Below are 115343 nucleotides of genomic sequence, written 5' to 3'. Positions count from 1 at the left end.
TAATTAAGGGGTTAGAATCAAAATCGTAGATAAAAATATACTTATTATCTTCTTTACTACCGTCTTCTAATTTAGACCAACTGTTAGGGTCTAATAAAAACACAGGGTCTAGTACTTGGTGGGCATTAGTAAACCCTAGTTCCTCTAAAATTAATTTACCAGAAGACTCACGTACAGCTACGTGGTCTAATCTGCTTATTTTTTCTTTTACAAATGGTTTTATATCTTCTTCTAATTTATCTATAGCAAAACTGGCTGCATACGATAATTTTAATTTAGTATCAGGAACAAAATCTAAGTAAAAAGCAGGATCTTTTCCATTTTCAAAAAATGAATTCCAAATTTGGTCACTACCACAAATATATGCATCAGCCTCAGGTAAATCCTTTTTTAAATCTTCATTGGTTTTATAAACCTTTGCGGTTGTTTTAATGTATTTATCAGAAAAAACATCAAAGGTCTTCTTGCGTTTACGTTTAATTAAACGTTTTGGAAGTTTTAAGGTATTGTAAATAAGTCGTAAAACTATATTTTTATCAAATGTAGGATTGTTAGTATACCACAATCTAAAATGATTGCTTAAGAAATGGGGTTTGTAATGTATGGTTTCTGCAGTATGCCCTTGTTGCTCTAAATAAGTTAGTAGTGCATATTCTTGAAGACTAGCTCCGTGATTATACACTTCATGGCAGGTAATCGTTTTTATTTTCATTTAGTATATTTTTTAGGATGATTTTAGATTGTCTACTTTTTTTATCACATTCTTTATCATCCATTCTTGCATTTTAATTTCCTTATTATGCCATACAAGGTTTTCATCCCAATAGCCTTTAGCGTTACTAACCTTAGACCCAAAAGCAAAAGTTATTTCAATTATAACAGGCTTTTCATTTGTATCAAACACAAAATCATAAGCAATACTATCCATCCTTAATTTTTTAGCTGTATTCAGTGCAATTTTTATACATTCAACAGGCATATTGTTTTCATCTAAATATTCTATAACCCCGCTCCCAGAGGCTCTAAAGTCATTTGCTCTATTATAACGTTTTATTCCAAATATTTTATTTTGATTAATGACTACAATTCTTAAATCACTATTGTTATTCGGAATAAATTCTTGAAAGTAAATGTATCCTTTTTCTTTATGGTTAATAAAATTTTTATTTATGGGTAGTATATAGCGGATATAGTTTTTTAATAAACTAATAACACTAATTTTTTTTGACTTATATTTTCTAATATTTTCATTTAAAAAATATTTTTTAGGAATTGAATTAAAACCAGAAGAAAAAGCTTTATTTATTTTTTTAATTGCATCCTTTTCAGAATTAACAAGGCAAACATTAGCAGAACCTGCTCCGCCTTTTAGCTTGAATACTTTTGGATATGTTGTTTGGTTAGCCCAATTTAAAGCTTCTGTTTTATCATAAAAAATAAATGTTGGTATAAAAGGAACTTTTAAAGCTTCTAATAGGTATTTTTGCCCAATTTTATCGTCGTAATGCCAACCTTCATTAAAGGTAGGAAAAACTATTTTATTGCTTTGTTCTAATGCAAATAATAGTCTTTTAGCAATGATGTTATCTTTTCTTAGTAGCAAATCATGATGCCACATAAACACATCACAATCATTTAGTTGTTTAATAATGTCGCTTTTATAGCAGTCTACTAATTTATAATCTATACTATGATTTTTACAATATTCAATCCAGTGTTTTGTAAACCCTATCGGTGTAGGTTGAATTCCTATTTTCATTTTACCTATTTAAGAATTAAGTAACTTATATATTGAATCAAGTGTTTTTTCTTTTTCCCAATCTTCTTTTTTCCTTAAATTTTCAATAAGGTTATTTTTTAATTTTTTATTTTCTATTAACCTCTCAATAGATTTTGAAATATCTTGGGAGTTCATTTCAGCAATTAAACCTGTTATATTGTCTTGTAAAATAGAAAAAGCAGTTGGGAAATTAGTTGTTACAATAGGTTTACACAGCAGTGCTGCTTCAATTATTGTTCTGCCCAATCCTTCTATTCGGGATGTTTGCAAATAAATATCACACTTTTTTATAAAGGGATATGGGTTATTTTGAAAACCTAACAGTGTACAATGATTGGTTAGTTTCAGTCTTTTAATTTCATTTTCAAGAAAATTTCGCTCTACACCTTCACCAACAATATATAAGTGAACATTATGCCCATTGCTAATTAAATTATTGATTGCTCCTATGGCAAGTTCAAAAGCCTTGTGGTTTACTAACCTACCTACAGATACAATATTAATTTTTGCTGAGTTAAAATTTATTAAACTTTGTTCTTTTGCTCTGCTCTTAATTTCTTTTGGATCAATAATATTTCTGATTTCAATTACTTTTTTGGAATCAATAAACTCTTGCATATTTTTCTTTACAAATTCTGATATACCAATAATGGTATCAATTTTTTTGTATTTATCAATATCTAATTTATAATTGTAACCTGCTTTTTTATAGTCTGTATTAACCCAAGCAAACTTTTTAGAAGCATTTATTTTATTAGAAACATAATAGGTGGCAAAACCTTGACCCCAAGCAATAGCTATGTCAAAATGTTCTAAGTTTTTTGGAATTTTTAAAGCTATACTTTTTCAAAACAACTGTGCATTATGATTCTTTTTGTTAAAATTTAATAATCTTAATATTTTGAATTTTATTCTGCTTAAATAATTTATTTTGTAAGATATTTCTTGTATTTCAATGTGATTAGGAATAAGTTTTTCAAACTCGCCACCTCTTTTATGAACCAATAGTTTTACATTAAAACCTTTATAATCCATATTATTTAAAAGACTTAATAGACTTTTTTCAGCACCTCCGCAGTGAAGAGATTCAACAAAAAATAAAATATTTTTCATCCTATTTTTTTTTATTAAATTTGATCATATTTGAAATTAAAGACTTTTCATAATCATTCATAAGCACTAAATATATTGCTATAATGCAAATTATGGTATAGACGCTGCCAAATAGCAAAAATAAGGGCCAAGTGTTAATATTTGTTGTATTTAGAAGAAAAGATGCGATAATTACCATAAAAGTAAATAGTACAAAAGGTTTTAAAAGAGTTTTGTTAAAAAAAGAAAATATTTTGAAGTCAAATATTTTCTTATAGTATAAATTCATAATTATAATATTCAATGCCATCGCCGTAATTAGGGGTATAGCAGTTCCTATAATGCCATAACTTTGTGACATAAAATACGCAACTATAACTCCTGACCCCACTGTGAAAATACTTAATAAGGACTTAAATCTATTTTTTCTTTTTGCTTCTAAAATTGAGTTGCCAAAAGCTTGTATCAAAGGTAGAGTCATAACACTCATTAATAACAATGCAATAACCCAAGAATTTTCATAAGTCTCACCTACCCATAATAAAATAAAGCTTTTACCAAATAGAATAAAGCCGCTTAGGACTAATAATAAAATAAAAGAGTTTAACCTACCAATTTTCACCATTGTTTCAGTAAGCTCTTTGCCGCTACTTTTATTTATAACCATTTGTGTTGCTCTAGGGATTAATACGCTATTAATTCCTCCAGCAAAAGCTCCATAATATCCTCCAAGCATTACTCCAATACCATAGATAGCAACAGTTGTGCTGTCTGTAGTAACTCCTAAAATAAGTTGACCTGCATTCCATTGAAATTTATAAACTATACCAAATAGAAAAACCCATAATGAGTAACTGAATATGTCTTTTATTAATGAGGTATCAAATATTTTTAATGAAATTTTGACTTTTAGTTTTTTACTAACAAATCTAGCAGCTATTAGCATCACAGTTACACTTAAAATAGTATCAATAATTACAATACTAATAGCTTTTCCTCCATAGATTAAAACTACAAATACTATTAAAGCTCTAATTAAATACCTTGAAATATTCAATAAAGATGGAAAAACAAAACTTTCATAGCCTCCACATATTGCGAAAAATGATCCTCCAGGAAGAGCTATTGCTATGTTTCCAACAAGTATAATAAACATTATTTTAGCTATTCTCAATTCTTCATATGTTAGTGATTCTGAGAAAATTAAATCAAAATTATAATATAAAATACCCCCAACTAATGTTAGAAATAAAGAAATAAAAATATAAATCCACATCGTAGTGCCTAAAAACTCCTGCTCGCCCTTTTTATTCTTTTCAGCTTTATATTTGGCAACGTATCGGACTATGGCATTATTTATTCCTAAATTCATTAAGCCAAGATAGGCTACAAATGAGCCTACTAAAAGATAAACTCCGTATTCAGAATCTCCTAGACTTCTAACAATAAATGGAGTTAAAACCAGACCAACGACGTTAGTTAGAATAATCTTTACATAGGTTAATAAAGCTCCTTTTTTTAGTTGACTCAAAATGGTTAGTTTTTATAGTTTACTAGAGGTTTGGCACTAGTTATAATCTTCCGTTAACTTTTTTAGGATCTAAAATGCCTTTAACATCATACAAAATACCATTTGGTTGCAGTAAACTTTGCAGGTCTAAGGCTAAAAATTCTTTATGAGCTACGGTTAGTACCACAGCATCATACTTTTTATTTGGTAGTGTTGTTGTAGTTTCTAAATTGTACTCATGCGCAACCTCTGCTGGGTTTGCCCAAGGGTCATAAATAGTAACATTAGCACTGTAACTCTCTAATTGCTGTATAACATCTACAGCACGTGTATTACGTACATCTGGGCAGTTTTCTTTAAATGTAACCCCTAGTACTAAAATGTTGGCATTTTTAATTTTTATGTCTGCTTTAAGCATTAATTTGATAACTTCTGCAGCAACATAGCCGCCCATACTATCATTTAACCTACGACCAGCTAATATAATTTCTGGATGGTACCCAAACTCTTGGGCTCTTTGTGCCAAATAATAAGGATCTACACCTATACAATGCCCACCCACTAAACCTGGCTTAAAGGGTAAAAAGTTCCATTTAGTGCCAGCTGCTTCTAGCACAGCGTGGGTATCTATGTCCATTAAATTAAAAATTTTAGCCAGCTCGTTAACAAAAGCAATATTAATGTCTCGTTGAGAGTTTTCTATAACTTTTGCAGCTTCAGCAACTTTAATGGTAGGAGCAAGGTGTGTACCTGCAGTTATTACAGACTTGTATAAATTGTCTACTTTAACACCTATTTCTGGTGTAGAACCAGCAGTTACCTTTAATATTTTTTCTACAGTGTGTTCTTTATCTCCTGGGTTTATACGCTCTGGAGAGTACCCAGCAAAAAAGTCTACATTAAATTTTAAACCACTGTGTTTTTCTAATACAGGAATACATTCTTCTTCTGTAACACCAGGGTATACAGTAGATTCATAAATTACAATATCTCCCTTTTTTAAAACTTTAGCAACTGTTTCACTAGACTTATACAAAGGTGTTAAGTCTGGTCTGTTGTTTTTATCTACAGGCGTAGGTACGGTTACTACGTAAACGTTACAATCTTTTATATCATCTAAATTACTACTACAATACAAACCAGTATCTTTTATATCTGGTGTTTGTGATAATACACTTTGTAAAACAGCATCATCTACTTCTAACGTACTATCTGTACCAGATTGTAATTCTGCAATTCTACCTTGGTTAATATCAAACCCTATTACAGGGTATTTAGTAGCAAATAAGCGGGCCAATGGTAAGCCAACATATCCTAAGCCAATAATTGCAATTTTTGAGGTATTCATAATATAGTGTTCTTTTATTAAATTATTTTAAATTTTCCCAATACCAATCTACGGCTTCTTTTAAGCCTTTTTTAATATTGTACTGAGGGTTGTAGTTTAACAAGTTTTTTGCTTTGTCTATAGATGCTAATGAGTGCGGTACATCACCTTGTCTCTCTGGTCCAAATGTAACATCTACATCTTTAATTTTAGAGTCAAACTCACTTAGGTACTCTTTAAGTAAAGTTGTAAGTTCATTTAAATCTGTACGCTCACCATATGCAACATTGTATACCGTGTTAACAGCATCTTTATTTGTAGTAACAACAGCTAAAACATTCATTTGTATTACATTGTCTATATACGTAAAATCTCTAGAAAAAGATCCATCACCATTAATAACAGGAGATTCATAATCCATAAACTGCATTACAAATTTAGGAATTACGGCTGCATAAGCTCCTTTAGGGTCTTGCTTTCTTCCAAAAACATTAAAATAACGCAGGCCTATAGTTTCTATACCGTAAGTTTTAGAAAAAATTTCTGCATACAATTCATTTACATATTTTGTAATAGCATAAGGAGATAATGGTTTTCCAATTTTATCTTCAACTTTAGGAAGACCTTTAGAATCTCCATAAGTAGAAGAACTTGCTGCATAAACAAAACGTTTTACCCCATTATCTCTTGCTGCAACTAGCATGTTTAAAAAACCAGATACATTAACGTTGTTACTAGTAATAGGGTCATTAATAGATCTTGGTACAGACCCAAGTGCAGCTTGGTGCATTATATAGTCTACCCCTTTGCAAGCTTTATGGCAATCATCTAAATTACGAATGTCACCTTCTATTAAAGTAAATTTAGGATTGTTAAAATGTTGTGCTATGTTTTTTTTATGGCCAGTTGCAAAATTATCTAAACAGGTTACTGTATTTCCGTTTTTTAATAATGCCTCACATAAATTAGAGCCAATAAAACCAGCTCCGCCAGTAACTAAAATATGAAAGTTTGGATTTAAGTTGAATGTTGTAATATCCATTTATTTTTTTTGAAAATTCAAAGGTATAATTGAAAGTACGAAATAACTGCTTTTTTGTTTTAGAACAATGTTATTTCCGATGAATTGTAATTTATAGTGGTTAAAGTTTTCTTCTACGTTTTTTTAGAGCATTTTATCATTCTGTTTTATGTTTAATTTTAGGTAAAATTTTTTAATAATTAGTATATGTAACAGATGTATATATGCGCTGTATTCACTTAAATACTATTGTTTTATTAAAGATTTGATTTTTGGCATTGTATGTGGTGATTGCTAAATGAAAAAAGTTGAAGTGTAGAATTATGGTTTAATATCGTATTTAAACGATTTTTATACATGTTTACCGATTTATTAAACCAGTACTCTTAAAATGAAAATAATTAAGATAAATTTGAAAATTGATGAATTGTTTGTAAGAACTTTATTAGCATTAATACACATATATGTCACAAGAAAGTAAAATATGGTTATCCTCTCCGCACATGGGCGGTGAAGAACAAAATTTTGTAAAAGAAGCTTTTGATACCAATTGGATAGCTCCTTTAGGACCAAATGTTACTTTTTTTGAGAATGATATTGCAGCATATGTAAAAAATGATGTTAGTGTTGCAGCCTTAAGTTCTGGTACAGCAGCTATACATTTAGCCTTAGAGATTTTGGGAATAAAGTCTGGAGATGAAGTTTTATGCCAAACATTTACGTTTTCTGCCTCTGCTAATCCTATAAAATATTTAGGAGCTACTCCTGTTTTTGTAGATAGTGAAAAAGATACGTGGAATATGTCTCCTAAGTTGTTAGAAGAAGCAATAGAAGATAGAATTGCTAAAGGAGTTAAGCCTAAAGCCATTGTTGCAGTACACTTATATGGTATGCCGTATAAAGTAACAGAAATTAACGCTATAGCAGAAAAATACAATATACCAGTAGTTGAAGATAGTGCAGAAGCACTAGGAAGTACGTACAATGGTGTAAAATGTGGAGGTTTTGGAACCGTAGGAATTTTGTCTTTTAATGGGAATAAAATAATAACAACCTCTGGTGGAGGGGCTTTAGTAACAAAAGATAAAGCTATAAAAGACAGAGCCGTTTTTTTAGCAACGCAGGCAAGAGAAGATGCACCACACTACCAACATAATGTTGTTGGATATAACTATAGAATGAGTAATGTATTAGCTGGTATTGGTCGTGGACAAATGTTAGTTTTAGACGATAGAGTAGCAGCTAGGAGAGCTAATTATCAATACTATTATGATAATTTACATTTAATAAAAGAGCTTGAGTTTTTAAATGAGCCTAGTGGAGTTTTTTCTAACAGGTGGTTAAGCTGTATTTTAACACCTTCCTTTAAAATTAGAGAAAAAATTAGGTTAGCATTATTAAATGAAAATATAGAGTCACGTCCATTATGGAAGCCAATGCATGCACAGCCTGTATTTAAGGATTATGCAAGTTATATGGACGGAACTTCTGAGGATCTTTTTGAAAGAGGACTTTGCTTACCTAGTGGGTCTAATTTAGAGAAAAAAGATTTGGAAAGAATTGTACGTACAATAAAGTCTCAATTTATATGATTAAGAATTACTTAAATAATAATGTAACAAGGTACGCATCTAAATGGTTAGTTTTAGGTATAGATGTAGTAATAATGATTATTGCTTTTATCTTATCTTACTTTATTAGATATAACTTAACATTAGAGTTTGATGTTGCTCAGTTGCCATTTCAAATTCCTATTGTTGCTGTTGTTGCAGCCTTAGCTTTTTTAATTACAGGATCTTACAAAGGAGTAGTTAGGCATACAGGTGTTAAAGATGTGTATAATATTTTTAACGCAATATGTTTGTCTAGTATTTTAATGATTTTATTGGTTTTAGCAAACAAAAAACTAGACCTGTTTAGTTGGACAACTATACCATTACAAATTATTATTGTACATAGTTTAATTGCTTTTTTAGCGTTATCTGCATCTAGGTACTTATTTAAAACGCTTTACAATACCATAGTAAATAAAAGTTTATACAATACTAAAAGGGTTTTAATTTATGGCGCTGGTGAATCTGGTATTATAACGCATAGTGCTATTACAAACCACTCTAAATCTAATGTAAAAGTAGTTGGTTATGTAGATAATAATAGTAAAAAGGTTGGTAAAAGTATAAACGGAGTTAATGTTTATGCTAAAAGTGATTTGAATGAGGAGTTTATAGTAAACAATGGTATTTCTGAAGTTATTTTTTCAATTCAGAATATTAATCCAACCGCACTTAGAGAGCTTGTAGAAAGTATGGTTGACTTTCCTGTAAAAGTTAAAATTGTTCCTCCTGTTGAGGATTGGATTAACGGAGAGCTAAATTTTTCACAAATAAAGCAAGTTCAAATTGAAGATTTACTAGATAGAGCCCCAATTACTATTGAAAACTCTAAAATATCTGGTGAATTAAAAGACAAAGTGGTAGTTGTAACTGGTGGGGCTGGCTCTATAGGTAGTGAACTAGTAAGGCAAATATGTAAATATAATTACAAATCATTAATAGTTATAGACCAGGCAGAGTCTGCTCTTTATGATTTACAGCAAGAATTAAAACAAAATGGATACCATAATTTTTTTCCTATAGTTGGTGATATTAGGGATAAAAACAGGTTAAATTATCTTTTTACAGAACATAAACCTAATATTGTGTTTCATGCTGCTGCTTATAAGCATGTTCCTTTAATGGAGTACAACTCTTATGAAGCTATAAAAATTAATGTTGCAGGAACTAAGGTTCTTGCAGATTTATCTATACAACATAATGTAGATAAGTTTGTGTTTGTTTCTACAGATAAAGCTGTTAACCCTACTAATGTAATGGGGGGTACCAAGCGTATAGCAGAAATGTATATTAGTTGTATGCAACAAGAAAACAAAACTAAGTTTATTACTACAAGGTTTGGTAATGTTTTAGGATCTAATGGTTCTGTAATTCCATTGTTTAAAAGACAAATAGATAAAGGAGGGCCATTAACGGTAACCCATAAAGATGTGACTCGTTTTTTTATGACAATTCCAGAAGCGTCTCAGTTAGTTTTAGAAGCTGGAGCAATGGGAGAAGGAGGAGAAATTTTTATATTTGATATGGGTAAGCCAGTTAAAATATTTGATTTAGCTAAAAATATGATTAAACTTTGTGGTTTAAAATATCCTGAAGAAATGGATATTAAAATTACTGGTTTAAGACCAGGAGAAAAGTTATATGAAGAACTTTTAGCTAACGGAGAAAATACAATGCCTACGTATCATAAAAAAATAATGATAAGCAAGGTGAGGGAGTTAGATTATGTGAAAACGCGTTCATTAATTGATGAGCTGTGTGTTAATAATATGTTCTTTAAATCTAACACTGTAAGTCTAATGAAAGATATTGTACCTGAGTTTATTTCTAGTAATTCAGATTTATGCAAAATAGATATTGAGAAAGAGAAAAACGAAGAAAAAAAGATACTACAAACATTAACTAAATAACAAGTAAAACAATCCTATGAGAACCATTAAAACTTTTTTAAATAAAGTACTACCTATATTTGCAGTTGTGATGACTATTTCATGTGCATCTAAAAAGGATGTTGTGTATTTTCAAAATTTATCAGCTTTTGAAACAATGGTAGATACAGATACGTATACCACAAGATTAAAAGTTGGAGACAAAGTAGGAATTGCAATTACAAGTGAAAACCCAATAGCAAGTGCCCCTTTTAATTTAACCACAAGCGCTAGTGCATCAGGTGAAGAGTCTAGTGGTATTTCTAATTACTTGGTAGATATAGAAGGAAATATAACACTTCCTGTTTTAGGAAGTATTCAAGTTAAAGGTGCTTCTGTTCCAGAAATTAAATCTCTAATAAAGAAAAAATTAATAGAAGGAGGGTTGCTAAAAGATCCACAGGTTCTGGTTTCTTTAGATGGTTTTTATATTACTATTTTAGGTCAAGTTAGGTCTCCTGGAACCTTTTATATTCCAGGACAGCGTATTACTATTTTACAAGCTTTAGGTATGGCTGGCGACTTAGATATTTCAGGTAAAAGAGATAACGTTTTGGTAATGCGTGATTTTAACGGTACTAAAGTTTCTACAAGGATAGATTTAACCAAAAAAGAAGTTTTAAATTCACCTGTTTACTATTTAACTCAAAATGATGTGGTTTATGTAGAACCTAATGAGTCTAAAGTAAATGAATCTAAATCTAGCAACAGAGCATTGACATTATCTGTGGCATCATTACTATTGACTTTAACAACTACCGTAGTTGTACTATTAAGAAACTAAAATAGAACAATTACAAAGAATTGATTATACGTTTATGGATTTAAACTCTACAACTAATATCAAAAATGGTATTGATATTAAAGAAATAATTAAAAATTACACAAAAAACTGGAAGTGGTTTTTAGTAGCTATGATCTTGGCTTTAGTATTGGCTTTTGTGTATTTGAGGTATACAACACCCCAATACTCTGCTATAGCTAAAATTCAAATATTATCTGAAGAGAGCTCTAAAAGTGAATTGAGTGTATTAAAGGATATGGGAGGTTTTTCGTCAGGTAGTGACGTTGAAGTCTTAGATGAAATACTGTCAATAAAATCAAGATCAAATTTTATTGAAGTAGTTAAAAGCTTAAATTTAAATGTTAAGGTATATACTGAAGGTAGAATTTTAGAAACAGAAGTCTATAAAAAAACGCCTTTTACGTTTAATTTTTTAGAGCAAGACTCTATAGTAGACAAGGCTAATTTTTCTTTTTATATAAATTATTTAACGGAAGATAAGTTTGGTTTTTCAAGAACTGAAGAAGCTAATGTAGAAAAATATACTTTTGGTTCTAAAGTAGAAACTCCTGCAGGAGATGTTGTTATTACACCATCTTTTGAAGATGTAAAAAATTATAAAGGAAGAAAATTTAAGGTTGTAGTTAGTCCTGTAGAACTTATTGCAGAGAGTTATAGAGCAAAGGTAAATATTGCGCCAACGGAGAAAGGGTCTAAAATGTTAGATTTATTTTTAACAGATAATGACCAGCAAAAAGCAAAGGATATTTTAAATGAATTAATTAGAATATACAACAAAAACGCTTTAGACTCTAGAAAAGCTATTGCAGATAAAACTTCTAATTTTATTGATGAGAGGATAAAAGTTATTGCATCTAGTTTATCAAATTATGATCAAGAGGCGCAAGATTTTAAAAGTCAAAAAGGAGTCTCGGATATTCAAGGTGAAACAAGCTTAAATTATAGTATGAGTACATCTAGTAGTCAGGAATTAGAAAGTGCTAGAATACAACTGGGTATAGTTGAAGCAATGAAAGACCAAGTAGAAAACCAAGACGGATTTGATGTTTTGCCAACTGGTGTTACGCAAGACCCATCTATAACTAGTGCTGTAAGTAAGTATAATGAACTGGTTATTACTAGAAAGAACTTATTAAAAAATGCTAGTGCAAATAATCCTGCAGTTCTTGCATTAAATAGTCAATTGGCAGGTATTAAACAAGGGGTGGCTTCTAGTTTGTCTAGTACTAAAAATGCATTAGGCTTACAGGTTAATAACCTAAGTAAACAGGTGAGTCAATTTAGGTCTAAGCTTTATACATCACCAATAAATCAAAGAAAATTAACAGATATAGCAAGAAAACAAAACAGTATTGAAGGAATTTATTTGTTTTTACTGCAAAGAAGAGAAGAGTCTCAAATAGCATTTGCTTCCGCTACTCCTAAGTTAAAAGTTATAGATAACGCCTATAATTACGGATATGGGCCTGTGTATCCTGTAAAAAGAAATATATACTTACTAGCTATAGTTGCAAGTTTATTCATTCCATTTGGTTTTATATATGTTAGTGATTTGTTAGATAATAAAATTCATAACAAATTAGATTTAGAAAAAATTGTTGGGTCTATACCTGTAGTTGCAGAAATCCCTAGCTTAGGTAAAAAACCAGGTTTGGTTCAAAAGAATGACAGATCGGTTTTAGCAGAATCTTTTAGAATTTTACGTACTAATATTGATTATTTAATAAATACTAGTAAAAAGTCGTCGGGTAAAAAGAATAATATAGTTTATTTAACTTCTAGTGTATCTGGAGAAGGTAAAACTTTTTTAGCATCTAACTTAGCATTAATTTTTGCTAATACGGGTAAAAAAGTATTGTTGGTAGGTGCAGATATTAGAAACCCCAAATTATATACATTTTTTGATGCTTCAGAAGAAAAAGGGAATAAACGTGCTAAAAATACAGGTTTAACAGAGTACCTTACTTCTGATATTAAAATAAAAGATATTGTAAAGCCAACAGTTTATGGTGAAACTGAATTAGATATTATTTACTCTGGTAAAATTCCGTCTAACCCAGCAGAATTATTGATGAGCACTAAAATGGAATCATTATTAAAAGAAGTATCTGAAACTTATGATTACGTAATTGTAGATACTGCTCCTATGGTTGTAGTTACAGATACATTATTAATAAGTAAGTATGCAGACCAGTTATTATATGTTACCAGAGCTGGTTCTACAGAAAATAAGGTTATTCAGCACCCAATTCATTTAAAAGAAGAAGGTAAAATAAGTAATCTAAGCTTTATAGTTAATGATGTGCCAGAAGCAGATTTAGGCTATGGAGGTAAGTATGGTTATGGTTATGGAGTAAATAAAAAACGTTGGTGGCATTTATTTAAAAAATAAGGTTACCAAGAATATTAAATTAAAAAGTCCCAGTTTTTCACTGGGACTTTTTTTATTCAAAATTATAGTTGGTATTTTCTATAATAGGTTTTAGTAACTCTATTGTTTTAAGCGGGAGCTTGATTTCCTTTAAGACTTTTAATTGTCTTATGTTATGTACATCAGACCCTATAAAGTTATACATTTTATTGTCTAGTAGTTTTAAAGCTGCTTTGTGCACATCTGGACCGTAATAATTACATAAAGACAATAGGTTTAATTGAAAAAAAGTACCAAGCTCTTTATAATAGTTATAATCTTTAAACTTATGATGTGCAAACGCATAGCGTTCTGGGTGAGCTAAAATAGGGGATAAAGGAAGTTTATTTAACTTCTGAACAGCTTGCTTTAAATTAATTGACTCTTGTAGAAAAGACATTTCAATTAAAATATAGTCATTATTTAAAGACATATACTCTTTAGAGTCTATAAGCTCTTCAAAATAGGGGTCTACCATATGCTCCGCAGCAATATCTATTGTAAAGTCGTTTATGTTTTTAGTTTTTAGTTCTTTTTGTAATGTAGCTAAAGAGGTTGTTATACTTTTTGAAGTATTTGGGTAATAACCACTCATAATATGCGGTGTACATATAAATTTAGTTACACCAAAATCTTTAAAACCACTTAAAATTTCTAATGATTCTTCTGGTGTTTTTGCACCATCATCTATGCCAGGTAAAATATGGTTGTGTATATCTGTATACCCTTCTAGATAATCAACTAAAAAATATTTTTTACTAAAAAAATGAAACATAGTAATTTTACTTTTTTTGTATTGCTAAAATTATATTTTTTTAACGTACTTGGTAATAATTACAATTTGTTGTCCGTCTACTTTGCCCTCTATATATTCTGCATTTTCATGATCTAAAGATACTCTACGTACAGCAGTTCCTCTTTTTGCCACCATACTAGAGCCTTTTACGGGTAAATCTTTAATTAATACAACACTATCGCCGGCGTTAATTATAACACCATTACTATCTCTGTGTACAATTTTATCTTCAGGATCTTCTCCTTCTCCAGTAGCTTTAGCCCATTCTAAATTATCTTCGTCTAAATACATCATATCTAGCAGGTCTTGTGGCCATCCTTCACTACGTAGCCTACTTAGCATACGCCAAGCAATAATTTGTACGGGTATATGCTCACTCCACATACTATCATTTAAACATCTCCAGTGATTTGGTTCTGTTTGTTCTGGGTCTTCTATTTGAGTAACACAGGTATTGCAGGCTAGTATATTGTCTTGTAAATCACTATTTTTTGCAGGTAAAACTTGGTAAGGACTTAAGTTTTCTTCATTGGAGCAAAGTTCACATTTGTTTTGGCTTCTTTTTTTTAATTCTCTTTCGATGCTCATAAGGTATTTTATTATTAATTAACGCCAAAAATACGTATAATGTTTGTTCTAAGCTTACTAAGTTTATAAGTTTAATTTAGACTTATTTTTATTTTATATCTACTGCCTATTTTTGCCTTTAGATCTTGTTTTTATTCTTAAATTTGTAACCTAAACCAAACCCATTTTTACTCTTGAAAGACACCTTAAAACATCGTGGTAAACGTAATCTTTTGGCTAACATTTTAATAGAAAAAGGTATTGAAGATACCAAAGTTATTGAAGCTATTAAAAAGGTTCCAAGACACTTGTTTTTGGATAGTAGTTTTGAAGATCATGCATACCAAGATAAAGCTTTTCCTATTGGTGCAGAGCAAACCATTTCTCAGCCTTATACTGTTGCTTTTCAGTCTCAATTGTTAGAAGTTAAGCAAAATGATGTAATACTAGAAATAGGTACAGGGAGCGGATACCAAACTGCGGTATTATTGCAATTAGGAGCTAGAGTTTATACTATTGAAAGACAATCTCAGTTGTTTAAAAAGAATAAATTATTTTTTCCTAAAATGGGGATTAGACCCAAAAAAGCAATTTTAGGAGATGGCTACAAAGGATATCCAGAGGAAGCTCCTTTTGATGGTATAATAGTTACAGCTGGCGCGCCTATAGTGCCAAAACCGTTACTTGCACAACTTAAAATAGGAGGTAGGTTAGTTATACCAGTTGGTGTAGAAGATCAAATAATGACGTTGTTTGTACGTAAATCTGAGCTAGAGTTTGAGAAACAAGAATTTGGATCTTTTAAATTTGTACCGCTTTTAGAAAATAAAAACTAGTTATTAAAACTCTTTTTTATTCTATCTAAATTTCTCTTGTTGTCTCTATCTTTAATAGAGTCTCTTTTATCATGTAGTTTTTTACCTTTAGCTAAAGCAATGTTTATTTTTGCTAAACCTTTATCATTTAAAAACATATTTAACGGTACAATTGTTAAACCAGTATTTTTAACTTCTTTCTCTAGTTTTTTAAGCTCTCCTCTGTTAAGTAGTAATTTACGAGATGCTTTTGGTTGGTGGTTGTAATGAGATCCGTGAGAGTACTCATCTACTTGCATATTAATTATAAAAAGTTCGTTTCTGTCATTAAATTCACAAAAACTTTCTGTTATAGAGGCTTTACCTTCTCTTATAGATTTTATTTCTGTACCAGACAAAACTAAGCCAGCTGTATAAGTATCAATTAGTTCATACTCAAACCTAGCTCTTTTATTTTTAATATTGATTTTTTTCTGCATCATAGAGTGCAAAAATAGAATATTTTAAACCAACTTTGTAAAGATTTTAAAAGCATTACAACTAATGCACAAAAGATTTTATTTTATGATTAAAAAAAGTATGTTTTTCTTATTACTGATTGCTTTTGCAGCGTGTAAGAATGAAAAAAAAGTAGCAATTAGCGCACAAAGTATTGTAGATAACGCCATAGCCGTTTCTGGAGATAGCTTGTATAAAACTAAAAAGATGTCTTTTGATTTTAGAAATAAAAAGTATGTTTTATTGCAAGAAAATGGCAAGCGTATAATGAAACGTATTTTTAAACAAGATTCTACAATTGTTACAGATGTAAAGGCTGCTAAGTTTACACGTTTAGTAAACGATAGTGTTGTTGCAGTTGCAGATTCTACTGCTCGTAAATATGATAATGCTATTAATTCAGTTTTTTACTTTGCTCTTTTACCTTATGGTTTAAATGATGCCGCTGTTAAAAAAGAATATTTAGGAGAAGTTACAATTAAAAGTAAGCAGTACTATAAAGTTAAAGTTACTTTTAGTGAGGCAAATGGTGGTGATGATTTTGAGGATACTTATTTGTATTGGTTTAATAAGGAAACAGCAAAACCAGATTATTTAGCGTATAAGTTTTTTGTTAATGATGGTGGTATGCGTTTTAGAGTAGCTTATAATGAGCGTTATGTAAACGGAATTAGGTTTGTAGATTATGAAAACTACAAACCTAAATCTGAATCTATGAATATTTTAGAGATAGATAAAATGTTCCAGAATAATGAGTTGAAATTGTTATCTAAAATAGAGTTAGATAATATTATTGTCTACTAATATCTAAATTAAGTTTAATAGCAGTGGCTTGTGTGCCAATTATTGTTACTACAAATAAGCCACTGTTATCATAGTCATCAATTTGTTCAAATTTTTCTTCGCCAATTATAGCATTTACAAATTTAGGAATAGTATTACTGTGGCCTACAACTAAAACTTTTTTACCATAATTATCTGTTACAAATTGCTGTGGTTCTATAGTAGTTGGGTCATAACTGGTAACAGAAATTCCTTTTTGTACAGATGTAGGGGCAGCTGTCATTTGTGTTCTTTGGTAATCTGTAGAGTAAATAGCTTCTAATGCAACAGGCTCAAAAACCTTTGCCCAAAATATAGATCTACCTAAGCCTTCTTGAGATAATTCTGGATCTTGATTTTCAGAATTTGATCTATCCTTTTCTGCGTGCCTAATAAAATAAAAAGTAGAGACAGTATTGTTTATTTCTTCATCTATGGCATTATTTTTATCGTTTTTACACGCTAGTGTTACAGTAAAAAGTAAGACTAAAAGAATAGGTTTTAAAAATTTCATCTGTGTACTAATTTATTTTGATGTTGTTGTATATAGTATAACTTACTTTTTGTAAAAAAAGTATACAATAATAGTATTTGTAACGCCTTTTATTTTACTAAAAATAGTAGTTTATAAGTATTATAGTTTAACCTCTTTTTCTATAAGATGATTAATGTAGTTTACAGTGTTTAAAAGATACTTTCGGTCTTGTGTTATTGTTGCCATTGCAACAGAACCTTGTAGCATTGTATACAGTTGCTTAGCAAATTGTAATGGAGTTACAGGTAGCTTTAATTCGTTATTATTAACACCCGTTTCTAAAACAGCAGCAATTTTACCTTCTATAGTGCGTACAATTTCTTTAGCGGCACTAGAAAGTGTTTTGTTGTTGTATTCTGCGTCTACACCAACATTTATTATTGGGCAACCTCCCATATCTAATGTAAAAACAGCATATTGTCTATAAAAACTAGTAAGGTTGTATATTTTGTCTAAAGATGTTCCTTCTATATTTAGGCGTTCATCAATTTTATTTAAAAGTTTAGTAGTGTTATAGTTAAAAGCGGCTAAAGCAATTTCTTCTTTATTTTTAAAATTACCATATAAAGCGCCTTTTGTTAGGCCTGTTGCATTTGTAATATCACTCATACTTGTACCAACATAGCCTTGTTTGCTAAATATTGGCGCAGAAGTTTTAATGATAAATTCTTTGGTTTTTTCTGCCTTGGTGGACATATGCTATTTGTTGTTTCTACGAATATATAAAATCTATAAAATAGAACCATAAAAAAAGCTTCCATAAAGGAAGCTTTTTTGCTTTTATTATTAAATTATATTAATTATTGTTTCTAAATACCAATTTATCATCAAAACTATCTATTAAAACAATGCTATCTGTGGTAATATTGCCAGATAATATTTCTTTAGATAAATTATTAAGTACTTCTTTTTGTATTATACGTTTTACAGGTCTTGCACCATATTGCGGATCATAGCCTTTTAATGCTAAAAAGCCAACAGCCTCATCTGTAGCATCTATTGTAATATTTTGCTCGGCAACAAGTTTTTTAAGCGTGTTTAATTGTAAACGTACAATTTTTTTAATGTTATCCTTAGATAACGGTGTAAACATAACAATGTCATCAATTCTGTTTAAAAACTCTGGTCTAATACTTGCTTTTAGCAAGCCTAACACATCTGTTTTAGCTGCTTCAGTAGCTATTGTAGCATCTTTATGTGTGTTAAAACTTTCTTGTATTATACTGCTTCCCATATTACTTGTCATAATAATAATGGTGTTTTTAAAATCTGCAACACGACCCTTGTTGTCTGTTAATCTACCTTCATCTAAAACCTGTAGTAAAATATTAAAAGTATCTGGATGTGCCTTTTCAATTTCATCTAATAAAATAACAGAGTAAGGTCTACGTCTTACAGCTTCTGTTAATTGTCCGCCTTCATCATAACCAACATAGCCAGGAGGTGCACCAACCAATCTGCTTACAGAGTGGCGTTCTTGGTACTCACTCATATCAATTCTGGTTAAAGCATTTTCATCATCAAACAAGTAGGAAGCAAGTGTTTTAGCAAGTTCTGTTTTACCTACACCTGTTGTTCCTAAAAATAAGAATGAGCCTATTGGACGCTTAGCATCTTGTAAACCAGATCTACTTCTTCTAATAGCATTAGCTACAGCCTCTATAGCTTCTTCTTGCCCTACTACACGCTTGTGTAATACAGACTCTAAGTCTAATAGTTTTTCTCTTTCACTTTGTAGCATTTTTGTTACCGGTATACCGGTCCATTTAGCAACAACATCTGCAATGTCTTCATAGGTAACTTCTTCTTGTATTAAAGTACCATTACTTTGTTGCTCTGCAAGTGTGTTTTGTAGTTTTTCTAATGCTTCTTGGGCTTCTTTAATTTTACCGTATCTAATTTCAGCAACTTTACCATAATCACCGTTACGTTCTGCGCGTTCTGCCTCTAACTTATAATTTTCTATATCTTGTTTTACTTGTTGTATATTATCTACAACTGTTTTTTCACTATCCCATTTTGCAAAAATTTCATTACGTTCTTCTTTAATATTAGCAAGATCTACGTTTAAAATTTTTAACTTATCCTTATCATTTTCTCTTTTAATAGCTTCAATTTCAATTTCTAATTGCATTATTTTACGGTCAAGAACGTCTAATTCTTCTGGCTTAGAATTAATTTCCATACGTAATTTTGCAGCAGCTTCATCCATTAAGTCAATAGCCTTATCCGGTAAAAATCTGTTTGTTATATAGCGTTGCGATAATTCTACGGCACCAATAACAGCTTCATCCTTAATGCGTACTTTGTGGTGTGCTTCGTATTTTTCTTTTATTCCTCTTAATATAGAAATAGAACTTTCTGTACTTGGTTCATCTACTATTACTTTTTGAAATCTACGCTCTAAGGCCTTGTCTTTCTCAAAATACTTTTGGTATTCGTCTAAAGTTGTAGCACCTATAGCACGTAATTCTCCACGCGCTAATGCAGGTTTAAGTATGTTTGCTGCATCCATAGCACCATCTCCGCCGCCAGCACCAACTAGTGTATGTATTTCGTCAATAAATAATACAATTTCGCCATCTGCAGAGGTTACTTCTTTAATAACCGACTTTAAACGTTCTTCAAATTCACCTTTATATTTTGCACCAGCAATTAAGGCACCCATATCTAATGAGTATATAATTTTACCTTTTAAGTTTTCAGGAATATCTCCTTGAATAATACGGTGTGCAATACCTTCTGCAATTGCTGTTTTACCTACACCAGGCTCACCAACTAACATTGGATTGTTTTTTGTTCTACGAGATAAAATTTGCAAAACTCTTCGTATTTCTTCATCTCTTCCAATTACAGGGTCTAGTTTGCCTTCATCTGCTAATCTGTTTAAATTTTTAGCATATTTTTCAAGTGAATTGTAATTTTCTTCTGCACTTTGTGATGTAACATTGTTACCGTTTCTTAACTCTGCTATAGCTGCGTTTAAATCTTTTTCTGTTACCCCTTGATCTTTTAAGATCTGAGAAATTTTACTTTTAGATTTAAAAATAGCCAATAACAAATGTTCTGTAGACACGTATTCATCATTCATTTTTTTAGCTACTATTATAGCTTCGTTAACTGTTTTACCTGCTTCACGAGACATCATTATATCTGCGCCTGTTACTTTTGGTAAACTTTGCAATTCTTTGTCTACAATTTGTGTTAATAACGCAACATTTACATTTAGCTTTTTTAATATAAAAGGCATTACATTTTCATCTACTTTAATTAATGCTTTAAATAAATGTTCGTTTTCTATTTGTTGATTGCTAAGTTCCTGAGCTAGCAGTTGGGCTTGCTGCAAGGACTCTTGAGATTTTATTGTGAAATTATTAATGTTCATATATGTTGTATATTTTATAGTATTAGTATTTTTACGGAGTTAAAGACAATTACCTTACCAAAACAGTAATACAGACAAAATGACTGTTTTTACGGGGTTTCGCGAGACATTTAGTCAGTTGTAAGGTTGTGTTTTTAGATCGACTTAACTATAAAATTAATATTTATAATGGGAATATTTACAGGTTTATTTGGTGGTAAGGAAGAAAATAAAAAAGAGGAAAAAGATTTACCTTGGATACCCTTAACTACTGTTGCGCAATTGCAAGATATTGAAGAAAAATCTAAAACAAAAACGCAGTTTATTTTTAAGCATTCTACCACTTGTGGTATTAGCCGTATGGTTATAAAAATGTTTAGAGATACATACAATTTTACAGAAGACCAAGCAGATTTATACTACTTAGATTTGTTGCAATACAGAGAAGTTTCTAATGAAACAGGGTATAAGTTTCAGGTAATTCATCAGTCACCACAATTGTTGGTTGTAAAAAATGGAGTTGCGGTTGCTGATGCTTCTCACGGTTCTATAACAGACTTAGATTTAGAAAAATATTCATAAATAAAAACGCCCTTGCATTTGCAAGGGCGTTTTTATAATTACTTATTATTAGAACTTATGTCTTATAATAATGTTTTTTAAATTGGCCTTTAAACTTTCACCAGCATCATAAACCATTTGCTCGTTGGTAGGGAACTCCACAGATTTTAAGCTTAACATAGAAATTAAATCACTTGTTAAAGCTCTTTTATCACCTCTATAATTTGCGTAGTTGTGTTCAAAAACAAACTGACTAGCTAAAGGGTATGTATTTACTTGTTGCCTTGTGTTTAAATCTATAAAGCTTACAACACCAGTTACTTGCGCAGACTTAGATTGTGTAAATTGGTAAAAATTACACCTTACAGTTTTAAATTTATCTGTTTTTACTTTGTTGCCATCTTCATCTACAACAACTTCACTATCTTCATCTAGTACATATTTGTAACCATCTTTAATTTGAGACTCTTTTACAAGTTCTTTTTCTCTAATCTGTTCTGGTGAAATATTTATTTCTCTAAAGTCTACTTCCATTTCATAATCATACTTAACAGTACTCATTGGTTGTGCGTGGTACTCTGTCCATAAATCATTTAAGCCATAGGTGTTAAAGTTTAGTAAATCATCTTCTAAACGTACCGGAATAATTTTATCTGTACTATTTATAAGCTTTACTCTAACATAATCTATTCCTTTGTTGTGTGCTTCTTCAATTTTTATTCTGCTGTCTTCATAATTAGGACTCAACTCGTTTAGATAATTAAAATCATCATATGCTCTTCTGTAATCATCTTTGCTCACTGCGTTAGCAAGTAAATTACTAGCGTTACTATATAAATAGTCTGCTAACTGTTTTTTAGAAGACAATATTTTATCATTATAATTAACAATGTTAAAATCTGCATTTCTGTTTTCATCTACTATCCTTAATGGTAGTAATGGCTTAATTTGTTCTTGTATATTTTTAAGTCGTGTGTAGGCATTAAAAATATTTTCGTAGTTAGCAGCGTTGCCGTCTTTCTTTAAAAAGGCAATATTACTTAATTCTCTTTCTGTATTTTTTTTAAATGCATCTTCTAATAATGAGATATATGGTTGGTTGCTTTTTTTAGTTTTATTAGAAGCTAAATTTTTAATAGAAGTTTGTATTACAGATAAATAGTTACCTGTATTTATTGCTTCTTGAGTCTTTTTAACTCCACTACAGGAAGCTAAAAAAATTGATACTGCGGTTAATAGTAAAATTTTTTTCATAACATCTAAATTTAATATTGTAGGTATGTTTTCAATAGTCGTGCCAACATACAAAAGAGAAAACGCTTACAGTGGTTAAATAGTATATTTTACAAGGGGTAATAGCGTAATATTTTTTTTGTTAGAATATAATTATGGTCTAATATTTTGATTAATAGTATAATTATTGAGCAAAAAAAATTCCCTTTAAAAGGGAATTTTTTAAATGTATATGTAAATTATTTAATGGATATTGCAGGTAGTAATTTAGTAGAAACTTCTCCAAAACCAATACGCACACCGTCTTTTTTACAATAACCTCTTAAGGTAACAGTGTCATTATCTTGTATAAATTTTCTGGTTTCTCCGTTAGATAATTCTACTGGTTTAGTTCCTTGCCAAGACAACTCTAGCATAGATCCGTAAGAGTCTGGAGTTGGACCAGATATGGTTCCGCTTCCCATCATATCACCACTATTAACCTTGCAACCATTTATGGTGTGGTGTGCAAGTTGTTGAGCCATTGTCCAGTACATGTATTTAAAATTAGATTTAGAAACAGTAGTAGGTTCTCCATTTTCTGGTGTAATATCTACTTCTAAATTAATATCAAAAGATTTATCTCCTGTTTGTTGTAAATAGGGTAGTGGTTTAGGTTCTTGTGCAGGGCTCGCTGTTCTAAAAGGTTCTAAAGCATCTAATGTAACTATCCAAGGAGAAATTGAAGAAGCAAAGTTTTTAGCTAAAAACGGGCCTAGAGGTACATATTCCCATTTTTGAATATCTCTGGCACTCCAATCATTAAATACTACCATACCAAAAATATAATCTTCGGCTTCATCAACAGGTATAGGTTCACCTAATAGGTTAGCGTCTGTAGTAATAAAAGCAGTCTCTAGTTCAAAATCTACTAATTTTGATGGGCCAAATACAGGAGTTTCTTCACCCTTAGGTAATGTTTGTCCGTTTGGTCTATGTACAGGAGTGCCGCTTGGTATAATTGTAGAGCTTCTGCCGTGGTAACCAACAGGTATATGCAACCAATTTGGTAATAAAGCATTGTTAGGGTCTCTAAACATTGTACCAACATTAGTAGCATGTTCCTTACTAGAGTAAAAATCTGTGTAATCACCAATTTGTACAGGTAATTGCATTTCTACCTCATTCATAGTAAAAAGTACAATTTTTTTGTGCTCTTCATTATTTTGTAATGCAGGATTGTTAATATCAAAAATTTCGCTAATTCTGTTACGAACCAAGCGCCATGTTTTTTTACCGTCTGATATAAAATCATTTAAAGAATCTTGTAAAAAAATATCATCTGTTAACGGTATACCATCAAAATACCCTAATTGGTGCAGAGCACCTAAATCTATTGCATAGTCTCCTATACGAGTACCTATGGTAATAATATCGTCCCTGGTTAAAAATACACCAAAAGGAATATTCTGAATTGGAAAGTCTGAAGTAGAATCAACAGAAATCCAAGATTTTTTTGAAGGATCGTTAGTTTTTATAGGCATATTGTACGTGTTAATTTTTTTTTGATAAATTTCTTTTCAAATATATTATTTTCTTCTGATTAAAGAATCTCAATTTGTATTTTTACACTTTATTAACGCAATAAAATATCTATGCAACGCGATAACCAAATTTTTGATTTAATTAATGACGAAAAACAACGTCAATTAGAAGGAATAGAATTAATAGCTTCAGAGAATTTTACAAGTCCACAAGTTATGGAGGCAGCAGGTTCTGTGCTTACCAATAAATATGCAGAAGGTTATCCTGGAAAGCGTTATTATGGTGGTTGTGAGGTTGTTGATGAAATTGAGCAATTAGCAATAGATAGAGCAAAAGAGCTTTTTGGAGCAGAATATGTAAACGTACAGCCACACTCGGGGTCACAGGCAAATGCATCTGTATATCATGCGTGCTTAAAGCCTGGAGATACTATTTTAGGTTTTGATTTATCTCATGGAGGGCATTTAACTCACGGATCTCCTGTAAACTTTTCTGGGCGTTTGTATAATCCGGTTTTTTATGGAGTAGAAGAAGAAACTGGAGTTTTAAACTATGATAAAATACAAGAAATAGCAACTAAAGAAAAGCCTAAAATGATTATTGCAGGTGCTTCTGCTTACTCTAGAGATATAGATTTTGAGCGTTTTAGAGTTATTGCAGATAGTGTTGGTGCTTTGTTGTTAGCAGATATTTCGCATCCGGCAGGTTTAATTGCAAAGGGTATATTAAATGACCCAATGCCACATTGCCACATTGTTACTACTACTACGCACAAAACATTACGTGGTCCTAGAGGAGGAATGATTATGATGGGGAAAGATTTTGAAAATCCTTTTGGGATAAAACTTAAAAATGGAAATTTACGTAAGATGTCTGCTTTATTAGATTTAGCAGTTTTTCCTGGTAACCAAGGCGGACCATTAGAGCATATTATTGCAGCCAAAGCTGTAGCTTTTGGAGAAGCTTTAACAGATGAGTATTTGCATTATATGATTCAGGTTAAGAAAAACGCAGCAGCTATGGCAGCAGCTTTTGTTAAAAAAGATTATAAAATAATTTCTGGAGGTACAGATAACCATATGATGCTTATTGACCTAAGAAATAAAAATATAACAGGTAAGGACGCAGAAAATGCTTTAGTTAAAGCAGATATTACTGCAAATAAAAATATGGTTCCTTTTGATGATAAATCTCCTTTTGTAACTTCAGGAATCCGTTTTGGAACTGCGGCTATTACAACACGTGGTTTAAAAGAAGATGATATGCAAACTATTGTAGATTTTGTAGATGCTGTAATTAATAGCCCAGAAGATGAAGAGGTTATTTTAAATGTTAGAGAAAAAGTAAATGCTCTAATGGAAGGTAGAGCATTGTTTAATTAATAGTAAACTTATATTAACCGTTAAAAAAATGGAAAACCTATACAGGTTTTCCATTTTTTATATATGATCTATCATAAACAGATCACCTCTATTAGTGCTGTTGTTGCGCACATCATAAATAACGGCATCTTCTTCAGACTCATAATAAAGTCCCCAGAATCCAAAGTAAGATTTTTCAGTTATATTGGTTAAGCTTATATTATCTTCAGATAAAATTGGCAAATGTATTTCTGTAGGTAATTCTAAATTTTCAGTCATTAAACATTCTACATTAGTAACTAACGTATCTAAAATGGCATCTAAGCTATTAACTATACTATTGTTGCATACTTTACTTATAATTACAGATGTATCTGCTAAATAAATAGCACATTCAGCTATATCTACAAATTGTTCTGTATTACACCTTAACTTTTCTAAACTTTTGTAAAATTGCTCTAATCTAGATGAGTTTACATCTAATTTATCTTTTAACCAATTAGAGTTGTTGTAAAAACACACACCTTCTGATAGCCAAAAGTTAGATTGAAACTCAATACCTATTTCAAAAGCATCTGGTTTATTGTTTAAGATCCTTATAAGAACTCTAGAAAAATATGCTTTTTCTAGTTCGTTTCTAAAAATTTCTAGTTGTTCTAATATACACTCTGGGACATTATTAGAATAACGTATATCATTGTATTGCGATGGGTTAGACATCATAGTATCAATTGTAGGTGGTTATACTTACTACAAAGCTATGATGATTTTTTGAGTTTGGATTATACGTAAACCTTGGATTTTTTGAGGTTATTATCTTAAATGGGCAAAAAAATGTTAAAGTTTTTAACAGCGTAAGTTGCTACTTACATTCTTTTAAATAAAGCCCCTCCTTTTTGCCTCGTTAATTAAGGCAAGGTCATTTTCGTTTTCAATATCAAAAATAAATTTAAGTTTACGCTTTCTGGTTTCTATACCTGTTACAGATAAATTAACGTAATCTACTAAGTCTTTTGTTTTAATTCCTAATGATAAACGATATAGTATTTCTTTATCATCTTCATTAATCATTATATTGTTAGTCATTGTTTTTCTAAAAACATCAATGGCAGATTTAGAATAGTATGTACTATCATTTAAAACATTATCTAACGCTTTTTCAATCACTTCTTCATTAACTTCTGTTTTAACAATGTAGCCATCTGGGTTTACAGAAGAAAATATATTACTAATTCGCAAACTGTCGCTAAATGAAGATTGAAATATTATTTTTGTTTTAGGAGATATCTCTCTTAAAAGCATCCCTAAATGTTCTCCAGTTTTGTTTCCATCAATATTTTCTTTGTCTGGTTTTTCAATTTGTATGTCTAAAAATGCAACATCAAAAATATTACTTTCAATTATTTTTTTAGCCTCTTGGTAGCTATTTGCGGTGGTTAAGTTAATATTATATTTAGCTGGGTTTATATCTGCAAATGTATACTGGTATCCTTTTAGTATAAGTTGATGATCATCAACAGCTAATATTTTTAGGGTTCGCATATTATGTTAAACTTTGATCTGGTTTATGAATTAAATACTTTTTTATCTTCTACAGGTATGGTAATGTAGATTTTTGTTCCTTCACCAATTTTACTCTCTATATTAACGTTTGCATTAATTTTATTAGCTCTAGAGTAAATATTTTTAAGTCCAATACCTCTTTTTTTCTTTTGGAGGTTAAAACCTACACCATCATCAGATAAAATTACTGATAAATTTGAATTCTTCATACTTAAATCTAATAAAATGTTTTCTGCTTTAGAATATTTTACACAGTTTTGTACACCTTCTTGTATCATTCTATATAGGTTAATTTTAATTTCTGCATTTAAGTAATCCCAATCTATTTTTTTATCAAACGTAAAGCTTGTTTTTATATTTGATGCTTTACTGGTATTGTGTAAAAGTTCTATAATAGAATTTGTAAAGTTTTGCATTTTTTTGGATGATGCAGCACTTAATGTATGTGATATTGTTCTAATTTCTTCTGCTGTTTCTTGTAATTGCTTTATAAGATCTAAACGCTCTGCAATTGCTTCTTCATCTGCTCTTTTATTTGTGGCTTTTAAAATTAAACCTATACCAGTTAAGCTGCCAAGTACACCATCATGTAACTCCTGAGATATGCGTAGTTGCTCTTCTTGTTTGGCTTGTGCAAGTTTTCCTTTTTGATCTAACATTAAGTTAAATGTTTCTAAGTTGGTTTCTTGCTGTTCTTGTTCAAATTTTAATTTCTGATTTTTTATATACTGACTACCAATTATAAAAATAGCAAAAGCCAATAGGAGGGCACCAATTACAAAAGATATTAGAATTTGTTTTTGTTCTTCTAATTCTTCTTTTTCTTCAATTACCTCGTCAGTTTCATATTTAATACGAGTAAATTTATCTTGTATCATACGCTCCTCTGCAATTAAACTATCATTTAAAACAATATATTTATGAGCATAGTTACTTGCATTTATGGGGTCTATAGATGTTAAAATGTCATATGCTTGTAATAATCGTTTATTGTTTTTGTTTGCTAAGGAATACTCTTCAGATTTTTTAGCGTTTTCTAACGCTTTAGAAGTATCCTTTTTTAAAATGTAAAACTCCGCTAAATTATAATGACTAATAGCTAATCCTGTGTTGTCTCCTAAGCTATCTCTAATTTGTAAGGCGCGTATTAATTGTTTTTCTACATTAACTGTATCTTTAATTTTTAACTTAGTATAGGCTAGGTTGTCTAAAACTTTAGCGTAGAATAATGCTTTTTTTTCATACAAACTGTCTACGGCTAACACTTTTTCATAGTTTTCTATTGCATTATCATAATCTTCTTTATCTCTATATACATTAGCAATATTGTTTACTAAGGTTGTATTTATTTTACTTTTAGGTTTAATCTTTTTGTAATATTCTAGTGCTTTATTATAGTACTCTAAAGCTCTATCATGTTCTTTTAGTGCATTAGTAACTGATCCTAAATTGTTGTATGAACTATATAGTTCTAAATCTGAGTCTTCAACATCATCAAATAATTCAATAGCTTTTATGGTAGATATTTCACTACCTCTATAATCTTTTACATGTGATTGTAAAATAGAGAGTGATTGAAGAACTGTACCTTCTTTTTTCTTCTTTTTTTGAAGAGCAAAAATGTTTTGTGCTTTTAAGTAGTAAACGTAACTACTGTCTACTTTTAATTTTTCGTGGAAAAAATATCCCAGATCCCAATAAGCATAAGCTAATAATGTAGAGTCTTTTTGTTTTAGAGATAACTCCATTACTTTTTTATTGGTTTCTCTAAAATTTAAGGAGTCGTCTTGTGTTAAATAAGTGTATGCAAGTGAGTGTAGTTGTCTTCTGTAAACAGAATCCTTTTTATGTTGCAAAAGGTTTGTAGTATCTTTTGTTTTTTGTTGATGCTTTGTAACTTCTACAAGCTGTTGCTTCTCCTTTTTTTGATTACAAGAAAATAGTAATACCGTAATAATAAGTAGCGTATATAATTTTTGCACGTAGATTGGGTTTTTAAATACCCCAAGGTATAAAAAAAGCCTTAAATGTTAAATTTAAGGCTTTAAAATATTTTTATTTTTTTTAAAGTTTTTAGTCTACTGCACCACCACTACCTTTTGGCAATTCAACTTCATCGTCATCAGTACTAACTTCACCACCACTACCTTTTGGCAATTCAACTTCATCATCATCAGTACCAACTTCACCGCCGCTACCTTTTGGAAATTCAACTTCATCATCATCAGTACTAACTTCACCACCGCTACCTTTTGGCAATTCAACTTCATCATCATCAGTAGATACTTCACCGCCGCTACCTTTTGGCAATTCAACTTCATCGTCATCAGTACCAACTTCACCGCCACTACCTTTTGGAAATTCAACTTCATCATCATCAGTAGCATTAATATTTTCATATAAAGCGTCATCAGATGCACTGTCTACATCACAAGAGAATAATAATAGGCTAAAGATAAATAATACAAGTAGGTTAATTAAATTTTTCATAATCATTTTTTTTGGTTAAATATATTTTTATTGCTTTGCTAAAGTATAATTATTTACTGTCTGTATAAGTAAGAAATTATATCTATTAGTGTAAGTCATATATCTGTTAGTGTTTGGGGTGGTTTTGTTAGTTTTTGTTCAATTCTGAGTAGAAATTGTATTTTTGCTTATCTTATTTTTAATAATATCTATTTTTTGTTTGTATGATTTTGAGAATGGTAGTTTAACATCGCTCTTTTTAATAACGCAGACATTTTTACCATAATTAATGCCAGATACATATGTGCTATTTATAATGTAACTTTGATGAATTCTTATAAAGTTTTCAGGTAGTTTGTTTTCAAAAGTCTTAAGAGTTTTAAAGGCGCTTACTTTTTTACCACTATTAAGGTATATATCTGTAGCATTATTGTCTGCTTTAAGGTATAATATATCTGATGTTTCTATGTATTGGTAATCTTTATATGATTGAAGGCATAATGTTGGTGAAGTTTCTTTTTTGGGAGTTTGCTTTCTAATTTTAAAAACAGCTTTTCTAATATCAAACTCATTATATGGTAGCAACCAATAATCAAAAAAACCATTTTTGATTGCCTCATACGCATATTCTTTATTTTTGCTTACACCTATAATTAAAGGAATTTGATTTATGTATTGATGTAAATCTGAAACCATTTGAAAATACTCTAAAGCATTTTTTTGAAGATCTATAAAAATGATGTCGGGACCATACTTAAGTATACTGTTTAATGCAGTATTAGAATTTTCTGAAATATTTACGCACATAAAATCCTTGTACTCTTCTAAATAATACTGAAGCTGTAAATTAGAAGAAGCAGAGTTTCCTATAATTGTATATGAATAATTCATTGCAAATGTTCTCTTGTATAAAATTACATATACATAAGCAATATTGATTATAGGTAAACCTCTAATTTTTTGTGGTTTTAAGTGTTAAAATGTTCGTTTTCTTGCTAATTAGATGTATTATCTTACAAATAGAAAAGAAAATGAATTAGCTTATTGTTTTATCTGTATTTCTAACCTCTATTATTTGTAGTTTATATATAAGATTAGTTTTGATGTGTTTTTAAGGATAGCTGTAGAAGTAAATTAGAAACTAAATTTTTTAGAGGGTACTTTTTTTATATTATCCTTATACGTGTAATTACTTAGTAAGTTATGAGAGCTTTTGTATATAAAGCTGATGTGTATACTTATGAATAAAAAAAAAGGTATCATATTATTTTGTTACTTATTTAAGTTAATAAATAAGGCCATATATAATAAGGTATAAAAGTTGCTAAAATAATAGCATATTAGTCAATAAAAATATTCTTTATTTTTTCAGATACACGAATAGGGCGTAAGCTTTTAGAGTTTAAGAGGCACCATTCTGTTTTAGATTTTAGTATAAGTTTATTGGTTTTTGCATTTTTCATTTCTACAATACGTATAGATATGGCTCCCTCTGATTTTTTTATATAGGTTTTTAATTCAATAACATCATTTAATACCGCAGCAGATTTGTATTCTAAATAGTGAGTGCTAACTACCCACATATGGTTGTCTTGGACCTCTTTACTTGCAGAGGCTTGCCAATGTTCTTTAGATATATCTTGTACCCATTGCAAATACCTGACATTATTAACGTGATTTAAATCATCTAAATCATCCTTAGTTACGGTAATAGTTTTGTGATATACTTTCAAACGTTATTTTTTTATAAGGGCAACTTCAAACATTTTATCCCAGTTTTTACCAGTAACAAAAAACGTTTTTGTTGTAGGGTTGTAAGCAATACCATTTAAAACATCTACATTATCAGTTTTGGTAACTTTATCCTTTAAACCGTTAAAGTTAATTATGCCTTCTACTATACCACTGTTTGGATTTATTATAACTGCTACATCTTGCCCAGATTGCCAAGTATTAGCATAAATTTTTCCATCTACATATTCTAGCTCATTAATTTTAATTAGTTTTTTACTATTTGTGTACACTTCAATAGCACTTTCCTCTATTAAAGTTTCTGCATTTAGTGTCCAAATTTTTTCAGAACCATCACTCTTATATAGTTTTTCACCATCATTACAAAATCCCCAGCCTTCTTTACTTTTTCCGTATGTAAATTGATCTATTTCTTTAAAAGTATCTGCGTTGTAAACAAAACCAATATTACTTTGCCATGTTAAATGGTATATTTTGTTGTCTAAAATAGTAATGCCTTCTCCAAACTGAGTATCCTTTAATTTGTGCTCTTTAAAAATAGTACCAGTTTTATAATCTAACTTTACTAAAACAGATTTTCCTCTTTTACCAGTACTTTCATACAAGGTGTCTTTATAAAACTCCAGACCCTGTGTAAAGTAGTTTGGGTTATGCGGATATTCATTTAAAATTTCATAAGTGTATATACTAGGAGCGGTACTTGCAAACACGGTTATTTTTTTTGAAACTTCTACAACGGTATCATCATCATAGGTAATTTCTGCTGTAACAGTTTTTTTTCCAACTTTTTCTGTTTTTAAGACTAATTTATTGTCTTTAACATCAACTTTTTCACCATCTAAAGTATACGAAACGGCATTAATAGTTTTGTTTTTTTTGTTTTTTACAGTAATATCTACAGTTTCATTTTGATGAAATTTTGCTTTTTTACCGGTTATTTGTATTTCAAATAACTTAGAAGCAGGTGTATTTGCTCCTCCACAAGAAATTAATAATATTGTTATTGCGCTGTAAGTTAAAAACTTAAGTGTTTTCATAATAATGGTATTAGTATTAGCAAGGTATTTAATTAAAATTAGAATGAAAAATGATTGCGAAAAATTTAAAAGATTGTATATTTGCACCCGGCAAGTCCTACACGACCAGCTCCTGCTTAATCCCCCAGGGTGGGAACGCAGCAAGGGTACGCGGTTGAGCGGTGCGATGTAGGTAGCTTGCCTTTTTTTATGCGCTAAATTTAGCAAAGCATAATTTCCACTATCCTTTATTTATTTGTTAATTTGCACTCGTAATTATTTTAATAATATGAGTAATAAAGTAGTCTTAATAACAGGCGGTTCTTCAGGTATAGGTAAATCTATAGGTATTTTTTTAACTGCTAAAGGCTATACTGTGTATGGTACTACACGTGACAAAGCTAAATATCCAAACTTTAATCATTTTAACTTAGTTAACCTAGACGTAAGAAATACAGAAACTATTAATGAAGCTGTATCTTATGTTATAGAGCAAGAAGGTCGTTTAGATGTTTTGGTTAATAATGCTGGTGTTGGTATTACTGGCCCAATAGAAGAAACTCCTAATCAAGAAATTATTAATGCTTTTGACGTTAATTTAAATGGCCCTATTCATGTCATGAAGGCTGTGTTACCGCAGATGAGAAAACAAAAAAACGGACTAATTATAAATATTACCTCTATTGCGGGTTATATGGGCTTGCCTTACAGAGGAATTTACTCTGCAAGTAAAGGAGCTCTGGAGCTTGTTGTAGAGGCAATGCGTATGGAGGTAAAAGATTTTGGTGTGCATATAACAACAGTGGCTCCAGGAGATTTTGCAACAAATATTGCTTCAGGTAGGTATCATGCCCCTCTTTTAGATTCTTCTCCTTATAAAAAACCATATGGTAATACATTAAATGTAATGAACGAGCACGTAGACTCTGGTAATGATCCAATACAGGTTGCAGAAATGGTTTTTAAAATTATGAATACTAAAAAACCTAAAGTGCATTACAGAGTAGGGGCTTTTATGCAGAAATTTTCATTGTTTTTAAAGAAAATTTTACCAGATAAAACATATGAAAAATTATTATTGAATCATTACAAATTGTAGTTTTGTAACAATTGTAAAATAGCAGATTAACTGTAAAACCATATTTACTTAAAACATAATTTTTAAAATAACAAAAGATGAAATTTTTTATTGACACAGCAAATTTGGCACAAATAAAAGAAGCACAAGAATTAGGTGTTTTGGACGGTGTAACAACTAACCCTTCTTTAATGGCCAAAGAGGGCATTACTGGTAAAGACAATATTTTAAAACATTATGTTGATATCTGTAACATTGTAGATGGTGATGTTTCTGCAGAAGTTATAGCTACAGAGTATGAAGCAATGATTAAAGAAGGTACGGAGCTGGCTGAATTGCACGAGCAAATTGTTGTAAAATTACCAATGATTAAAGACGGTGTAAAAGCGTGTAAGTATTTCTCTGATAAAGGAATAAGAACTAATGTAACACTAGTTTTTTCTGCAGGTCAAGCTTTATTAGCTGCTAAGGCAGGTGCAACTTATGTATCTCCTTTTATTGGTAGGTTAGATGATATTTCTACAGACGGTTTAAACTTAATTGCTGAGATTAGACATATATATGATAACTATGCATTTTCTACAGAGATTTTAGCAGCATCTGTTAGACACACAATGCACGTTATAGATTGTGCTAAAATTGGAGCAGATGTAATGACTGGTCCTTTATCTTCTATTGAAGGTTTATTAAAGCACCCTTTAACTGATAGTGGCTTAGCTAAATTTTTAGAAGATTACAAAAAAGGAAACTAGTTTCTAAAACTTTTAAGTATAAAAAAATCCCCTAAAATTATTTTAGGGGATTTTTATTTTTCATACAAGAGCTATATTAACGGTTAAAACTCACCATACATATTAGCAAAAGCATTTTTAATTTTGCCTTCTTTAGTAACAATTGCCCTGTTTAGTTTACCGTTAATTATTAAGGCATTATTTATAGTTTTAAGATTTTTTGCTCTGTACTGTGTATCTTGGTCTAAATTGTTAGACTTAATAATGTTTTCCCAACTTTGTTTGTCTGTTCTTAAACTTATACCAATAAATGTATTTTTATTATTAGGATTATTTTTTAATGTATTTACACGATTAATAATGTTTTTAAAATGCTTACTATTTTCTCCCATCCAAAAGTAAAAAACAACATTTTTTTGGTCTTCACTAATAGCTTTTAATGTTTTTTCTTTTCCGTTAAAACCTTCTAAGCTAATAGCTGGTAAGCTATTGTTTGGCTGTAAACGCTCTATATTTACAAATAATGAGTCTATTTCTGCTATATGTTTATTTTTACCTGCAATTTTATGTAAGCCGGTCATAAACAATTTATTATTCTCGTATGTGTCATCAGAACGTAATAGGTAATTTAAAGCAACGTTTCTTATTAAGTTGTCTTTTAGGTTCTTTTCACCAACCATACTATCTATTAGTTTTAGTTGGTGCTCACTAAAATGTAGCTGATTTACATAATAACTTCCGTTTATTTCACAACCTTCTTTACAATTTATATAAGACATACCACCAAAGTGTTGCTTCATAAAATTATAATATGGAGTAATATAAGTGTAGTTAGAGTTATTATATGTTAAGTCTTTACGGTAAGCATAAAAATCTTCAGGTGGCTGTTTTAATGATTTTTCTTTTAAAGCTCTTCTATGTTTAAAAGGGTACTTTTCTTTGTATAAATATGTAGTGTAATCTATACCTGTTTTTGCTATTGTAACGGCATCATCAGACAAATTTGCATCAACCTTTAAATTATTTAATGCATTTATTTTTATGTCGTGTAAAGAATCTACTTTTTTACTAAACTCATTAGGTTCTAAAATGTACATTTTGTCTAAAATGTTCAATTCTTCATTTTCATGAGTTAAAAACATTTCAAGTAAAAAGTTGTTTATTTCTTGTCCAATACCATCAAAAACTAGAGATTCATCAAAATCTACAGTATTAACTCTAATTAATAAACTATCTCCTTTTTCTAGATAAATGTATTGTACTTCTTTGTGACCAAAATGGTATAGACCCTCTTCAGCCGAAGAATCTAATTCAAAAGCAAACCTGTTATTGTTGTCTAATTTACTAGAGCAAACCTTACGATCATCTTTGTAAAGAACAACACTATCGTTTTTAGGGTTTACAATTTCACCAGCAAAGTATATGTAGGGGGAGTTTTTTTGTTTCTCGCCGCAACTTATTAGTAAAGAAATGGAAAGAAAGAGTAAAAATTTATTCATATAGTAATAGCTAACGTTACACACAAATTTAATGAACCTTAAGGTGTACTATTGTTAATGTGTCGTTAAAAAAAATATTAGAAAGATGAAATACACGGTTTATTGGTTAAAATGTATTGGCATTAGGGGTTTAAATTCACTATTTTTGCACAAATTTTAAAATAAAAATATGCTATCAGTATCTAATTTATCTGTTCAATTTGGAAAAAGAGTCCTTTTTGATGATGTAAACGTAACTTTTACTCAAGGAAATTGTTATGGTATAATTGGTGCCAATGGTGCTGGTAAATCTACCTTTTTAAAAGTGTTATCAGGACAAATAGATCCTACTTCTGGACACGTGCATTTAGAAGCGGGTAAAAGAATGTCTATTTTAGAACAAAACCACAATGCTTATGATGAGTATACGGTACAAGAAACAGTGGTTATGGGTAACAAACCATTGTATAAAATTAAAAAGGAAATTGATGCACTTTATGCAGATTATAATGATGAAAATGCAGACAGAATAGGAGAGTTACAGGTGCTTTTTGAAGAAATGGATGGTTGGAATGCAGATAGTGCTGCAGCTACAATGTTATCTAACTTAGGTATATCAGAGGAGTTTCATTTCTCTTCAATGGCAGATTTAGATTCTAAACTTAAAGTACGTGTTTTATTGGCTCAGGCATTATTTGGTAGTCCAGATGTTTTAATTATGGATGAGCCTACCAACGACTTGGATTATGAAACTATTAACTGGCTAGAGCGCTTTTTAGCAGGTTATGATAATACAGTTATTGTAGTATCACATGATAGACACTTTTTAGATGCAGTTTGTACTTCTATAGGTGATATAGATTTTGGTAAAATAAACTTGTACTCTGGTAACTATACTTTTTGGTATGAGAGTAGTCAACTTGCAGCAAGACAAAGAGCTCAGCAAAATAAAAAGGCAGAAGAAAAAGCAAAAGAACTACAAGAGTTTATTATGCGTTTTAGTGCCAATGTTGCTAAAAGTAAACAGGCTACTTCTAGAAAAAAAATGCTTTCTAAATTAAAGATTGATGACATTAAGCCATCTAGTAGAAGATATCCTGCAATAATTTTTGAAAGAGAAAGAGAGGCGGGAGATCAAATTTTAAATGTAGAAAACCTTTCGGCAACATCTGAAGATGGTGATTTACTATTTAAAAATGTAAATATTAATTTGGCAAAAGGAGATAAGGTTGCTATAATATCTAAAGATTCTAGGGCTAGTACTGCTTTTTATGAAATTATAAATAATAATAAACAAGCTGCTTCTGGTGAGTTTAAATGGGGTGTTACAACATCGCAGTCATATTTACCGGCAGACAACTCAGAATTTTTTAATAAACCAATAAACCTAGTAGATTGGTTGCGCCAATGGGCAAAAACAGAGGAAGAAAGAGAAGAAGTACATATTAGAGGGTTTTTAGGGAAAATGCTTTTTAGTGGAGAAGAAGGACTTAAAAAATGTACTGTATTATCTGGAGGAGAAAAAGTACGTTGTATGTTAAGTAGAATGATGATGCTAAGAGCTAATGTAGTAATGTTAGATGAGCCTACAAACCACTTAGATTTAGAAAGTATTACAGCTTTTAATAACTCTTTAAAAAACTTTAAAGGAACAGTTTTGTTTACAACACACGATCATGAGTTTGCTAACACTGTTGCTAACAGAATTATAGAGTTAACGCCTAATGGAGCTATAGATAGGTACTTAACGTTTGATGAGTATATGTCTGATAAGTCTATAAAAGAACAAAGAGCAAAGTTATACCAATCTTAATAAATTGTTACTTTACCGATAAAATGCACATTTTATAGTTGTGTAGTAATGTAAAAGTTGTATATTGTCGGTGAACTTAAGCCGTTCACCGACAATTAAAATGATATTTACTTTTACATTCGTATGAAATTCCCCCTAATTCATCTAGTAATAGCTATGCTATCTGCAGGCTATTTATCAGCTCAAAACACTTCTGCAACTATTAATAACCAAGGGATGAACCCTAATTTTTCTATTGTAGAAAATACACAGCAGTCACAAACACACAAAACTTTATTAGCGGCTATGCAAGGATCAGATTTAGAAGATTTGTTGCGTAACGATGGCCCTTTTACTGTATTTGCACCTAGTGATAAGGCATTTAGTAAAATGTCTTCTGAGAAATTAACTGAGTTGTTAAAAAGTGAAAATAAAAAGGACTTAACCTCTTTGCTTACATACCATATTATTGCCGGAAAAATATCTGCTTCTAAAATTTTAAAAGCAATGTGCCAAGGAAATGGAGTAGCAACTTACACTACCATACAGGGTAAAAAAATTGTTGCAACTATGAAGGGTACAGATATAATACTTACAGATGCGTTAGGGCACTCTGCTAAAATTACAGCTGCAGATGCAGAACAATGTAATGGTGTTATGCATCTTATAGACAGCGTAATTTTACCAAAGCAGATTTAATTACGTTAATACGTTAACGTAATTCTGCTCCTAATTTTTTCTCGTAGTTATTTCTAAGTTTAGACATAATTTTGTCTATTTGTTTGTCTTTTAGCGTGTCTTTATCATCAGATAATGTAAAGCTTACAGCGTAAGATTTTTTACCTTTTGGTAACTTGTCACCAGTGTAAACATCAAACAAGTTTACTTCTTTTAAAAATTTCTTTTCAGTTTCAAAAGCAATGTCATAAAGATCTTTAAAGTTTACTTTTGTATCTAATAGTAACGCAAAATCTCTTTTAACACTTGGGTACTTGCTAATTTCTTTAAAAACAATTGTGTTTTGCTTGGCTAATTTTATAATATTATCCCAGTTAAAATCTGCAAATAAAACCTCTTGCTTAATGTCAAAATCTGCTGTTATAGATGGTTTAATAACACCAAACTCTACCACAGCTAATTTATTTGCTTTTAGGGATAAACCTTCTTGAAAAACATCGTTCTCTACAGGAGAAGAACTTGTTTTACGAATACCAAGTTTGCTAAACACAGTTTCTATACAAGACTTTAAATAAAAGAAATCTGATTTGTTTTGAGTTGCGTACCAGTTTTCATCTTCTTGTTTACCTGTTAAAAACAGAGACAAGTGTTTGTTCTCTATTCTTTTGTCTAAGTAGTTGTGGTAAGTTTTACCAAATTCAAAAAACTTAAGGTTTAACTTTTTTCTATTAATGTTGTGTGATATTGCCTCTAAACCACTAAATAGCATAGACTGTCTTAGTACAGATAAGTCTGAGCTAAGTGGATTAAGCATTGCCACAGAATTACTATCTTTTAAGTTTTCTGAGTGTTTATTGTAATCTATAGTGGTTAAACTATTAGCCATAATCTCATAAAAACCTTGGCTAGCTAATTGGTTCCCTATTACATTTTGCAATTTGTAATCTTCAAACCTAGATGTTGTAGCTATAGATGCATTAAGTTTTGTTGTAAAGTTTATGTTGTTGTAACCGTAAACTCTAAGTATTTCTTCAATAACATCTACTTGCCTTTGTACATCTACACGGTAAAAAGGAATAGCAAGTCCCATTCCAGATTCAGAAACATTCTTAACTTTAATATCTAAAGATGTTAAAATAGATTTTATGGTTTCTCCTGGTATGTTTTGTCCTATTAATTTGTTTATTTTTTCATAGGTTAAAAACACTTCGTGGTCTTCAACTCTTTTTGGATAAAGCTCTACAATGTCAGATGTTATGTCACCCCCTGCAATTTCTTTAATTAATGATGCAGCTCTGCGTAGCGCATACTCAACATTTTGTATATCTATGCCTCTTTCAAACCTAAAAGAAGCATCAGTATTTAAACCGTGTCTTTTTGCAGTTTTTCGTACAGACACCGGATTAAAGTAAGCACTTTCTAAAAATATTGCTGTAGTATTTTCTGTAACACCAGAATCTTTTCCTCCTAAAATACCAGCTATACATAGTGGTTTTTCTTCGTCACAAATCATTAAGTCTTCTTCGTGTAGTTCTCTTTCTACATCATCTAAAGTTGTAAACTTAGTACCAGCAGCAACTGTTTTAACTTCTATTTTGTGACCTTTAATTTTATTAGCATCAAAAGCATGTAGTGGTTGCCCTAATTCATGTAAAACATAATTTGTAGCATCTACAACATTGTTTTTAGGTGTTAATCCTATAGAGCGTAATCTATTTTTTAACCAATCTGGAGAATCTTTAATCTCTAAATTACTAATTGTAACACCGCAATACCTTGGTGCTAGTTCGTTATTATCTACATCTACAGTAACTTTTAATGATCTATTTTCTACATTAAAGTTTGTTACAGGAGGTGTAATTAATTCTTTTTTAATTTCTTGTTGAATTAAACCGGCTCTTAAATCTCTTGCAACACCAAAATGGCTCATTGCATCTGCACGGTTAGGAGTTAAGCCTATTTCAAAAACAGTATCTAACTCAACCTCAAATATATCTGCACAAGGTGTGCCAGGTGTTAAGTCATCTGCTAAAACCATAATGCCTTCATGGCTTTGTCCTAAACCAAGTTCATCCTCGGCGCAAATCATTCCGTGACTTTCTTCACCACGTATTTTTCCTTTTTTTATTTTCCAGGCTTCACCCTCAGCAGTATATAAAGTAGTGCCAATAGTTGCTACTGGTACTTTTTGCCCTTTGTCTACGTTAGGAGCACCACAAACTATTTGTACAGGAGCATCTGCTCCAATATCTACAGTTGTTAATTTAAGTTTATCTGCGTTAGGGTGTTTTACACAAGTTAATACGTGCCCTACCACAATACCTTTTAGTCCGCCTTTAACACTTTCAAATTCAGAAATGCCTTCTACTTCTAAACCTAAATCTGTTAATAATTCTGCTGTTTTATCAGCTTCCCAATCAATATGTAAAAACTGTTTTAACCAGTTGTAAGATATTTTCATTTTAAAAATTTAAAACCCCAAAGATAGGACAATGAATATAGACATTCAACACATATTTACATCAATTGCCTTTTTTTATTGTAAGCTTTTCAATTATATTACGATTTTTACAAAAACCGCTTTATTATGAAGAAATTAGGGATTTTATTTATTATTTCAATTTTTGTTATTTCTTGTTCAGAACCCAAAAAAATAACACTGCAAAAGGGCAATTGGTTAGCAAAATTGCAAGTACAAGATAATAAAGACCTACCTTTTTCTTTTTTTATAGATTATAATGACCAGAACGAAATTGAAATACAGGTTTTTAATGCTGAAGAAGTAATTACTGTAGATGAAATTGTAGTAAAAAATGACTCTTTAACTATTAAAATGCCTGTTTTTGAAGGGTATTTAAAGGGGGAATTTACACCTCATAAAATTACAGGCAATTTTGTAAAAGAGAGTTTAGATAGGGTAGTGCCCTTTACAGCTATATATACTAATAATATTTTAGAACGATTTGCAACCACCAATTCTCCAAAAGTAAATGTAACAGGTATTTGGGAAACTGTTTTTAGTCCTAATACAAATGAGAGTTACATAGCTAAAGGTATTTTTAAGCAGGTTGATGCTAAGGTAACAGGTACTTTTAGAACTACAACAGGAGATTATAGGTATTTAGAAGGTGTAGTAGATGGCGATTCTTTAAAGCTTTCAACTTTTGATGGTGCACACGCATTTTTATTTACAGCTAAAGCTACAGATTCTGTTTTAGAAGGGACTTTTTATTCTGGTAATCATTTTAAAGAGCCTTTTATTGCAAAAAGAAATAAAAGTTATGAATTGCCTGCGGATACTTCACTTACATATTTAAATGAGGGATATAAAAAATTAGATTTTTCATTTCCTGATGAAAATAATAATTTAATTTCTTTAACAGATGCAGCGTATAAAAACAAAGTGGTAATTGTACAAATTATGGGTACTTGGTGTCCTAATTGTTTAGATGAAACAAAATTTTTAACCGAGTTTTTAACTGAGCACAAGAATAAAGATTTAGAGATAATTTCTTTAGCATTTGAGTATGCTAAAACTAAGGAAAGTGCTTTTAACAAAATAAGAAGGTTAAAAGAAAAAGTAAATGTGCCTTACCCAATTTTACTTGCTCAATATGGGAACTCTAGCAAGCAGCAAGCGCAGCAAAAATTACCTATGTTAAACCATATTTTATCGTACCCAACAACCATATTAATAGATAGAAATGGAGATGTGCGTAAAATACATACAGGTTTTAATGGTCCTGCTACAGGAGAAAAGTATAAAGAATTTAAAACCGATTTTACAAATACAATAAATAGACTATTAAAAGAAAAATCTACTAAATAATAGTAGATTTTCCTAAGCCTATGTTTTCATTGTTTAAATGTAAATACTCATCTGTATCTACAATGCTATTAGCAATATAGTCACCCACATAATCTGTTCCTAAAGTGCTGTCTGCATTTAAGTCTGGTGTAACTACGTTGTTTAGTATTGCGTTTTCTACAGCCATATGTATAGCTTGTGCCTCTTCAATTAAACCGTGATGTTCTAGCAACATTGCAGCAGACAAAATTGCTGCTATAGGGTTAGCAATATCTAAACCGGTTGCTTGCGGAAAAGACCCGTGTATAGGTTCAAACATTGCGTTGTCTGCGCCTACAGATGCAGAAGCAAGTAAACCAATAGAACCTGTAATAACACTAGCCTCATCAGAAATAATGTCACCAAACATATTATTGGTTAAAATAACATCAAACTGTGATGGGTTTAAAATCATTTGCATAGCAGCATTATCAACAAATAAAAAGTCTAACTCTATTTCTGGGTAACTTTCACCTATTCTTGTAACTACTTTGCGCCATAATCTAGATGACTCTAGTACATTTGCTTTGTCTACAAGTGTTACTTTTTTTCTTCTGCTTTTAGCAGCTTTAAATGCTAAATGTGCAATTCTGCTTATTTCCTTTTCAGAATACTCACATAGGTCAGAAGCTACTGTTCCTTTTTCATTTATTTTTTTCTCTCCAAAATAAATGCCGCCAGTTAACTCTCTGTAAATAGTAAAATCTACTCCAGAAACAATTTCTTTTTTTAGTGGAGACCTATCTATTAAACTTTGGTATACACGTACAGGTCTAATGTTGCTAAATAAACCTAATTCTTTTCTAAGTTTAAGTAAACCTTGCTCTGGACGTACTTTAGCATTAGGATCATTGTCGTATTTTGGGTCGCCAATAGCGCCAAATAAAACAGCATCAGAATTTTTACAAAGTTCCAAGGTTTCATCTGGTAATGGGGTACCAGTTTGGTCTATGGCAGTAGCACCAACTAAAGCAGGGGAAAAGGTGAAATGGTGATTAAAAGTAGTCTCTACAGATTGTAGACATTTAACTGCTTGTGCAAGAACCTCTGGTCCTATACCATCACCGCTAAGAAGAGCTATTTTTAAGTTCATAATTATACCGTTGTTTCTATTTCTATTTTACAGACACTTATTATTTCGTGTATGTCTTCATCAACTACTTCTTTCTTTCTATCAGCATAGTTTAAAAACTCAGTATAAACAACATCTAATTGTGTTTTAGTAAGTTCATAACCTATATTTTTTGCTCTATATGCTAAAGCAGCTCTACCGCTACGTGCAGTAAGTACTATAGAAGATTCGTTAACACCAACATCTGCAGGGTCTATAATTTCGTACGTTTCTCTATTTTTAATTACTCCGTCTTGGTGTATACCAGAACTATGAGCAAAAGCATTTGCACCAACAATAGCTTTGTTAGGTTGTACAGGCATTCCCATTTTGTTAGAAACCATTAAACTGGTGTCATACAATAACTTGCTGTTAATGTCTGTATCTAAGTTAAGGTTAGGGTGTTGTCTTAAAATCATAACAACTTCTTCTAAAGAAGTGTTACCGGCACGTTCTCCAATACCGTTTATTGTACATTCTATTTGCCTTGCACCATTCATAACACCGGCAATAGAGTTGGCAGTCGCTAAGCCTAAATCGTTATGGCAATGGCAAGATAAAATAGCCTTGTGTATACCTTCTACATTTTCGTATAAGTATTTCATTTTTGCACCATATTCTTCAGGTAAACAATATCCTGTGGTGTCTGGTATATTTAATACAGTTGCACCAGCTTTTACAACAGCAGAGCATACTTTTGCTAAAAACTCATTGTCTGTTCTACCAGCATCTTCTGCATAAAACTCTACATCTTCTACAAATGTTTTTGCATATTTTACTGCTGCTACAGCTCGTTCTATAATTTGCTCTTTATTAGAGTTAAATTTGTGTTTAATATGAGATTCAGATGTGCCAATCCCTGTATGTATTCTTGGTCTTTTAGCATATTTTACAGCTTCAGCAGCAACTTCTATATCTTTTTTCACTGCCCTTGTTAATCCACAAACTGTTGCATTTTTAACTAATTTAGATATTTCCATTACAGAATTAAAATCTCCTGGACTAGATATAGGGAAACCAGCTTCAATAACATCTACTCCCAATAAGTCTAAACGCTCTGCTATTATTAGCTTTTGCTTAGCGTCTAACTTACATCCTGGGACTTGCTCTCCGTCTCTTAACGTGGTGTCAAATATTTGAACTTTATCTTTACTCATTTTATTTATTTAATTTTGGGCTGCTATACGAATATATAGTCCTTTATTATTAATATTGAATCAACAAAAAAACATTTACAACGTTTAAGTGGTTTTTGTAAATATTAATTATTTGATAATCAGTTATTTAAATTGAATTTTTTACGATGACAACTCCTCATAAAGATGCCTTGTTTGTATTGGTAAAGTCGCTTTCTAAGTCAGAAAAGCGACAGTTTAAGTTGTATGTAGGTCGCTTAGGAGTTAACACAGATGCAAAATTTTTGTCTCTTTTTAATCTTTTAGATAAGGCTAAAACATATAATGAAAAAGTAATTTTAGATAGTGGTATAGTTAAAAAAGCACAACTATCTAACCTTAAAGCACACCTTTACAAACAAATTTTAGTTAGTTTAAGGTTAAACCCTGTAAACCAAAATATACGTGTACAAATTAGAGAGCAACTAGATTTTGCAACTATTTTATATCAAAAAGGGCTGTATAAGCAAAGCTTAAAGCTTTTAGATAAAGTAAAAGGCATAGCAATAGAAAACGAAGAAAAAAATATTGCTTATGAAATTGTTGAGTTAGAAAAAATTATAGAAACTCAATACATAACGCGTAGTATACCAGACAGGGCTAATGAGCTTGCTATACAAGCTAAAGAATTATCTGCACATAATGCAATGACAAGTAAACTTAGTAACTTGTCTCTGCAGTTGTACGGTATGATGTTAAAAGTGGGTTATGTACGTAGTGATGAAGATTTAAAGAAAGTGAAAACATACTTTAATGATCATTTACCTATTTACAATATTGAAGATTTAGGTTTTAGAGAAAAACTGTGGTTATACAAGGCTTATTTGTGGTACAGTTTTTTAACACAAGATTTTTTATCTTGTTACAAATATGCTAACAAATGGGTAGATCTTTTTTATGACAATAAAGAAATGATTTACCTAAATCCTGTTTTCTTTCTAAAGGGAAATCATTACTTATTAGAGTCATTATTTTATGTAAAATACAGCACTCAATTTAAAGCTACATTAACAAAAATGGAAGCTATGATAGAGAGTAAGAGTTTTCCAAAAAACGATAATATTTCTTCGTTAGCATTTTTGTATTTGAATTCAAATAAATTAAATCAGCACTTTTTAGAGGGTACTTTTGAAAAAGGCTTGTATTTGGTGCGTATTGTGGAGTACGGTATAAATAAGCATAAAGACCGTATAGACCAGCATCATATTATGCTTTTATACTACAAATGCGCTTGTTTGTATTTTGGTATAGGAGATAATAAAATGTGTATACAATACTTGAAAAAGATAATTAATAACAAAAATTTAAAAATGAGAGAAGATTTAATGTGCTTTTCTCGAGTATTAAGTTTAGTTGCGCATTATGAAGCAGGTATGGATTACCATTTAGAAGTACAACTTAAAAGCACCTATAAGTTTTTAATTAAAATGAATGATATGCACGCTGTGCAAAAGGAGATGATAAAATTTCTTAGAAACTTACGAGATATTTATCCTACAGATTTGCGCAACGAATTTAAAAAATTGCATACCGAGCTAAAGAAGTATGAAAATCATCCATACGAAAAAAGAGCCTTTTTGTATTTAGATATTATTTCTTGGTTAGAGAGTCATTTATATAACAAACCAGTTGGAGAAATTGTACGAGAAAAAGCTAAAAAATTAACACGATAAATTAAGAGCAAGCATCCCAAATAGGATCTTTAGGTAAAGGAGCTGTGATTTCTAATGGCTCCTTTTTTACAGGGTGAATAAAAGAAAGTTTACGAGCGTGTAAATGTATACCGCCATCAGTATTACTACGATTAAATCCGTATTTTAAATCGCCTTTAATTGGGCATCCTATACCAGATAATTGTGATCTAATTTGATGATGTCTTCCTGTTTGTAAATTTATTTCTAGCAAGTAATAATTATCTAACTTTTTAAGTATTGTATAGTCTAAAATGGCTTTTTTACTATCAGGTACTTCTTTTATGTTAGCGTAAGACTTGTTTTGTTTGGTGTTACGTTTTAGGTAATGTACAAGAGTATCATTATTTTTTTTGGGCTGCTGTTTTACAACAGCCCAATATGTTTTTTTAGCATCTTTTTCTGCAAATAGTTTATTTAAACGAGGTAATGCTTTAGATGTTTTTGCAAAAACTACAATACCTGTAGTGGGCCTATCTAACCTATGTGCAACGCCAAGGTATACATTGCCCGGTTTATTATATTTTTCTTTTATATACGCTTTTACAATATCACTTAGTGGGGCATCACCCGTTTTGTCTCCTTGTACAATGTCTCCAACACGCTTATTAATAGCAATAATGTGGTTGTCTTCATACAATACCTGAAGATTTTGAGGAGTAGAAACTTCTTTTTTTTGCAAAATAGATTGTTATTTAAAAAAATGTAAGAGCAAAAACTTTTTAGTATTGCTCCTCTTCATTAGGGAAGTCTTTAGTTTTTACATCATCTACGTATTGCGAAATTGCAGAACCCATTTCTTCATACAAATTCATATAACGCCTTAAAAAACGAGGGTTAAATTCCTTTGTCATACCTAAAAGATCATGTATAACTAATACTTGCCCATCTACATCACCACCAGCACCAATACCAATTACAGGTATAGTTAAACTTTCTGCAACTTCTTTAGCAAGTGTAGCTGGTATTTTTTCTAAAACAATAGCAAAACACCCTAATTTTTGAAGTAATAAAGCATCTTCTTTAAGCTTTTTAGCTTCTGCTTCTTCTTTAGCTCTTACTGTATATGTGCCAAATTTGTATATAGATTGTGGTGTTAACCCTAAATGTCCCATAACTGGTATGCCAGCGTTAAGTATGCGTTTTACAGAATCTTTAATTTCTATACCTCCTTCTACTTTTATAGCGTGTGCACCACTTTCTTTCATAATACGTATTGCAGAACGCAGAGCTTCTTTTGGGTCACTCTGGTAACTACCAAAAGGAATATCAACAACAACTAAACATCTGTTAATAGCTCTTATTACAGAAGAAGCGTGGTATATCATTTGGTCTAATGTAATAGGTAAAGTAGTTTCATGACCAGCCATAACATTACTGGCAGAATCACCAACTAAAATTACATCTACATTAGCGTCATCTATAATTTTAGCCATAGAGTAATCATAGGCAGTAAGCATAGAAATGCGTTCTCCGTTTTTCTTCATATCTACGAGCGACTTAACGGTTACTCGTTTGTATTCTTTTTTGGCAACTGACATTGTAAGTTTTATTTAGTTTAGATGGGTTAAAATTATGAAAAAAGATTAAGAATTACTGTGTTTATCAAACTTAAGAATGTGATATATTTTTTATAAATTGATAAAAATTAATATGATGAAAAATATTTTACTCACATTTGCAATCTTATTTAGTGCTTTTGTATCTGCACAAGCTAACGAAGTTGATGTTAAAAATACAATAAACTTGTTTTTTGACGCTTTTCATAAGCAAGATTCGGTGCAATTAAAAGCGGTAGCTACTAACACTGTTATATTACAAACTATAGGAGCAGATAAAGATGGTAATACAGTTGTAAAAACAGAGAGTTATTCAGATTTTATAAAAAACATTGTAAGTATACCTGAAGAAGTAAATTTTAAAGAAAAGTTAACTTCATATACCATTAAGATAGATGGAGATATGGCCAATGCTTGGACAGAGTATGAATTTTGGCTAAATGGAAAATTTAGTCACTGTGGTGTAAATTCTTTTCAGTTATTTAAGGATAATGGTGAGTGGAAAATTATTTATTTAATAGATACAAGACGTAAAAAAGGGTGTAATTAATGTTAAGTTATTACATCATTTTCTCTTTTAAACTGTTCTCTTTGTTCCCCCTTAAGTTGTAACTGTTGTTCTATTTTATTTTTTGTTGGTCTTAAAAATAAAAAGTAAACAATAATAGCTACGGTAATGGCTAGGTAAAGTAAGTTGCTTTTAAATAAAGAAAATAGTAAACAAATAAAAGCTGCACCTTCTATAAAAGCGTATTTAAACAATAGAGCAGATTGGTAAACGTCTAGTTTTTGTTTTAATGATTTTTTATTTAAAACAGGTTCTATCTTCTTTTTAAAAACATAGTTGCCTAAAAAAATACCTGTAATAGCTACAAGCGGTACTAGTACAATATAAATACTGTTGGTTGGTATGTTAAATTCCCATTTTTGTTGTTGATAATACATAACAGCTGTAAAAAATATTAAACCAACAGAAAAGGCAATGTGCATTACAGACATTACCTTTAAAAATCCTTTAAATGTTAGTGAGTTTCTGTCCTCCATAGTTTATTTTACTGCCTTTTTATATGCTTCTTGTCCGCCAACAATTGGTAAAGTTATTTTTGTAGCATTAGTGTCTACAGTTAGTTCTGTTCCAGGTTTTGGTAAAATAGTAAATTGGTTATCACTAGAAAAAATAACTAAGCCTATTTGCTGACCAGCTTTTATAATTTGGTCATCTGGTTGTAAATTAAACGTCATAGTATAAAATTTACCAGGCTTTAATGGCTTGCTTTTAGATATAGATTTGTGGTTTTGAGGATCTGCCCAACCGCGAGTAATAATATTGTCTGTAATAACAGTGCCTTCAGTTGTGTTCCAAGGTAAAGAAACTAAAGCAACAGATAAATTTGCAGCTGGTTTACTACTTGCAAGTTTTATGGTAATAGATGCTATACCAGATATGTGAATGTCCTCTGTTAACGTAGGGGTAGTAAACACCAATCTGTTTTTTGATGATGTAGCTTGCGCCAATTCTTCCATAGATATGTTGTGGTCATCAACTAAGGTTTCTGGAGCTTGCTTTTTTGTAGGTTTTAAAACTAATTTTCCTTGTGTAGGAGCTCCATTTTTTAAATATAAAGTAACGTTAAATGCATTAGGGTTTGGGTATGCATCATAAGGAGTTGGGTTATTTGGACTATCATTTTCACGAACAATCCACGCTTTTTTATCGTTCTCAACACCATTTTTTACTCCGTGTAAATAACGAGTAAACCAACGGTTCATAATTTTAATAGGTGGCGGACCTCCGTGTCCGTTTTGGTGGTAATATATTTGTGTTGGTAATCCTTTTTCTTTAGCAGCTTTGTAAATACGGTAGCTATGTTCAGGCATAACATTCCAGTCGTTAAAGCCGTGAGACATTAATAAAGCTGCTTTCATAGGTCCCATTTTGTTAAGGTAATCACGTCCTGCCCAAAATTCATTGTAATCTCCGGTCTCCCTGTCTAAACCGTTTTTTAGCTCGGTATCTCTAATAGTTTTATTGTTATAAGCACGTTTGGCAGGGTCTCCACTGTGTATAAAATCATATAAAACATCTATATCTTCACCTAAATAACCTCCAGGACTCCTAACCAAACCGTTAGAGCGGTAGTAGTGGTATGATGATGTATTTGGAGCAATAGGTATAATAGCTTCTAAACCATCTACACCAGTAGTGGCAGCTGCTAGTGGAATTGTACCGTTGTATGATGTTCCCGTCATACCTACTTTTCCAGTAGACCAAAATGCTTTTACTTCTTCATTGTTATCAGGAGAGGTGTATCCTTTAGCGCGTCCGCAAAGCCAATCTATAACAGCTTTTGGAGCAAGAGCTTCGTTTGGACCACCAACTGTAGGCGCACCTTGAGAGAATCCTGTTCCTGGAGCAGATGTATGTACTACAATGTATCCTCTAGGAACCCATTTTTTTATATGTGAGTTAGATATTATTGGGCGTTTGCCTTTACGTACTACCTCTGGGTGAGAACGTTCTGGAGCTTTTTTACCAAGTTCATGCTTTACATTCCAAAATAAACCTTCTTCAGCGCCAGTAGCTGTGCCAGCGTAATACGGACTAGAACATAAGATAATAGGAAGTTTTAGGTCTTCCGTTTCAGTTTGCTCTGGTCTTGTAACACTAACATGCATACGGTCTAATTTGCCGTCGCCATCAGTATCAAAAGTAGTTTCTACAAATAGATAATGACGTATCCATTTATCAGGATTATTAAAACCTTCTACAATTTGTGCTTCACCATCTTTAAAAACAGGAGTAGTTTTTTGGGTTTGTGCAATACCAACAATCGATATTAAAAAAAATAAAAAATTAAAAATATTGCGTACGCTAGGTTGTCTTTTATTCATAATAAATATTTTGCATTACAAGTGTTTAACAATCACTTAAAAATACACCAACAGCTAAACCACCTGTAGATGTTTCTTTGTATTTAGAGTTCATATCTTTTGCAGTTTCCCACATTGTATTAATTACTTTATCTATAGGTACTTTTACATTTGCAGGATCTGTGTCTAAGGCAAGTTCTGCAGCGTTAATTGCTTTTATGGCTCCCATAGAGGTACGTTCTATACAAGGTACCTGTACCAAACCACCTATAGGGTCACAAGTTAAGCCTAAGTGGTGTTCCATGGCTATTTCTGCAGCCATTAAAACTTGTTCTGGTGTACCGCCTAGTAATTCTGTTAGTGCACCAGCTGCCATTGCAGATGACACGCCAATTTCTGCTTGGCAACCACCCATAGCTGCAGATATTGTAGCTCCTTTTTTAAATAAACTACCAATTTCTCCGGCTACCAATAAAAACTTTTTTATGTGACTAAAATTTGCATTATGGTTTTCAATAACCATATAATACATTAAAACGGCTGGTATTACACCTGCACTACCATTAGTAGGTGCGGTAACTACTCTTCCTAAAGAGGCATTAACCTCGTTAACACTTAGTGCAAAACAGCTAACCCATTTAAGTATTTGTCTAAACTTAACTTCAGTTTTACGTATAGTTTGCAACCATTCTTCAGGAGAGTTGTAACTAAGGTCTCCTTTTAGTTTTTCATGCATATCAAAAGCACGTCTACGAACATTTAAACCACCAGGTAAAGTACCTTGTGTGTGGCAGCCAATATGCATACACTCTAGCATAGTATCCCAAACAGCTTTTAAGTCGGTATCTACTTGTTCTGGTGTACGTAAAGATAGTTCGTTCTCTAAAACTATGTCAGAGATAGATTTATTACCCTTATTACAGTGTTCTAAAAGAGCAACTCCAGAATTTATAGGATGCGGAAAAGTTTTAAATACTTGTATATTTTCTTTGGCGTGTATTCTTTCTTCTTTAACAACAAAACCGCCACCAATAGAATAAAAAGTATCCTCGTAAATGGTACCGTTGTCTAAAGTGGCAGAAAACTTAATACCGTTTGCATGAAATGGCAAAGAAGTTTTTAAAAACACAATATGCTCTGTAGTATTATATGTAATGGCATATTTACCAAGTAATAATAATTGGTTATTTTTTTTTATGGTGTCTATAATAATACCAATATTTTGTACTTGCATAGTTACAGGATCTTCACCAGAGAGTCCTAACATAACTGCAAGGTCTGTGGCGTGCCCTTTACCAGTTAAAGATAATGAGCCATACAATTCTGTATGTATAGTTTTTACACTATTTATAGGGTGCTTCTCTTGTAATTCCTGCAAAAATCGCTCTGCAGCTCTCCAAGGTCCTAGAGTGTGTGAGCTAGATGGCCCCACACCAATTTTAAGCATATCAAAAACACTGATACATTCCATTTACGAAAACGTTTTATTACTGTGGACAAATATACATTTTGGAATCATATATTATACCTTTTTATAGTTTTTGTTTGTTTACAGTTATAATGTGGTCTTTGGTTAAATATACTTAGAATTTTAAAAAAATAGAAGTAGCACTGCCACCTTGTCATATTTTGTTTGCTTGGCATATTGTTTGTCTATCTAAAAGCAAAATATAAATATAAACGCTAATTTATTTAAGTAATATAATATGAGTAAAATTATTGGTATAGATTTAGGTACAACCAATTCTTGTGTTTCTGTAATGGAAGGGAATGAAGCGGTTGTTATTCCAAATGCAGAAGGGAAAAGAACAACACCATCTGTAATTGCATTTGTAGAAGGTGGAGAAATTAAGGTTGGTGACCCTGCTAAAAGACAAGCGGTTACAAATCCTAATAAAACCATATATTCTATAAAACGTTTTATGGGGAACAAATACTCTGAGTCTAGCAAAGAAGCAGATAGAGTACCTTATAAAGTGGTAAAAGGAGATAACGATACGCCTAGAGTTGATATAGACGGACGTTTATACTCTCCACAAGAGTTGTCTGCAATGATTCTTCAAAAAATGAAGAAAACTGCAGAAGATTATTTAGGACAAGATGTTTCTAGAGCTGTAATTACAGTTCCTGCATATTTTAATGATGCGCAAAGACAAGCTACTAAAGAAGCTGGTGAAATTGCTGGTTTAACAGTAGAGCGTATTATTAACGAGCCAACTGCTGCTTCTTTAGCATACGGTATGGACAAAAAAGATACTGACCAAAAAATAGTAGTTTTTGATTTTGGTGGTGGTACACATGATGTATCTATATTAGAATTAGGAGATGGTGTTTTTGAAGTATTATCTACAGACGGAGATACGCACTTAGGTGGTGATGATGTTGATCAAAAAATTATAGATTGGTTAGCTGATGAATTCAAGAGTGAAGAAAGCATAGATTTACGTCAAGATGCAATGGCTTTACAACGTTTACGTGAAGCTGCTGAAAAAGCTAAAATTGAATTGTCTTCTTCTGCACAAACAGAAATTAACTTACCATACGTAACTGCTACAGCTTCTGGGCCAAAGCACTTAGTACGTACATTAACTTTAGCTAAATTTAATCAGTTAATTGATGATTTAGTAAAAAGAACAATAGCACCTTGTGAGTCTGCTTTAAAATCTGCAGGTTTATCTAAGAGTGATATTGATGAGATAATTTTAGTTGGTGGTTCTACACGTATCCCAGCAGTACAAGAAGCAGTAGAAAAATTCTTTGGTAAAAAACCATCAAAAGGTGTTAACCCAGATGAGGTTGTTGCAGTAGGAGCAGCTATACAAGGTGGTGTTTTAACTGGTGATGTTAAAGATGTATTATTATTAGATGTTACACCATTATCTTTAGGTATTGAAACTATGGGTAGTGTAATGACTAAGTTAATTGAGGCTAACACTACAATACCAACTAAAAAATCGCAGGTATTCTCTACAGCAGCAGATAATCAGCCATCTGTAGAAATACACGTTTTACAAGGAGAGCGTCCAATGGCTAATGACAACAAAACAATTGGTCGTTTTCATTTAGATGGTATTCCACCAGCACAAAGAGGTGTTCCGCAAATTGAGGTAACTTTTGATATTGATGCAAACGGTATTATAAAAGTATCTGCAACAGATAAAGCTACAGGTAAATCTCAAGACATTAGAATTGAAGCTTCTTCTGGTTTAACTGAAGAAGAAATCAAAAAAATGAAAGCTGAAGCTGAAGCTAATGCAGAAGCAGATAAAAAAGCTAAAGAAACTGCAGATAAGTTAAATGAAGCAGATGGAATGATTTTTCAAACAGAAAAGCAATTAAAAGAGTTTGGAGATAAAATATCTGATGCTAATAAAAAACCAGTAGAAGAAGCTTTAGAAGAGTTAAAGAAAGCTTATGAAACAAAAGACTTAGCAGTTATTGCTCCTGCTTTAGATAAAATTAATGAAGCTTGGAAAGGTGCTTCTGAGGAAATGTACAAAGCTCAAGCAGAAGCTCAGGGTGGTGCAGCTCCAGGACCAGATGCAGCTGCAGGTGCAGAAGCAAAAGAAGGAGATGATGTAGAAGATGTTGATTTTGAAGAAGTAAAATAACATTTTTTATAACTATATTAAAACCCACTAAATTAATTTTTAGTGGGTTTTTTAGTACATATAACTACAATTTTTACGTTGCATTTTATTTTTTATGAGTAATAAATAACCTAATTTTGGAGTATGACTTTAACCATGCGAAACCTATACTTACTAACTATTCTTATGCTGCCATTTTTAACAATGGCACAAGAACTGCGTATTTTTACTAAAGCAGATTTTAACTTAATTGGTAATGTTAAAAAAAGTACTGTAATTACAAATTACGGTAAAGAAGAGTTTTACTTTAATAAAGATGGGAAATTAACAAAATCTATAACTCGCTATACAGATAAAGATTATAGTATAACTTACTACAAATACAAAAACAATCAAATATTAGAAAAACGATTAGAAAACTATAGAGATGGTGCCTTTGATAAAAGTACATCTATAGCGCATATTTTTTCTATTGATACTACAGGTAATAAACATATAACAGAAAAAATACTTACATACAGTAAAAAGTTTTTAGACCAATATGAGTATGAGTTTGATGAGCAGGGTAAATTAAAGGTTATTAAACGTATTAATAATGAAGAGGTAGATGAAACAACTATAACTTATACAACTACTGATACAGAAAAAGAACAAACATTTTACTTAAACGGAAAAATACAAAAGTCCATACGCGAGTCTTACAAAACAAATGCAAAAAAAGAGAAATTAAAAATAACTTTAACGAAACAGTTTTTAGATGGCAAACCTTTAAAGGCAGAAGAAGTAGTTACTAAAGAAGATGGAACAATAGTTTATAAAGATTATTTTGTTGCAGACGCTACAGGAAATAAGTTTATGTTAGATAAAAAGGAAATATATACTTATAAAAATGATATCAAAGTTGTAGATAAAATAACCGTTAAAAAAGAAAAAACTACTTATGATATAACCTATATGCATCAATTTGATGGGGATAAAGGAAATTGGATAAAACAAGTTATATCACCAGATAACACCTATACTACACGTAAAATAGAATATTACCCAGAAGAAGAAATACCTGCTGAAGAGAAAACTGTTAAGCAATAATTTTTATGTATTAAAAAACTGTTGCTTTATTATTGCCCATTCTTCTTTTAATATACCGTAGCAGCAGGAGTTTCTTTTAATGTTATTTTTAGTAATAACATTTTGTCTTAATATACCTTCTAAGGATGCTCCAAGTTTTTCTACGGCTTTTCTAGATTTAATGTTTCTTTCATCTATACGAAATTCAACTTTGTTAAAATTTAAATTTTCAAAAGCATAGGTAAGCATAAGGTATTTCATTTTGTGGTTTAATCCGGTACCTTGAGTATTAGGAGAAATCCACGTCCAACCTATATGTAAAACTTTATTTTTATCATCTATATTACCAAATCGGGTAGAACCTACGTAAGCAGATGTTCTCATATCAAATACAGCAAAAGGAATACTGTTTTTGTCTTCTATTGCTGTATGTATATAATTAGTTAGTTTTTTTAGTGTAGATATGTCATTAGAACCATATTTGTATACATCAATTTGTTGTGCAATTGGCCATAACAGATCTATATGTTTTTCTTTTAAAGGAATTAGTTGTACAACGTTATCCTTTAAATTGTCTACATTGTGTATCATTCTACTAAAGAGTTTATTATTTCCTTTTTAACCTCATGTGCACCTTTAAAGGTTATAAAATTGGTGTTTGGGTCTATAATGTTTTTAATTCTTATTTTTTCTGCTTTCTTTCGGTCTTCATCAAAAAAGGCATCTTCATCACCAACTATATAAGTTGTTTTGGTTTTATTGTTGTTTAAATATGTAAAGTCTGTTTTAGAGAGTTCATTAGGCACAGTGCCAGCATATAAAACAATGTGGCTGCATTCAATTTTTTCTTGAGCTAGCCATCTTGTTACCACAGATACCCCTTGGGAATATCCTAAAACAATAAAATTGCAATGTTCAGGAATATTTTCTGCAAGGTATACTTTGTTTAAATAGGCAATAACGTTTTTAGTTTCTGTAACTGTATTTTCTCTAGTAAGCCAACTAGCTCCAATATGAGTATACTTATTATTTAAATAGTATTTTGAAGGAGCTTGTGGAGCAATTATATAATTTTCTTTACTACTAAGTTCGTTAAAATAGCGTAAAAAATATCTGCTTAAATAGCCTATGCCGTGGCATACAAGCCAAATGTTTTTAGTGTCTTTGGTTAGGGAGTTAAGTGTAGCATAAGAGTTGGTGGTTGTGTATGTTACTTCTTTTTCTGTAGGCTGCATAAAACAGTAGTTTCAAATGTGTAAAAAAATCAAAATTTAAAGTTATAGCTTTTGTTGTATTTGGATTGATTATTTTTACAAAAAAATATGAGATGAACGAATTTCAAGAAAAAATACTACGTATTTGTAATGAAAACTCTAAAAATACGCTAATGGAAACATTAGATATAGAGTATGTAGAAGTAGGAGAGAATTTTTTAGTTGCAAAAATGCCAGTAACACCAAAGGTATACCAACCAGACGGAATTTTACACGGAGGAGCAACAGCAGCATTAGCAGAGAGTGTTGGTAGTGCAGCGTCTTATATTTTTTTAGACGGACAAGAATATTTTGTACGCGGATTAGAAATTACCGCAAACCACGTTAAGAGTGTTAAAGATGGTAATGTGTATGCTAAAGCCAGCATTATGCATAAAGGAAGAACTACGCAGCTTTGGCAAATTAGAATTACTAATGATGCTGGAGAGTTGGTGTCTTTATGTAAACTAACAACTATTTCTTTACCAAGAAAAAAGTAATTTAATGAATCAATTTTTTGATCAACTACAAGAGCAACTTAATGCACAAAAACCTTTTGTAGTGTACAGAAAACCTAATGAAGATGTAGTTGCTGCTGTGTTGCAAGAAGATGCTGTTTTACACTACGTAAAAGATTATCAGGAGTCTGGCTTTGTATTTGCTCCTTTTGATAGTAATTCTGCATCAATTTTAATTCCAAATAAAACTATAATAACAACAAATTATAGTGCAGAAGAACAAACAAAATCTACTGCAGATGCTAGTACTGTTAATACATCAATCCAAACAGAAAAAGAGGCACATATAGCACTTGTAAAAAATGGTGTTAGTGCTATTTCTAAAGGGCTGTTAACAAAGGTTGTTTTATCACGTAGTATAGAAAAAATAACCCAAAAGGAACCTTTAGCATTATTTAAGGAGTTGTTGGCTACTTACAAAACCGCTTTTTGTTATTTGTGGTACCACCCTAAAGTAGGGATGTGGTTGGGGGCTACACCAGAAGTATTGCTAAAAACTACAAACCAACGTATAGAGACTTCTTCATTGGCAGGTACACAAGTTTACAAAGAAGGCGAGGAGCCTGTTTGGGGAGAAAAAGAGTATAATGAGCAAGATGTAGTTACGCAGTTTATTAAAAATGAGCTAGCAGATAAGGTTGTTAATTTAAAGGCAGGTAGTGTAGCATCTGTAAGAGCAGGTAAACTTTGGCACTTGCGCACAAAAATAACGGGAGTAATGCATAACAATTTAAAAGAGATTTTAACAGCACTACACCCAACACCAGCTACTTGTGGATTTCCAAAACTTGCTGCAAAGGAGTTTATACTAGCACATGAAAATTACAACAGAAGTTTTTATACAGGCTTTTTGGGAGAACTAAATTTTAGTAAAGAGCAGTTTAGGGCTAAAACTAAAAGAAATATAGAAAATAGAGCTTATACAGCCATAACAAAAGTTAGTAACTTATATGTTAATCTACGCTGCGCAGAGTTAACCCAAGATGTAGTAAAAGTATATGTGGGTGGCGGTATAACCATTGGGTCTAACCCAGAAAAAGAATGGGAAGAAACTGTAGCCAAAAGTGGTACTATGTTGCGTATTATTTTAAAATAATTGGGTAAACAACGGTTTACGCAGTACTTTTGCACTAGTTATTTACTAATAAATATTCTTATAATTTGAGATACTCTAGCATACCTACTGCCCAATCCGTAATATTACACTGTAAGGCAAAAGGGGTAAAAGATATAGTAATATCACCAGGTTCTAGAAACGCACCATTAACCATTGGTTTTACAGAAGACCCATATTTTAAATGTTATAGCGTAGTTGATGAACGTTGTGCTGCATTTTTTGCATTAGGTATTGCACAAAATACAGGTAAAATAGTTGCCGTTGTATGTACATCTGGTAGTGCTATGTTAAACTACTACCCAGCAGTTGCAGAGGCTTTTTATAGTGATATTCCTTTATTGGTTATTTCTGCAGACAGGCCAAGTTACAGAATAGATATTGGAGACGGACAAACTATTAGACAAGAAAACGTTTTTAAAAACCATATAGGCTACCAAGCTAATTTAAAACAAGATGTCTCTCATGCAACAACTACTATACAAAAATTTGGAGAACAACTTTTATCTGCAAAAAAAACAGTAGAAGAGCAGCAAAAAGACATTAATACATTTAATAGCGCAGAGCTACAAAATGCAATAGACTATGCTGTAAATGAGTATGCGCCAGTACATATTAATGTACCTTTAGAAGAGCCGTTATACAATACAGAAGAATATAGTTGTGTATACCCAACGGTTAAAGAAGAGGAGGAGACTATACCAGAAAGTTGCTCTAAATTAGATCATTTTGCTTCTATTTGGAATACGTCTACCAGAAAAATGATTTTAGTAGGAGTTAATAAGCCTAATGTTGTAGAACAGCAATTTTTAGATGAGGTTGCAGAAGATGAATCTGTTATTGTTTTTACAGAGACAACATCTAACATACATCACTCTACTTTTTTTAATAGTATAGATAGCATTTTAGCACCTATTGAAAAATCTGAAAACAAAGAAGAATTATTTACAGCCTTAAAGCCAGATATTTTACTAACCTTTGGAGGTTTAATAGTATCAAAAAAAATAAAACATTTTTTACGTACGTACAAGCCAAAACACCACTGGCATATAGATGGTAAAAAAGCATACAATACATTTTATAGCTTATCTCATCATTTTAAAGTAGATACAAATACTTTTTTTAATGCTTTTTTAGATAAAACAAAATTTGTAGATAGTACATACTACGCTAAATGGTCTAAGGTTAAATTAAATTATGAAGAAAAAAGAGAAGCATATTTAAAAACTATTCCGTTTTCAGATATGTTGGCTTTTTCTCAAATACTACCAAGTATCCCAGATGGTTACCAAGTACACTTGTCTAACAGTTCTACGGTAAGGTATGCACAGTTATTTCCCTTAAAAAATACTTTAAAAGTGTATTGTAATCGCGGAACCAGTGGTATAGATGGTAGTACTTCTACAGCAGTGGGTGCATCAATATATAATAAAAAGCCAACCCTTTTAGTTACAGGAGATTTAAGTTTTTTATATGATAGTAATGCACTTTGGAACAACTATGTAAAACCAAATTTTAGGATAATAGTAATAAATAACAGTGGAGGTGGTATTTTTAGAATTTTACCAGGACAAGAAGAAACCGAAAACTATAAAACCTATTTTGAAACGGCACACAATTTAGAAATAGAAAACTTGTGTAATATGTATAATGTTGATTATAAGTTGGCTAATGATGAAAATACATTAAACCAACATTTAGAAGATTTTTATAAAGAATCTGACAAGGCAATTTTATTGGAGGTAAAAACCCCTAGAATTATAAACAATAAAATTTTGCTTAGTTATTTTGATTTTATATCTTAGAAGCATTATTAACATTAACTATACAAAAGAATATTAAAATTATGAGCCAAAGAGATGATTTAATTGCAAAGTACGCTGCCGATTTAAAAGATAAATTTGGAGAAACGGCAGATATGGATTTATTAACAAAGGTTACTATTGGATTAGGTCCTTCTATTTATAATAAAGACTCTTCTAAAGTATCTGGTTCTGATGAGAAAGAATTAGAAACAGTTAAGAAAAACTTCTTAATGAAAAAATTAGGAATGAGTGATGACCCAAAATTAATGGAGGGTATTAAAACTGTTATGGACAAATACGGATCATCTAACAAAAATAAGCATAGAGCTGTAGTTTATTATAAATTAGCTCAGCACTTTAAAAAGGAGTCTGTTTACGATAAATAGAATTTTAAAGAATTATGTAAAAGAGGCTACCTTAAACAAGGTAGCCTCTTTTTTTTACTGTACTTTTGCAAGCATACAATAGTTAAAATGGAATTAGGAAAATATAACACTTTAGAAATATTAAGAGACACCAGTGTTGGGTTGTTTTTAGGAGATACAGATGGTAATGATGTTTTATTGCCAAATAAGTATGTGCCAGAGAATTTTGAAATAGGTGATATGCTTACTGTATTTTGCTATTTAGATTATGATGAAAGACCTATTGCTACAACCTTAAAACCCTATATTATACGTAACGATTTTCATTTGTTACGTGTAGCTGAGGTTAATAATTTTGGTGCGTTTATGGAATGGGGTTTAGAAAAACATTTGTTAGTGCCTTTTAGAGAACAACGTACAAAAATGGTAGACGGCCAATGGTATATTGTTTATTGTTATTTAGATGAACAAACAGATAGGTTGGTAGCATCTAACAAATTAGATAAGTTTTTATCTAATGAAGAGTTAACCGTAGATAATAATGATGAGGTTAATATTTTGTTTACTCGAAAAACAGACCTTGGTTGGGAGGTAATAATTAACAACTTACATAAAGGATTAGTTTACGCTAATGAGGTTTTTAAAGATATTGCCATTGGAGATAAACAAATAGGGTATATAAAAAATATTAGACCAGATAATAAAATTGATGTTTCATTACAGCCATTAGGTCATTTAATTTTAGAACCAGTAGCTAATGCTATTTACGAAAAATTAAAAGAAAATGGAGGCTTTTTAGGTTTACATGATAAATCTGATCCAGAAGATATTAAAAGAGAGTTAGAGCTAAGTAAAAAAGCATTTAAAAAAGGAATAGGAACATTATACAGAGAACGAAAAATAGAAATTAAATCAGACGGAATATATTTGAGTTAAATAATTAGCGTTATTTTGTAAAATAAAACCTACAGCGCTATTTTTGTTATATAAATTAAGTTATTCATTATTTTATTTTAGTGTAAAAAACGTTAAATTGCATATACCATAACTATAAGCAAACATTAACCAACCTGTAAATTAAGAATATGCCATTTATAGAAGAAGTAGATTTATTAGAACTACACAAGGATATAGATAAGGCTCAATTAATGAACGAGCGTTTATTAGATCAAATAAAATATAAAAACAAAGAGTTAAAACGAAAAAAAAGGCAGCGTAATGTGCTGGGTGTAATAGCAGCTGTTTTTTTCTTAGGAACATTAGTTTTCACCTCTTTTTCTGCCGGCTTATCTACAAGGGCAAGAGCTTTTAACTCTGCAGAAAATAATAATATACTAGTATCTATAGACAGTTTAGACGTAATTAAATCACGTATTAATAACTTAAAAGAGCAAAACGAAGAACTTAATTTTGTAAACGACTTTTACTTAGCACGTAACATTTTAGAGAAAAAAGTAATATACTCTGTACAAGTTAAAACGTTTGTAGATAATAATGTAACCTTAGTATCTAACTCATTAGCAAACACGTTATTTGTAAAAAATAACCCTTTTTATACATATTCTATTGGAAATTTTGAGACTATTGAAGAAGCTAGAACTTTTAGGTTACAGCTTGTAAAAATGGGTTTTGAAGATGCCTTTGTTGCTTCATATAAAAATGGCAAAAGATTAAAAATAGAGAATCCTAATTAAAATGAAATTAAAAGCTTGGGTAAATGCAGCCAGGTTAAGAACCTTACCTTTATCTATATCCGGAATTATTGTAGGCTATGCTTTGGCTAGCTTATATGGTTTTAACAACAGTACAATTTTTATACTAGCACTTTTAACTACAGTAGCACTGCAAGTAACGTCTAACTTTGCTAATGATTATGGAGATGGTGTAAAAGGTACAGATAATGATGACAGAATTGGTCCAAAACGTGCTTTGCAAAGTGGTATATTAACCCGTAAAGAACTTAAAAAAGGAATTATAGTAGCTATTGTATTATGCTTGCTGCTAATAGCAGGTTTAATATTTACAGCATTTACAGCAGATAGTATTATATACATAGCATTGTTTTTTATACTTGGTTTTTGTGCTGTTTGGGCATCAATAAAATACACTGTAGGTAAATCTGCTTACGGCTACAGAGGTTTAGGAGATGTTTTTGTATTTATCTTTTTTGGCTTAGTAAGTGTATTAGGCGCAATGTTTTTACTAACAAAAACACTTTTTACAATGGCTTTTTTACCAGCTATTACAATAGGCTTGTTAAGTGTAGCTGTCTTAAATCTTAATAATTTAAGAGATATTATATCTGATAAAAACTCAGGAAAAAACACTATAGTTGTTAAAATGGGTTTTTTAAACGGAAAAAAGTACCATTATTCAATACTTATAACTAGTTTTATAAGTGTATTAATTTTTACAATATATAATTATACTAACGTACTAAATTTTATGTGGTTGTTAGCTTATATTCCTATAGCTAAACACTTTATAAAAGTATTAAAAATGAAGGATTCTTTAACAATGGACCCAGAACTAAAAGTAGTGGCTTTAAGTAGTTTTTTATTCGCTATTTTGTTTTATTTTAGTTTTAATAATTTTTTGTAAATTAGCATAGATTAAGTCCATAAAAAACCAACTGAATTGGAAAAACCCATTAAAATTTTAATTGTAGAAGATAACGTTATTATAGCAGATGATATGCAATCTATGCTAGAAGAAATTGGCTATGAAATAGTTGGTAATGTTATTGTTTACGAGCAAGCAGAAGAAGTATTAAGAACTACAGAAGTAGATTTGGTACTTATAGATATTATACTAGCGTCAGACAAAACAGGTATAGATTTAGGAAAGCATATTAGAGATAACTACAATATACCTTTTATTTTTGTTACATCTAACTCTGACAGAGCTACAGTAGAAAAAGCAAAAATTGTTAAGCCAAACGGTTATTTAGTTAAACCATTTGAGCAACAAGATTTATACACATCAATAGAAATTGCATTATCTAACTTTAACTACTTAGATAAACAAGGTTTAACAGAAGATGATGTAGAAAAACCAATGTCTAATTCGGTTTTAAAAGATTCTATTTTTGTTAAAAAACAACATTTATATTACAGAATAAACTTTACAGATATTCAGTTCATAAAGGCAGATAATGTTTACCTAGAGGTTAATACAGTAGATAAAAAGTTCTTGGTTAGATCTCCTTTAAAAGATTATTTAGAAAAATTACCTAAAGATAAGTTTTATAGAGCTCATAAATCATACATTGTAAATGTAGATCATATTGGAGCGGTAAATTCTAAAGATGTTATGATTAATGATAAATTAATTCCAATATCTAAAGAGTTTAAAGAATTTATTATTTCTTCTATGAATTCATAAAATAATACAGCAACTACAAACGTGTAAAGCCTTACTATAATTTAGTAAGGCTTTTTTTTATATCACATTGCAAAAAATAATATTCTTTTGCTATTAATTAGAATCATTTTTTTGTAATATTTTAATTTACCAGCAATTAAACAGAGTAAATAAATTATTTATTTTAATATTAAACTTGCTAAGTATAATTAGAATGGTGCAATTCTTACATAACTATAGTTCTTTTATACATTTTAAGAGGTTTTGCCTTATTATTTTTACTATTTTCAGCTTATAATTATTAAGAAAATCATAACTTGCCCTAGAGTTTAACAAAAACTTAAGAAAAAGGAGTGTTTTGGGGCACTACGCTCTTTTACTTATACCCAAGTAAGGCAAGAATTTTTTATAACAGACCCGTAATATGATTACAAAAATTGCTAAATTTTTAAGCAACAATAAAAATATACAGTACACTTTAAAAACAAACAACAGCATATTTTCTTTTAAAACATATATTGCTGTATTCTTTTTTTCGTTTGTTTTTATTAATCTGTCTAATGCGCAAGAAATACAATTACAGCAAACTGTTTTAGACAGTTTTGTTAAAATACCGTCTGCTAAAGATAAGTTTGCCTACTTTTATAAAACACCAAATAGATATAAAGAAAACTCTAGCTATGAGTGGTTAGAGCGTATAGACTCTATGTTAACTAAGGCTAGAAATGCTCAGGATGATGGCTCTGTAGAATACTATAGAATTTTGCAAGCACACATACATCAAGACTTGGTGCAGTATGATAAAAGTATTGCTATTACCAATGAGTTATATATAGATAAAACAAAGCTTAGTGACACCCTTAAAAGTGCATTGTTAGATATTATGGATGAGAATTATTCTCAGCTTAAACTATATGAAAAACAAATTGCAATACGTAAGGAAAAGAAAGAACTAGGTTTAGCAGACAATATTTCATTTTATGATATTTATGCAGACCAAGGCCTATACCAAAAAGCCAGAAGCGAATACATAAGAGAAAAAAGCAATGTTGTTAGTAGTGATGATTATTACGGACAAGCTGTTTATAATAATAAAATAGGAGATTTTTTAAGGTTAGATAAATCTTCACAAGTTGCCTTAGAAAAATATCAAGAAGCACGCAAATACATAAATACATATTTAGATACTATTGCCAGACCAAAAACTGAAGATGAGTTGGTAAAAGGGGCTCTTTTAAAAGGTGTTATAGAGGGCAATATAGGTAAATGCTATATGCTTTTAAAAAGGTATGAAGAGGCTATACCATTGTTAGACTCTAGTTTGGTTAAAATTAGAGAATTTAACGTAGAAGTATATTCGCAAGACGCAGTAGAAAACACCTTAGACTTAGCTAATTGCTATTTACAGACTAATAAATTAGATAAGGTTTTAGAGCTTATTAATGATGACTTACGTGCAATAAAAGTATCTAACGTATTACGCAAAAATCAATTGTTGGCTGTTTATTATCAAAAAATGAACGATTACAAAAAAGCCAACTACTATTTAAATAACAATATAAAAATTAACGATTCTATTAGAGTTAATGAAACGCTTAAAAAGCATCAGCAAATTGCAACTGTTTTTGAAAAAGAATTAGAAAATTCTGAAGACAGATTAGATGAAAAGAAAATAGAATTAGAAAATGCAAAAATAGAGGCACAGGCTAGTGATGAGCGTATGAGTCTTATTTTAATATCGTTAATATTTACATTATTAGGCTTAGGTGGTTTGGTATTTGCTTACATAAAAAGTATAAAAAACCAACGCGTTATTGCTAAGCAAAATAATATTATAGAAAGTCAGTTAACAGAAAAAGATTCGCTTTTAAAAGAAATTCACCATAGAGTAAAAAACAACCTTCAAATGGTATCTAGTTTGTTAAGTTTACAAACTAAAAATACTAAAAGTAAAGCTGCAATTATGGCTTTAGAAGAAGGCAAAAGTAGAGTTAAAGCTATGGCTTTAATTCATCAAAAACTATATCAGAATGATGATTTATCTGTAATAGAAATGCAAGGCTACGTAGAGAGTTTGGTAAACAGTGTACAATCTGTATTTAAAAAAGGAGGTCACAATATAAACATTACCATAGATGCAGAAGGTGTAGAGTTAGATATTGATAGAGCAATTCCTTTTGGATTAATACTAAATGAGCTTGTTTCTAATTCTTTTAAATATGCTTTTCCAGATAATGATGAAAATGGTAAAATATACATTCATTTAAGAAATACAGAAACTGGTGGTTATTTTGAATATACAGATAACGGTGTTGGTTTACCAGAAGATACAGATGAGAGAACTAAATCTTCAATGGGAATTCGTTTAATGAACCGTTTGGTAAATCAATTACAATCTACACTTAATATAGATAAATCTGTAGAAGGAGTTCGTTTTTGGTTCAATTTTAAATAAATTTGAACTAAAATAACATACTATGAAAATTACATTCCTTGGTCACGCAACTTTGTTAATAGAGGTAGCAGGCAAAACTGTTTTGGTAGATCCATTTATTTCTGGTAATCCAAAGAATAATAATCAAGTAGATAAAGACTCTTTAAACCCAGATTACATTTTTGTTACCCACGCACATCAAGACCACGTTTTAGATGTAGAAGATATAGCTACAAGAACCAATGCAGTAATAGTTAGTAATTACGAGATTGCTACGTATTATGAAAATAAAGGACTAAAAGTACACCCAATGAATCATGGTGGTAGTTGGTCTTTTGATTTTGGAACTGTAAAATACGTTAATGCTATACACACATCTTCATTTGCAGATGGTACAGAGGGTGGTCTTCCTGGAGGATTTATTATCACATCAGCAAACAAAAGTGTTTACATAGCTGGCGACACAGCCTTAACTATGGATATGAAACTTATACCAATGTTTACTAAGTTAGACTTAGCCGTTTTACCAATAGGAGACAACTTTACTATGGGTGTAGATGATGCTATTATTGCATCAGACTTTATAGAATGTAATACTATTTTAGGCTACCACTTTGATACTTTTGGTTTTATAGAGATTGATGAAGCTAAAGCTATAGAAAAGTTTAAAGCGTCAGGTAAACTATTGCATTTATTGCCAATAGGCAATTCCCTTACAGTATAATTTTTACTGTTATGAAAGCAATTTATAAAAAATACACGCTAGATTTTAAAAGACCTAGTGGTACTTCCCGTGGTGTACTTACCCAAAAAGAAACTTGGTTTATTATTTTAAAAAATGATAATAAAACAGGAATTGGTGAATGCGGAATTTTAAGAGGTTTAAGTATAGACGATGTTCCAAACTATGAAGAAAAGCTAAATTGGGTGTGTAACAACATTCATTTAGGCTTAGAGGTTCTTTTAAATGATTTAACAGAGTTTCCTAGCATACAATTTGGTTTAGAGCAAGCATTTTTATCATTAACAGCAGATAATCCTTTTATTTTATTTGAAAATAATTTTTCAATCAAAGAAGCTCCTATTCCAATAAACGGATTAATTTGGATGGGAGAGGAGTCTTTTATGCACCAACAAATACAGCAAAAACTGAAAGACGGGTTTAACTGTATTAAAATGAAAATTGGAGCAATAGATTTTGATACAGAGGTTTCGCTTTTAAAATCGATTAGGAAAACATACAAAAAAGAAGAAATAGAACTGCGTGTAGATGCTAACGGTGCTTTTAAAGAAGATGCTTTAGATAAGCTTAAAATTTTAGCAGAATTGGACTTACACTCTATAGAACAGCCAATTAAACAAGGTAATTACGCAAAAATGAAAAATTTGTGTGCAGTTACACCATTACCTATTGCTTTAGATGAAGAATTAATTGGTGTGTTTGGTGTAACAAAAAAGAAAGAACTGCTACAAACAATACAACCGCAATATATAATTTTAAAACCCAGTTTAGTTGGTGGTTTTAAAGGGTCACAAGAGTGGATTTCCTTAGCAGAAAAATATAATATTGGTTGGTGGGTTACAAGTGCATTAGAAAGTAATATAGGGTTAAATGCAATTGCACAATGGACCTACGGTTTGCAAAGTAAAATGCCGCAAGGTTTAGGCACTGGTAGTTTGTATACCAACAATTTTAATAGTCCTTTAGAGGTTAGTAACGGTGCTATTAGTTACCGTAAAACCTTAAATTGGCAACAAAATTTAATAGAAGATTTATGTATATAGAACAAGGGCTTAAAGCAAAAACAAGAGGTATGTGGAAGTATTTTATACTTCCAACTGGGTTTATAATTTTAATGATATTTAATTATATCTCTGTAAAAACCTCTCCAATTCCTGTAGATGAGCTAATGAATAAGTTAATAGAACAATTTGGAAGAAATCCAGTGTTTGCTATTAACTTAGTGCCTTTAGCATTTGGTTTGTTGGTGGTTTTAGGTTGGACAAAGCTTGTGCATGGGCAATCTGTAACATCTTTAACTACCGCAAGAAAAAAGATAGATTGTAAACGTATTGGATTTTCTTTTGCTTTTTGGGGATTATTAACCATATTTTTATTTGCTATTGGTTTTGTACTTTCTCCAGACGATTTTGTTTTTAATTTTAAGTTAGGGCCTTTTATAACTTTAGCTATTATTAGCATACTTTTAATTCCGTTACAAACTAGTTTTGAGGAGTACCTTTTTAGAGGACATATGATGCAAGGTCTTGGTATTTTATCAGGAAATAGGTTAGTGCCTTTAATTATTACATCTGTTTTGTTTGGTGTTATGCATATGGCAAACCCAGAGGTAGAAACACTTGGTTATGGTATAATGGTGTACTACATTGGTACGGGGTTCTTTTTAGGTATTATAACGCTAATGGATGACGGTTTAGAACTTGCTCTTGGTTTTCACGCTGCTAATAATTTAATAGGAGCACTACTTGTTACTGCAGATTGGACCGTTTTTCAGACAGATTCTATTTATGTAGATGTTAGTAAGCCAGAGTTGGGTTGGGATATTTTTGTGCCAGTTTTGGTAATATATCCAATACTAATATTCCTTTTTGCTAAAAAATACAAATGGGCAAACTGGAAAGAAAAGCTAACTGGTAAAGTTTTTAAAGAAGAAGAATTGACTGCAGAACAGCTTACAGATGAAGCATTTTAGTAGCATTAATCCTAAGTTTAAATTAAACGGCATTTCATATACTAAGGATCAATTGTGTTCTTTAGCAGTAGAATTGGCAGAAAAAGAAAATTTTAAAAAAGAAATAGGCTCTTTTTTGCAAGATTGGCTTTCTAATTCGCCTACATTAATTGTTCATACTTCTGGCTCTACAGGCACACCTAAGCCAATAATACTACAAAAGCAGCAGATGGTAAATTCTGCTTTAGCAACAGGTTCTTTCTTTAATTTAAAAGAAAGTGACACAGCTTTATTATGTTTACCCGCAAGTTATATTGCTGGTAAAATGATGCTCGTAAGAGCATTGGTTTTGGGTTTAGAAATAGATTTTGTAGAACCCAGTTCTAATCCTTTAAAAGAAATAAATAAAAAATATAAATTCTCTGCAATGGTTCCTATGCAGGTTTATAATTGTTTGCATAATTTACACTTTATAGATACGCTTATAATTGGTGGTGCAGCTGTTTCATTAGATTTAAAAGAGAAATTAAAAAGCGTGTCTACACATTTGTTTGAAACTTATGGGATGACGGAAACCATTACCCACATTGCAGTAAAAGAAATTAAATCTGATTCTTTTAAAACCTTACCAAACGTTACAGTCTCTTTAGATAATCGTAATTGCTTAATTATTAATGCGCCAAAAGTCTCAGATGTTATTATAACTACTAATGATGTTGTAAAACTTATAGCGGAAAACGAATTTAAATGGTTGGGTAGGTTTGATAATATTATAAACTCTGGTGGAATAAAACTGAATCCAGAACAGATTGAAGCTAAATTATCTGACTATATTAATTCTGATTTTTTTATTACAAGCTTGCCCGACCCTGTTTTAGAAAACAAACTTGTTTTGCTAATAGAGGGGGAGCAAAAAAATGAAGATATTATTACTACGCTAAAAAAATCTACTGCATTTACCTCTTATGAAATACCAAAGGAGGTAAACTACATTACTAATTTTGTACGTACAGAATCAGGTAAAATTCAACGTACTAAAACTTTAGAATTACTTAAAAAATAACTTAACTCACTCAAAAGTACACTTCCCTAATTCTGTGTTTTTCTACTAATGACTCTATTGTAGGTTTGTTTTAAACTTATAAACCAATCATTATGAAAAACTTTTTATTTGCCTTGTGTATTATTTTTTGTAGCACACAATTAAGTGCCCAGACAAAAACAGTTACAGGAACTGTAATGTGTGATAACAACCCTTTGCCCGGAGTAAATGTTGTTGTTAAAGGAACAAACAAAGGCGTATTAACAGATTTTAATGGTCATTTTTCAATAAAGTCTAAGAAGAATGATAAACTTGTCTTTACCTGTTTAGGTTATAAACCTAAAGAAATTAAACAGAAAAAAATAAAGTCAACAGTTAACTTACAAGAAGATTTTACAATTTGCTTTGCTAAACTATTAGATAATCTTCCGTTTACTATCTATGAGTTTGGAGCGGAAAATATTAATATACAGCAAGATTTATTCAATACAATTAGAGCAAAAGTTCCGGGTGTACAAATAACAAACACTCAAACTAATAATACACCAAAAATTACAATGCGTGGCGATAGTAATACCATTGTTATTATAGACGGTATTCGCTATTCAGATACTTCAATCTTACAAACCATAAACCCTTCAGATATTGAAAAGGTGTACGTTGCTAATTCTGTTGCAGCATCTAACTATTTACTAACCAAAAGAAACTAAACCTTATGAAAAATCTATTATTTATACTTTGCGTAATTGTATGTAGCATACAAGCAAACGCACAAGAACTAACAATTACGGGTACAGTTACAGATGTTACTGATCCTTTGCCAGGAGTAAATATCATTAGTTCTGGGACTAAATACGGAACAACCACAGATTTTGATGGTTTATACACTATAAAAACAAGAAGAGGAGATACGTTAGCATATACCTACATAGGCTATAAATACAAAGAGGTTGTAGTAAAAGATAGTCTTAAAATAGATGTAGTTTTAGAAGAGGATAATGCAACTTTAGAAGAAGTGGTTGTTGTGGCATATGGCACAACTTCAAGAAAATCATATACAGGTAGTAATGTCAGAAAGGTAACAAAGAGAGAAAAAATACAAAACAATATTTCTAGCCAATTAACAGGTAATGTTGCAGGTGTACAGGTTACAAAGGGAGCCAAAAAGAGAGGTAAGCCAATTCAGATTAGAGGTGTATCTTCAATCAATACAAATAATGAGCCGTTGTATATTGTTAATGGGGTTCCAGCAAAAGAGGGTAATAGAGCTATTTATAAAATTAAGCCATCAAAAATTACATCTATAAAAGTTTTTAAATCTCCTAAAGCAAGAGTATTGTTTGGAGACTCAGCCAAAAACGGATGTATTGTAATTACCACTAAAGGATATACAAATACAATTAATTATGATGAAGAATATGCTAAATTATCAGAAAATCAGTTTAAAAAGGCTACACTAAATCCGCTTTCTACTTTTTCTATAGATGTTGATAAGGCAGGTTATAGTAACGTAAGAAGAATGATAAATAACGGAGACAATATACCTTATGATGCTGTTAAGATTGAAGAAATGGTAAATTATTTTGATTATGATTACCCGCAACCAACAGACGAACATCCATTTTCTATAGCTACAGATGTAGCTAAAACGCCTTGGAATACACAAACACAATTGGTTCGTATAGGTTTACAAGGAAAAGAGTATTTAAATGAGGAGTTGCCAGCTTCTAATTTAACTTTTTTAATAGATGTTTCTGGCTCTATGGAAGATCATAATAAGTTACCGCTTTTGATATCTGCTTTTAAATTGTTGGTGCATCAACTTAGAGAAAAAGACAAAGTTTCCATTGTGGTTTATGCTGGAGCTGCTGGTGTAGTTTTACCTCCAACTAATGGAGATCAAAAAGAAAAAATAATAAATGCATTACAAAAATTAGAAGCTGGTGGCTCTACCGCAGGCGGACAAGGTATTAAATTGGCATACAAATTAGCAGAAAAGAATTTTAAAAAGAACGGAAACAACAGAGTTATACTTGCTACAGATGGTGATTTTAATGTTGGCGCATCTAGTGATACAGCTATGGAAAAATTAATAGAGAAAAAAAGAGCTTCAGGAGTTTTCTTATCTGTTTTAGGTTTTGGTATGGGAAATTATAAAGACTCTAAGTTAGAAACCTTAGCAGATAAAGGAAACGGCAACCACGCTTATATAGATACTATGCAAGAGGCACAAAAAGTATTTGGTGGTGAATTTGGAGGTACGCTGTATACTATTGCTAAAGATGTAAAAATTCAGGTTGAGTTTAATCCTGCTAAAGTACAGGCATATCGTTTAATTGGTTATGAAAACCGACTTTTAGCAGATGAAGATTTTGTAGATGATACTAAAGATGCTGGTGAGTTAGGAAGCGGACATAGGGTAACGGCACTTTATGAGGTGATACCTGTTGGTGTAAAAAGTGATTATTTAAAAGAAGTGTCACCATTAAAATACACAAATGTAGCAGCAGCAGATAGCTATACGGATGAGTTGTTTACGGTAAAGTTTAGGTATAAGAAACCAAATGAAGATACAAGTATAGAAATGGTTCACATTCAAAAAAATGAAGAAACAGAAATGTCTACTGATTTTAAATTTGCTTCTGCAGTTGCTTTATTCGGACTTAAATTACGTAAATCTCAGTTTACAAATAATGCTAGTTATACTACTGTAATTGAGTTAGCAGAACAGGGCAGAGGGGAAGATGCACAAGGTTACAGAGCAGAGTTTATACGTTTAGTAAACGCTGCACATAAAGAGTTGTAGTGTTAATAGTGGTTGTATTTTTAAGTGTTAACTAGCAATGGTTAACACTTTTTATGCTGTAATCTGTAAAATAGTATAGAGGCAACTAAACCAATAAAAGAAAAAATTGCCAGCATAATAAACACGTGTTGGTGACCTAATTCACCAGGAGAATTATCTAATAATATCCCCATTAACGGGCCCGCAAAAATATCTGGTGTATAGCCTATAATAGAAATAAGTCCTACTGCAGTTCCTGTTAATAGTAAAGGTATATGACCTTCTTGCATTGTAGCAAAATATAAAGAACGCACCGCGTAAACTCCGGTTACAGTAATTAAAATAGAAGTCATAAATAGTGTTGTGCTGGTAGGATTAATAATTCCTGATGCAAATAGTAGAGCACCTAAAATACTAAGAATAAAACTAATAATAAGCCAAAGTGTAGTTTTGCTTTTATCTGCAATAAAACCTATTAAAATTCCAATAAACGGTCTAATAAATAGTAAAATTGTGCCTATTTCAGCAGATTTTACTTCATTATATAACATGACATCTTTTGCGTAGAGCGAGAAAACATCAGTTATTTTATAGCCTACATAAGCACATAATATTATCACCATTAACAACCAAACAGATGGTATTTTTAAAACTGTTTTTATTTGATACGTAGATATGGATTGTATTTGTATTTCTTCTTCTTTAATTTCTTTAGATTTTAAGAAAAACCAAACAACAATACCAATTACAATAATTATAGCAGAAGTTACCCATACAATATAATTAAATGCTTCTGCTCTATTTGCTAAGCTAGCAGTTTCTACAGAACCAATTATAAATAAAGAAAATATAAAAACACCTAAAGCACCAAAACTAGCACCAACTAAACCTCTACCGCCATCTAAAAAACCAAATGCTTTACCTTGGGAGTGGTTTCCTCCCCAAACGCGTGTAGCTTTTATCATTGGGGCCCAAAACAAAAAAATGGTTGTAAATCCCCAATAACCATACAATATTTTAAGAATAAAATAACTAGGGTTACTTGCAAGTACCAATCCGCCTAAAGCAGTAGCAAATAATGCTACAGCAATTAGTTTTCTAGGAGGAAATTTATCCGCAATTGGTCCGCCTAATAAATAGGATGCCATAGCAACAAAACCATAAACAGAAAAACAAGTGCCTAGCTCTAAATTTGTAAGATTAAAAACCTCTAAAACTGTAGGTCTAAAAACTCTAGCTAAAACAAACGGTAATATAAAAACTGCTTCCCCTGATAAAATTAGGAGAAACAGATATAGCCAATTATGTTTTTTTTTAGTGTTGATAAATAGAACTTTGAGTGTAAAAATTAAACCTGTATTACTCCTAAGTTAAAAGGTTTTTCAATAGGAGCGTGGTTAGCGGCTTCAATACCCATAGAGATCCATTTTCTGGTATCTAGTGGGTCTATTACACCATCTGTCCAAATACGAGAAGCAGCATAATAAGGAGATATTTGCTCGTCATATCTTGCTTTCACTTTATCAAATAATTCTTTTTCTTTTTTCTCGTCTATTTCTTCACCTTTTTTCAGCAATGAAGCTTTTTCAATCTGCATTAAAACCTTTGCAGCAGAATTACCACTCATTACAGCAAGCTCTGCACTAGGCCAAGCAGCAATTAACCTTGGGTCATATGCTTTACCACACATAGCGTAATTACCAGCACCATAACTGTTGCCAATAACAATAGTAAATTTTGGAACTACAGAGTTGCTAACTGCATTTACCATTTTTGCTCCGTCTTTAATTATACCACTATGTTCACTTTTACTACCAACCATAAAGCCGGTAACATCTTGTAAAAATACAAGCGGTATTTTCTTTTGGTTGCAATTTGCTATAAAACGGGTAGACTTATCTGCGCTGTCATTATAAATAACACCTCCAAATTGCATTTCTCCTTTTTTGGTTTTTACCAACTTTCGTTGGTTAGCAACTATACCAACAGCCCAACCATTTATACGAGCATAACCTGTAATTATAGTTTTTCCGTAACCTTCTTTGTATTCTTCAAACTCAGAATCATCAACCAAACGCTTAATAATCTCAAGCATATCATACTGGTCGCTTCTAGATCTTGGTAAAATACCATAAATATCTTTAGGGTCTAATTTTGGTTTTTTAGGTTCAATTCTGTTAAAGCCAGCCTTGTCAAAATCACCAATTTTAGCTACTATTTTTTTTATTTTATCTAAAGCATCTGCGTCATCTTTAGCTTTGTAATCAGTAACACCAGATATTTCGCAATGTGTAGTAGCGCCACCTAAAGTTTCGTTATCAATGCTTTCTCCAATAGCAGCTTTAACAAGGTAGCTACCCGCTAAAAATATACTAGCTGTTTTATCTACAATTAAAGCTTCATCACTCATAATTGGTAAATAAGCACCACCTGCAACACAACTTCCCATTACTGCAGATATTTGGGTAATTCCCATACTACTCATTACCGCATTATTTCTAAAAATGCGTCCAAAATGCTCTTTGTCAGGAAAAATTTCATCTTGCATTGGTAAATAAACACCAGCACTGTCTACCAAATAAATTATTGGTAATTTATTTTCTATTGCAATTTCTTGGGCTCTTAAGTTTTTCTTGCCAGTTATAGGAAACCAAGCACCAGCTTTAACAGTGGCGTCATTAGCAACAACAATACATTGTTTGCCTTGTATATATCCTATTTTAACAATAACTCCTCCAGATGGGCACCCGCCATGTTCTTTGTACATTCCTTCTCCTGCAAAAGCAGCTATTTCTATAACATCTGTATTGTTATCTAAAAGATAGTCTATACGCTCTCTGGCTGTCATTTTGCCTTTGGCGTGTTGTTTTTCAATTTTACTTTTGCCACCACCCAACTTTACTTTGGTCAGTTTATGTTTTAAATCTGATAAAAGGAGTTTGTTGTGATCTTCGTTCTTATTGAAATTTATATCCATTCTGTAAAAATTGCTTTAGACCATAAAGATAAGTGGAATAATATATATGATATTGATTAACTTTGATAAAAGTTTAAAAAAATAGTTGATTGATGAGCAAAAAAATAGGTTGGGGTATAGTTGGTTTAGGGAATATTGCAGATAAGTTTGCTAAAGATTTAGCTTTGGTTAAAAATGCAAATTTAGTTGCAGTATCATCTAGAAGTGAAGAAAAAGCAAATACGTTTGCAGATAAACACAATGTAAAAAATAGATATACCAATGCCCAAGATTTATTTAATTGTACAGATGTAGATGTTGTTTACATAGCTACTCCGCATACCTTGCATATTAATTTTAGTATACAAGCTATGAATAGTGGTAAGCACGTTTTGTGCGAAAAACCAATGGGAGTTAACAAAGAGCAAGTGCAAAGTATGATTGCTGCTGCTGTTAAAAACAATGTTTTTTTAATGGAAGCTTTATGGAGTAGGTTTTTACCATCTATACAAAAAGTAAAGCAAATTGTAGATGCTAATGAGTTAGGAACTATAAGTTATATTAAGTCTGATTTTGCTTTTTATGGTTTAGATAGGGCAGAGGAGAGTAGACTTTTAAATCCAAATTTAGCAGGTGGCTCTTTATTAGATATAGGAATTTATCCTGTATTTTTATCGTACCTTTTGTTAGGAAAGCCAAATGAAATATTAGCGACAGCTAATTTTTATAAAACCGGAATAGAAAAACAAATTTCTATTATTTTTAAATATGATAACGCACAGGCGCATTTGTATAGTGGTTTAACGGCAAGCACAGAAACAAGCTCAGAAATATCTGGTGAAAATGCAACGTTAAAATTAGAAACTAGATGGCACGAGGCTGAAGAGTATTATATTGAAAAGGCTCGAGAGAAAGAGTATTATAAAACAGCCAAAAAAGGAATTGGTTACACATATGAAATAGAAGAAGTGCACAAATGCATTGCTAACAACCAAATACAAAGTAGCCTATGGTCTCATCAAAATAGTTTAGATTTAATACATTTATTAGATCAAATTAGAGATCAAACAGGTATAGTTTTTCCTTTTGAAGCTTAATTTATTAGGTATTTTATCTTTAAAATTACGATATTTGGCATCTAATAAACCAACAATAATAGAAGATGAATAAAAATACAGTTTTAGCTTGGGCTACATTTATTATGATACTTGTAGGCTTAGCATTAATTGCACTTGGTGCATTTAGATATGATGATGTTGCCGGATGGGGTTTTGCAGCCGTAGGAATTGGCTTTTTTGCTATTGCATGGGTTTTTAATGCACTTAAAGGTAGAGTGTAAAACAAAATATATGTGGGCAAAACGGCATAATTCTATGCTGTTTTGCCTTTTTTTAATTCAAAATAATAACAACTAATAATACAAGATATGTCTGACGATAAAAAAGTCATTTTTTCAATGTCTGGAGTTACAAAAACCTTTAAAACGGCCAATACTCCAGTGTTAAAAAATATATACTTAAGTTTCTTTTATGGAGCCAAAATAGGTATTCTTGGTCTTAACGGATCTGGTAAATCTACTTTATTAAAAATTATAGCTGGTTTAGATAAAAATTACCAAGGTGATGTAGTTTTTTCTCCCGGTTATAAAGTTGGGTATTTAGAACAAGAACCTAAGCTAGATGAAGATAAAACTGTTTTAGAAATAGTTAAGGAAGGTGTAGCAGAAACTGTAGCCATTTTAGATGAGTACAATAAGATAAACGATATGTTTGGCTTAGAAGAAGTGTATTCTGATGCAGATAAAATGGACAAGCTAATGGCTAGGCAAGCAGTTTTACAAGACCAAATAGATGCTAGCAATGCTTGGGAGTTAGATACTAAATTAGAAATTGCTATGGATGCTTTGCGTACTCCTGATGGTGATAAAAAAATAAGTGTATTATCTGGTGGTGAGCGCAGAAGAGTTGCTTTATGTAGACTGTTGTTACAAGAACCAGAAATTTTGCTTTTAGATGAACCTACCAACCACTTAGATGCAGAATCTGTACATTGGTTAGAGCACCATTTAGCACAGTACAAAGGTACTGTTATTGCAGTAACGCATGATAGATACTTTTTAGATAATGTAGCTGGTTGGATTTTAGAGTTAGATAGAGGTGAAGGCATTCCTTGGAAAGGAAACTACTCTAGCTGGTTAGACCAAAAATCTAAACGTATGGCAGATGAAAGTAAAACAGCGTCTAAGCGTCAAAAAACATTAGAACGAGAGTTAGAATGGGTGCGTCAAGGTCCTAAAGGAAGACAAACCAAGCAAAAGGCACGTTTAAAGAACTATGATAAATTAATGAGTCAAGATCAAAAGCAACTTGACGAAAAATTAGAAATTTACATACCTAATGGTCCGCGTTTAGGAACAAACGTAATTGAGGCTAAAGGGGTTAGCAAAGCTTTTGATGATAAGTTACTTTATGAAGATTTAAACTTTAAACTACCACAAGCTGGTATTGTAGGTGTTATTGGACCTAACGGTGCTGGTAAAACCACAATTTTTAGAATGATAATGGGTGAAGAAACTCCAGATAAAGGAGAATTTAGTGTTGGTGAAACTGCTAAAATTGCTTACGTAGACCAAAGTCACTCTAACATTGACCCAGAAAAAACAATTTGGCAAAACTTTAGTGATGAGCAAGAGTTGGTTATGATGGGAGGTAAGCAAGTAAATTCTAGAGCTTATTTAAGTAGGTTTAATTTTTCTGGTAGTGAGCAAAACAAAAAAGTAAGCATGTTATCTGGTGGTGAGCGTAACCGTTTACACTTAGCTATGACGTTAAAAGAAGAGGGTAACGTTTTACTTTTAGATGAACCTACAAACGATTTGGATGTAAATACATTACGTGCATTAGAAGAAGGTTTAGATAATTTTGCGGGTTGTGCTGTAGTTATTTCTCACGATAGATGGTTTTTAGATCGTATTTGTACACACATATTAGCTTTTGAAGGAGACTCGCAAGTATATTTCTTTGAAGGATCTTTCTCTGATTATGAAGAGAATAAGAAAAAACGTTTAGGTGGCGATTTAATGCCAAAACGTATTAAGTATAAAAAATTAATTAGGTAGTTCTATTTAATTAATTCAAAATAAAAAAAAGCTCTTTACTAGTTGTAAGGAGCTTTTTTATTTCATTTTTTTAGTAAGATGCGTTAGGGTACCAGTCTAACTGTATAACTTCAATGTCTTTATTACCATCGTTTACCAATTGTTTAAATTTAGCTATATCACTAACATCTGGTTTGCCACGGTAATGATATGGATACACTTGTTTTGGTTTAAATTCTAAAACAGCACTTGCGGCGCTTTTAACAGTCATAGTGTAAGGTAAGTTCATACAAATAAATGCTTTATCTATGTTTTGTAAAGCACGCATTTCTGGTATGTCTTCCGTGTCACCAGAAAAATAAACACGCTCTCCACCTTTCTCTAATAAATAACCGTTTCCGCGTCCTTTGCTATGAAATTTAATAGCTTCCTCTCTTAAATTGTACATTGGTATTGCTGTAATTTTTATATTGGCAAAATCTATAGAGGCATCGTTATTAAGTATAGTAAGTTTCGTTTTTAAGTTGTCAGACAGTTTATCTGCAACAGCTTGTGGGGCAATAATTGTTGTTTTTTTGGTGTTAATGGCTTCTAGAGTTTCAACATTTAAATGATCCCCATGAATATCTGTAACCAAAATTAAATCTGGTTCGTCTTGTTTTTTAAACATATCTGCTCCTCCAACAGGATCTATATAAATAGTTGTATTTCCCCATTTAAAAACAGCAGTAGCGTGTTCTATAGGTGTAATTTGGAAGTTGCTGTCATTTTCCTTAGTAATTTCTTTTGTAGCATTATTTGTTGCTGTTTCTTTCTTTTTACCGTCTTTACAGCTCACTATAAATAAGCAAAAAACAGCAATACCCATTAGTTTTTTCATTAGTTTCTATTTTAAATTTAGTTCCATTTTTATACTACTTCTTTTGTAAACAACGTTTGGCTCTAACGGTACTTCTTTAAAACCAACTTTTTTATAAATATGTAGTGCATTTGTTAGCTTAACACTAGAGTATAGGATTACTTGTTTCCATTGTTTTTCTTTGGCAAAGTTAATGGCGAAGGTCAATAGTTCTTGTCCAATTTTTTTTCCTTGATAGGCTTCACTTATTGCCATTTTACCTAATTCATAAACGTTGTCTTCAATTTTAATGTAGGCTACACAACCAACAATGGTGGTATCAATTTTAGCAAAAAAAATATAGCCTCCTTTGTTAATTATATTCTCTTCGCAATTGTCTAAAAGCTCTATATCCTTATTTTCAACCACAAAAAACTTTTTTATCCACTCTAAATTTAGATTTTTAAAGGTTTTAGCGTATTTTGGCTGAAAGGGAATAAATGTTAAATTATTCATTATAAATTATAATTTTAGGTAATTATTTCCGTTAGACGATTAATATTGGACTTAAACCAATTTTTAAGTGCATATAATCTAAATGTTAAACCAAAACGTATATAAATTTGAACCAAAAGATTAACTTAGTCAAGTTAATAAATTAAACTGAATTAATAGTATTGTTATGAGTGAGAAAAAGAGTAATACAGGATTAAAGGTACTTGCTGTTTTATTGGGAGTAGGATTATTAGCTTCTATTGCCTACACAGTGTCTTTATACAAAGACAGAGAGAAAACCAAAACTGTTTTAACGCAAGAGAAAGAATATGTAGTTAATGATTTAACTAGCTTACAGTCTGAGTATGACAAGGCTATTATGGAAAGTAATGCTACAAATGAAGAATTAGTTGAGGCAAGAGACAGAATTGCTAAGTATATTGACTCTGTTAAGACAATGAAAACTGATATTTCTTCTTTATCTAGATATAGAAGACAGGTTGATTTGTTAAAGAAAGAAAGAGCTTTTTTACTTAAAAAGGTTGATTCTTTAACTACATCTAACACTATGTTAGCTATGGAAAGAGATAGTACATACCAAGAATTATCTAGACAAACAGTTTTTAATGATTCTTTAGTTGTACAAAACACACAATTGGCTGATGCTGTAGAAAAAGGTTCTGCATTAAACTTGGCTAAATTTTCTGTAGATGCAGTTAAAGAGCGTAATAGCGGAAAATTAGTTTCTACAACTAGAGCTAGTAGAGCAGATAAATTAAAAATTTGTTTTACTGTAGCAGATAATGCAATTGCACAAGCTGGTGACAGAGAGTTTTATATTGAAGTTTTAGATCCTCAAGGAAATGTTTTAGGAGAAGGAACTACAAAGTCTAATGAAACAGGAGCTTCTTTAACGTATAGTAAGGCTACAGCTTTTTATTATGAAAACAGAACTTTAGACATTTGTGATTACGTAAATAAGCCAGTTGGTGATTTTCAAAAAGGAAACTATATGGCTATAGTTTACGATTCTAAATTAAAGATATTAGGTAAAAGTGAGTTTACCCTTAAGTAATACTTAATTTAATACATATAAAAAAGGTGCAATTTTAAATTGCACCTTTTTTGTTTTATAGTAGTTAGGTTTTTATTTTAATGAACCTACCATTTCTTCAGGTTTTACCCATTCATCATATTGCTCTGCAGTTACGTAGCCTAAATTAATAGCTTCTTCTTTTAGTGTAGTACCATTTTTATGTGCAGTATTTGCAATTTCTGCAGCTTTGTAATAACCAATTTTAGTGTTTAAAGCTGTTACAAGCATTAAAGAGTTATTTAATAATTCTTTAATTACATCGTGATTTGGTTGTATGCCAGACGCACAATTAACATCAAAACTAACGCAAGCGTCACCAATTAATTGGGCAGATTGTAATATGTTAGCAGCCATCATAGGTTTAAATACATTTAGCTCATAATGGCCTTGTGTACCACCAACAGTTACAGCAACATCATTACCCATAACTTGTGCGCAAACCATAGTTATAGCTTCTGCTTGTGTAGGGTTCACCTTTCCTGGCATAATAGAACTTCCTGGTTCGTTTGCAGGTATAATTATTTCGCCAATACCAGATCTTGGCCCAGAAGCCATCATTCTAATATCATTAGCAATTTTATTTAAAGAAACAGCTAGTTGTTTTAGCGCTCCGTGACTTTCTACTATGGCATCATGGGCAGCTAATGCTTCAAATTTATTTTTAGCAGTAATAAAAGGCAATCCTGTAAATTCTGCTATGTACTTTGCAACAAGAACATCATAACCGGCAGGTGTATTTAAACCTGTACCAACAGCAGTACCACCAAGAGCAAGCTCTGCTAAATGCGGCAATGAGTTTTCTAAAGCTTTTAAACCGTGATCTAGCTGAGATACATAACCAGAGAACTCTTGTCCTAAAGTTAAAGGAGTAGCATCCATAAGGTGAGTACGTCCTATTTTTACAACATTTGCAAATTCTTTAGATTTCTTTTCTAAAGTATCTCTTAGTTGTTTAACTCCAGGTATAGTAACTTCTGTAATTTTTTTATATGCAGCAATATGCATTCCTGTAGGAAACGTATCGTTAGATGATTGAGATTTGTTTACATCATCATTAGGCTGTATTGTTTTTTCGCCTTCACCGATAACATTACCAGCTATTTCATGAGCTCTGTTTGCAATAACCTCATTTACGTTCATATTACTCTGTGTACCAGAGCCAGTTTGCCATATTACCAATGGAAACTGATCATTATGTTTGCCTTCTAAAATTTCATCACAAACTTGTGCAATTAAATCTCTTTTTTCTGTAGATAATACACCTAACTCACAGTTTGTGTATGCTGCTGCTTTTTTTAAATAAGCAAAACCATAAACAATATCTAATGGCATAGATGCAGCAGGACCAATTTTAAAATTGTTTCTAGAGCGCTCTGTTTGTGCTCCCCAATATTTATCAGCAGGTACTTCTACCTTACCCATTGTATCTTTTTCTATTCTAAAGCTCATTGTACTAATTTTTTATAGATACAAAGGTAAGAATTTGGAAAATTTTTAATGCCTATTTATTTGATGATTTTGGTTTATTTTGGAGTAAATATGAACTTTAATTAAAAATATTGTTAATTAAATTTATATGTAAATGTGGCTCTTAGGTTTCTTTGGTCTGATTGAAGTTCATTATAAGAAATAGAATTGTCTAAATTGCTGGTAGAATACCTTCTGTAAGCATTAAAAATATCTGTTACTCCTATAGATACAGATACCTTATTTTTAAATATGTTTTTGCTAAACGCAAAGTCTAACCTGTCTAGTGCTTTTGTTTTTGTTTGAGAGTTGTTGTTTGCTCCTATGTAATAGTAGTTTGTCTGAAAATTAATATCATGCATTAAAGGTAATCTAGCACTAGCGCTACCTGTCCATCTAAATTGGTTGGCATTAAAGTCTACATTAATTAACTGGTTGTTATTATTGGTGTAGTTATAACTGCCATTTAATTTTTGGTTATACATAAAAAGGTTTAAAGACAAGCGCCATTTTTTACGCGGAACATAAGTAACAGTAGCATCTAACCCATACCTGTCTTCCTCTGCAATGTTGCGCTTAGTTTTTGCAATTATAGGAGCAGCTATAGTATTAGTGCTGTTTGTAATAATCTCTGTTTCGCCTGTTTCTATTATTACATTGTGTATTACATCTTCTGTTTTAGAATAGAATAGGGCAGTGTTAAAAGTTATTTTATCCCATTTATTTAAATAGTTAAACTCAAATGAGTTTGTAAACATTGGGTCTAAATCTGGATTACCATAAAATAAGTTGGTTTTACTAACTCTATTAGGAAAAGGATTTAAATTACCTGCTGTAGGTCTATCAATTCTTTTGCTATAATTTAAACTAATCTTTTCTTTATTAGTAAACTCATAACTTAAAAAAACAGAGGGAAACCAATTTGTATAAGATTTATTATCTGTACTGTTATTATTGGTAAGTAACACCGCTAAATTTGTATGTTCTACTCGCATACCTAAAGAGGCACTAAATTTATTAAAACCTTGTGCAAATTGTAAGTATCCTGCATTAACATCTTGACTATATATTAAATTGTTGCTGTAGATATTATTTTTTATAAATTGATTGTTAATTATAGAACCTTCTGTATAATCTATATTATAATTATCAAAAACACCTCTGTAACCAACTTCTATTTTAGAATTGTAATTTTTTCCAAAAGGTAAGGTATAATCCAATTGGGCAAGCTGACTAATTTGATGGTCATCAGTAATTGCTTCTTCAAACAAGCCATTGTTGTTATTGCCTAATATAACCTCGTTAATAGCTCTATCTTCTAGCTCAAAACTTCTAGAGTATTGGTAATCTGCAGTTAAAATATGACCTTTAGAATTAAATTTTCTTTTATAGTTTAGGGAATAACGTATGTTTTCTTCATTACTATCTTCTTCAGTATTTCTACTTCTGTTAATAGTTGTATTGTTTAGTGTATTAAAATTATTTAAATCTATACCAGTATAGTTTAAACCTGATGCTTTAGTATAAGCAACAGAATTAGTGATGCTAGAGGTTTTATTTAACAAAAGCTCTATACCTGCATTAATAGTAAGGTTTTTATAATTACGATCTAATGATCTGTACTCATTTTCATAACCTATTTTGGTATTACTATTATCAAAAAAATCGTTATTAAATAATGAGTATCCAGGTCGTTCCCTGTCTGTATAAGTTACATTAGAAAAAATATTAAATAATTTTCTTTTTAAACCTAAAGACAATCCTAACTTATAATATTCAGGGTCTTTAATAGTTGCAGTTACAGAACCATTAATACCTGCTTTTTTAGATTTTCTAAGTATTATATTTAAAATGCCTGCAGTACCAGAGGAACTATATTTAGAAGAAGGGTTTGTAATAACTTCTACCTTTTGTATTGTGCTTACTGGCATTTGCTTTAAAGCCTCTGGACTTACACCAGATAATGTAGAAGGTTTGCCATTAATTAATATTTTTACATTATTGTTACCTCTTAAACTAATAGTACCTTCAGCATCTACAGCTACAGAGGGGATATTGTTTAATACGTCAGAAGCAGACCCTCCGTTTAAAGTTAAGTCTTTACCAACATTGTATATTTTTTTATCTAACCTTAGCTCTACAGTTGTTTTTTCAGCAATAAGCTCAACCTCGTTTAACTCTTCTACATCTAAGTCTAGCAATATTTGTCCTAGGTTTTTAGACTTTGTTATAGTAACATTATTTAGGTAATAGGTTTTGTAAGAAATATACTCAACCTTAATATTATAATTTCCTTTAGGAATATCATTTATAATAAACTTGCCATTTTTATTGGTTATACCTCCAGAAATAAAACTAGGGTTATTATTATCTTGTATAATTAATGTAGCAAATTCTAGCGGATTCTTTGTTTCAGAATCTACAATTGTACCGGTTAACTTTACAGAACTATTGCTATTGTTAACTTGGTTTTGTTGAGCGTTAATAGCTGTTGTTAGGGCTAAAAACAAAAATAAAATATTTTTCATTTATGGTTAGCCTTTTGTAATTTGGGTAAAAAAGACTAGGAAATTATAAGTGTTCTTATGCATAAGTTTAACGTAGGTTATTTGGTTGAGTATGTTAGTTAAAAAAACGCTTTGTATTTCCTTGGTTACTTACAGGTATTTTAAGGTAAAATTAGTACGTCTTATACTACAAATATAAAAAAATATTAAAATAATTATTATTTTTTTATGATTTAGATTTGTTCTATTCATTTGAACAAGTATCTTTGTAACCGTTAAAATAAATTACTTATGTTTGAATTTGACCAGTATTTAGGTTTTTTAGCTTTTTTAACTATCCTTACAATAGGATTTTGGCTAATGATATTTTTATTAACATTTGTTATACCTTATTGGTTGGGCGGATCACTTATAGAATTTCTGAAAGAAAAACGAGAAGCTAAAAAAGCAAAGCGTTTAGAATAAAAAACAAAAAAAGAGACTTTTAAGTCTCTTTTTTTGTACCCTATATTTAATAAAATATACATTTACTTAGGTATGTATTTTAGTGTGTAATATAATTTAGTTATAAAATAAAAAAAGGATGTTGTTTAACAACATCCTTTTTTTATTGTGGTTATTTAATTATGCAATTTATCCTTGGATATCCATATCATCACCGCCACCATCTCTCATTTCACCTTTGTTACGTTGGTTTTTTTGTTGGTTAAATCTGTATGTAAAAGTTAACGCAACACTTCTTTCTCTCCATTGAAATTCACTGTTAGAGAAGATATTTTCAGTTCTACTTTCAGATCTTCTTTTTCTAGAATTAAAAATGTCACTAACACTTAAAGATAAAGTACCTTTTTCCTTTAATATATCTTTACTTAATGCTAAGTCAGATCCAAACATTCCTTTAGTATCAGTTTGTGCATTTTTAGATGGACCTCTATAAGTTAAGTTTGTTTGAAAGTCTATTTCTGCAGGCAATGGTATTTTTGCACTAAATTTAGAAAACCAGCTAAAGTTATCAGCATCAAAATTTTGAGTAATTTCTTCGTTTAAGAAATTAGTATAGGTGTGTTCACCTTCTAAGCTTTGTTGAAATAAGTTAAGGTTTAAGCTAAATCTCCAGTTACGTATTGGTGTATAGGTAGATGTAATATCTAAACCGTATCTAGTTTCTGTAGCTAAGTTAATTGGTGTTCTAGCTTGTACAGGAATTTCTACAGTACTACCAGGGTTAGCAGGGTCTTCTATGCTTACAAAGTCACCTGTTTCTTGTGAAATAAATTGAAAAACTCCAGTAGAATGATTGTAGTAACCAGAAATGTTAAATAAAACTTTGTCCCATCTTTTTAAGTAACCTAAATCATACGCATCTGTAAAAGTTGGATCTAAGTCTGGATTACCAAAAAACAAGTTTGTATTACTAGATCTAGAAGGGAAAGGATTTATAAATCTAGAACGAGGTCTTCTTAATCTTTTGCTGTAGCTAAGTGTAAATTGTTCCATTTCCGATAACTCATACCCTAAAAATACAGAAGGAAACCAGTTTGTGTAATTTTTGGTGTTAATTTCATTAGTTTCTGCTAACTCAATTTCTATATCTGTAGATTCCATACGTAAGCCACCAAGTAAACTAAACTTATCAAATTTAGTACCTAATTGTACATAAGCAGCATTTATATTTTCTCTGTAAAAAAGCTCGTTACTAAAATTTGGGTTACTAGTGAAGCTTCCATTAACTTCTTCTCCAAAATCATAATCTGTATTATAAAAGTTAAAGTTACCTCTATAACCTGCTTCAAACTGAGAGGCTAAATCTTTACCAAAAGGTAAAACATAGTCTACCTGTACTAATTGATCTATTTGTTTGTTGTCAGAAATTGTACGTTCTAAAGGGTTGCTGCTAGCATTACCACTAACTAATTCTTCAATACTAGCATTTTCTAGCTCATTAGATCTAGAGTATTGGTAGTCTACAGTTAATTTATTACCATCATCATTAAACCTTTTTACATAGTTTAAAGAATACTGTACAGTTTCTTCATCATCATCTTCTACTGTATTTCTTTGTCTTTCAATGGTTGGATTCATATTACCATCAAAATTAAAAAAGTTAACATCTGCTTTATCTAAACCGTTAGAGTTTCTATATAATACAGAGTTTGTTATACTACTAGTTTCGTCTATAAAATATTCAAAACCTATATTTGCGTTGTAATTTTTACTGCTACGATCGTAATTTCTGTATTCGTTTTCAAAACTTGCAGTTGTACCGTCATCATTAAGATATTCATTTTCAAAAGTAGCATTTCCAGGTCCTGTTCTGTCTCTATAACTTAAGTTAGTGTATAAGTTAAATTTATCTCTTCTTAAGTTAATATTTGCAGAACCAGCGTATTGTTCTGGATCACCAACTGTAGCAGATACAGATCCGTTTAGGCCAGCAGTTTTACTTTGTTTTAAAATGATGTTTAAAATACCAGCAGTACCTTCTGCGTCATATCTAGCAGATGGGTTTGTTACTACTTCTACTTTTTCAATAGCATCTGCAGGTAAAGATTTTAGTGCAGCATTGTCTAAACCAGATAGGGCAGACGGTTTACCGTTAATTAATATTTTAACACTTTCATTACCACGCAAGCTAATAGCTCCTTCTACATCTACATCTACAGATGGTACATTGTTTAAAACGTCTGTAACAGAACCACCTTTTACGGTTAAATCTTTACCCACGTTGTAAACTTTTTTATCTAATCTAAGTTCTACGGTAGTTTTTTCAGCAACTAAAACAACATCATCTAACTGCTCTACATCTAAAGCTAATTTAATAACACCTAAATCTATAGATTTGGTTAGGTTTTGATTGTTAAGTGTGTATGTTTTGTAAGATAAAAACTCTACTTTAATATTGTAAAGCCCTGCGTCTGCAGTAACATTAAATTTTCCTTGTTGATTTGTTATACCTCCTGTAACTACAGATGGGTCTTTAACACTTTCTAATATTAGTGTTGCGTATTCTAACGGGTCTCCTGTTTCATCATCAACCACAGTACCTGTGACTTTAATTTTTTTAGGGTTTTTAGATTGTGCATTGGGACCTTGAGCGTACGTAATTACGGTTGCAAATACTAGTACTAAGGAAAGTAGTTGTTTCATTCTTTTCGTTTAGTTTTTTTCTTTTTCTTTTTCTTGGCTTTTTTAAAGCCTTCTTTTTCTAAAGCAACATAGGCCTCATATTTTTCTTTAGGCAGTGCAGCTTTTAATTCTTCAGATTGTTGTTCTTTTAATTTTTCTATGCTTTCTTTCATTTTTTCACCGTCTAGCTTTAAAATCTGCAGTTCCATATACTTTTTAATGTATTTGGTTAAAGTTGTGCTTAGCACTGCTTCTTCAAAACTATTAAGATCTATAACTTCTAAAATTTTAGGCATTTGTAAGTCTACAATTTCTTCAGCTGTTAAAGGCTCTGGTTTTTCATTAGATTGTGTTTGTGGCATTTGGTTTCTAACACGTCCGTTTCCGTACCCATTATTATAACCGTTACCGTAACCATACTGCGCTTCTACAGTAGAAAAAGACAATACAAATACTATTGTTGCATAAAAAAATATTTTATTAGTTTTCATAACTTTCTGAATTAGTAAGAGTTTAAAAATTAAAGAAGGTTTAATCTGGTTTGGTTAAAGATTTGTTAAAAGAATTAGCAATAAAAATGCCAAAAATTAAACTGTTACTAAATTACAGTTTTTATTGTTTCTGTAGGTCTTCCAATAACGGCTTTATTTCCGTTAATAACAATTGGTCTTTCTATTAGTTTAGGATTGGCAATCATAGCATCAATAATTTCATTATTAGATAGTTGCTTGCCTTTGTAGTTCTCTTTCCAAATAGCCTCATTTTTACGTACTAAAGCTATAGGTTCTATAGCTAAAAGGCTAATAATGTTTTGTAGCTCTTGTTTTGTAGGTACATTTTCTAAATATTTTACAATTTCAAAAGGTTTACCAGTTTCTTCTAAAAAAGCTACTCCTGCTCTAGATTTACTACATCTGTTGTTATGGTAAATTTTTATCATTATTATATTATTAAAAATTAATCTTCATTTTTTTGTCCCATCATCATTAAATAAGCTTTTAAAAATGGGTCTATTTGTCCGTCCATCACAGCATCTACGTTGCCCGTTTCCTCGGCTGTACGCACATCTTTTACTAATTTATATGGGTGCATAACATAGTTACGTATTTGAGATCCCCATTCAATTTTCATTTTACCAGCTTCAATTTCGCTACGTGCTTCTTGTTTTTTACGCAATTCAATTTCGTATAATTGAGATTTAAGCATTTTCATAGCTGTAGCCCTGTTGTCATGCTGAGATCTAGAATCAGAACAAGAAATTTGTATTCCTGTTGGTTTGTGAGTTAACTGTACTTTGGTTTCTACTTTATTAACATTTTGTCCACCAGCTCCGCTAGAACGTGCTGTTGTAATTTCTATATCAGCAGGGTTAATTTCTATTTCTATACTGTCATCTGCAAGTGGGTATACATATACAGAAGCAAAAGAAGTATGTCTTTTAGCATTACTATCAAAAGGAGAAATACGTACCAAACGGTGCACTCCGTTTTCACCTTTTAGCCAGCCAAATGCATAATCACCTTCAATTTCTAAAGTAACTGTTTTAATACCAGCAACATCTCCTTCTTGGTAATTTAGTTCTTTAATTTTATAACCATTTTTTTCTGCCCACATTAAGTACATACGCATAAGCATAGCAGCCCAGTCACAACTTTCTGTTCCGCCGGCACCTGCTGTTATTTGTAAAATGGCAGTGAGTTCATCTCCTTCATCAGAAAGCATATTTTTAAACTCTAAGTCTTCAATATGAGTTTTTGCTTTGTTGTAGTGGTTCTCTACCTCTTCAGCAGTAACATCGCCTTCTTTTAAAAACTCTAGCAGAACCTCTAAATCTGCAATAAGTATTTTTGCATCATCAAAATCTTTAACCCATTTTTTTTTAGATTGTAGAACTTTCATTTGCGCTTGTGCAATTTGCGCATTATTCCAAAAATCTGGAGCTAGTGTTTTTTCTTCTTCATTTTCTATTTCTATAAGCTTGGCATCTATGTCAAAGATACCTCCTTAACGCACCAAGGCGATCTAAAAGATCTTTATATTGATCTGTTGTTATCATTCTTAAATTAATTTAAAAGCAAAAATAGCACTAAACTATGGTTGTACAATCTATTTTATATAAATTTAGAAAATCTAAAAAACCAACCTATGAAGCATATTTCTATATTCCTACTATTGATAACTTATTCTTTATCTATAAATGCACAATTTACAAGTAAGAAAAAGGATTTTAAAAAATACTCTGGCTATTTTTCGTTTTATTACGATGACAAAAAAGATAAGGTATATTTAGAAGTTGAAGAATTGGAAAAAGAATTTTTATATGTAAATTCTTTAAGTAGTGGTATTGGTAGTAATGATATTGGTTTAGATAGGGGCCAGTTAGGTAAAACTAGAGTAGTATTTTTTAAAAAAGCAGGAAACAAACTAGTATTAGTACAACCAAATTTAAAATATAGAGCGTTAACTAATAATGTTTTAGAAAAACAATCTGTAGAGCAAGCTTTTGCAAAATCTATTTTGGGTGGTTTTAAAATTGAAGAAGAAAAAGAAGGTAAATATATAATAGATATTACACCATTATTAATGCAAGATACCCACGGTGTTGCCGCTAAATTAAAAAATTCTGCTCAAGGTAGTTATAGTTTAGATGCTAGTAAAAGTGCTTTTAATTTAGAGCGTACAAAGGCTTTTCCTAAAAATATAGAGTTTGATGTTTTTTTAACCTTTAAAGGAACTGCAAAGGGTAGGTATATTAGTTCTGTAACGCCAACATCTAGCCTAGTAACAGTAGCACAGCATCATTCTTTTATAGAGTTGCCAGATGACAATTATAAAAAACGAAGTTATCATCCACAAAGTGGTTCCTTTATGTTTTCTTATTATGATTATGCTACTCCAGTACAAAAAGACATACAGAAAAGATTTATTACTAGACACAGATTAGAAAAGAAAAACCCTAATGCGGCAATAAGTGAGGCAGTAGAGCCAATTGTTTATTATTTAGATAATGGCACACCAGAACCAGTACGCTCTGCACTGTTAGAAGGTGGTAGGTGGTGGAACCAAGCTTTTGAAGCTATTGGTTATAAAAATGCTTTTCAGTTAAAAATATTACCAGCAGATGCAGACCCAATGGATGTTAGGTATAACGTTATACAATGGGTACATAGATCTACTAGAGGGTGGAGTTATGGTGCTAGTGTTACAGACCCTAGAACCGGAGAAATTATAAAAGGGCACGTAAGTTTAGGAAGTTTACGAATTCGCCAAGATTTTTTAATTGCGCAAGCCTTAACAAATAAACCTTTTGCAAAGAGTAATGATAACTATAACAAAATGCTTGAACTTGCACTAGCACGTATAAGACAGTTGTCTGCACACGAAATTGGACATACCTTAGGTTTTGCTCATAATTTTGCAGCTAGTACCAATAACAGAGCATCTGTTATGGATTATCCGCACCCACAATTTAAGTTGAAAGGAAAAAATATAGATTTTTCTAGTGCATATGCAGAGGGTATAGGTGAGTGGGATAAATATACAGTAGCTTATTCTTATTCAGATTTTAAAGATGGTGTAGACGAAGAAAAAGAATTGAAAAAAAATATTGAAAAGGCATATAAAGAAGGATATAGGTTTATATCAGACAGAGATGCCAGAGCCAGTGGAGGTGCACATGCATATGCACACCTTTGGGACAATGGAGGTAATGCAACAGAAGAATTAAATAAGGTGTTAAAAATTAGAGCAGTAGGTATTTCTAATTTTTCTATAGATAATATTAAGGAAGGACAACCAAATTCAGTTCTAGAAGATGTTTTTGCTCCATTGTATTTTTTTCATAGATACCAAACTGAAGCCGTAACTAAACTAATTGCTGGTTTAGACTATAATTATGCAGTAAAAGGAGATGGGCAATTTACAGTTAAAACAGTATCTAGTAAAGAGCAACAATATGCCTTAGATGCATTATTAAAAACATTAAAAGCAGAGCAGATTGCAATTCCTAAAAATAAACTACCTCTTTTTCCTCCTAGAGCTTTAGGTTATGGTAGCAGTAGGGAATCTTTTAGCGGAAAAACAGGAATTTCTTTTGATGCGCTTTCTGCTGCAGAAACAGCTGCAGATATGACACTTTCTTTTTTATTGCATCCGCAAAGAGCATCTAGATTAATACAGCAAAAAAGTTTAGACTCCAAACAACTAGGACTACAAGATGTGTTAAACCAATTAGTTAATACTACACTAAATTATAATTATAAAGATTCTTATTTAAATGGTGTACAACAGAATATTAACTTTAGAGCTCTATATTATATCACAAAATTAGCGTTAAGTAAAAACGTACATCCGCAAGTAAATGCTATTGCTAATTTTAAGCTAAACGAATTAAAAAATAAGTATAATGCAGTAAGTACGCCATATGCTTTAGAAATTGTAACAAGAATAAATTATTATCAAAAACACCCAGAATTATTTAAGGTAGTTACGTCTCCTAAAATTCCTGATGGTTCTCCTATAGGAATGGAATGTCTATCAAACTAAAAAAAAAGAATATCTAAAAATGAAAATAAACCTTATTAGTGATACGGTAACAAAGCCTACCCCAGAAATGCTAAATGCAATGTTTGCCTCTGAAGTAGGAGATGATGTTTTTAAGCATGACCCAACTATTAATGCGTTAGAAGAAAAACTAGCAACAATGTTTGGTAAAGAAGCAGCTTTATTTTTTCCTAGTGGAACTATGGCAAACCAAACAGCAATAAAATTACATACACAACCAGGAGAGCAATTAATTTGTGATAAATATGCTCATATTTTTAATTATGAGGGAGGTGGTGTTAGCTTTAATAGCGGTGTGTCATGTAGGCTTATTGATGGCCACAGAGGTATGATGACTGCAAAACAGGTAGAGGAAGCAATTAATCCGCCAGATTTTTATCATAGTCCGCTTACCACACTAGTTTGTATAGAAAATACAACTAATAAAGGAGGAGGAGCTTGTTGGGATTTTGAAGAGCTAAAAAAAATTAAGATGGTTTGTGAAAAACACAACTTAAAATACCATTTAGATGGGGCTCGTTTATGGAATGCATTGGTAGCTAAAAATGAAACTCCAAAACAATATGGAGATTTGTTTGATACCATAAGTGTTTGCTTAAGTAAAGGTTTAGGATGTCCTGTAGGGTCTGTATTAATAGGCTCTAAAGAGGATATAGAAAAAGCTATCCGGGTACGTAAGCTATTTGGTGGCGGAATGAGGCAGGCAGGTTATTTAGCTGGTGCAGCTATATATGCTTTAGATAATCACATAGATAGATTAAAAGAAGATCATAGAAAAGCAAAAGAGATAGGAGAGGTATTGCAAAACTTAAGCTATGTAAAAACTGTAGAGCCTATAGAAACTAATATTGTTATTTTTGCTATTGATGAAAATAAATTAAGCCAAGAACAATTCTTAGATAAATTACTTAAAAAAGGAGTAGAAATTATAGGAATGGGACAAGGAAAATTACGTATAGTTACTCATTTAGACTACACAGATACTATGCATAGCACTTTTTTGTCTGTTTTAAAGAGTTTGTAAATTGGGCATAGATAAAAAGCTGTTTTTTAAATTTTTAATACCATTTTCCATACCAGCTTCTGATGAGTAAAACTGACTTTTACCAATAACCTTACCGTTTAAACCTTTTAAATTAAATAAAAACTTGCCATTGTAAGCGGTCTTACGTTCAAAAACGTTAAGACTGTTTATAGATGGCATTATTTCTTTTATGGCACTATGTAACTCTTCTTTTGTTTTAAAACTGTTCCCTTGCAGTAACACAACATTGTTCTTTGTTTTTAAACTAAAAGTAAAAGTATTATCCTCTTTTTTTTCAATATCTAACATACCTACACATTTTTATTAAATATAAGAATTTTTTTAAAGTTATGGTAAAATTAATTTTAAGACTTTGTTAAGATTAGTGATTTACTTATAAATTAACGTTTGTTAAGCCCTAAAACACTAGTGAAATAAGGTTTTTTTATAAATTAATGCTCTTTTTTTATGATTAGTTGAACATAAAAATTATATTTGCAGTATAATTATTTAACATATTTTAACATTAATTAAACACATTAACCAAAAATGAAAAAATTATTATTCTTATTTGCAGTAATGACTGCATCTGTTACTATGGCTCAAGATTTGCCTACAAATCCAGAACCAGGTAAATGTTACGTACGTTGTACAACTCCAGACGTATACGTTAATGAATCTATTACAATAACTACTAAACCTGCATATTCTGTATTAAAAACAGTGCCTGCAACTTTTAAAACTGTTACAGAGCGTGTTTTGATTAAAGATGAAAGTAAAAGTTTAAAAATAGTACCTGCTAAATGGGGAACAGAAACTGTTAGTTATGTAGCTAAAGAAGGTGGTAATACGTTAAGCATTACACCTGCAAGTTTTACACCAAGCTCACAAACTATAGAGGTTAAGCCTGCATATGCAGTTTGGGAATTAGGTGCTCCTGCTCCTGATTGTGCTTCTAGCAACCCAGATGATTGTAGATACTGGTGTTACAAAGGTTACCCAGCAGAGTTTACAACTATTCAAACTCAAGAATTAGCTTCAGACGCTACTGTATCTAAAACACCAATTGGTTCTAGAAACGCAACTTACAAGAAAACTGTTTTAGTTTCTGGTCCTTCTGTTGTAGAAACTATAATTCCTGCTGAGTACAAAGAAATTACTAAAACTGTTTTAGATAAGGATGCTTTTACTACAAGTGTTTCTGTACCTGCTGTAACTAAAACTATTACTAAAGAGGTATTAAAGCAAAAAGGTGGTCTTACTACTTGGAGCGAGGTTGAGTGTTCTTTAGTACAATACCAAGCTTTACCAATTAACTGGAATACTGGTAGCTCTACTTTAACTGCTGAAGCAAAAAGAATTATTGATTCTAGATTAATGCCAGTTTTAAACCAAAACCCAGGTGTTAAATTAGAGATTGCTTCTCATACAGATTCTAGAGGTAATAGCGTATCTAACCAAAGTTTATCAGAGAGAAGAGCTAAGTCTGTTGCAGATTACTTAATTTCTAAAGGAGTAAACTCTAGCTTATTAGTAGCTAACGGTTACGGTGAAAACAAATTAAAGAACAGATGTAAAGATGGTGTTTCTTGTACAGAAAGAGAGCACGCTGCTAACAGAAGAACTGAATTTAGATTAATTAACAACTAGTAGTAAAATCTATTATAGTTAATCACTAACCAATAAAAAGGGCTTTCAATTAATTTTGAAGGCCCTTTTACTTTTTAAATAATCCTATTTTGGTTTGTTGTTATTTGGTAATTTGTTTACAAATGTTAAGTAGTGTTGTTTAAGGGGCAACAATTTTAAGTAGATGTAAAAAAAAAGACCCTTAATATAAATTAAAGGTCTTGTTTGCTTTTTTACTGTAAGATGAAAACTATTTCATATACTTCTTTAAAAACTTAATATGGTGTTGTACTTCGCCGTTCATACTATAACCGTGTAAAGCACCTTTTTCTCTGCCTTTACTATCTAGTATTTTTAAGTTAGGAAATACTCCTTTTTTATTATACTTAGCCATTAAATCCATATTGTGTTTTAATTGCTTTTCCGTTAATAAGTCATTGTTTCTAGGAATATCTATATATAATAACTCGTAATTTTCAGATATTTCTTTAAATTCAGCTGTAGCAAACAAATCCTTTTTTAGCATTTTGCAAGGTCCGCACCAATCACTCCCCGTAAAGTAAACTAAAATGTTTTTATCTGCTTTTTTAGCCTTTTTTAGCACAGTTTCATAATCTGTGTTCCATTCTACATCTCCAATAACTTTATTAGCTGGTGCAAAACCAAATACTAAAGGAAAAATTAAGGCAATTAATAAGTGTTTCATCTTTGTCTTTTTTATTGTTGATACAAAAAACTTGCCAGTTTTTATTTAAATAACGAATCCATTCCCGGAATATTGGGTAAACCGTCTTTTGCAGCAGCAGCTAATTCGGTTTCATTTACCTGTGTAGCTTTTTCTATAGCCTTGTTTAATGTAATTATTAAATAATCTTCAAGCTGTTCTTTATCATTTAAAATACTTTCATCAATCTCAATACTTTTAATTGTTCTGTTAGCCGTAATTGTTACTTTAATAGCGTTATCAGTAGATTTTTCGTCAATTAAAACAGTATTTAAGCGCTGCTTTGTTTCTTCAACTTTTTGCTGGGTTTCTTTTAGTTTTCCCATCATACCCATCATATCTCCAAACATAATATTTATAAATTATAGTTATTATTTTTCAAAATTACTAAATTGTAGCTCAATCAATCTTAAAAAAAAATGAAAGTCATAAAAAAAGGTATTGTTCTGTTAGTTAGTATTATTTTTGTCGCTTCATGTAAAAATATAAATAAGCCTATGGCTACTATAAAAACTCCTGTTGCAAAAAAAGTTCCAAAAGAATTAGTTAAACATAATGATGTTAGAGTAGATGATTATTATTGGCTAAACAACAGAGAAGATAAAGAAGTTATTACATATTTAGAAGAAGAAAACACTTATTATAATACCTTAACCGCACACACTAAAGAGTTTCAAGCATCACTTTTTAGTGAAATGAAAGGGCGAATAAAAGAAGATGATTCCTCTGTACCTTACAAGTTAAACGGGTATTGGTATGGAACTAGATATGAAGTTGGTAAAGAATACCCTATTTACTCTAGAAAAAAAGGTGAGGAATCTGCCCAAGAAGAAATTATTTTTAATTGTAATGATTTAGCAAAAGATCATGATTATTTTAATTTAAGTGGTATTGCAATTAGCCCTAATAACAAATTAGCAGCTTTTGGTGTAGATACTGTTTCTAGAAGAGAATATACAATTAGAATTAAAAATTTAGAAACAGGGGAAGTTTATAAAGATGTTATAGAGAAAACCACAGGTAGTAGCGTATGGGCTGCAGATGATAAAACACTTTTTTATACTAAAAAAGATCCTGTAACATTAAGGTCTGATAAAATTTACAAACATAAACTGGGTACACCAACCTCTGAAGATGTTTTAGTGTATCATGAACAAGACGAAACTTTTAATACTTACATATATAAAACCAAGTCAAAAAAATACATAGTAATTGGGTCTTCTAGTACATTAACATCTGAGTATAGATTTATTAATACAGATGAGCCAGATTCAGATTTTAAAATATTTTCTCCTAGAGAAAGAGGATTAGAGTATTCTATAGCACATTATGGAGATAAGTTTTTTATTTTAACCAATAAAGACCAAGCTTATAACTTTAAATTAATGACTTGTAATGAGTCTGCAACGGCAGCTACAAATTGGAAAGAATTTATACCTCATAGAGAAAATGTACTCCTTGAAGATTTAGACATATTTAAAGATTATTATGTATTATCTGAAAGGGAAAATGGATTAAATAAATTAAAAATTGTTCGTTGGGATACTAATAAAGGATATTACTTGCCTTTTGAGAGTGAAACCTATACGGCTTATGTAGGTACTAATCCAGATTTTAATACATCTATACTAAGGTATGGTTATAATTCTTTAACAACACCAAGTTCTGTTATAGATTTTAATATGGATACCCAAACCAAAGAAATTAAAAAAGAACAAGAAGTATTAGGAGGTAAGTTTAAAAAAGAAAATTACAGATCTCAGAGAGTTTGGGCAACCGCCAGAGATGGTGTTAAAATACCAATGTCTGTAGTTTATCATAAAAATACTAAGTTAGATGGTACTAGCCCTTTACTGCAATATGCATACGGCTCATACGGTTATACAATAGATCCTTATTTTTCTACAGTACGTTTAAGTTTATTAGACAGAGGTTTTATTTATGTAATTGCACACGTTAGAGGAGGAGAGTATTTGGGAAGAAAATGGTACGAGGACGGAAAGCTTTTAAAAAAGAAAAACACTTTTACAGATTTTATAGACTGCTCTAAATATTTAATTGATAATAATTATACGAGTACAAAACATTTGTATGCCTCTGGAGGATCTGCCGGAGGATTGTTAATGGGGGGCGTGCTTAATATGGCGCCAGAGTTATATAACGGTGTAATTGCAAGTGTGCCATTTGTAGATGTTGTTACAACAATGTTAGATGATTCTATACCACTTACAACAGGTGAGTATGATGAGTGGGGAAACCCAAATGATAAAGAGTATTATGATTATATGAAATCTTATTCTCCTTATGATAATGTTACAGCACAAGATTACCCAACAATTTTAGTAACAACAGGACTGCATGATTCTCAAGTACAATATTGGGAGCCTGCTAAATGGGTGGCAAAATTACGAGAACTTAAAACAGATAGTAATTTACTATTTTTAGATACTAATATGGATGCTGGCCATGGCGGTGCTTCAGGAAGGTTTGAGGCATTAAAAGAAGTAGCAAAAGACTATGCGTTTTTAATAGATTTAGAGGGAAAAATCGATAAGTAAAAAAAAAAACCTAAATTTGTCACGTAATTGATAAGCAAACCAACAAAGTCTTATCATTTTATAACCAAATACGCATGGAAAATAAAATTAATGCCTATAACAATGTTTTAGAGTTAATAGGTAACACTCCGTTAATTAAAATTAATAATGTTACTAATTCCTTTAAAGGAGAATATTACGCTAAAGTAGAGGCTTTTAATCCGGGACATTCTGCAAAAGACAGAATAGCAATTCATATAATTGAAGAAGCAGAACGTAAAGGATTATTACACGAAGACAGTACAATTATTGAAACAACATCTGGTAATACAGGTTTTAGTATTGCAATGGCAAGTATTGTTAAAGGATACAAATGTATATTAGCAGTAAGTTCTAAATCATCTCCAGATAAAATAGATATGTTGCGCTCTATGGGAGCACAAGTATATGTTTGTCCTGCGCACGTAAGTGCAGATGATCCTCGTTCTTATTATGAGGTTGCTAAAAGGTTACACAGAGAAACAGAAGGTTCAATATACATTAATCAATATTTTAATGAACTTAATAGAGCTGCGCATTACGCTTCTACAGGTCCAGAAATTTGGGAACAAACAAATGGCAATATTACCCATTTAGTTGCATGTAGTGGTACAGGTGGTACTATTTCTGGTACAGCAAAGTATTTAAAAGAGCAAAATCCAAATGTAAAAGTTATTGGAGTAGATGCTTTTGGGTCTGTATTAAAAAAATACCATGAAACACGTGAGTTTGATGCTAATGAAATTTACCCTTACCGTATAGAAGGTTTAGGTAAAAATTTAATACCAGGAGCAACAGATTTTGATGTTATAGATAAATTTGTAAAAGTTACAGATGAAGAAAGCGCACATACTGCAAGACAAATTTCTGGTACAGAAGGTTTGTTTGTTGGGTACACTAGTGGTGCTGCAATGCAAGCTGTAAAACAATTACATGCAGATGGTGAATTTGATGCCAATAGTAAAGTAGTTGTTATATTTCCTGATCACGGATCTAGATATATGAGTAAAATTTATAGTGATGAATGGATGGAGGCACAAGGGTTTTTAAATGCTGTTGTAGAACAGGAAAAGCCAGAAATTCAATTTGTTAAGTAAAAAACTTAGAAAATATAAAATAAAAAAGCAATGAATTTTAGTTCATTGTTTTTTTTTGTTCATAAAATTGTTATGAAACCTTGCTGAAATTCTGTACTTTTGCAGACAGCCAAAATAGCTTAGATGAGAGATTTATTTGATAGAATACTAGCGAACAAAGGACCATTAGGAAAATGGGCATCGCAAGCAGAGGGATATTTTGTTTTCCCTAAATTAGAAGGAACTATTTCTAATAGAATGAAATTCCAAGGGAAAGAAGTAATTACTTGGAGTGTTAACGATTATTTAGGTTTAGCAAACCACCCAGAAGTGCGTAAAGTAGATGCACAAGCAGCAGCAGATTATGGTTCTGCTTACCCAATGGGAGCACGTATGATGTCTGGACACACAGACTTACACGAACAATTACAAAATGAGTTGGCTGAATTTGTTAAAAAAGATGCAGCTTACTTATTAAACTTTGGTTACCAAGGTATGGTATCTACTATAGATGCGTTGGTTTCTAAAGATGATATTATAGTTTATGATGTAGACTCGCACGCATGTATTATTGATGGTGTACGTTTGCATATGGGTAAACGTTTTACTTACAAGCATAATGACGTTGAGAGTTTAGAAAAAAACTTAGAGCGTGCTACTAAAATGGCAGAACAAACTGGTGGAGGTATTTTAGTTATCTCTGAAGGTGTTTTTGGTATGCGTGGTGAGCAAGGTAAATTAAAAGAGATTGTAGCTTTAAAGAAAAAGTACAACTTTAGGTTTTTAGTAGATGATGCTCACGGTTTTGGTACATTAGGTAAAACTGGTGCTGGAGCAGGTGAAGAACAAGGAGTGCAAGATGAAATAGACGTGTACTTTGCTACTTTTGCAAAATCTTTAGCTAGTACTGGTGCATTTATAGCAGCAGATCAAGAAATTATAGATTACTTAAAATACAACTTGCGTTCGCAAATGTTTGCAAAGTCATTACAAATGCAATTGGTTGTAGGTGCATTAAAGCGTTTAGATATGCTTAGAACAATGCCAGAGTTAAAAAATAAACTTTGGGAGAATGTAAATGCATTGCAAAGTGGATTAAAAGAACGTGGTTTTGATATAGGAACAACTACTAGTTGTGTTACTCCTGTATTTTTAAATGGTAGTATACCAGAAGCTATGGCGTTGGTTAGAGATTTAAGAGAAAACTATGGTATTTTCTGCTCTATAGTGGTTTATCCTGTAATTCCTAAAGGACTTATTTTATTAAGAATGATTCCTACAACTTCTCATACCTTAGAAGATGTAAATGAAACGCTTAATGCTTTTGATGCAATACGTGAGCGTTTAACAAATGGTACATACAAAAGATTATCTGCCGCTGTTGCAGCTGCAATGGGAGAGTAAAAAATCTTTTTATTTTATATTAAAAAACCCAAGCAAATTATGCTTGGGTTTTTTAGTCTATAAGTTTTTGCGGTATGTTCTGCGTCTTCTAAATATTTTTGGATCAAAATTTTTCCAAAGCTGTCTAATAGCGGTATTTTCTTCTAACTCTGGTGTTCTTATGCAATTTTCTATACCTTTATCTTTAAATGTTTTATAATATTCATTAAAAATAATAGCTGTTACTCCTTTATTTTGGTATTCTGGGTGTACACCAATTAAATAAAAAATAACATCTTTACTCTGTTTTTTAGCTTTAAGTAAATGGTAAGCGCCAAAAGGAAATAATTTCCCCTTAGATTTTTGTAATGCTTTAGAAAAAGAAGGCATTACTATAGAGAAAGCAACAAGATTATCATCCTTATCTACCACAAATTTTATGTACTCTGGGTTAATAAAGCTTATGTATTTTTGCTTAAAGTGTTCTTTTTGTATGTCGTTTATAGGGACAAAAGAAGATAAGGAAGCGTAAGACTCATTAAACAAATCAAACATTTTATCTGCTAAAGGCATTACATCTTTAGTTTTTGTAAAATTTATTTCTCTTAGGTTGTATCTCTTTTTTATTAAACCCTGTATTCTTTCAAAAAATTCTGGTTTGGCATTGGCAAACGGAAATTTATTTTCTAAATATTCTTTTTCTTTTACAAAACCTAAACGTTCATAATGTTTAACGTAATAGGGGTGGTTGTACCAAGTTATCATACTACCAATATGGTCATAACCTTCTGTAACAACACCTACTTTATCTAAATTAGAAAAGCCAACGGGGCCTTCCATAAACTCTAATTTGTGCTCTCTACCTATTTCTTCAACCCTTTTTAGTAAAGCCTCAGATACGTTTGTATCATCAACAAAATCAAACCAACCAAAGCGCATTTTTTTAACTTTTTGGTTGTTAATTTCTATCCAATTAATTATTGCAGCAACCCTACCTACAAGTTTAGGTCCGTTGTAAGCTAATAAAAACCAGGCTTCTGCATCTTTAAAAACAGGATTTTTGTCTTTATTAAATGAATCTAATTCATCATTAATAATTGGTGGCACCCAGTAAGGTGAATTTTTGTATATACTAAACGGAAATTTTACAAATTGCTTTAATTCTGCTTTGGTTTTAGCTTCAACAATGGTAATCATATTCTAATATCTTTTTCTACATCAATATTAGGGATATTAATTAATAAGAGAAAGTTTTAAGCTTGTAAAAATTAGAAGTTGTTTTTAAAAATCTATAGGTTCATCATCTTTAGATTTCTTTTTCTTGCTTTTTTTTCCTTTAGCATCTCTTTTTGCTTGTTTTCTTTTCTTTTTAAGGTCTTTCTTTCTAATTTTTCCATCCTTAGTTGTTGCATTCTGATCTTCAATAGCAATTACTTTATCTTTATGCATATCTAACCTATATGAAAAACCAGCAGCAAAAAATAGGCGGGTAGGAGTATCTTTTATATTGGCACCCAAATGTAAATCTACTTGCATATTTTCATCAATTAAATAAGCAGTACCACCTCTAAAAATTACATCAGAATATCTGTCGCTTTTAATACCTTGGTTTTCTGCAAAAACACTCCATTTAGGGTTTCTAAATGCATGAGATAAAGAAACAATGTAGCTCCATTCAGGAAAATCTGTTCCTATGCGGTCATAAGCAACGTTAGTAATAAGCACAAATTTTGGAGAAAGCCTACTTTGTGTAGCAATCATACCTCTTGGAGATACTGTAGCTTCACCAGGGTAGTATGGATTGTCACCCAAAACAAAGTTGGCACCTGCATAAACAGATATTGCAGGTATTAAATTTTTTAGCTGAAATGTGTTATTAGCTTTCCAGCTATATAAATTTGGCTTGTTTGCTTCTTCACTCTTGTAAGGGTCAAAAATTAAATATTTTAATCCAATTCTATTTCTTTTAAAATCTGTATACTTTTGATCAGGAAAACCAATGGTAGAATATGTTCTGTTTTCATTAGTATATGTCCCTTCATATATAATTTCTAATTCTTCAAAAAACAAACCATACCTTAAAGCTAAATCTACTCCCAGTAATTTAGAATCAGTTTTTAGTGTGTTATGACTTTGTTTTTCGTAAGACATTCCGGCTTCGGCCTGTAAAACTCCTGTGCCAATTGCATATGCACTTACAGATTGTCCTGGTCTGTTAGAGTTTATAACGTCTGTGTATTGTGAAAGTCCTAAAAATGGAAGTGTAAAAAGAAATAAAGAGAATATATTTTTTAATTTTTTCATACCTGTAAGCTTACCTAAATATACTTTTATTATTATTTTAAGAGATATAATCTTTATATACAACGGTAGAATTGTATTTTTGATATAAATTTTTAGAACAAATATGGATTTTTTAATAGCTATTCTTGTAATTGTTGCGGTTTATTACCTATTAAAGTTTTTGATACGCTTGTATGCGCCTAAAATGATGAATTATGCAGCTAAAAAAACTGAAGAACATTTAAAGAAAAAATTTGAAGAGTTTGCGCAAAACCCTAATCAGGGATATACTAATACAACAGATGAGTCTTCTTCAAAAACAAATAAGACTAAGTTTAAATCTAACCCTTCTAAAAAAGTAGGAGAGTATATAGATTTTGAAGAAGTAGAATAAAAAAATAACAACCAACCTTTATTAAGTTTAGAGTTTAGGCAACCAAAAAATGCTTATTTTGCTAAACTTACGTATGAAAATTTAATACAACACCAACAACATAATGAAAATTAATTTTAGATCTGTTTTAACCAACTTTTTTGTTCTTGTTTTATTTGTAGTTGCTTCTTTGGCTTATTTTACTCCTGTTTTACAGGGTAAAAAAATATTTCAGTCAGATATTGCCCAGTATACAGGAATGGCAAAAGAGCAAAATAATTTTAGAGAAAAAACAAATACAGAGCCTTATTGGACAAACAGTGCTTTTGGTGGTATGCCAACATATCAGTTAGGAGCTAATTACCCTCATAATTACATAAAAAAGTTAGACAAATTAATACGGTTTTTACCTAGACCAGCAGATTATTTATTTTTATACTTTTTAGGTTTTTATATTTTATTATGTTGTCTAAAAGTAGATTATAGGTTGGCCGTTGTTGGTGCATTGGCTTTTGGTTTTAGTACGTATTTAATTATAATTTTAGGTGTTGGCCATAATGCAAAGGCACACGCTTTGGGGTATATACCAATGTTATTAGGCGGTATAATTTTAATGTTTAGAAAAAAATACATTTTAGGATTTATACTCACAGCATTTGCAATGGCTTTAGAGGTTAATGCCAACCACTACCAAATGACCTATTATTTTATGTTGCTAATTTTAATATTAGGTGTTATTTATTTGGTTTATGCTATTGTAGAAAAACAACTAAAACATTATTTTGTTTCTGTAGGCTTGCTTTTTGTTGCAGTATTAATAGGTATTGCAACCAATGCTACTAATTTAATGGCTACAAAAGAGTACTCTGACTGGAGCACTAGGGGAGTGTCTAATTTAACTATTAATAATGATGGCTCTGAAAGAGAAAATACTGGAGGTTTAGATAAAGAGTATATTACACAATATAGTTACGGAATAGCAGAGTCTTTAAACATATTTGTGCCAAGATTATTTGGAGGGTCTAATTCTGAAAATTTAGGAGAGGAATCTAAAACATATGAGTTTTTAGTTCGTAAAGGATTATCTAGAAAACAAGCGTTAGATTTTGCAGAGGGTTTGCCTTTGTATTGGGGAGACCAACCAGGTGTTTCTGGAGCAGCTTATGTAGGAGCAGTATTATTTTTCTTATTTATTTTAGGTTTAATTATAGTAAAAGGAAAAGTAAAATGGTGGCTTTTAGCAGGAGCTGTAATGTCTTTAGTACTTTCTTGGGGTAAAAACTTTAGTGGTTTAACCAATTTTATGATAGATAATTTTCCTTTGTATGATAAATTTAGAGCAGTTTCATCTATACAAGTAGTTTTAGAATTATGCGTACCTCTACTTGGTGTTTTAGCTTTAATGACCTTGTTTAAAGAAAAGGAGAATAAGGCAAAGTACAATATGCCATTGCTTATAAGTGCTGGGATAGTTTTGGGTACGTTAATACTTTTATTTGTATTTAAAGGTGTTTTTACTTTTGATGGTTTAAGCGATGATAGCTACAGAAAATACTTTGGAGATGAAGTATTAACAATGATAAAGTTAGACCGCCAAGAGGCTTATACAAGTGATGTTTTACGTTCTTTAATATATGTGTTACTTACAGCAGCTACATTGTCTTTATTTATACATAAAAGGTTAAAAAATAATGTATTTATAGCGGTAATAGGTGTGTTAATTTTAGCAGATTTGGTACCTGTAGCTAAAAGATATGTTACAGAAGATGATTTTGTGCACGCTAGACAAATGGAACAACCATTTCCTTTAACAAATACAGATAAACAAATTAATCAAGATACTTCTGTATACCGCGTTTATAACCCAAGAGAAGGTTTAAACGGAGCAAGCACATCATACTACCATAATTCTATTGGTGGTTATCATGGAGCTAAACCCGCTACTATGCAAGACTTGTTTGATTTTTATATTTACAAAAATAATGTTAGGGTTTTAAGTATGCTTAACGTTAAATATGTTATTCAGGAAGATGAAGAAGGACGTACTTACCCAGCAGTAAACCCTAATGCAATGGGTAATGCCTGGTTTGTGCAGAACCTTAAAAAAGTATCTTCGGCTAATGAAGAAATTATGGCATTAGATAGTTTAAATATTAAAACAGATGCTGTGGTTAATACAACAGAGTTTCCTTCGTTATCTAAGTTCACTTTTACTAAAGATTCTACAGCTACTATTAATTTAGATAACTATGAGCCTAACCATTTAACTTACACATCTACTACCAATTCTGATGCACTAGCTGTGTTTTCAGAAATGTATTATAAAAATGGATGGAATGCTTATATAGATGGAAAAAAGTCTAGTTACTTTAAAGTTAACTATACACTTAGGGCAATGCAAGTTCCTGCAGGTGAACATAAAATTGAATTTAAATTTGAACCTGAAGTAGTTAAAAAAGGAAGTAAAATAGCACTAGCAAGTAATATTCTTTTGGCGTTAATAGTTATAGGAGGTATTGTATATAGTTTTAAAAAACCAACAGCTAAAAAAGAGAATAGCTAATGCAAAAGGTGCTCATTATAGCTTATTATTGGCCTCCAGCTGGTGGGCCAGGTGTACAACGTTGGCTTAAATTTGTAAAATATTTAAAAGATTATAGTATTGAGCCAGTGGTGTATGTACCACAAAATCCTAATTATCCTATAATAGATGCATCATTTGTAAATGAAATTCCAAAAGATGTAAAAATTTACAAGCAAAAAATTAATGAGCCTTATGGTTTGGCAAGTTTTTTATCAAAAAATAAAACCAAAAAAATAAGTTCAGGTTTAATACAAAGTAAAAATCAATCTTTGACAGAAAAAATTTTGCTTTGGGTACGTGGTAATTTTTTTATACCTGATGCTCGTAAAAATTGGGTTAAACCTTCTGTTAATTATTTAACTAAGGTAGTAGAAGAAGAAAATATAAATACAATAATAACAACTGGCCCACCACACAGTATGCATTTAATAGGCCTTAAACTTAAGGAGAAGTTAGGTGTTAGCTGGGTTGCAGATTTTAGAGATCCTTGGACTTCTATTGGATACCATAAAAAATTACGTTTAAGTAAAGCATCTGCTAAAAAGCATAAGTATTTAGAACATTTGGTTTTAAATAGCGCAGATAGTATTGTGGTTACTAGTGAAACAACTAAAAACGAATTTTTAAATATTACCAATAAACCTATAGAAGTGATAACAAATGGATTTGATGGTGATATAGCTAGTGACGTGGCTTTAGATGATAAGTTTACCATTTCTCATATAGGATCTTTGCTTACGGGTAGAAATCCTGAGAATTTATGGCTTGCATTAGAAGAATTGTGTAATGAAAATGAAGCTTTTAGAAATAGTTTATCGCTACAGTTTATTGGTGTTGTAAGTGAAGATGTGTTACAAACAATATACAAATACAATTTAAAGTCTTACGTAAATTTAATTGGTTACGTATCACATACTGAAGCATTAAAGTATCAAGAAAAATCACAAGTACTATTACTTTCAGAAATAAATTCACCAGATACAGTAGGTATTATTGCGGGTAAATTATTTGAGTATATGCGAGCAAAAAGACCAATTTTGGCAATAGGACCAAAAGGTTGGGAGGTGAGTAATATAATTAAAGAGACAAATACAGGTGTTGCTTTTAATTATAATGATACATCTAACATAAAAAGTTTACTTTTAGATTGGTTTTTTAAATACCAAACAAAAGAATTAAGTGTATATTCTACTAATATAAATACGTATAGTAGAAAAGAGCGTACAGCTAAATTAGCCAATCATTTATATGGGTATTGTATTTAAACAAACATTTAGTAATACTATAGTAACCTTTGTAGGGTTTGGTATTGGTGCTATTAATACACTTTTTTTATATACCAATTTTTTAACTAAAGAAAATTATGGTTTAGTTACAGTTATACTTGCTACAGCAGCTTTATTAATGCCATTGTTAACTTTTGGAGTACAAAATACGTTAGTAAAATTTTATAGTAGTTATAAAGATAGTGATGATGTTAAGTATTTTTTAAACTTAATGTTGTACTTGCCATTACTTACAATTATACCATTTACACTGTTTAGTTATTTTGGTACTGATTTTATAGGCGATTTTTTAGCAGAAAAAAACGAAGAGGTCAAAGGGTATGTTTGGTACATTTATTTTGTGGGACTGGCAATGTCTTATTTTGAAATATTTTACTCTTGGGTAAAAGTGCATATGAAATCTGTTTTTGGAAACTTTATGAAAGAAGTTTTTGGAAGACTATGTATTGCTATTTTACTTGTATTGGTACATTATAATGTAATAACTGTAGATTTATTTTTAAAGTCCTTGGTTGGTGTTTATGTGTTACGTATGGTTGTAATGAAACTTTATGCCTTTAGTTTAGAAATACCAAGTTTAAAATTTAGATTGCCTAAAAATTATAGTTCAATTATAAAATACAGTGCTCTTATAATATTAGGTGGTTCTGCAGCTGTAATACTTTTAGAGATAGATAAGTTTATGCTAAATCAATATTTAGCAATAGAAAATGTTGCTTTTTATGGAGTTTCTGTATTTATTGCAACTGTAATTACGGTACCTTCTAGAGCTATGCACCAAATTACACATCCGTTAACTGCTAAATTATTAAACAGTAAAGACAAACCAGAGCTTCGTAAATTGTATAAGAAATCATCTTTAACATTATTTATAATATCCGGAATTATTTTTTTGTTGATTATTTTAAACTTACAAGAATTATACAAATTAATGCCAGTTGCCTACAGAGGCGGAATGTTAGTGGTATTTTTAATAGGTTTAACAAAAGTGTTAGATGCTCTTTTGGGTAATAGTAATTCTATTCTTTTTAATTCTGACTATTACAGAGCAATTTTGGTAATGGGCGTTTTGTTAGCAATAGTGGTAGTGCTTTTAAACTATATGTTAATACCTGCTTATGGTTTAGGTGGTGCTGCGTGGGCAACGTTTATAGCTATTGCAAGTTTTAATACAGTAAAAATTGGTTATGTATACGCTAAGTTTAAAATGCATCCGTTTACTTTAGACACTTTAAAAGTACTATTATTACTGTGTTTATTAGGTGGGGTATTTTTCTTTATAAACTTTAATTTTCATCCTATATTAAATATTGCTATAAAAAGTATATTTATAGGAGTTGTTTATATTTTTGTACTTTATAAACTCAGAGTTTCAGAAGATGTGTATAGTATAGTGTCTTCTTACCTAAGTAAAAAGGAAACAAAAAAGTAAAGCCCCAGAAGAATAAATTCTTCAAGGACTTTAACAACTAACAACCTAAAAAACTGTCTTTATTATCTTCTGCTTCTTGTACTAGAGCTAGTTCTACTAGATCTAGAAGGAGCTTTTGCTTTACTTGACGTTCTAGAGCTACTTTTTGTTGCAACTCTACTTTTAGAAGAACTACTTCTGCTAGGAGCTTTTGTTACGCTTCTAGTTGTTCTGGTAGTAGTTCTTGTTGCTCTACTATTTGTACTTTGTGGTTTTTTATAAACCGTTGTAGTTCTTTTAGTAGTGGTTCTTGCTGGTGTTTTAGCAGTACTTCTACTTGTAGTACTTCTTGTATTACCAACTCTGCTATTTGTTCTGCTTTTTGCAGGAGTTTTGTATGTTGTAGATCTTGTTACAGATCTAGATGTGTTAGGGTTTCTACTACTTGTTCTGGTAACAGTTGTAGATCTAGTATTAGCTCTGTTATTTCTGTCTATAACAGTTCTGTTACTTTTTCTTGAGTTTTGTGCAACAGCTCTAGAGTTTGTTCTAGAAATACCAACAGTTCTGTTGCTTCTTTGCGTTACTCTATTATCATTTCTATAAACTTTAGAAGATCTGTAATTATTTCTGTTGTTATTTTTATAAGACTTACCAACTCTTACATAAGATTTTCTATAGTTATTTCTATAAGGTCTGTAATAAGTATATCTAACAGGAGCATAATATCTTCTGTACGGTCTTGGTTGTACTAAACAAAAGTTAACAGCTGGTCTATGAAAATAGTTGTGGTAAGCTCTAAATGTATAATTTCTGTTGTACCTATTTATGTAACCTCTATGGTAATCATAAAATCCTCTATTATTGTAGTATACATACATACCACCTAACCTATGAACTCTATTGTTTCTGTAGTTAATGTTTATGTTTCCAATTTGCTCAACTCTACCGTAATAGTCATAATAAATAGGAACATTTTCTACTTGTATAACAGCTCCATAATCATCATACTGTACATATGCATTATAATTGTAGCCTGTATTAAATGTAATATTTGCGTTTCTTCCTAAATTTATATTAGCATTTACATTTACTCTATTATCAATAAAGAAATCAAATTCACCATCAGGGAAAACTGAAAATGTTACGCCGTTCTCTACAAAGATGAAAGAATTGTTTTGTCTAAAAGTATTGCTGCTTGCAACCTTATTCTCTGTGTTTTCTGTAGTTACAGCCATTGTACTAAATGTACCTATTAAAAGAGCTGTAAAAAGTAGTACTGATTTTTTCATACTATAAGGTTTTATAAATTCTGAATGCAACTATTTACATTCTGATATTTATATTACAAACAGCGTGCCAAAAAACAGTTTACATACTTAACTAACTGATAATCAATGTAAAATAAGGTTATAGTTTTTCTTTGAGATATTTAGCTGTAAAAGATTTTTTACTTTTTGCAATTTGTTCTGGAGTTCCCTCTGCAATTAGCTCACCGCCTTTTGTACCTCCTTCTTGCCCTAAATCAATAATAAAATCTGCACATTTAATAAGGTCTATATTATGTTCTATAACAACTACAGAATGGCCTTTTGCTAAAAGAGCATTAAATGATTTTAGTAATTTTTTAATATCATGAAAGTGTAAACCAGTTGTAGGTTCATCAAAAATAAATAAAGATTTGTTAGTTGTTTTGCCTTTTACTAAAAACGAAGCTAATTTAATACGCTGTGCTTCACCACCAGAAAGAGTAGAGGAAGATTGCCCAAGAGTTACATATCCTAAACCAACATCTTGTAAAGGTTTAAGCTTGTTCATTATTTTTGTTTGTTGATGCTCTTCAAAAAATGCAATAGCATCATCAATAGTCATAGTTAAAATATCATCTATACTTGCATCCTGAAATTTAACCTCTAATACTTCTTTTTTAAAACGTTTACCATTACAAGCGTCACAAACCAAATGTACATCTGCCATAAACTGCATTTCTACAGTTATTTCTCCTTCTCCTTTACATTTTTCACAACGGCCCCCGTCTACATTAAAAGAAAAGTGTTTTGCTTGGTACGCTCTAAGTTTGCTTAATTTTTGCGCAGCAAATAATGCCCTAATATCATCATAAGCCTTTATGTAAGTTACAGGGTTAGACCTAGAAGACCTACCTATGGGGTTTTGATCTACAAACTCTACATTTTTAATATCTTTAAATTCACCTTCTACAGAAGTAAATTGTCCGGCTTTTTCTCCATAGCCTCCAATTTCCTTTAATACTATAGGATAGAGTAGTTTTTTTACCAGCGTACTTTTTCCGCTACCAGATACGCCAGTTACTACGGTTAGTATGCCAAGCGGAAAAGTTGCATTTATATTTTTTAAGTTGTTTTCTCTAGCACCATTTATTCTAATAAAATTGGTAAAGTTTCTTCTTTTTTTAGGAACCTCTATTTGTTTTTTCCCATTAAGGTAACTTGCGGTTAATGAGGATGATTTTAAAATATCTGTAATTGTACCATTAGCAACAACCTGGCCACCGTGCGTACCAGCTTCCGGACCTATATCTATAACTTGGTCTGCAGCATTCATAATATCCTCATCATGTTCTACTACAATAACAGTGTTACCTAAATCACGTAAAGACTTTAAAACATCTATTAAGTTTTCTGTGTCTTTTGGGTGCAGGCCAATACTTGGCTCATCTAATATATACATAGACCCAACTAAGCTACTACCCAAAGATGTAGCTAAATTTATACGCTGACTCTCACCTCCAGATAAGGTATTAGATTTTCTGTTTAGTGTTAAATAAGTTAATCCAACTTTGTTTAAAAAACTAAGTCTTGTAGTTATTTCTACCAACAAGCGTTTTGCAATTTGTGCATCATGTTTACTTAGCTTAACCGAGTTAAAAAATTCTGTTAGTGTATCTATAGGTAGTTCTACTAGTTCTGATATGCATTTATCATTAACCTTTACATAATCTGTCTCTGGGCGTAGACGTTTGCCATTACAAGTACCACACTTTGTTTTACCTCTGTAACGAGATAACATTACTCGGTTTTGTATTTTGTAGCTCTTATCTTCAAGCATTGCAAAAAACTTGTTTAAGCCAGTAAAATATTTATTACCATCCCAAACTAATTGTTTTTGCTCATCTGTTAACTCAAACCAAGGTTTATGTATAGGAAAATCAAACTTATAAGAAGCAGCTATAAATTCATCTTTATATTTGCCCATACTTTCTCCTTTCCAAGGAAAAATAGCACCTTCATATACAGACAAAGCAGTATTTGGCACAACTAAATCTTGGTCTATGCCAATTACATCACCATAACCTTCGCAGGTTGGGCAAGCTCCAAAGGGATTGTTAAAACTAAACAAGTGTACGTTTGGCTCTATAAATTTAATGCCGTCTAGTTCAAACTTATTACTAAAAGGAGTTTGTTTACCTGTTTCCAACTCTTCAATAATGCAATTACCTTCACCTTCAAAAAAAGCAGTATCAACAGCATTTGCTAATCTATTATAAAAATCTTCATCATCTTTAGTTATAATTCTATCTACCACCAAATAAAACTCTCTGTCCATTTGAGTAATAGAATCATCTATACGTATAACTTTACCTTTGTGTTTTATTCTGGCATACCCTTGTTTAGAAAACATTTCTAAAGCTTTTAAAGGCTCCCTGTCTTCTTTTACCTTAATAGGTGCTAATAATAATAGCTTGGTATTACTACTATACTCTTTAATATAGTTAACAACATCTGTAACAGTATGTTTTTTTACCTGTTTACCAGATACTGGAGATATGGTTTTACCAACCCTAGCATACAATAGCTTTAAATAATCATAAATTTCTGTTGTAGTACCTACAGTAGAACGTGGGTTTGTAGAGTTTACTTTTTGCTCTATAGCAATTGCAGGAGCTATACCTTTTATATAGTCTACTTTAGGTTTGTCCAATTTACCTAAAAATTGGCGTGCATATGAAGATAAACTTTCTACATACCTACGTTGGCCCTCTGCATAAAGTGTATCAAAAGCAAGGCTAGATTTACCAGAACCAGATAAACCTGTAATAACAACAAGTTTATTTCTAGGAATTACAACATCTATATTTTTGAGGTTGTGGAGTTTAGCACCCTTAATAATTATATTGTGTTTTGGGTCGACGTCTAAAAGTGTATTCATATCCGTAATTAATACTGTAAAGATACAATTTGTACCTTTTAATAACCATAAAAGACGCTTTTACATCAAAAATAGGGGTAATCACAACATAGATTTTTTGCGAACCTCTTATTTTATATATATTTGAAGTGTAATTAAACTTATAGGCCTATATAGCGAACATTACTTTTTTAAAATTATTAAACACTATTAAATGAACTTATTCCCATATAGGGAAGGGGTACGCATTAAATAACCAAAAAAAGTAACTCGAAATGGATCTACAAATTGAAGACTCAGTATTAGTAAAAAAGTATATTAACGGAGATGAAAAATCTTTGGAAGTATTAATAAACAGACATAACCAAAGAATTAGTAGTTTTATTTATTCTAAAGTATTAGATAGAGACATTACTGAGGATATATTTCAAGATACTTTTATAAAAGTGATTAAAACTTTAAAAAAGGGTTCTTATAGTGAAGAAGGTAAGTTTTTACCGTGGGTGATGAGAATTGCGCACAACTTAATTATAGATCACTTTAGAAAAAATAAGCGTATGCCTATGTTTGAAGGTAGCGATGATTTTAATATTTTTTCTGTAATAAGTGATGATAAATTAAACGCAGAAAAACAATTAATAAAAAATCAGATCGATTCTGACCTTAAAGTTTTAATTGAGGAATTACCAGAAGATCAAAAAGAAGTTTTATTAATGCGTATCTACAAGGATATGAGTTTTAAAGAAATCTCTGAAAATACGGGTGTTAGTATTAACACTGCATTAGGAAGAATGAGATATGCTTTAATTAATATGAGAAAAATAATAGAAAAGCACAATATCGTTTTAACGAATTAATAGGTTTTTAACCTAAGAGTATAATATATCTAAAATAGTAGCGTTATCTTACTATAACAATACTATTTTATATGGAAAAAATTTACTCTAAACAACAAAACAACTCTTGTGCAATAATGGCAACATCAAAAAGTACAGTTCAGTTTTTACTGAATTATTCTAAATCGATGAATGTAATTACATACAATGAGATGCAATTTGAAAACATTTTGAACTAAAAAAAGAGCCTTAACGGCTCTTTTTGGTTTTATAATATTCTTCAATCACTGTTTTTCTCCCTATTGTTTTTGTAATTATATCTTTATCTAAATCCCAACCTCTGGCTGGCGAGTAGTCTCTACCGTACCAAATAATTTGCAAATGCAGATCGTTCCATAATTCTTTAGGAAACAATCTTTTTGCATCTTTTTCTGTTTGAGTTACATTTTTACCGTTTGTAAATCCCCATCTATACATTAATCTGTGTATGTGTGTATCTACCGGAAATGCAGGTATACCAAAGGCTTGCGATACTACAACACCAGCAGTTTTGTGACCAACAGCCGGAAACTTTTCTAGAGCTTCCATATCTTTAGGTACAACACCATTGTGCTCATCTATTAACATTTGTGATAGGCCATATATACCTTTTGCTTTCATAGGTGATAAGCCAACTGGTTTTATTATTTCTCTAATTTCATCTACTGTTAATTTAACCATATCATAAGGGTTGTCTGCCTTTGCAAATAATAATGGCGTAATTTTATTTACACGTACATCTGTGCTTTGTGCAGACATTAAAACAGCAATTAATAATGTATACGGATCTTTATGGTCTAAAGGAACTGGTATTGTTGGGTATAACTCTTTAAGTTTGTTTATTGTAAAAGTAACTTTTTCTGCCTTGGTCATTTTTGATTAGCTTTACTAAAAATTAGAAAAAACGAATTTAAATAAATTACTTATGAATACTTTAAAAGTAGGAGACAAAGTAGCAGATTTTACATCAAAAGATCAAGATGGTAATGCTGTAAGCTTATCAGATTATAAAGGAAAAAAGTTAATTGTATTTTTTTACCCTAAAGCAAGTACACCTGGTTGTACTGCAGAGGCTTGTAATTTAAGAGACAATTACAAAGAATTGCAAGAGCAAGGTTATGAGCTTTTAGGAGTTAGTGCAGATTCTGCTAAAAGACAATCTAATTTTAAAACAAAGTATGAGTTTCCTTTTCCTTTATTAGCAGATGAAGACCATACTGTATTAAATATTTTTGGCGTTTGGGGCACAAAAAAGTTTATGGGTAAGGTTTATGATGGTATTCATAGAAAAACATTTATTATTAATGAAGAAGGAGTAGTAACTAAGGTTATAGATAAAGTTAAAACCAAAGACCACGCTGCACAAATATTAGAATGACTAGTCCTAAATAATCGATACAGATT

At 31.1% G+C, this 115343-nt stretch carries 100 protein-coding genes and 1 other RNA gene (1 of these 101 running past the window's edge); 50 read left to right on the top strand and 51 right to left on the bottom strand.

Going from position 1 to position 115343, the window contains the following annotated elements; translation table 11 throughout:
* The 7 genes from KLA_RS06815 to KLA_RS06785 form a co-directional block, all read right to left on the bottom strand.
* Positions 1-712, bottom strand: partial view of a polysaccharide pyruvyl transferase family protein gene (locus KLA_RS06815; protein WP_034644660.1) — the 5' portion only. It extends 398 nt beyond the left edge of the window; the window shows 712 of its 1110 coding nt (coding positions 1-712); it begins with the start codon at positions 710-712; its stop codon lies beyond the left edge, outside the window.
* Between the two features lie 12 nt (positions 713-724).
* On the bottom strand, positions 725-1759 hold the full coding sequence (locus KLA_RS06810; protein ID WP_034644659.1) for a RimK family alpha-L-glutamate ligase: 1035 nt from the start codon (positions 1757-1759) through the stop codon (positions 725-727).
* A 9-nt stretch (positions 1760-1768) separates the two neighbouring features.
* On the bottom strand, positions 1769-2398 hold the full coding sequence (locus tag KLA_RS06805) for a glycosyltransferase (protein ID WP_034644658.1): 630 nt from the start codon (positions 2396-2398) through the stop codon (positions 1769-1771).
* Positions 2399-2626: 228 nt separating this feature from the next.
* Positions 2627-2893, bottom strand: coding sequence for a hypothetical protein (locus tag KLA_RS06800; RefSeq protein ID WP_034644657.1), 267 nt, complete (start codon positions 2891-2893; stop codon positions 2627-2629).
* A 1-nt stretch (position 2894) separates the two neighbouring features.
* Positions 2895-4403, bottom strand: coding sequence for an oligosaccharide flippase family protein (locus KLA_RS06795; protein ID WP_034644656.1), 1509 nt, complete (start codon positions 4401-4403; stop codon positions 2895-2897).
* A 40-nt stretch (positions 4404-4443) separates the two neighbouring features.
* A complete protein-coding gene (locus KLA_RS06790; protein WP_034644655.1) occupies positions 4444-5730 on the bottom strand; it encodes a nucleotide sugar dehydrogenase in 1287 nt (428 codons plus the stop codon).
* Positions 5731-5752: 22 nt separating this feature from the next.
* On the bottom strand, positions 5753-6751 hold the full coding sequence (locus KLA_RS06785) for an SDR family oxidoreductase (RefSeq protein WP_051456053.1): 999 nt from the start codon (positions 6749-6751) through the stop codon (positions 5753-5755).
* A 443-nt stretch (positions 6752-7194) separates the two neighbouring features.
* On the opposite strand from KLA_RS06785, the gene KLA_RS06780 reads away from it, so the two are divergent.
* The 4 genes from KLA_RS06780 to KLA_RS06765 are packed head-to-tail and all read left to right on the top strand — an operon-like array spanning position 7195 to position 13468.
* Complete coding sequence (locus tag KLA_RS06780; protein ID WP_034644654.1) at positions 7195-8322, top strand: DegT/DnrJ/EryC1/StrS family aminotransferase; 1128 nt, start codon at positions 7195-7197, stop codon at positions 8320-8322.
* On the top strand, positions 8319-10253 hold the full coding sequence (locus KLA_RS06775; RefSeq protein WP_034644653.1) for a polysaccharide biosynthesis protein: 1935 nt from the start codon (positions 8319-8321) through the stop codon (positions 10251-10253). Before KLA_RS06780 ends, KLA_RS06775 begins: the two co-directional genes overlap by 4 nt.
* 16 nt (positions 10254-10269) lie before the next feature.
* Positions 10270-11055, top strand: coding sequence for a polysaccharide biosynthesis/export family protein (locus tag KLA_RS06770; RefSeq protein ID WP_034644652.1), 786 nt, complete (start codon positions 10270-10272; stop codon positions 11053-11055).
* 34 nt (positions 11056-11089) lie between these two features.
* A complete protein-coding gene (locus KLA_RS06765) occupies positions 11090-13468 on the top strand; it encodes a GumC family protein (RefSeq protein WP_034644651.1) in 2379 nt (792 codons plus the stop codon).
* Between the two features lie 52 nt (positions 13469-13520).
* Here the strand turns inward: KLA_RS06765 and KLA_RS06760 are convergent, their stop codons facing one another.
* Both KLA_RS06760 and KLA_RS06755 read right to left on the bottom strand, forming a co-directional pair.
* Positions 13521-14261, bottom strand: a complete 741-nt coding sequence (locus KLA_RS06760; protein WP_034644650.1) for a tyrosine-protein phosphatase — start codon at positions 14259-14261, stop codon at positions 13521-13523.
* A gap of 30 nt (positions 14262-14291) precedes the next feature.
* On the bottom strand, positions 14292-14870 hold the full coding sequence (locus KLA_RS06755) for a PhnA domain-containing protein (RefSeq protein WP_034644649.1): 579 nt from the start codon (positions 14868-14870) through the stop codon (positions 14292-14294).
* A 173-nt stretch (positions 14871-15043) separates the two neighbouring features.
* On the opposite strand from KLA_RS06755, the gene KLA_RS06750 reads away from it, so the two are divergent.
* A complete protein-coding gene (locus tag KLA_RS06750; protein WP_013622207.1) occupies positions 15044-15685 on the top strand; it encodes a protein-L-isoaspartate(D-aspartate) O-methyltransferase in 642 nt (213 codons plus the stop codon).
* On the opposite strand, the gene smpB is transcribed toward KLA_RS06750, so the two are convergent.
* Positions 15682-16143: an SsrA-binding protein SmpB gene (gene smpB / locus KLA_RS06745; RefSeq protein WP_034644707.1), complete on the bottom strand. Its 462-nt coding sequence runs from the start codon at positions 16141-16143 to the stop codon at positions 15682-15684. The genes KLA_RS06750 and smpB overlap by 4 nt on opposite strands.
* 85 nt (positions 16144-16228) lie before the next feature.
* Between smpB and KLA_RS06740 the strand changes: the two genes are divergently transcribed.
* On the top strand, positions 16229-16966 hold the full coding sequence (locus KLA_RS06740) for a DUF6503 family protein (RefSeq protein WP_034644648.1): 738 nt from the start codon (positions 16229-16231) through the stop codon (positions 16964-16966).
* On the opposite strand, the gene KLA_RS06735 is transcribed toward KLA_RS06740, so the two are convergent.
* The 3 genes from KLA_RS06735 to clpB all read right to left on the bottom strand — a co-directional run bounded on the left by KLA_RS06735 (position 16953) and on the right by clpB (position 20904).
* A complete protein-coding gene (locus KLA_RS06735) occupies positions 16953-17498 on the bottom strand; it encodes a histidine phosphatase family protein (protein WP_034644647.1) in 546 nt (181 codons plus the stop codon). The genes KLA_RS06740 and KLA_RS06735 overlap by 14 nt on opposite strands.
* A gap of 120 nt (positions 17499-17618) precedes the next feature.
* Positions 17619-18215, bottom strand: coding sequence for a TetR/AcrR family transcriptional regulator (locus KLA_RS06730; protein WP_013622211.1), 597 nt, complete (start codon positions 18213-18215; stop codon positions 17619-17621).
* A gap of 100 nt (positions 18216-18315) precedes the next feature.
* Entirely contained in the window at positions 18316-20904 is a 2589-nt protein-coding gene (gene clpB / locus KLA_RS06725) for an ATP-dependent chaperone ClpB (RefSeq protein ID WP_034644646.1), read from the bottom strand.
* Between the two features lie 168 nt (positions 20905-21072).
* Between clpB and ytxJ the strand changes: the two genes are divergently transcribed.
* The gene (gene ytxJ, locus KLA_RS06720) at positions 21073-21465 is read left to right on the top strand and encodes a bacillithiol system redox-active protein YtxJ (protein WP_013622213.1); all 393 of its coding nucleotides are present in this window, start codon (positions 21073-21075) and stop codon (positions 21463-21465) included.
* A 48-nt stretch (positions 21466-21513) separates the two neighbouring features.
* On the opposite strand, the gene KLA_RS06715 is transcribed toward ytxJ, so the two are convergent.
* Both KLA_RS06715 and fahA read right to left on the bottom strand, forming a co-directional pair.
* Positions 21514-22698: a hypothetical protein gene (locus KLA_RS06715; protein ID WP_034644645.1), complete on the bottom strand. Its 1185-nt coding sequence runs from the start codon at positions 22696-22698 to the stop codon at positions 21514-21516.
* 218 nt (positions 22699-22916) lie between these two features.
* Positions 22917-24200, bottom strand: a complete 1284-nt coding sequence (gene fahA / locus KLA_RS06710) for a fumarylacetoacetase (RefSeq protein ID WP_013622215.1) — start codon at positions 24198-24200, stop codon at positions 22917-22919.
* 111 nt (positions 24201-24311) lie between these two features.
* On the opposite strand from fahA, the gene glyA reads away from it, so the two are divergent.
* Complete coding sequence (gene glyA / locus KLA_RS06705) at positions 24312-25583, top strand: serine hydroxymethyltransferase (protein WP_013622216.1); 1272 nt, start codon at positions 24312-24314, stop codon at positions 25581-25583.
* 57 nt (positions 25584-25640) lie between these two features.
* Here glyA and KLA_RS06700 read toward each other — a convergent pair whose 3' ends face one another.
* The 7 genes from KLA_RS06700 to KLA_RS06670 all read right to left on the bottom strand — a co-directional run bounded on the left by KLA_RS06700 (position 25641) and on the right by KLA_RS06670 (position 32383).
* Positions 25641-26285 (bottom strand): hypothetical protein, encoded by a 645-nt coding sequence (locus KLA_RS06700; RefSeq protein WP_013622217.1) that lies wholly within the window; start codon positions 26283-26285, stop codon positions 25641-25643.
* Between the two features lie 153 nt (positions 26286-26438).
* A complete protein-coding gene (locus KLA_RS06695; protein WP_013622218.1) occupies positions 26439-27104 on the bottom strand; it encodes a response regulator in 666 nt (221 codons plus the stop codon).
* 23 nt (positions 27105-27127) lie between these two features.
* Entirely contained in the window at positions 27128-29107 is a 1980-nt protein-coding gene (locus KLA_RS06690) for a sensor histidine kinase (protein ID WP_034644644.1), read from the bottom strand.
* 91 nt (positions 29108-29198) lie between these two features.
* The gene (locus tag KLA_RS06685; protein ID WP_034644643.1) at positions 29199-29615 is read right to left on the bottom strand and encodes a hypothetical protein; all 417 of its coding nucleotides are present in this window, start codon (positions 29613-29615) and stop codon (positions 29199-29201) included.
* 138 nt (positions 29616-29753) lie between these two features.
* Entirely contained in the window at positions 29754-30485 is a 732-nt protein-coding gene (locus tag KLA_RS06680; RefSeq protein WP_013622221.1) for a LytR/AlgR family response regulator transcription factor, read from the bottom strand.
* Between the two features lie 449 nt (positions 30486-30934).
* Positions 30935-31327: an acyl-CoA thioesterase gene (locus KLA_RS06675; protein ID WP_013622222.1), complete on the bottom strand. Its 393-nt coding sequence runs from the start codon at positions 31325-31327 to the stop codon at positions 30935-30937.
* Between the two features lie 3 nt (positions 31328-31330).
* Positions 31331-32383 (bottom strand): glutaminyl-peptide cyclotransferase, encoded by a 1053-nt coding sequence (locus KLA_RS06670; protein WP_013622223.1) that lies wholly within the window; start codon positions 32381-32383, stop codon positions 31331-31333.
* An 88-nt stretch (positions 32384-32471) separates the two neighbouring features.
* Here KLA_RS06670 and ffs point away from each other — a divergent pair.
* From ffs to fsa, 3 genes are all read left to right on the top strand, one after another.
* An RNA gene (gene ffs / locus KLA_RS17805) (signal recognition particle sRNA small type) lies at positions 32472-32569 on the top strand.
* Positions 32570-32651: 82 nt separating this feature from the next.
* Positions 32652-33461, top strand: coding sequence for an SDR family oxidoreductase (locus tag KLA_RS06665; protein WP_013622224.1), 810 nt, complete (start codon positions 32652-32654; stop codon positions 33459-33461).
* A 77-nt stretch (positions 33462-33538) separates the two neighbouring features.
* Positions 33539-34192 (top strand): fructose-6-phosphate aldolase, encoded by a 654-nt coding sequence (fsa, locus tag KLA_RS06660; RefSeq protein ID WP_013622225.1) that lies wholly within the window; start codon positions 33539-33541, stop codon positions 34190-34192.
* 83 nt (positions 34193-34275) lie between these two features.
* Here fsa and KLA_RS06655 read toward each other — a convergent pair whose 3' ends face one another.
* Positions 34276-35670 carry a hypothetical protein gene (locus KLA_RS06655; protein WP_034644642.1) on the bottom strand — a complete coding sequence of 465 codons (1395 nt, stop codon included), beginning with the start codon at positions 35668-35670 and terminating at the stop codon, positions 34276-34278.
* A 169-nt stretch (positions 35671-35839) separates the two neighbouring features.
* Here KLA_RS06655 and KLA_RS06650 point away from each other — a divergent pair, with 169 nt between their 5' ends.
* Together KLA_RS06650 and KLA_RS06645 are read left to right on the top strand one after the other, a co-directional pair.
* Complete coding sequence (locus KLA_RS06650) at positions 35840-37462, top strand: ABC-F family ATP-binding cassette domain-containing protein (RefSeq protein ID WP_013622227.1); 1623 nt, start codon at positions 35840-35842, stop codon at positions 37460-37462.
* Positions 37463-37585: 123 nt separating this feature from the next.
* Positions 37586-38140: a fasciclin domain-containing protein gene (locus KLA_RS06645; RefSeq protein WP_034644641.1), complete on the top strand. Its 555-nt coding sequence runs from the start codon at positions 37586-37588 to the stop codon at positions 38138-38140.
* A 13-nt stretch (positions 38141-38153) separates the two neighbouring features.
* Here KLA_RS06645 and pheT read toward each other — a convergent pair whose 3' ends face one another.
* Positions 38154-40580, bottom strand: a complete 2427-nt coding sequence (gene pheT, locus KLA_RS06640) for a phenylalanine--tRNA ligase subunit beta (protein WP_013622229.1) — start codon at positions 40578-40580, stop codon at positions 38154-38156.
* A gap of 126 nt (positions 40581-40706) precedes the next feature.
* Between pheT and KLA_RS06635 the strand changes: the two genes are divergently transcribed.
* Positions 40707-41948, top strand: coding sequence for a peroxiredoxin family protein (locus KLA_RS06635; RefSeq protein ID WP_034644640.1), 1242 nt, complete (start codon positions 40707-40709; stop codon positions 41946-41948).
* On the opposite strand, the gene leuB is transcribed toward KLA_RS06635, so the two are convergent.
* Together leuB and KLA_RS06625 are read right to left on the bottom strand one after the other, a co-directional pair.
* Positions 41941-43059, bottom strand: coding sequence for a 3-isopropylmalate dehydrogenase (leuB, locus tag KLA_RS06630; RefSeq protein ID WP_013622231.1), 1119 nt, complete (start codon positions 43057-43059; stop codon positions 41941-41943). The genes KLA_RS06635 and leuB overlap by 8 nt on opposite strands.
* Before the next feature lie 2 nt (positions 43060-43061).
* A complete protein-coding gene (locus KLA_RS06625; RefSeq protein WP_013622232.1) occupies positions 43062-44234 on the bottom strand; it encodes a 2-isopropylmalate synthase in 1173 nt (390 codons plus the stop codon).
* A gap of 146 nt (positions 44235-44380) precedes the next feature.
* Between KLA_RS06625 and KLA_RS06620 the strand changes: the two genes are divergently transcribed.
* Positions 44381-45925 (top strand): hypothetical protein, encoded by a 1545-nt coding sequence (locus KLA_RS06620; RefSeq protein ID WP_034644639.1) that lies wholly within the window; start codon positions 44381-44383, stop codon positions 45923-45925.
* A 1-nt stretch (position 45926) separates the two neighbouring features.
* On the opposite strand, the gene KLA_RS06615 is transcribed toward KLA_RS06620, so the two are convergent.
* On the bottom strand, positions 45927-46625 hold the full coding sequence (locus KLA_RS06615) for an RluA family pseudouridine synthase (RefSeq protein ID WP_034644638.1): 699 nt from the start codon (positions 46623-46625) through the stop codon (positions 45927-45929).
* A 40-nt stretch (positions 46626-46665) separates the two neighbouring features.
* Entirely contained in the window at positions 46666-47484 is an 819-nt protein-coding gene (gene panB, locus KLA_RS06610) for a 3-methyl-2-oxobutanoate hydroxymethyltransferase (RefSeq protein WP_013622235.1), read from the bottom strand.
* 115 nt (positions 47485-47599) lie between these two features.
* On the opposite strand from panB, the gene KLA_RS06605 reads away from it, so the two are divergent.
* Positions 47600-48052, top strand: a complete 453-nt coding sequence (locus tag KLA_RS06605) for a hypothetical protein (RefSeq protein ID WP_013622236.1) — start codon at positions 47600-47602, stop codon at positions 48050-48052.
* A 2-nt stretch (positions 48053-48054) separates the two neighbouring features.
* Here KLA_RS06605 and KLA_RS06600 read toward each other — a convergent pair whose 3' ends face one another.
* Genes KLA_RS06600 through KLA_RS06590 form a run of 3 tightly spaced genes read right to left on the bottom strand, consistent with a single transcriptional unit; the run spans position 48055 to position 51844 of the window.
* The gene (locus KLA_RS06600) at positions 48055-48546 is read right to left on the bottom strand and encodes a hypothetical protein (RefSeq protein ID WP_013622237.1); all 492 of its coding nucleotides are present in this window, start codon (positions 48544-48546) and stop codon (positions 48055-48057) included.
* 3 nt (positions 48547-48549) lie between these two features.
* Entirely contained in the window at positions 48550-50394 is a 1845-nt protein-coding gene (locus KLA_RS06595; protein ID WP_034644637.1) for a Xaa-Pro dipeptidyl-peptidase, read from the bottom strand.
* A 25-nt stretch (positions 50395-50419) separates the two neighbouring features.
* Complete coding sequence (locus tag KLA_RS06590; RefSeq protein ID WP_034644636.1) at positions 50420-51844, bottom strand: L-serine ammonia-lyase; 1425 nt, start codon at positions 51842-51844, stop codon at positions 50420-50422.
* A gap of 235 nt (positions 51845-52079) precedes the next feature.
* On the opposite strand from KLA_RS06590, the gene dnaK reads away from it, so the two are divergent.
* Positions 52080-53984, top strand: coding sequence for a molecular chaperone DnaK (dnaK, locus tag KLA_RS06585; RefSeq protein ID WP_013622240.1), 1905 nt, complete (start codon positions 52080-52082; stop codon positions 53982-53984).
* A gap of 165 nt (positions 53985-54149) precedes the next feature.
* Entirely contained in the window at positions 54150-55052 is a 903-nt protein-coding gene (locus tag KLA_RS06580; protein ID WP_051456052.1) for a hypothetical protein, read from the top strand.
* Positions 55053-55055: 3 nt separating this feature from the next.
* Here the strand turns inward: KLA_RS06580 and KLA_RS06575 are convergent, their stop codons facing one another.
* Both KLA_RS06575 and KLA_RS06570 read right to left on the bottom strand, forming a co-directional pair.
* Positions 55056-55622, bottom strand: coding sequence for a GNAT family N-acetyltransferase (locus KLA_RS06575; RefSeq protein WP_034644635.1), 567 nt, complete (start codon positions 55620-55622; stop codon positions 55056-55058).
* On the bottom strand, positions 55619-56266 hold the full coding sequence (locus tag KLA_RS06570; RefSeq protein ID WP_034644634.1) for an alpha/beta hydrolase: 648 nt from the start codon (positions 56264-56266) through the stop codon (positions 55619-55621). The genes KLA_RS06575 and KLA_RS06570 overlap by 4 nt, the downstream gene beginning before the upstream one ends.
* A gap of 92 nt (positions 56267-56358) precedes the next feature.
* Here KLA_RS06570 and KLA_RS06565 point away from each other — a divergent pair, with 92 nt between their 5' ends.
* From KLA_RS06565 to KLA_RS06495, 15 genes are all read left to right on the top strand, one after another.
* A complete protein-coding gene (locus tag KLA_RS06565; RefSeq protein WP_013622244.1) occupies positions 56359-56784 on the top strand; it encodes a PaaI family thioesterase in 426 nt (141 codons plus the stop codon).
* 4 nt (positions 56785-56788) lie between these two features.
* Positions 56789-57898 carry a chorismate-binding protein gene (locus KLA_RS06560; RefSeq protein WP_034644633.1) on the top strand — a complete coding sequence of 370 codons (1110 nt, stop codon included), beginning with the start codon at positions 56789-56791 and terminating at the stop codon, positions 57896-57898.
* A gap of 65 nt (positions 57899-57963) precedes the next feature.
* On the top strand, positions 57964-59721 hold the full coding sequence (gene menD, locus KLA_RS06555; protein ID WP_034644632.1) for a 2-succinyl-5-enolpyruvyl-6-hydroxy-3-cyclohexene-1-carboxylic-acid synthase: 1758 nt from the start codon (positions 57964-57966) through the stop codon (positions 59719-59721).
* Positions 59722-59762: 41 nt separating this feature from the next.
* A complete protein-coding gene (locus KLA_RS06550) occupies positions 59763-60107 on the top strand; it encodes a DUF2853 family protein (protein WP_013622247.1) in 345 nt (114 codons plus the stop codon).
* Between the two features lie 87 nt (positions 60108-60194).
* Complete coding sequence (locus KLA_RS06545; protein WP_013622248.1) at positions 60195-61022, top strand: S1 RNA-binding domain-containing protein; 828 nt, start codon at positions 60195-60197, stop codon at positions 61020-61022.
* A gap of 149 nt (positions 61023-61171) precedes the next feature.
* Complete coding sequence (locus KLA_RS06540) at positions 61172-61780, top strand: sporulation protein (RefSeq protein WP_013622249.1); 609 nt, start codon at positions 61172-61174, stop codon at positions 61778-61780.
* Position 61781: 1 nt separating this feature from the next.
* On the top strand, positions 61782-62687 hold the full coding sequence (menA, locus tag KLA_RS06535; protein WP_034644631.1) for a 1,4-dihydroxy-2-naphthoate octaprenyltransferase: 906 nt from the start codon (positions 61782-61784) through the stop codon (positions 62685-62687).
* A 36-nt stretch (positions 62688-62723) separates the two neighbouring features.
* Positions 62724-63470: a LytR/AlgR family response regulator transcription factor gene (locus tag KLA_RS06530; RefSeq protein ID WP_013622251.1), complete on the top strand. Its 747-nt coding sequence runs from the start codon at positions 62724-62726 to the stop codon at positions 63468-63470.
* 403 nt (positions 63471-63873) lie between these two features.
* Positions 63874-65904, top strand: coding sequence for a sensor histidine kinase (locus KLA_RS06525; protein WP_034644630.1), 2031 nt, complete (start codon positions 63874-63876; stop codon positions 65902-65904).
* Positions 65905-65926: 22 nt separating this feature from the next.
* A complete protein-coding gene (locus KLA_RS06520; RefSeq protein ID WP_034644629.1) occupies positions 65927-66607 on the top strand; it encodes a metal-dependent hydrolase in 681 nt (226 codons plus the stop codon).
* 11 nt (positions 66608-66618) lie between these two features.
* Positions 66619-67668 carry an o-succinylbenzoate synthase gene (locus KLA_RS06515; protein WP_034644628.1) on the top strand — a complete coding sequence of 350 codons (1050 nt, stop codon included), beginning with the start codon at positions 66619-66621 and terminating at the stop codon, positions 67666-67668.
* Positions 67659-68597, top strand: a complete 939-nt coding sequence (locus KLA_RS06510) for a CPBP family intramembrane glutamic endopeptidase (protein WP_034644705.1) — start codon at positions 67659-67661, stop codon at positions 68595-68597. The genes KLA_RS06515 and KLA_RS06510 overlap by 10 nt, the downstream gene beginning before the upstream one ends.
* Entirely contained in the window at positions 68584-69639 is a 1056-nt protein-coding gene (locus tag KLA_RS06505) for an AMP-binding protein (protein WP_034644627.1), read from the top strand. The genes KLA_RS06510 and KLA_RS06505 overlap by 14 nt, the downstream gene beginning before the upstream one ends.
* A 92-nt stretch (positions 69640-69731) precedes the next feature.
* A complete protein-coding gene (locus tag KLA_RS06500; protein ID WP_034644626.1) occupies positions 69732-70328 on the top strand; it encodes a carboxypeptidase-like regulatory domain-containing protein in 597 nt (198 codons plus the stop codon).
* 5 nt (positions 70329-70333) lie between these two features.
* Positions 70334-72424, top strand: coding sequence for a YfbK domain-containing protein (locus tag KLA_RS06495; RefSeq protein WP_034644625.1), 2091 nt, complete (start codon positions 70334-70336; stop codon positions 72422-72424).
* A 41-nt stretch (positions 72425-72465) separates the two neighbouring features.
* Here KLA_RS06495 and KLA_RS06490 read toward each other — a convergent pair whose 3' ends face one another.
* Entirely contained in the window at positions 72466-73728 is a 1263-nt protein-coding gene (locus KLA_RS06490; RefSeq protein ID WP_034644624.1) for an MFS transporter, read from the bottom strand.
* Between the two features lie 23 nt (positions 73729-73751).
* On the bottom strand, positions 73752-75380 hold the full coding sequence (locus tag KLA_RS06485) for an acyl-CoA carboxylase subunit beta (RefSeq protein ID WP_034644623.1): 1629 nt from the start codon (positions 75378-75380) through the stop codon (positions 73752-73754).
* Between the two features lie 92 nt (positions 75381-75472).
* On the opposite strand from KLA_RS06485, the gene KLA_RS06480 reads away from it, so the two are divergent.
* The 3 genes from KLA_RS06480 (at position 75473) to ettA (ending at position 78477) form a co-directional block, all read left to right on the top strand.
* Positions 75473-76456 (top strand): Gfo/Idh/MocA family protein, encoded by a 984-nt coding sequence (locus tag KLA_RS06480; protein ID WP_034644622.1) that lies wholly within the window; start codon positions 75473-75475, stop codon positions 76454-76456.
* 65 nt (positions 76457-76521) lie between these two features.
* Positions 76522-76698 carry a CAL67264 family membrane protein gene (locus tag KLA_RS18225; RefSeq protein WP_013622262.1) on the top strand — a complete coding sequence of 59 codons (177 nt, stop codon included), beginning with the start codon at positions 76522-76524 and terminating at the stop codon, positions 76696-76698.
* A gap of 87 nt (positions 76699-76785) precedes the next feature.
* The gene (gene ettA, locus KLA_RS06475; RefSeq protein WP_034644621.1) at positions 76786-78477 is read left to right on the top strand and encodes an energy-dependent translational throttle protein EttA; all 1692 of its coding nucleotides are present in this window, start codon (positions 76786-76788) and stop codon (positions 78475-78477) included.
* A gap of 70 nt (positions 78478-78547) precedes the next feature.
* Here ettA and KLA_RS06470 read toward each other — a convergent pair whose 3' ends face one another.
* Positions 78548-79336 carry an MBL fold metallo-hydrolase gene (locus tag KLA_RS06470; protein ID WP_034644620.1) on the bottom strand — a complete coding sequence of 263 codons (789 nt, stop codon included), beginning with the start codon at positions 79334-79336 and terminating at the stop codon, positions 78548-78550.
* A gap of 6 nt (positions 79337-79342) precedes the next feature.
* A complete protein-coding gene (locus KLA_RS06465) occupies positions 79343-79810 on the bottom strand; it encodes a GNAT family N-acetyltransferase (protein WP_013622265.1) in 468 nt (155 codons plus the stop codon).
* Positions 79811-79976: 166 nt separating this feature from the next.
* On the opposite strand from KLA_RS06465, the gene KLA_RS06460 reads away from it, so the two are divergent.
* On the top strand, positions 79977-80864 hold the full coding sequence (locus KLA_RS06460; RefSeq protein ID WP_013622266.1) for a hypothetical protein: 888 nt from the start codon (positions 79977-79979) through the stop codon (positions 80862-80864).
* A 72-nt stretch (positions 80865-80936) separates the two neighbouring features.
* On the opposite strand, the gene fumC is transcribed toward KLA_RS06460, so the two are convergent.
* The gene (gene fumC, locus KLA_RS06455; protein ID WP_013622267.1) at positions 80937-82334 is read right to left on the bottom strand and encodes a class II fumarate hydratase; all 1398 of its coding nucleotides are present in this window, start codon (positions 82332-82334) and stop codon (positions 80937-80939) included.
* Positions 82335-82447: 113 nt separating this feature from the next.
* Positions 82448-84880, bottom strand: a complete 2433-nt coding sequence (locus KLA_RS06450; RefSeq protein WP_034644704.1) for an outer membrane beta-barrel family protein — start codon at positions 84878-84880, stop codon at positions 82448-82450.
* A 270-nt stretch (positions 84881-85150) separates the two neighbouring features.
* On the opposite strand from KLA_RS06450, the gene KLA_RS18220 reads away from it, so the two are divergent.
* Positions 85151-85324, top strand: a complete 174-nt coding sequence (locus KLA_RS18220) for a hypothetical protein (protein WP_013622269.1) — start codon at positions 85151-85153, stop codon at positions 85322-85324.
* Between the two features lie 168 nt (positions 85325-85492).
* Here KLA_RS18220 and KLA_RS06440 read toward each other — a convergent pair whose 3' ends face one another.
* The 4 genes from KLA_RS06440 to prfB all read right to left on the bottom strand — a co-directional run bounded on the left by KLA_RS06440 (position 85493) and on the right by prfB (position 90041).
* A complete protein-coding gene (locus tag KLA_RS06440; protein WP_034644619.1) occupies positions 85493-88006 on the bottom strand; it encodes a TonB-dependent receptor domain-containing protein in 2514 nt (837 codons plus the stop codon).
* Positions 88003-88476 (bottom strand): hypothetical protein, encoded by a 474-nt coding sequence (locus KLA_RS06435; RefSeq protein WP_013622271.1) that lies wholly within the window; start codon positions 88474-88476, stop codon positions 88003-88005. The genes KLA_RS06440 and KLA_RS06435 overlap by 4 nt, the downstream gene beginning before the upstream one ends.
* Before the next feature lie 107 nt (positions 88477-88583).
* Entirely contained in the window at positions 88584-88925 is a 342-nt protein-coding gene (gene arsC / locus KLA_RS06430; protein WP_034644618.1) for an arsenate reductase (glutaredoxin), read from the bottom strand.
* Positions 88926-88942: 17 nt separating this feature from the next.
* Positions 88943-90041 (bottom strand): peptide chain release factor 2 gene (gene prfB / locus KLA_RS06425; protein WP_152536829.1). Its coding sequence is split into 2 segments (ribosomal slippage): positions 88943-89977 and positions 89979-90041, totalling 1098 coding nucleotides; the frame shifts between segments, so codons are not numbered across the junction.
* Positions 90042-90130: 89 nt separating this feature from the next.
* On the opposite strand from prfB, the gene KLA_RS06420 reads away from it, so the two are divergent.
* Entirely contained in the window at positions 90131-92530 is a 2400-nt protein-coding gene (locus KLA_RS06420) for a zinc-dependent metalloprotease (protein WP_034644616.1), read from the top strand.
* Positions 92531-92549: 19 nt separating this feature from the next.
* Entirely contained in the window at positions 92550-93572 is a 1023-nt protein-coding gene (locus KLA_RS06415; RefSeq protein ID WP_013622275.1) for a threonine aldolase family protein, read from the top strand.
* Here KLA_RS06415 and KLA_RS06410 read toward each other — a convergent pair.
* A complete protein-coding gene (locus tag KLA_RS06410; RefSeq protein WP_013622276.1) occupies positions 93558-93881 on the bottom strand; it encodes a YegP family protein in 324 nt (107 codons plus the stop codon). The two genes, KLA_RS06415 and KLA_RS06410, sit on opposite strands and share 15 nt — an antisense overlap.
* Positions 93882-94121: 240 nt before the next feature.
* Here KLA_RS06410 and KLA_RS06405 point away from each other — a divergent pair, with 240 nt between their 5' ends.
* Positions 94122-95222, top strand: a complete 1101-nt coding sequence (locus tag KLA_RS06405; RefSeq protein WP_013622277.1) for an OmpA family protein — start codon at positions 94122-94124, stop codon at positions 95220-95222.
* A 229-nt stretch (positions 95223-95451) separates the two neighbouring features.
* On the opposite strand, the gene KLA_RS06400 is transcribed toward KLA_RS06405, so the two are convergent.
* A complete protein-coding gene (locus tag KLA_RS06400) occupies positions 95452-95907 on the bottom strand; it encodes a thioredoxin family protein (RefSeq protein WP_013622278.1) in 456 nt (151 codons plus the stop codon).
* A 41-nt stretch (positions 95908-95948) separates the two neighbouring features.
* Positions 95949-96275, bottom strand: coding sequence for a YbaB/EbfC family nucleoid-associated protein (locus KLA_RS06395; protein ID WP_013622279.1), 327 nt, complete (start codon positions 96273-96275; stop codon positions 95949-95951).
* Between the two features lie 69 nt (positions 96276-96344).
* Between KLA_RS06395 and KLA_RS06390 the strand changes: the two genes are divergently transcribed.
* The 3 genes from KLA_RS06390 (at position 96345) to KLA_RS06380 (ending at position 100981) form a co-directional block, all read left to right on the top strand.
* A complete protein-coding gene (locus tag KLA_RS06390; protein WP_034644615.1) occupies positions 96345-98483 on the top strand; it encodes a S9 family peptidase in 2139 nt (712 codons plus the stop codon).
* 74 nt (positions 98484-98557) lie between these two features.
* On the top strand, positions 98558-99598 hold the full coding sequence (locus tag KLA_RS06385) for a PLP-dependent cysteine synthase family protein (RefSeq protein WP_013622281.1): 1041 nt from the start codon (positions 98558-98560) through the stop codon (positions 99596-99598).
* Positions 99599-99721: 123 nt separating this feature from the next.
* Entirely contained in the window at positions 99722-100981 is a 1260-nt protein-coding gene (locus tag KLA_RS06380; protein WP_013622282.1) for an aminotransferase class I/II-fold pyridoxal phosphate-dependent enzyme, read from the top strand.
* Between the two features lie 57 nt (positions 100982-101038).
* Here the strand turns inward: KLA_RS06380 and KLA_RS06375 are convergent, their stop codons facing one another.
* Positions 101039-102157, bottom strand: a complete 1119-nt coding sequence (locus KLA_RS06375) for a hypothetical protein (protein ID WP_013622283.1) — start codon at positions 102155-102157, stop codon at positions 101039-101041.
* An 84-nt stretch (positions 102158-102241) separates the two neighbouring features.
* Positions 102242-103264 carry a transporter gene (locus KLA_RS06370; protein WP_013622284.1) on the bottom strand — a complete coding sequence of 341 codons (1023 nt, stop codon included), beginning with the start codon at positions 103262-103264 and terminating at the stop codon, positions 102242-102244.
* Between the two features lie 103 nt (positions 103265-103367).
* Between KLA_RS06370 and KLA_RS06365 the strand changes: the two genes are divergently transcribed.
* From KLA_RS06365 to KLA_RS06350, 4 genes are all read left to right on the top strand, one after another.
* A complete protein-coding gene (locus KLA_RS06365) occupies positions 103368-103637 on the top strand; it encodes a DUF4834 family protein (RefSeq protein WP_013622285.1) in 270 nt (89 codons plus the stop codon).
* Positions 103638-103740: 103 nt separating this feature from the next.
* Positions 103741-106179 (top strand): YfhO family protein, encoded by a 2439-nt coding sequence (locus KLA_RS06360; RefSeq protein ID WP_034644614.1) that lies wholly within the window; start codon positions 103741-103743, stop codon positions 106177-106179.
* On the top strand, positions 106179-107465 hold the full coding sequence (locus KLA_RS06355) for a glycosyltransferase family 4 protein (protein WP_034644613.1): 1287 nt from the start codon (positions 106179-106181) through the stop codon (positions 107463-107465). Before KLA_RS06360 ends, KLA_RS06355 begins: the two co-directional genes overlap by 1 nt.
* Positions 107449-108918 carry a lipopolysaccharide biosynthesis protein gene (locus KLA_RS06350; RefSeq protein WP_034644612.1) on the top strand — a complete coding sequence of 490 codons (1470 nt, stop codon included), beginning with the start codon at positions 107449-107451 and terminating at the stop codon, positions 108916-108918. The genes KLA_RS06355 and KLA_RS06350 overlap by 17 nt, the downstream gene beginning before the upstream one ends.
* A 62-nt stretch (positions 108919-108980) precedes the next feature.
* Here KLA_RS06350 and KLA_RS06345 read toward each other — a convergent pair whose 3' ends face one another.
* Positions 108981-110189 (bottom strand): hypothetical protein, encoded by a 1209-nt coding sequence (locus tag KLA_RS06345; protein WP_013622289.1) that lies wholly within the window; start codon positions 110187-110189, stop codon positions 108981-108983.
* 118 nt (positions 110190-110307) lie between these two features.
* A complete protein-coding gene (gene uvrA, locus KLA_RS06340; protein ID WP_034644611.1) occupies positions 110308-113085 on the bottom strand; it encodes an excinuclease ABC subunit UvrA in 2778 nt (925 codons plus the stop codon).
* Positions 113086-113339: 254 nt separating this feature from the next.
* Between uvrA and KLA_RS06335 the strand changes: the two genes are divergently transcribed.
* Positions 113340-113921, top strand: coding sequence for an RNA polymerase sigma factor (locus KLA_RS06335; RefSeq protein WP_013622291.1), 582 nt, complete (start codon positions 113340-113342; stop codon positions 113919-113921).
* A 228-nt stretch (positions 113922-114149) separates the two neighbouring features.
* On the opposite strand, the gene KLA_RS06330 is transcribed toward KLA_RS06335, so the two are convergent.
* Positions 114150-114812, bottom strand: a complete 663-nt coding sequence (locus tag KLA_RS06330) for an endonuclease III domain-containing protein (protein WP_034644610.1) — start codon at positions 114810-114812, stop codon at positions 114150-114152.
* A gap of 52 nt (positions 114813-114864) precedes the next feature.
* On the opposite strand from KLA_RS06330, the gene bcp reads away from it, so the two are divergent.
* Positions 114865-115317: a thioredoxin-dependent thiol peroxidase gene (bcp, locus tag KLA_RS06325; RefSeq protein WP_013622294.1), complete on the top strand. Its 453-nt coding sequence runs from the start codon at positions 114865-114867 to the stop codon at positions 115315-115317.
* The last annotated feature ends 26 nt before the right edge of the window (positions 115318-115343 follow it).

The sequence above is a fragment of the Cellulophaga geojensis KL-A genome, from assembly GCF_000568425.1.
Classification (GTDB): domain Bacteria; phylum Bacteroidota; class Bacteroidia; order Flavobacteriales; family Flavobacteriaceae; genus Cellulophaga; species Cellulophaga lytica.
This window is presented reverse-complemented; position numbering and strand designations above follow the sequence as displayed.

Bases quoted from the DNA above. Each gene is read 5' to 3' on its own strand.
- KLA_RS06810 (WP_034644659.1), bottom strand. From the start codon at position 1,759: ATGAAAATAGGAATTCAACCTACACCGATAGGGTTTACAAAACACTGG.
- KLA_RS06805 (WP_034644658.1), bottom strand. From the start codon at position 2,398: ATGCAAGAGTTTATTGATTCCAAAAAAGTAATTGAAATCAGAAATATT.
- KLA_RS06800 (WP_034644657.1), bottom strand. From the start codon at position 2,893: ATGAAAAATATTTTATTTTTTGTTGAATCTCTTCACTGCGGAGGTGCT.
- KLA_RS06790 (WP_034644655.1), bottom strand. From the start codon at position 5,730: ATGAATACCTCAAAAATTGCAATTATTGGCTTAGGATATGTTGGCTTA.
- KLA_RS06785 (WP_051456053.1), bottom strand. From the start codon at position 6,751: ATGGATATTACAACATTCAACTTAAATCCAAACTTTCATATTTTAGTT.
- KLA_RS06780 (WP_034644654.1), top strand. From the start codon at position 7,195: ATGTCACAAGAAAGTAAAATATGGTTATCCTCTCCGCACATGGGCGGT.
- KLA_RS06775 (WP_034644653.1), top strand. From the start codon at position 8,319: ATGATTAAGAATTACTTAAATAATAATGTAACAAGGTACGCATCTAAA.
- KLA_RS06770 (WP_034644652.1), top strand. From the start codon at position 10,270: ATGAGAACCATTAAAACTTTTTTAAATAAAGTACTACCTATATTTGCA.
- KLA_RS06765 (WP_034644651.1), top strand. From the start codon at position 11,090: ATGGATTTAAACTCTACAACTAATATCAAAAATGGTATTGATATTAAA.
- KLA_RS06760 (WP_034644650.1), bottom strand. From the start codon at position 14,261: ATGTTTCATTTTTTTAGTAAAAAATATTTTTTAGTTGATTATCTAGAA.
- KLA_RS06755 (WP_034644649.1), bottom strand. From the start codon at position 14,870: ATGAGCATCGAAAGAGAATTAAAAAAAAGAAGCCAAAACAAATGTGAA.
- smpB (WP_034644707.1), bottom strand. From the start codon at position 16,143: ATGCAGAAAAAAATCAATATTAAAAATAAAAGAGCTAGGTTTGAGTAT.
- KLA_RS06740 (WP_034644648.1), top strand. From the start codon at position 16,229: ATGATTAAAAAAAGTATGTTTTTCTTATTACTGATTGCTTTTGCAGCG.
- KLA_RS06735 (WP_034644647.1), bottom strand. From the start codon at position 17,498: ATGAAATTTTTAAAACCTATTCTTTTAGTCTTACTTTTTACTGTAACA.
- KLA_RS06730 (WP_013622211.1), bottom strand. From the start codon at position 18,215: ATGTCCACCAAGGCAGAAAAAACCAAAGAATTTATCATTAAAACTTCT.
- clpB (WP_034644646.1), bottom strand. From the start codon at position 20,904: ATGAACATTAATAATTTCACAATAAAATCTCAAGAGTCCTTGCAGCAA.
- ytxJ (WP_013622213.1), top strand. From the start codon at position 21,073: ATGGGAATATTTACAGGTTTATTTGGTGGTAAGGAAGAAAATAAAAAA.
- KLA_RS06715 (WP_034644645.1), bottom strand. From the start codon at position 22,698: ATGAAAAAAATTTTACTATTAACCGCAGTATCAATTTTTTTAGCTTCC.
- fahA (WP_013622215.1), bottom strand. From the start codon at position 24,200: ATGCCTATAAAAACTAACGATCCTTCAAAAAAATCTTGGATTTCTGTT.
- glyA (WP_013622216.1), top strand. From the start codon at position 24,312: ATGCAACGCGATAACCAAATTTTTGATTTAATTAATGACGAAAAACAA.
- KLA_RS06700 (WP_013622217.1), bottom strand. From the start codon at position 26,285: ATGATGTCTAACCCATCGCAATACAATGATATACGTTATTCTAATAAT.
- KLA_RS06695 (WP_013622218.1), bottom strand. From the start codon at position 27,104: ATGCGAACCCTAAAAATATTAGCTGTTGATGATCATCAACTTATACTA.
- KLA_RS06685 (WP_034644643.1), bottom strand. From the start codon at position 29,615: ATGAAAAATTTAATTAACCTACTTGTATTATTTATCTTTAGCCTATTA.
- KLA_RS06680 (WP_013622221.1), bottom strand. From the start codon at position 30,485: ATGAATTATTCATATACAATTATAGGAAACTCTGCTTCTTCTAATTTA.
- KLA_RS06670 (WP_013622223.1), bottom strand. From the start codon at position 32,383: ATGAAAACACTTAAGTTTTTAACTTACAGCGCAATAACAATATTATTA.
- KLA_RS06665 (WP_013622224.1), top strand. From the start codon at position 32,652: ATGAGTAATAAAGTAGTCTTAATAACAGGCGGTTCTTCAGGTATAGGT.
- fsa (WP_013622225.1), top strand. From the start codon at position 33,539: ATGAAATTTTTTATTGACACAGCAAATTTGGCACAAATAAAAGAAGCA.
- KLA_RS06655 (WP_034644642.1), bottom strand. From the start codon at position 35,670: ATGAATAAATTTTTACTCTTTCTTTCCATTTCTTTACTAATAAGTTGC.
- KLA_RS06650 (WP_013622227.1), top strand. From the start codon at position 35,840: ATGCTATCAGTATCTAATTTATCTGTTCAATTTGGAAAAAGAGTCCTT.
- KLA_RS06645 (WP_034644641.1), top strand. From the start codon at position 37,586: ATGAAATTCCCCCTAATTCATCTAGTAATAGCTATGCTATCTGCAGGC.
- pheT (WP_013622229.1), bottom strand. From the start codon at position 40,580: ATGAAAATATCTTACAACTGGTTAAAACAGTTTTTACATATTGATTGG.
- KLA_RS06635 (WP_034644640.1), top strand. From the start codon at position 40,707: ATGAAGAAATTAGGGATTTTATTTATTATTTCAATTTTTGTTATTTCT.
- leuB (WP_013622231.1), bottom strand. From the start codon at position 43,059: ATGAACTTAAAAATAGCTCTTCTTAGCGGTGATGGTATAGGACCAGAG.
- KLA_RS06625 (WP_013622232.1), bottom strand. From the start codon at position 44,234: ATGAGTAAAGATAAAGTTCAAATATTTGACACCACGTTAAGAGACGGA.
- KLA_RS06620 (WP_034644639.1), top strand. From the start codon at position 44,381: ATGACAACTCCTCATAAAGATGCCTTGTTTGTATTGGTAAAGTCGCTT.
- panB (WP_013622235.1), bottom strand. From the start codon at position 47,484: ATGTCAGTTGCCAAAAAAGAATACAAACGAGTAACCGTTAAGTCGCTC.
- KLA_RS06605 (WP_013622236.1), top strand. From the start codon at position 47,600: ATGAAAAATATTTTACTCACATTTGCAATCTTATTTAGTGCTTTTGTA.
- KLA_RS06600 (WP_013622237.1), bottom strand. From the start codon at position 48,546: ATGGAGGACAGAAACTCACTAACATTTAAAGGATTTTTAAAGGTAATG.
- KLA_RS06595 (WP_034644637.1), bottom strand. From the start codon at position 50,394: ATGAATAAAAGACAACCTAGCGTACGCAATATTTTTAATTTTTTATTT.
- KLA_RS06590 (WP_034644636.1), bottom strand. From the start codon at position 51,844: ATGGAATGTATCAGTGTTTTTGATATGCTTAAAATTGGTGTGGGGCCA.
- dnaK (WP_013622240.1), top strand. From the start codon at position 52,080: ATGAGTAAAATTATTGGTATAGATTTAGGTACAACCAATTCTTGTGTT.
- KLA_RS06580 (WP_051456052.1), top strand. From the start codon at position 54,150: ATGCTGCCATTTTTAACAATGGCACAAGAACTGCGTATTTTTACTAAA.
- KLA_RS06575 (WP_034644635.1), bottom strand. From the start codon at position 55,622: ATGATACACAATGTAGACAATTTAAAGGATAACGTTGTACAACTAATT.
- KLA_RS06570 (WP_034644634.1), bottom strand. From the start codon at position 56,266: ATGCAGCCTACAGAAAAAGAAGTAACATACACAACCACCAACTCTTAT.
- KLA_RS06565 (WP_013622244.1), top strand. From the start codon at position 56,359: ATGAACGAATTTCAAGAAAAAATACTACGTATTTGTAATGAAAACTCT.
- KLA_RS06560 (WP_034644633.1), top strand. From the start codon at position 56,789: ATGAATCAATTTTTTGATCAACTACAAGAGCAACTTAATGCACAAAAA.
- KLA_RS06550 (WP_013622247.1), top strand. From the start codon at position 59,763: ATGAGCCAAAGAGATGATTTAATTGCAAAGTACGCTGCCGATTTAAAA.
- KLA_RS06545 (WP_013622248.1), top strand. From the start codon at position 60,195: ATGGAATTAGGAAAATATAACACTTTAGAAATATTAAGAGACACCAGT.
- KLA_RS06540 (WP_013622249.1), top strand. From the start codon at position 61,172: ATGCCATTTATAGAAGAAGTAGATTTATTAGAACTACACAAGGATATA.
- menA (WP_034644631.1), top strand. From the start codon at position 61,782: ATGAAATTAAAAGCTTGGGTAAATGCAGCCAGGTTAAGAACCTTACCT.
- KLA_RS06525 (WP_034644630.1), top strand. From the start codon at position 63,874: ATGATTACAAAAATTGCTAAATTTTTAAGCAACAATAAAAATATACAG.
- KLA_RS06520 (WP_034644629.1), top strand. From the start codon at position 65,927: ATGAAAATTACATTCCTTGGTCACGCAACTTTGTTAATAGAGGTAGCA.
- KLA_RS06515 (WP_034644628.1), top strand. From the start codon at position 66,619: ATGAAAGCAATTTATAAAAAATACACGCTAGATTTTAAAAGACCTAGT.
- KLA_RS06510 (WP_034644705.1), top strand. From the start codon at position 67,659: ATGTATATAGAACAAGGGCTTAAAGCAAAAACAAGAGGTATGTGGAAG.
- KLA_RS06505 (WP_034644627.1), top strand. From the start codon at position 68,584: ATGAAGCATTTTAGTAGCATTAATCCTAAGTTTAAATTAAACGGCATT.
- KLA_RS06500 (WP_034644626.1), top strand. From the start codon at position 69,732: ATGAAAAACTTTTTATTTGCCTTGTGTATTATTTTTTGTAGCACACAA.
- KLA_RS06495 (WP_034644625.1), top strand. From the start codon at position 70,334: ATGAAAAATCTATTATTTATACTTTGCGTAATTGTATGTAGCATACAA.
- KLA_RS06485 (WP_034644623.1), bottom strand. From the start codon at position 75,380: ATGGATATAAATTTCAATAAGAACGAAGATCACAACAAACTCCTTTTA.
- KLA_RS06480 (WP_034644622.1), top strand. From the start codon at position 75,473: ATGAGCAAAAAAATAGGTTGGGGTATAGTTGGTTTAGGGAATATTGCA.
- KLA_RS18225 (WP_013622262.1), top strand. From the start codon at position 76,522: ATGAATAAAAATACAGTTTTAGCTTGGGCTACATTTATTATGATACTT.
- ettA (WP_034644621.1), top strand. From the start codon at position 76,786: ATGTCTGACGATAAAAAAGTCATTTTTTCAATGTCTGGAGTTACAAAA.
- KLA_RS06470 (WP_034644620.1), bottom strand. From the start codon at position 79,336: ATGAAAAAACTAATGGGTATTGCTGTTTTTTGCTTATTTATAGTGAGC.
- KLA_RS06465 (WP_013622265.1), bottom strand. From the start codon at position 79,810: ATGAATAATTTAACATTTATTCCCTTTCAGCCAAAATACGCTAAAACC.
- KLA_RS06460 (WP_013622266.1), top strand. From the start codon at position 79,977: ATGAGTGAGAAAAAGAGTAATACAGGATTAAAGGTACTTGCTGTTTTA.
- fumC (WP_013622267.1), bottom strand. From the start codon at position 82,334: ATGAGCTTTAGAATAGAAAAAGATACAATGGGTAAGGTAGAAGTACCT.
- KLA_RS06450 (WP_034644704.1), bottom strand. From the start codon at position 84,880: ATGAAAAATATTTTATTTTTGTTTTTAGCCCTAACAACAGCTATTAAC.
- KLA_RS18220 (WP_013622269.1), top strand. From the start codon at position 85,151: ATGTTTGAATTTGACCAGTATTTAGGTTTTTTAGCTTTTTTAACTATC.
- KLA_RS06440 (WP_034644619.1), bottom strand. From the start codon at position 88,006: ATGAAACAACTACTTTCCTTAGTACTAGTATTTGCAACCGTAATTACG.
- KLA_RS06435 (WP_013622271.1), bottom strand. From the start codon at position 88,476: ATGAAAACTAATAAAATATTTTTTTATGCAACAATAGTATTTGTATTG.
- arsC (WP_034644618.1), bottom strand. From the start codon at position 88,925: ATGATAAAAATTTACCATAACAACAGATGTAGTAAATCTAGAGCAGGA.
- KLA_RS06420 (WP_034644616.1), top strand. From the start codon at position 90,131: ATGAAGCATATTTCTATATTCCTACTATTGATAACTTATTCTTTATCT.
- KLA_RS06415 (WP_013622275.1), top strand. From the start codon at position 92,550: ATGAAAATAAACCTTATTAGTGATACGGTAACAAAGCCTACCCCAGAA.
- KLA_RS06410 (WP_013622276.1), bottom strand. From the start codon at position 93,881: ATGTTAGATATTGAAAAAAAAGAGGATAATACTTTTACTTTTAGTTTA.
- KLA_RS06405 (WP_013622277.1), top strand. From the start codon at position 94,122: ATGAAAAAATTATTATTCTTATTTGCAGTAATGACTGCATCTGTTACT.
- KLA_RS06400 (WP_013622278.1), bottom strand. From the start codon at position 95,907: ATGAAACACTTATTAATTGCCTTAATTTTTCCTTTAGTATTTGGTTTT.
- KLA_RS06395 (WP_013622279.1), bottom strand. From the start codon at position 96,275: ATGTTTGGAGATATGATGGGTATGATGGGAAAACTAAAAGAAACCCAG.
- KLA_RS06390 (WP_034644615.1), top strand. From the start codon at position 96,345: ATGAAAGTCATAAAAAAAGGTATTGTTCTGTTAGTTAGTATTATTTTT.
- KLA_RS06385 (WP_013622281.1), top strand. From the start codon at position 98,558: ATGGAAAATAAAATTAATGCCTATAACAATGTTTTAGAGTTAATAGGT.
- KLA_RS06380 (WP_013622282.1), top strand. From the start codon at position 99,722: ATGAGAGATTTATTTGATAGAATACTAGCGAACAAAGGACCATTAGGA.
- KLA_RS06375 (WP_013622283.1), bottom strand. From the start codon at position 102,157: ATGATTACCATTGTTGAAGCTAAAACCAAAGCAGAATTAAAGCAATTT.
- KLA_RS06370 (WP_013622284.1), bottom strand. From the start codon at position 103,264: ATGAAAAAATTAAAAAATATATTCTCTTTATTTCTTTTTACACTTCCA.
- KLA_RS06365 (WP_013622285.1), top strand. From the start codon at position 103,368: ATGGATTTTTTAATAGCTATTCTTGTAATTGTTGCGGTTTATTACCTA.
- KLA_RS06360 (WP_034644614.1), top strand. From the start codon at position 103,741: ATGAAAATTAATTTTAGATCTGTTTTAACCAACTTTTTTGTTCTTGTT.
- KLA_RS06355 (WP_034644613.1), top strand. From the start codon at position 106,179: ATGCAAAAGGTGCTCATTATAGCTTATTATTGGCCTCCAGCTGGTGGG.
- KLA_RS06350 (WP_034644612.1), top strand. From the start codon at position 107,449: ATGGGTATTGTATTTAAACAAACATTTAGTAATACTATAGTAACCTTT.
- KLA_RS06345 (WP_013622289.1), bottom strand. From the start codon at position 110,189: ATGAAAAAATCAGTACTACTTTTTACAGCTCTTTTAATAGGTACATTT.
- uvrA (WP_034644611.1), bottom strand. From the start codon at position 113,085: ATGAATACACTTTTAGACGTCGACCCAAAACACAATATAATTATTAAG.
- KLA_RS06335 (WP_013622291.1), top strand. From the start codon at position 113,340: ATGGATCTACAAATTGAAGACTCAGTATTAGTAAAAAAGTATATTAAC.
- KLA_RS06330 (WP_034644610.1), bottom strand. From the start codon at position 114,812: ATGACCAAGGCAGAAAAAGTTACTTTTACAATAAACAAACTTAAAGAG.
- bcp (WP_013622294.1), top strand. From the start codon at position 114,865: ATGAATACTTTAAAAGTAGGAGACAAAGTAGCAGATTTTACATCAAAA.